A 111139-nucleotide genomic window follows, 5' to 3' on the forward strand; every position below is an offset into this window, starting at 1 on the left:
GTGGAGAGCGGGCTGAACGACGGCATCGTCACCCCGGTCGTGCTGGTCGCGCTGGCCGGTGCCGCGTCCGCTCACGGGCACGAGGGCGCCAACGCGGCCGAGGCCGTCCTGCAGCTGGCCGGCGGGGCGCTGATCGGTGCCGCTGTCGGTGCGGCCGGCGGATGGCTGCTGCGGGCGGCCGGCCGGCGCGGCTGGACGGACGACAGCTTCGCCGGGCCCGCGGTGCTGGCGCTGGCCCTGGGGGCGTACGCGGCATCCGTGGCCGCGCACGGCAACGGGTTCGTCGCCGCGTTCGCCGGTGGCATCGCGTTCGGTCATGTCGCCGGCCGCGGCGGTCCCCGAGAGGTGTTCTACGTGGAGGAGACGGCCGGCCTGGCGTCGCTGCTGGTCTGGCTGCTGTTCGGCGCGTTCGCGGTGCCGCTGCTGTACGGCCGGGTCGACCTCGCGCTGCTGCTGTACGCGGTGCTGAGCCTGACCGCCGTACGGATGGTCCCGGTCGCCCTGAGCCTGATCGGTACCCGCCTCGGCGGCCGTACCGTGGTGTTCATCGGCTGGTTCGGCCCGCGCGGCCTGGCGTCGGTGGTCTTCGCGCTGCTGGCGGTGGAGGAGCTGGGGGAGAGTGCCGCTCCGGCCGTCGCCGCCATCGTGCTGACCGTGCTGCTCAGTGTGGTGGCCCACGGCGTGAGTGCCGGTCCGGGCGCCACCCGGTTCGGTGCGCACACCTCGGCGGCCGGCGCCCCGGCGGCCGGTGAACCGGCGGCGGCCGCGCGGCTGCGGCGCTCATCGGGCGGACGTTCGTCCTGAGCGGGTCAGGATGCTTCGCCGGTGTCCTCGGTGGTGCGCCGCCAGCCCCGCGGCCGCCAGTTCTCCACCACCTTGGCCACCGCGGTCACCAGGAAGAGCTGGCCGATCAGGGCCTCCAGGACGGCGATGCTCTGCGCCGGGTTGGTCACCGGCACGAGGTCGCCGTAGCCGGTCGTGGTCATGGTGACGAAGCTGAAGAACAGCGCCTGGGACAGCGCCGGATCGCCGGCGTCACCGAACAACGGTCCCGGCTGCAGGGCCCCGACCAAGGCGTACGCGAAGCCGAACGCCATCCCGATGAGCAGGTACGCGGCCAGCGCCCCGAGCATCGTCTCCCGGTCGACCCGCCGGTGCACGCCGAGGTCGCGCACGATCGAGACCGGCGCGACCAGATAGAGGCCGCCGGCCGCCAGGAAGGTCAGCCCGGTGAGGGTGGTGCCCGGGGCGAACAGCGCGAACGCCGCCGCCACCAGGGCCAGCGCGACGACGGCGGCGGACACGGCCCGGACCACCGGCCGGGCCCGCGACACCCGTAACGCCTGCCACACCGTGCCGGTCTGCACGACCAGCAGCACCGTGGGCAGCCACCGGTCACCGGGCAGCAGCGCCAGCACGTAGGTGGCGACGATCAGCATCAGGACGAGGCCGTACCCGTGTCGCGGCGGCCGTCGCAGTGCGCCCCGCTCCATGCTGCCGGGCCGGTTCAGCGCGCCGGGTCGGGCGGCGACTGCGGATATTCCTCCTCGGGCAGCCGGCGCACCTCGATCAGGCGCAGGCCGAGCCCGTGCAGCCGAGAGATGAGCCCCACGACCGCGGACTGATCCGGCAGCGAGCCGTGCAGCACCGTCTCGGGCGGTTCCACGCTGACGGTCAGGTCGCGCAGCTCCGCCAGCAGTTCGGCCGGGATGACCCCGGACACCCTGACCTGGTACGACGCCTCAAGCATGAGCCCGGCCTCCGGGCCGCGTCCGCCGGCCCGTCATCCCGTGAACCTGCCGTTGCGCCGGAACTCGGCCTGCATCATGGCGATCTCCTCCCGGCCCGGGACGACGATCCGCGGATCCGGCGTGAAGTCGAGGTCGGGGTTGCGGTCCTTGTAGTCGACCGCGCCCAGGATGACCTTCATCGCGTTCAGCCGGGCCTGCTGCTTGTCGTTCGAGCGGACGATCACCCAGGGGGCCGCCCTGGTGCTGGTCCGCAGCAGCATCTCGTACTTGCGGTCGGTGAAGTCGTCCCAGCGGCTCTGCGCCTGCATGTCGATCTCGCTGAGCTTCCACCGGCGCAGCGGGTCGGTCAGCCGGCGCTCGAAGCGGCGGGCCTGGGTCTCCTTGGTGACGCTGAAGTAGAGCTTCACCAGCACCGTGCCCTGCCGCACCAGGTCCCGCTCGAAGCCGGTCACCCCGCGCAGGAAGTCCTGGTACTCCTTGCGGCTGCAGAAGCCGAAGACCCGTTCGACCATCGCGCGGTTGTACCAGCTGCGATCGAACAGCACGATCTCTCCGCCGATCGGGAACTGCGCCACGTACCGCTGGAAATACCACTGTGACCGTTGCTCCGCGCTGGGCCGGCCGAGCGCGACGACGCGGTAGTGCTTCTCGTTCATGTACCGGGTGACCCGGCGGATCGCGCCGCCCTTGCCGGCCGCGTCGCGCCCCTCGAAGAGCACGATCATGCGCAGGCCCTCGTCCTCGAGGTAGCGCTGGAGCTTGAGGAGTTCGACCTGCCACGGTCGCAGCTGACGATCGGATCTGAGCTTGCGCCTCAGTGCGGCCCGCTTGCGCCGCAACGCGGCAAGGTCCTGCATCGCCTCCTGATACGCCGATGGGATGTCCGCCGAGGGCGGTGACGAGGCCATCGTGCTCCTCCTTCTGCCGGCTGGTCCTCAGCCTGGGTCATCGCGGCGGCCGGTGGCTCATCCCGGGTGAGTGACGTCGGGGATGAGTCCCAGCGAGCGGGCCCGGCGGACCGCCTCGTTGCGCCGTCCCGCCGACAGCTTGCGCAGGATGCTGCGGACATGGGTCTTCACCGTGTTGACCGACACGTAGAGCGTCGCGGCGATCTCCTCGGTGGGCAGCAGCGCCGCCATGCTCTGCAGCACCTCCATCTCCCGGGGGCTCAGCGCTTCCACGATGACCAGGTCGTCGACGCCCGGCACCCGGTCGGTGCGGCCGCCGGTGGCCGGCGTCTCCCCGGCCCACGCCCGGTACTGCGCGGCGAGATCGTCGCCGACGATCCCGCTCAGGCGGCCCCGGACCAGGGCGACGTCGCGGCGCCGGCCCAGTGGGGTGGCAGCGCGTACGGCGTGCCGCAGAGCCAGGCGCGCCTCGTCCGCCTCGCCGAGCTGCTCGGCGATTCTCGCCCGGATGAGCCAGGCGTCCACGCAGACCGCCGGCGGCAGCCCGGCGACGGTCAGGACCGGGGTGAGGATCTCCGCGGCCTGCCCGGGCTCACCGCCGGCGGCGAGGGCCTCGGCCTGCAGCACGACGACGTCCGGCGGGTACGGCCGCGCGGTCCCGGCGACCGTCTCGAGCGCCTCGCCGGGGCGGCCCGCGCTGATCAGCAGGCGCCCGTGGGAGACGGTCAGCTCGCGGACGAGCCATTCGGGCAATGTCGTCCCGGGGGCCGCCCGGATCTGCGTGATCAGGCGTATCGCGCCGCGCAGATCGCCGCGGAACACCATCCGGCGGGACTGCACGAGTGCGGACACCGCGGCGGCGAGAGCGTCGTCGCACCCTCGGGGTGGCGGACCGATCGTCCGGAAGTGACGCGCAGCGTTCTCGACGTCGTCGCGTTCCACCGCCGCCCAGGCCAGGACCAGGCGGGCCACCCGGGCCGGCGCTGTGCCGTACCGGTCGGCGTCGTCGGTGGCCTCGGTGGCCAGCTTCTCGGCCTGCCGCAGCCGGCCCCGGTGGGCCTCGATCAGCGCGAGGTGCTGCCGGCAGTTGATCGTCAGGTCCTCGTAGCCCGGGGCCGGCGCGGCGACGACCTCCGTGAGGCAGGACACGGCCGTGTCGACCGCGCCGGCGTAGCTGTGCGCGATGCCCCGAGCGGCCAGCATCAGGGCGCGCAGCTCGGGGTGGGCCGCCGTCACCTCGGGCGGTGCCTGGGCCAGGGCCTGCTCGGTCGCCGGGCTCAGCTGCAGCACCTGCGCATGGTCGCCCCGGGTGGCCGCGAGCAGCACACCGAGGATCGAGTCGGCCAGCGCGAGCGCCTGGTTGTACTCCCAGTCGCGGCGGATGACGAGCTCCTGGGCGCGGGCGAGCTGGTGGGCGCACTGGTCGGTCGAGGCGTCGGCGAGAGCCAGCGCCGCTGACACAATGGCGGCCTCGGCGCTGGCGCAGTCCGGGGGGAGCTGGGCCAGCAGGGTGCCGAGCCGGCCGTTTCGTCCCTCGGTCACCAGGCGGCCGACCGCGTGGTGGTCGACGGCGATGGTGGCGGCCGCCGGCCAGTCCCGCGCCTCGACGGCGTGGCCGACGGCGTCGGCGGTCTGACCCCGTCCGGCCAGCCGGCGCGCCGCGTGGCTGTGCAGCTCCCGGGCCCGGCGCGGATCCTCGCACAGCAGCTGGGCGCGGAGCAGCTCGGCGAAGAGCGGGTGGAACCGGTACGCCGTGGAGTACTCGGCCACCGGCTGGACGAAGGCGTTGCGGCGCTGCAGGTCGACGAGCAGCCGCCGCGCGTCGGTCCGTCCGGTCACCGCCTCCGCGAGCTCCGGCGTGAACGTGTCCAGAATGCCGGCCTCCAGCAGGAAGCTCCGTACGTGCGCGGGCTGCCGGCGGAGCACCTCGTCGGCGAGGTAGGCGGCGACCCCGGATTCCGTGCCGGTGATGGTGCCGACGAGGTGGTCGGCGTCCGGCCTGCCCTGCAGGGCCAGGGCGAACAGCCGGAGGCCGGCGGCCCAGCCCTCGGTGTGCTCCAGCAGGGTGGCCAGCCCGGCCCGGCTCAGCTCGACGCCGTGCAGGGTGAGCAGTTCCTCGGCCTCACCGGCGGTGAAGGCCAGGTCCTCGGTGCGGATCTCGGCCAGCCGGCCGGCCAGCCGGTACCGGTGCAGCGGCAGCGGCGGATCCCAGCGTCCGATGATGATCAGCTTCAGCATCGGGCCGGCGTGCCGCAGCACGAATTCCAGTTCCGTGGCCCAGCGATCGCCCTCGATCAACCCCGTGCCGTCGAGCACCAGCAGCAGCGGCGCGGGCTGGGCGGCGAGCTCCGCGGAGAGCCGGACGAGGAACGACCGGTCGGCTCCGTCCGGGCCCGGGTCCGCGGCCGGTGACGGCGAGACGGGCACCCCCGCCCGGCGCAGCGCCGCCACGACATAGGCCCAGAAAGTCGCCGTTCCGCCGTCGTCGTGCTCGAGCGTGACCCAGGCGACGGCGTCCCGGCACCGGTCGTGCGCCCAGGAGGCCACCAGCTGGGTCTTGCCGCTGCCGGCCGGTCCCACCACCAGGGTCACCGGTACGTCGGCGCGGTCGGGCAGCGCGTCGAGCAGGCGGGGGCGGGCCACCAGGAAACGCGGCTGTGCCGGGATCTCGAACCGGGCCGGCATCAGTGGATCATCATCCGTCCCCGGACTGATGACGGGCGTGGGACGGGCGAGCTCGGCGCGCACGGGACCTCCTCGGGACGAACCCAATCACGGACCTGAATGCCTACCCTTCCGGATCTTCCGGGTGCCCACATCGTCCGAAACGGATTAGTCACCCGGTGCATCGGCCGGCTCAGACCGGCGTTTCGGTCTCCGCCTCCCGCATCCGGGGGTGGAACAACCCGAGCCGGTAGAGGCGCTCCAGCCGGCGGACCGTGAACGGATGGGAGCGCGGCAGCTGCGACACGGTGACCCAGAAACCCCTGAGCGACCGGCCCTGCCGGACCAGCTCGTCGACGTCGACGACCTGCTCGGTGTGCCGGCCCGAGGCCAGCAGCACCAGACCCGTCATGCCCGTCGGGGCCAGGTGGGCGCCGTGCCGGTCGCACGAGTACTCCCGCAGCCGGGACAGCGCCGGTCCCAGCAGCGGGATCCGCTCCGAGTAGGCGACCGCGAGCTGGTACCACAGCGAGACGTGGTGCAGCCGGATGTGACCGAGCTCGTGTCCCAGGATGAACCGCAGACCGTCGCGATTGTTGTGGTACAGGTTCACGAAGAGCTCGTTGGACAGCACGACGTAGTCGTGTCCGGTGGCCTGGGCCGCGAAAGCGTTCAGCGCGCCGTTGCCGTTGCCGAGGTAGATCTGCGGGCGCCGGCGCAGCCCGAGACGACGGGCGAAGGCGTCCGCCGTCCGGTAGAGCTCCGGATACTGCCGCGGGGACAGTTCGACCGCTGTCCCGCGGGTCGACGCCCGCTGAGTCTCGCGGATCACGATCAGCGTGGGGACCAGCAGCAGCAGGCCGAGCAGCGCGCTGCGGACGGTGGTGGACCAACCGGTGTCCTGGAGCCGCTCGGGCAGGCCCGGCAGCAGCACGGCGGCCTGCACGATGAGGCCGACGATGACCAGGTTGAGCACCACCATGAAGATGAAGAACGGCAGCTCGGCGGGGTGCCGCAGCCGGCCGGCGGGAAGAGTGTTCTGCTTGGACGTCGACACAGCGATCCTCCTGTTTCGGTTGTGCCGCCGAGCGTGCGCTGCCGGGCCCGCCCGCGGCCTCACCCCGCCGAGATGAGGCCCGTGCGCCCGCCCCGGCCGGAGAATGCCGGCAGGCCGGTGAGCTGCGACGGAGGTGGCCGTGCTCGTCATCGCACACCTGTCCGACCTGCACCTGGGGGCGCACGATCCGGCCGCGGTGGCCTCCGTGGCGGCCGACGTCACCCGGGTGTCTCCCACGCTGACGGTGGTCACGGGTGACCTCTCGATGCGGGCCCGGGCCGGGCAGTTCCGCCTGGCCCGGGCCCTGCTCGACCGGCTGCCGGCGCCGCTGCTGGTGGTGCCCGGCAACCACGACGTGCCGCTGGTCAGCACCGACCGGCTGGTGGGGCCGTACCGGCGCTACCGACGGCTGATCCACCCGGACCTCGATCCCGTGCTGCGGCTGCCCGGCGTGACCGTGATCGGGTTGCACACCAGCCCGCCGTGGCGGTGGAAGAGCGGACGGGTGTCGCGGCAGCAGAGCGAAGCGGTCGTCGCGGTGCTCGGTTCGGCTCCGGCCGGCACGGTCCGCGTGCTCGCGTTGCATCACCCGCCGCGGGCCGGCGGCCTCGCCCGGATGGCCGGGCGGACCCGGCTGATGCGGGCCATCGGGGCCGCCCGGGTGGACCTGATCCTGGCCGGGCACACCCATGTGCCCCGGGCGGATCTCGTACGGCTGGACGGCACGGCCCACGAGCCGGTCGAGGTGGTGGCCGGCACCGCCGTCAGCCGGCGTACCCGCGGCACCGGTCGCTCGTGGACGGTGGTCCGCGTGGACCGCACCACCGTCGTGGTCGAGGAACGGCTGCAGACCGCCGGCGGGTGGCGGACCGGAAGCGTACGGCGTTTCGCCCGGCCGGCCTGAGTCAGCGCGCGGTCCGCACGACCGCGGTGCCCGCCACCTTGTCATGGACAGCCTGCCGCCGGCGGTCCACCAGGGCCCACCCCGCGCCGATCGGGAAGTACGCCAGGACCAGGGCCCGCAGCAGCGCCACCGGCCACGACAGCCGGCGGCGGCGGGTGGCCACGACCCGCAGCCCCAGCACCGCCATCCCCGGGGTCCGGCCGGCCAGCGCCCAGAACGCGGCGCAGTACGTCGCCAGCAGGGCCGGCAGCAGCACCAGGCCGGCCGAGGCGACGGCGAGGGCCGCGTCGTGCAGCCGCGCCCCCAGCACAGAGGTGATCATGGCGGCTGCGGCGGCGGCCGCCGTGGCCAGGGCGGCGACCACGAAGGCGTCCAGCAGGTACGCGACGGCCCGGCTGACCGGACCGGCGTACTCCCGCACGGCCGGGGTGCTCATAGGTCGAGCGGCGGTCCGGGCTCGGCGCGGTTCCCGCGGCGGAACACCCGGAAGCTCATCCGGTCGACCGCCGTGTCGCCGGCCTGCGCGCCGGACCGCAGGCGTCCGACCAGCTCGTCGACCATGTTCTCGCGCTGGCCCCGGATGAGCGTCTGGATCCGCTCGGGCTCCTTCTCCAGCAGCAGCAGGACGTCGTCGAGGACGGCGAGCACCACCGGCCGCAGGATCCGCTCGAGCTGGCCGTCCACGACGCGGTCGATGATCGGAGCGGTCGCGACCGTGGACATCGCGCTCCGGGCCGTCTCCTCGGCCCGCCGCCGCCACCGGGTCCGTTCCGAGGCGCCCCGCTGGGCGAGCCGGTCCAGGTGCCGGCGCAGCACGGCGGCCGCCTCCGTCGTGGCGCTCTGAGCCGTGAAGGCGGCGCCCACCATGGTGTCACCCCACCGCGGCAACGTTCGCCGGGCCGCCGGTTGAGCGGTGCCCGCCGGCGAGTCCGCCGGGGACAGGGAAGCCGAGTACGGATCCGTGCTGGTCATGCCCTCACGATGCGCCGCCGTGCGCGCCGGACGCGCCACCCGCAACGGATGACCGGGCCCCCGCCCGGAGCAGACACGCCGATGCAGCCGGACAGCGGTGCTCCGGCTGCATCTGTGCGGTCGACGGTCAGCGGCGGCGGCGCGACACCCGGCGTGCTGTGCGGCGTGCTGTGCGCCGGGCCACCCGGCGGGATCCGAACATGTTCCTACCTCCTTCTGCGGTCGTGGCGGACGCCTACCGGGCGCCCGCCGTTTCGAGGTCGTGCAGCTCCTGGGCCTCCGCGGCGGTGGTCAGCCCGATCCCGACGAGGTCGAGGGGACTGATGAAGCCGTCGTTGAGGCGGAAGCCGCCGGCCCGGGCGATGGCATCGCGCAGCGGCACGGCCCAGTGGTGCTCGATGAGCAGCAGTGCCGCGGCGGAGTCGTCGGGGATGTCGGCGAGAATGTCCCAGGCGTCCTCGTCGCTGAACGCCTTGAGCCCGGCCACGGCGGCCTGGGCCCCGGCGGTGGCGCCGGCCTGCATGCCGGCCTCGCCGTCGATGCCGAGCCCGATCAGCGCGCCGATCTTGCTGCCCAGCTCGATGGCTTCCGGCGTGGTCAGGTTGCTCAGGTGCTCGACCTCGACGTCGCCGCGGGCGTTCTTGTAGACGGCGAGGGCGTCGATGACGCGGACGGTGTCACTCTGCCGCAGCTTCTCGAGCTCGGCGATGACCTCGCCGTGGAAATCGGGGTGCGTGAAACCCAGCACGATCAATTGAACCGGTCCGATGGCCATCTGCCACTCCTTCGCTGATCGGACGGAAGGCGGGGCCATGGCGTACGCGGTCCGGCCGTGACCCACCCGTAGCCGATCCTTCAGCCGGACGCCCGGTCGGCGCCTCATCCGGCGCGGGTGACGCCGGTGGGGTGACGCGGGTGCGGGGCCGCCCCGCGGCGCCGGGGCACCGGCGCAGCTTCATTCGCCCGGAATGAGGTCCGCCCCCCGGCCGGCGTGGCTGACTGGTGCCGACGCCGGGGACGACGCCGGCCGTGCAGATCAGCGAAGGGATGTGTTCGAATCATGGCAACACTTGTCGCCATCGGTTACCCCGACGAGACGACCGCGACAGCCGCGTCGCTGGAGGCCCAGAGCCTCGCCAAGGACCTCATCATCCAGCCCGACGCCATCGCGGCCATCAGTCGCGACCGGGAGGGCAAGTTCCACGTCACCACCAACCATCACCAGGTGGCCGGCGGCGCTTCCTGGGGGATGTTCTGGGGGCTGTTGTTCGGCGTGCTGTTCTTCATCCCGTTCCTCGGGATGGCGGTGGGCGCCGGGCTCGGAGCGCTGATGGGCAAGATGACCAAGGGCGCGATCAACAAGGAGTTCCAGGCCCAGGTGCGCGACATGCTCGAGCCCGGGACGTCGGCGTTGTTCCTGGTGGTCGAGCACGTCACGCCGGACAAGGCCGTCGAGGGCCTGGCCCGGTTCGGCGGCACGGTGCTCAAGTCGTCGCTGCCCAAGGAGACCGAGGCGGAACTGCAGGCAGCCCTGCACGGCGACGGCGCGCCGGCCGAACCGGCGGCCACCGCCAACCTGTGATCAGCGGTCCGTCACCGGCTCCGGCTCCGCCGTGGAGCTGAGCCGGCGGCGGACCACCGGGATGCCGGCCCCGCGGACGTACGTAGGCCGGCCGGCCGCTGCCGCGGTGTTCATCCCCGCGAGATGACGCGCCACCGGACTGCGGAAGTGAGGCTCGGCCCATGAAACGGATGACCACCCGGATCGCCGCCGTGACAGCGGTGGCGCTCGTCCTCGGCGGCTGCGGCACGGATCAGCCGCCGGTGTGCGACAGCCTCGTCGCTGTCCAGACGACGATGCATCAGGTCCGCAACGCGAACGTGGCGGAGAACGGCCTGGCCCCGTTGCAGGCCGGCCTCCGGCAGCTGAAGGCCGATGTCGGCGTGCTGCTCACCGAAGCCTCCGCGCAGTTCGGGCCGGAGGCCGACATGGTGCGGACCGCCGCCGACCAGGTCTCGACCAGCGTCGCCGCGGCCCGGCAATCGCCCGACGTGGCTCACCTCGCCGAGGTCCGGACCACGCTGGGCGCCCTGCGGTCGAGCCTGCAGGTCCTCGGCGACGCCATGTCCGGCACCTGCTGAGCCGGGGAGGGACGCCATGAACGGCAGCGGTCCGGCGCCGACCACGCCCTACCCGGGCGTCGAGCGGAGCACGGCCACGGCGTGGGCCGGCTGGGTGCTGCTGGGCGCGCTCATGTTCGTCATGCTCGGTGCCGTTCACCTCGGCACCGGCCTGGTGGCGCTCGCCCGGCCCGAGGTGCTGGCCGGGGGACGCGCCGATCAGTTGCTGCCCGTGAGCATGGACGCCCTGGCCTGGTTCCACATCGTCCTCGGCGCCACAGCGGTGATCGTCGGTGTCGGCCTGGTCCGCGGGCACGGCTGGGCCCGTCTGGCCGCGGTGCTCCTGGCCGGCGTGGCCGCGCTGGTCAACTTCGCCTTCATCGCCGTCTGGCCCGCGGTGTCCATCATCGCCCTCACCATGATCACCGTGGTCACCTACGCGGTGGCCGTGCACGGGGCCGAGGTCGCCGACGCGTACGGCGAGACCTGACAAGGAGAGCACATGTGGGGCAGGCGGATGGTCAGCCAGCTGCCGTGGCGCCGGGTTCCGCTACGCCGCGGGTCGGACACGATCCAGGTGTGGCTCACCCTGGCCGTCATCCTGGCGGCGTTCCTGGTCGTGCCGTGGGTCGCCTGGTGGACGGCGAGCACGACGTACGGCACCGAGCGACGCGCGAACGAGTGGGCGGCCGGGCACAGCTACGCGGCGACCGCGGTCCTCGTACGGGATGCCACCACCGCCCGCCCGGCCGCCGGCGACCCGGAGCTGCCGGGCCCCGAGCACGTGCTGGTGCCGGCGCGCTGGACCGGTCCCGGCGGCAGCGTGGTCGTCGGCACGATCCCGGTCGAGGTCGGCACGCGGGCCGGCACCACCGTGGCCGTCTGGGTCGACGAGCGCGGAGCCCTGACCTCACCGCCCCGCCGGCACAACCCCGTTCTGAACGCCTCGGCGGCGGCGGCCGCCGCGGTCAGCGTCGTGGTCGTCCTGCTGGCCGGCGTCCGGCGCGCTGTCGTCCGGCACCTCGATCGCCGCCGGTTGCGCTCGTGGGACGCGGAATGGCAGATCGTCGGCCCGGGCTGGAGCAGGCGATGACCGGGCCGCGGGAACAGCCGACGGGTGCCGCCCGGTGGATGCCCGGGGTACGGGCCGTCACCACCTACCGCCGGCGCTGGCTGGCCAAGGACGTCGTCGCCGGCCTGGTGCTGTCGAGCCTGCTGGTCCCGCAGGGCATGGCGTACGCCGAACTCGCCGGCCTGCCCCCCATCACCGGCCTGTACACCACGGTTTTCGGCCTGCTCGCCTACGCGGTCTTCGGCGCCTCGCGGGTCCTGGTGGTCGGGCCCGACTCCTCGCTCGGACCGATGATCGCCGCGGTGCTCATCGGCACCCTCGGCTCGGGCGGCGACCCGGCCGTGGCCATCGGCCTGGCCTCGATACTCGCTCTGCTGGTCGGCGTGACCATGGCCGTGGCCGGCATCGCCAAACTCGGCTTCATCGCCGACCTGCTCTCCAAACCCACTCAGATCGGCTACATGAACGGCCTGGCCGTCACCATCTTCGTCAGCCAGCTGCCGAAACTGTGCGGGTTCTCGGTCGACGCCGAAGGGCTGGTCCGGGAGGCGACCGGCTTCGTGCGGGGGCTGGCGGACGGCGACGCCGTGCCGGCCGCCTGCGTGGTCGGCCTGGTCACCCTGACGATCATCGTGGCGCTGCAACGCTGGCTGCCCAAGGTGCCCGCCGTCCTGCTCGCCGTGGCCGCCGCGATCGGCACGACCTCGTTGCTGGACCTGGGCGAGCACGGCGTGGACCTGGTCGGGCCGCTGCCGGCCGGCTTCCCGCCCTTCACCGTGCCACACGCGTCCTGGTCCCAACTCGTGCTGCTGCTGGCCGGCGCGGTCGGCATCACGATCGTCTCGCTGACCGACACGATCTCCACCGCGTCGTCGTTCGCCGCCCGCACGGGCCAGGAGGTCCGCGCCGACCAGGAGATGATCGGGGTCGGCGCGGCCAACGTCGCGGCGTCCTTCTTCCAGGGCTTCCCCGTCAGCACCAGCGGCTCGCGCACCGCGGTCGCCGCGCAGTCCGGGGCCCGCACCCAGCTGACCGGGGTCGTCGGCGCCGCCGTCATCCTGGTCATGCTGGTGCTGACCCCCGGCCTGCTGCGCAACCTGCCGCAGCCCGCGCTCGCCGCCGTGGTGATCGCCGCGTCCCTGTCACTGGCCGACGTCCCCGGCGCGGTACGGCTCTGGCGCCGCCGCCGCCTGGAGTTCCTGGTCTGCCTCACCGCGTTCCTCGGCGTGGCGCTGCTCGGGGTCCTGCCCGGCATCGCTGTCGCGGTCGGCCTGTCGGTGCTCAACGTGTTCCGGCGGGTGTGGTGGCCGTACCAGACAGAGCTGCGCCGGGCGGCGGACGTGCCCGGCTACCACGACGTGCGCTCGTACCCGGACGCCGAGCACCTGCCCGGGCTGGTGCTGTACCGCTTCGACGCACCGCTGATCTTCGCCAACGCCCGGGTCTTCCGCGACCAGCTCCGGCGCCTGGCCCGCACCGACCCGCAGCCGGTCTGGATCGTGCTGGCGGCCGAACCCGTCACCGACGTCGACACCACCGCGGCGGACATGCTCGGACCGCTGGTGGCCGAGCTCCGGGAGCGGGGCACGACCCTGGTGTGGGCCGAGCTCAAGGATCCGGTACGGCGCAAACTCGATCGTTACGGCCTGACCGAGTCCATCGGACCCGAGCACTTCTTCGCGACCCTGGACGAGGCCGTCGCCGCGTACCGGGCGCGTACCGGTGAGGTCTGGACGGCGGCAGGCGCATGACCCGGTTCCCCCGCTGCGGATGATGACCCGTCGCGCGTACCCGGGTTTGCTCGGCATGGCGATCGCGCCGCAGCGTACGGGTAGATGCCGGGAGGCCAGCATGACCGAGACATCCGCACAAGCCGGCAGCGACACAGCGGTCAGCTGGCCGAGCGCCACCGCCGAGCTCCGGTCGATCCCGGTCCCGTGGGGGACCGTGCTGGCCACCGGCATTCTCGGCATCGCCTTCGGCGCCGCGGTGCTCCTCTGGCCCGACGTCTCGCTGCGGGTCATGTCGGCCCTCGCCGGGGTGTGGCTGCTCCTGGCCGGGGTGGCGCGGATCATCGGCGCGTTCCTGCCCGGCAGCGGAAGCATCGTGCGGCACATCTTCTCCGGGATCGTCGGCGTCGTGGTCCTCATCGCGGGCCTGATCTGCCTGCGCGACCTGGTGAGCCGGCTCGCCGTGCTGGCTCTGCTGTTCGCGGTGACCTGGGTCCTCAGTGGCCTCACCGAGATCCTGCTCGGCCTGCAACGCCGGGGACCGGCCCGCCTGGCCCTGATCTTCGTCGGCCTGGTGTCCTTCGCCGCCGGCGTCGTCTTCCTGCTGGCCCCCGACGTGTCCCTGGCGACGCTGGTGATCCTGACCGGCCTGAGCAGCCTGGTCGTCGGCATCTCCGAGGTCGTGCTGGCCCTGGTGCTGCGCCGGGCGGCCGGGAAGCCGGACCCGGCGATCGGCTGATCAGGTCACCGGGCCGGCAGCGCCCGGCAGTAGACGTCACCGGCGTTGGCCTCGTGGGGGAGGGCCATGATCTGGTCGGCCATGGTCTGCGGGGTGACCCACTCGCCGAGTTCCAGCCGCATGCTTTCCCCCATGGCCCGGTTGCAGAGCACGGCCCCCGACGCTGCTGTCCGGTCCAGGCAGCGTTGTGCCACGTCGCGCTGGATCGTCGTGAACTCGAAGGACAGGGCCGGCAGGCGGTGGCTGAGGCCGGACAGGACCACATCCTCGTAGCCCTCGACGTCGATCTTCACGAAGGCGGGGGTTCCGTAGCGCTCGATCAGCCCGTCGAGGGTCACGGCCGGCACCCGCATCTCGGCGTCCCAGACCTCCTGATGCCAGCCGCCGGCGTTGTCGGCCGCCGCCACGAACTCCGTCGACGCGGTGGTGACCGTGGGGTTGGCGGAGTTGACGAAGAGCAAGACCGGTTCCTCGGACGCACCGCACACAGCCTCGATGAGGATCACATCCGCGTCGTCGGCGTAGATCTCCCGGATGGCGCGGGCGCACAGCGGCTGGGGCTCGACGGCGACCACCTTCGCCCCCAGCCGCCGGAAGCTGCCGATCCGGTCGCCGACGTGGGCCCCGATGTCGAACACCAGGTCGCCGGGCCGCACGAACTGCGCGTACAGGGCGTCCATCGCCGCGTCCTGGCCCGTGTCGCCGTAGTAGTAGTCCAGCGAGCGGCGGATCGCGGCGTACGCGGGATCGGTCTTGAGTGTCGCTGCACGAGCAATCTGAGTCATGCCTGCCCGCCGGCCGTGGCGAGGCTGCGCCGGCTCCGGAGCCACACCACATCCGTCCCGAAGGACCAGGTCAGGAAGCCCAGCGCCAGTGCCACGACGATCTGTGCCTGCCAGACGGGAAGCAGATCGGCGCTGGCGACAACCAGGACAGCACCCTGCAGGGCGGCGATGACCTTGCGCACCATCCGCGGCGGCAGTGAGCCCCGCAGCCACGGCCAGGCCCAGGACGCCGCGACGAACGCGTACCGGAAAAGGCCGATCGCGGCCACCCACCAGCCGAGCGAGCTGGCGACGAACAGGCTGAGGATGAGCACGAGGACGGAGTCGGCCTCCATGTCGAAGCGGGCACCGAACGCCGACGTGGTCTTCGTGCGCCGGGCCACCTGACCGTCGACCGCGTCCAGGGCGGCCGCGACCGCGGCCAGGCCGACCAGCGTCATCAGCATCGTGCGGCCGGCCAGCGCCTCCGCCACCAGCGCGGCGACGCCACCGGTCAGGGCGAGGCGGACCAGGGTGATCGTGTCCGCCGGCCCCCAGCTGCGCGCCCCGGTCCGGCGGATCCCCTCGGCCAGCACGGACCAGGCCAGTACGCCGAACGCCACGCCAGTCGCCCAGCCGATCGCACCCAGTCCCACGGTCGCCGCCAGCGACATGATCACACCGGCCTGCACGGCGGCGCCGAGCCCGGCCGGATGGATCTGCAGGGTCATCTCGCGACGGGCGAGAAGCGTCATGTGTTCCTCCTGATGAGCGCGCGCCGGAGCGCGCGCATGGTGGCCGTCTCTCTCAACACGGCTCACAGCAGCGATCGGTTCATCCCGCACTACCCCTGGGCGATCGGCTGAAGCATCACCGCCCTCGATGCCCGGACCGGTCAGGTTCCTTCGGCGCGGTCCTCGGGCGGCAGGGTGTGCCAGATGTCGAACGCCACCGACGCGGCCCCCGGCGCGTCGCCGGCCGCGATCAGCTCGATCAGCCGCGTGTGCAGCTCGACGGACGCGTGGCCGTCCCTGCCGAAGCGCAGCCGCTCCGCCCGGCGGACGAGGGGGTCGAACTGGTCGAGCACGGTCTCGATCGCGCGATTGCCGAGCACGGTGACCGGGACCCGGTGGATCTCCTCGTCGGCGTCCAGGGCCGCGTCGATGTCGCCGGAGTCCACCGCCGCGGCGAAGCGGCGGTTGGCCTCCCGCATGCGAGCGATGTCGTCCGCGCCGAGCCGGCCGGCCGTCTGGCGCACGGCCAGTTCGTGCATGGCCGCGATGACGTCGCGGGCATCCCGCACCGCCGGCGAGTCGATGGTGCTGACTCTGGTCGACCGTCCCGGCAGAGCCACCACCAGGCCGCTGGCCCCGAGGCGCAGCAGGGCCTCGCGTACCGGGGTGCGGCTCACCCCCAGCCATGCTGCGAGCTCGCCGTCCTTGAGCTGCTCGCCGGGCTGGAAGGTGCCGTCGACGATGGCGTCGCGCAGGCGCCGGTAGACATCGTCGCGCAGCAATGAGCGGTCCACGGCGGGGCCGCCCGAGGGAATCGGCATGCACCATATTGCACACAGTGTGCGATTTCGCGCAATGATGGCGCGCCTTGTCGTCGTCTTCTGCACGCAATATATTGCATAGAGGCGGCGGGAGCCGGTCCGGCGATGGAAGGAAGAGCCTCATGAGCACCACCGGTCAGGAGATCAAGAACGTCGTGCTGGTGCACGGCGCGTTCGCCGACGGCTCGGGCTGGCGCGGCGTCCACGACAAGCTGACCGCCCGGGGCTACCGGGTCTCAATCGTGCAGATTCCGCTCACCTCGCTGGCGGACGACGTCGCGGCGACCACGAGGGTGCTCGACCGGCAGAACGGCCCCGCCATTCTGGTCGGCCATTCCTGGGGCGGCACGGTCATCACCGAGGCCGGCCTGCACCCGAGCGTCGCCGGGCTGGTCTACGTGTCGGCGCTGGCCCCCGACGCGGGCGAGACCACCGCCCAGCAGTACGAGGGCTTCGGCCCGACGCCCGACTTCGTCATCGACGTGGGCGCGGACGGATACGGCTTCCTCGACCACGACAAGTTCAAGGCCGGCTTCGCGGCGGACACCAGCGACGCCGAGGCCGCGTTCCTGCGCGACGCCCAGGTGCCCATCAACATGGCGGTGTTCGGCACGCCGGTGAAGAACGCCGCCTGGCGCGACAAGCCGAGCTGGGCGGTCATCGCGACGGAGGACCGGGCGTTCGATCAGGCCATGCTCCAGCACATGGCCAAGCGCGCCGGCGCGACGATCACCACCGTCCCGGCCAGCCACGCCCTGTACCTGACGCAGTCCGGCGTCGTCTCCGACGTCATCGCCACCGCGGCGCAGAACGCCGCCGGCGGCGCTCGCTGACGGGCGGTCCGCCGATCAGCGGCGGCGGCATCCCCGGTGGGTGCCGCCGCCGTGGCGTGTCAGGGCTATCGCCAATAGCTCGATCAACTGTATATTGGCCGCCATGGCGGGCCTGCGGAGACCGAGCTTTCTGATCCTGTCGGCGCTCGCCCTCGGCCCGCTCCACGGGTACGCGGTGATCAAGGAAGTGGAGCGGCTGTCGGCGGACAGCGTGCACCTCGCCGCCGGCACGCTGTACGCGGCGCTCGACCGGCTCACCGACGAGGGCCTGATCGAGGTCGACCACGAGGAGACCGTCGAGGGCCGGCTCCGCCGCTACTACCGGCTGACCGTTGCGGGCACCGCCGCGCTGGCCGCCGAGGCCGAGCAGATGCGCCGCGACGCCCGGATGGTGGCTCAGCGGCTGCGCGGTGCGGGTCCCGCCGGTGCCCCCCGCCCCGCCTGACGACGCGAACGGCGGACACCCCGAAGGGACCGACATGCCCGACGACCTCCGGACCACGCTGCTGGCTCGCCGATACCGCCGGTGGCTGCTGGCGTACCCCCGGGCCTACCGGCGCGAGCGCGGCCCGGAGATCCTCGCGACGCTGCTCGACGCCGCTGATCCCGGCCGATCCCGTCCGCCCGCCCGCGAGGCGGCCCTGTTGCTGCGGCACGGACTCGGCCGGCGCGTCGCCGAGGCCGGGCGCCGGGCTTTCGTGGTCGCGGCAGTCGCTGCGGTGCTCGGTGGGCTCAGCGGCATCGCGCTCGGTTCGTGGCTGGCCTGGCGCGACGTGGACAGGATGGCGCCGGACCGGGCCACCGCGGTCAGCTTCGCGCATGCGGTGCTGCCGGGCGCCTTCGGGGACGCCGCCGACAACTACGGGCGGAGCACCTTCTGGAACCCGTACAGCAACAACAGCCTGCACGGTGGCACCGGCGTACGGGTCGGCAGGACCTCGGTGACCGGCACCGTGCCGCCGCCCGGCGGCCCGGAGCAGGTCGCTGCGGCCGTGCGGCAGCAGCTGAACGCCCAGGGTTGGCGCGACGTGCGCACCAAGGTCGTGCGTAACGGCACCTCGCCACCGGTGAGCGTCGAGGTGACCGGCACACGCGCCGGATATCTCGCCGCAGTGCAGATCACCCCGGACCTGAGCTTCGACCTGATGTGGGCCGAGCCGCCCGGCCACCGGCGCGACACCATCCTCGGCGGACTGGCCGGCGCCCTGCTCGGCGCCCTGTTCGGGCTGGTCACCTCGATCCGCGTGCGCCGCTACGGCCGGGGCCGGCAGCGGGCCTACTCGGGGCTCTGCGTCGCCACGCTGCTGCTGCTCACCCCGGCGTGCCTGGGCAACATCCCGACCTCGACCGGCTCGCTGCTGGCCAACACCAACCGCAACGGCACCGGGCCCTCGGTGTACTGGGGCGGCTTCGTGATCTACGGGGCCGAGCCGCTGGCCATCCTGTCCCTGCTGCCGATCCTGGCCGTCATCGTCACCTGCGCCTGGCCCCGACCCGCGACCGCGCGCACGTCCACCACGGCCTGAGCCCTACCGCGCGGCCAGCCCTTCGAGGATCAGGGTGCAGACGACGTCGAGCTCGTGCTCGATGCCCGGGGCCGTCCATCCGCTCGCCAGGCCGGGGTGGTGGAAGTGGGTGGTGGCGGTGAAGACGGCCCGGGCGGTCCCGGCCGGGTCGGCACCGCCGAACGAGCCGTCGGCCATGCCGTCGGCGAGGATGGCTTCGAGCTGGCCCAGGAGGTCGGCCACGTGGTCGACCGCCGCGGTGCTGTCCTCGGTGACCAGAATCTTGTAGGCGGCGAACAGCTCCGGATCGTCGTGCGCCTTGGCCCGTTTCGCGGCCAGCAGGGCGGCGAGCCAGGAGCGCAGCCGCTGGGGCGGTGCGACCGCCGGGTCGCGTGAGATGGCCGCCAGGGCATCACGATCGCGGTTGAGCCAGCGCCGGGCGACCGCCTCGCGCAGCGCCGTCTTGGACGGGAAGTGCTTGTAGACGGCGGCATGGCTGACCCCGAGGGCCTTACCGACGTCGACGACCGTCGCCTTGGCCGGCCCGTGGCGGCGCAGCACTTCCTCGGTGGCCGACAGGATCGCCTCGGCATCCAGGGGGCCGCTCGTCCGCATCGCCTGAGCATACCGAGCCGCACCGCGTCTTGTTACAGGTTTCAGATTCTGTAGACTGAAACCATGACCATTCTGGTGACCGGTGCCCGTGGACATGTCGGCGCCGCGGTGCTGAACGAGTTGGTGGCGGCGGGAGTGCGAGTCCGCGCGTCCAGCCGTACCCCGAGGCCGGGCGACTTCCCGCCGGGTGTCGAGGTGGTGCCGGCCGACCTGGACGATCCGGCGACGCTGCCGCGGGCTCTGGCCGGCGTGCGCAAGGTCTTTCTGTACGCCCATCCGGAGACCGCGCCGGAGTTCGCGGCAGCAGCCCGCCGGGCCGGCGTCGAGCACGTGGTCCTGCTGTCGTCCTACACGGTGATGGCGCCGGAACCGGCGTCCCATCCGATCGCGGCGCGGCACCTCGCGGTGGAGCGCGCCCTGGACGAGGCCGGGCTCGCCCGGACCTTTGTGCGACCGGGCTACTTCGCCACCAATTCGCTGCGCTGGCGGTCGATCCGGCACGAGCGCGTGCTGCGGACGGCATTCCCGGACGCGACGACCGCGCCGGTCCACGAACGTGACATCGCCGCGGTGGCCGCGCGGGCCTTGCTGGCCGACGCCGGGAACGCGGCCTATCCGGTGCTGGGGCCGGGGCCGGTGACCATTCGCGAGCAGGTCGCCGCTGTCGCCGAGGCGATCGGCGAGCCGGTGCGGCTGGCGGAGGTGGACGTCGAGACGTACCGGGCCGATCTGCTGACGCAGTTGCCGGCGCCGCTGGTCGAGATGGTGCTTCGGGCCGGCGGCAGCGTCCCGCAGCTGCCCGCGGACGTGGCCGTTGACGCGGTGCCTGAGCTGCTGGGCCGGCCCGCGCTGACGTTCGCCGAATGGGCCCGCGACCACGCCGACGATTTCCGCTGACCGGATTCCGCGGAGCGCAAGGACTCCGTACCAACTGCGCACTGGTGATGACCGCTGTTCTTTCCTAGCTTCGGATCCGGAAGCCGGGCCGGGACGCGCGGTTTCGCCGGTGCCGGTGGGAGCGGAGGAGGAACTGCCGTGATCGACTGGGTCGGGCTCACCGAGTCGCTGGCGTCGTCCTCCTGGCTGTACCTGATTCTGCTGTCGGTGTCCCTGCTCGACTCGTTCCTGCCGTTGATCCCCAGCGAACCCGTCATCATCATCGCCGGCGTGCTGGCCGCCACCGGGGTCACCAGCCTGACGCTGGTCATCGCGGCCACCGCGCTCGGTGCCTTCCTGGGCGACCAGATCCCGTACGCGTTCGGCCGGCGGTTGAGTCTCGCCCTGGAGAAGCGGCTGCCGCCGGGCACCAGACGGCGGGCCACCCATGACTGGGTCAGCCGGCATCTGCACACGCGCGGCGGGTTCATTCTGGTGAGCACCCGGTTCATCCCGGTCGGGCGGTACCTCGTGACCATCACCGCGGGCACGGTCCGGTACGACTACCGCAACTACGTGCTGTTCACGATCATCGGCGGTACGGCCTGGAGCGCCTACACCGTGCTGACGGGCTATGTCGGTGGTGTGCTCTTCCAGGACAACGCGTTGCTGGCCTTCGGGGTGGGACTGGGGCTCGCGGTGCTGCTGTCCGGTGCGCTGGAGCTGATCCGGCGTGCGAGCATCCGCCGGAGCGGGGTCACGGACGTCCCGGAGCGATGACCCGGCGGATGCGGTCGCGGAGCCACTGGTGCGTACGGTCGCTGTCGTTGCGGGGATGCCAGGCCATCCCGATCGTCGGGGCCGGCAGGCTCAGCGGCAGCTCGAAGGTGTGCAGCCCGAGCGCGGTGACGGTGTCGCGCCCGGCGCGGGCCGGCGCGATGCAGACGACGTCGGTCGCGCGGGCCAGGAACAGCGACGCCGCATAGGTCGGCACCACGGCGACGACCTTGCGGGTGAGCCCGAGCTCGTCGAGGCGGTCGTCGATCGGTCCGCGCCGCCGGCCGCGGCGGGAGACGGCGACGTGGTCGGCCGCGGCGAACTGCCGGACCGTCACCTTCGCCCGGCGCGCCAGCGGATGCTCCGGCCGGACCACGCCGACCAGCGTCTCGGTGAACAGGGGCTCGCTGTGCACCTCGGGATCGTGCCGGCCGAGGATGCCGACGTCGAGATCGATCAGGCCGTCGCGCATCCCGGTGTCGTCGATGCCCTCCGGTCGCAGCCGCAGGGTGATGCCCGGTGCCTCGGCGCGGACGTCGGTGATGAGTTGCGCGGTCACCGTCATCGAGAAGATGTCGGACATGCGCAGGTCGAAGATGCGTACCGTGTGGGCCGGATCGCTTGCCGGCGAGGGTTCGAAGAGCACCCGGGCCCGCTGCATCACGTCGTGCACCTCGCCGCGCAGTTCGAGCGCGCGGCGGGTGGGCACCATGTCGCGTCCGGCCCGGACCAGCAGGGGGTCGCCCAGCAGGCGGCGCAGCCGGGCCAGCGATCTGCTCATGGCCGGCGGCGAGGTGTGCAGCCGGGCCGCGGCGGCGGTGACACTGTTCTCCGTCAGCAGCGCGTCGAGCGCCACCATCAGGTTCATGTCCAGCATTTCCACTTCCGGATTATCACAGGTGGAATGGCCCGATACCAAAGATGCATTGGTGATAACTACGAGGCTGTCCTAGCGTCGGTCGCATGTCCGTGGATCTGAATCTGCTCACCGCGCTGGACGCCCTGCTCGAGGAGCGCAGCGTGATGGGCGCGGCGGAGCGGCTGCACCTGTCGTCGCCGGCGGTCAGCCGGACGCTGGGGCGCCTCCGCAAGCTCACCGGCGACGACATCCTGGTACGCACCGGCCGCTCGATGACGCCCACGCCGTACGCGCTGGCGATCCGCGACGACGTCCGCCACCTGATCCGGCAGGCTCACGACGTGCTCACGCCGCGCCGCGAGGTGGAGCCGGCGACCCTGGACCGGATCTTCACCGTTCAGTGCAACGACGCCCTCGCCACCTCGCTGGCGCCCGTGCTGGTCGCCGGGATCCACGCGCTGGCGCCCCGCGTACGGCTGAGGATCCTGGGCGAGAGCACCGTCGACACCGGCGGCCTGCGGCAGGGCCAGGTGGACCTGGAGCTCGGCACCGGCCGCCCGAGCCTGCCCGAGTTCCGGTCCGAGACCCTCGGCCACGACTCCCTGATCGTCGTCATGCGCCCGGATCATCCCTGCGGCAAGAGCCTCGACCTGTCCTCGTACGCGGCCGAGCAGCACGTGCTCGTCTCCCGCCGGGGGCGGCTGACCGACCCGATCGACGACCTGCTCGCCGCCGAGGGCCTGGGCCGCCGGGTCGTCGCCACCGTCGCGAGTCTCACGATGGCCCTGCGCATCGCGAGCCGCAGCGACATGCTGGTCACCACCACCGCGCTGATCAGCCGTCCGGTCGTCGAGAGCTTCGGCCTGATCACCCGTCCGCTGCCGGCGCCGGTGCCGGCGGCCCCGATCAACTGCACGTGGCACCAGCGCAACGATTCGGACGCCGCGCACGCCTGGCTCCGTGACCAGATCCGGGCCGCCCTGGCGGAGGTCTGCCGGACGACGCCCGCTACCGGCCCAGCATCCAGCGGGTGAAGGCCACGTAGTTGGTGGCGAACTCGTCCGGGGTCGCGGAGTTCTCCACCTTGCTGGACAGCTCGTTGACCTGGGCGTAGTGCGGCAGCCGGTCACGCTGGTAGGCGGCGAGCGCAGCCGGGATCTCCGGCGTGGAGGTGAGCAGCCGGGCCAGCACCAGCGGATCCTCCACGCCCAGCGACGCACCCGCGGTGATGTGCGGAGACAGCGCGTGCGCGGCATCGCCGACCAGGGCGACGCGGTGCGAGACCCACTGGGTCAACGGCGGGACGAGCATGATCTGGTTGTGCAGGATCTTGTCGTCGGGACTCGACTCGATCAGGGCCAGCAGGGCCGGGTTCCAGCCCGTGGTGTCCAGGAAAGCGGCCCGTTCCGCGGCCTGTTGCTTCGGCGTGCCCGCCAGCGGATCCGCGTCGAACTGGTTGACCAGCCAGTACACGGTGCCGTCGGCGGTGGGCACGTAGCCGCCGCGGGTGCGCTGCTCGCCCAGCACGATGACGCTCGTGTCGACGGTGACCCCGGGGGGTGGCGGGACGACCGAGCGCCAGGCGTGGTGTCCCTGGTGCTCGATCGCGTCACTGCCGGGCGCCAGCAGGGACCGGACGACCGAGTAGGCGCCGTCCGCGCCGATGAGCAGGTCCGCCTGGGCGGAGGTCCGGTCGTCGAAGTGGGCCGTCACGCCGGTGTCGGTCTCCTCGTAGCCGACCAGGCGCGAGTTCAGGCGGATGTTGTCGTGGCCCACCGCCTCGGCCAGCAACGCGTTCAGCTTCGGACGGTTCACCAGCAGGTAGCGGTGGTCGTCCGGGGAGAACCCGGGCGGGTCGATGAGCCGGCCGGCCGGGTCCCGGAAGTACATCTCGGCCGGCCGGCCGATGGCCCGGAGCTGCCGGCCCAGCCCGAGCTCGTCGAAGACGGCCAGCGCGTTGGCCCACAACCCGAGCCCGGCCCCGGCGGCGCGGATCTCGGGGGCCTGCTCGTGCACGACGGCGTCGATGCCGGCGGCTTGCAGAGCGATGGCACTGGTGAGCCCGACGATTCCGCCGCCGGCGATCATTGCCCGCATGTGGTCGATCCCTTCTCGTTCACTGCTACGACGCGGTGCTTTCCCTTGCTGGCTATGCGGTACAGATCAGGATTGCCCTCCCACGGCGCGGTGCGCACGATGGCCCAGCGCCGGATCAGCCATTGCTCCGGGCCTTTGATCAGTTCCAGGCGCCAATAGCCGCGCATGACGCAGAAGTCGACGCCCGGCGTCGGAAGGTGGTGATAGGCGACCATGTGCGCCCGGCCGGTCACGCCCGCGCCGGTCGCGTCGAGGAGCAGGTCGGAGCTCGCGTGGTGGGTGGCGGCGAATCCCTCCAGCACAGTGCGGGCTTTCGCGGTCAGCTCGTCGGCCGTCAGTTCCTCGGCGGGTGCGCCGGACTGTCCGGACTGATCGAGCGTCACCCGGTCGGCGAACAATTGCCGGAAGCGTTCCCAGTCCTTGTCGTCCTGGGCGTGGGCCAGAGCGGCGACAACTCCGGCGATCTGCAGGTGGTCGAGCGGGGTGATGTTCATCGTGGGCACAACGCTAGGAAACATCAGCGGCAATAGCCAATGCGAAATGGTGAAGCAATGATTTACCGGGACGCAATCGATCAGGCGAGTGCGCGTACCAGCAGAATGAGGCCGATGGCGGTGCCGAAGGTGACGATGAGCGCTTTCAGAATGCGCGTGGGCAGACGCCGGGCCAGCAGCGCACCCGCGTAGCCGCCGACGATCGTCGAGGGGGCCAGGACCAGCACGACCGGCCAGTCGACCGGGCCGAACAATGCGAAGGTCAGCAGGGTGACGGCGCCGACGGTGGCGGACAGGACGTTCTTGAGGGCGTTGAGGCGGTTCAGCGTCTCGTCGAGGACCAGGGCGAGCGCGGCCACGTACATGACGCCCATCGCGGCGCCGAAGTAGCCGCCGTAGACCGCGCCGGCGAAGACGACGACCGGCAGGGTGATCACCTGCCGGCGCGGGCCGAGCGCGCGCGGATGACCGACCAGGTCGCGCAGCCGGTCCTGGAAGAACAGCGCCGCGGCCGCGGCCAGCACCAGGAACGGCACGATGAGCTCGAACGCGCGGGCGGGCGTGGCCAGCAGCAGAGCGCAGCCCGCGGCCGAGCCGGCGACACACGCGGGCAGCACCCACGGGAGCCGGTGCCGCTGCCCGGCCAGGTCGGCCCGGCTGCCCAGCACGCTGGACAGGTAGCCGGGAAAGACCGACACGGAGTTCGTGACGTTCGCCGGGACCGCGGGCAGGCCGGTCATGACCAGGGCCGGGAACGTGATCAGGGACCCGCCACCGGCCAGCGCGTTCACCCCTCCCGCGAGGACGCCGGCGACGATCAGCAGGAGGACGCGTTCGAGATCCACTGTGGCTGTCGGCCCTTCACCGGGATGCCGGCCCGCCAGACCGCCGAGATCCTGGACGGGTCCGCGAGCAGGGAGACGTCGCGCAGCGGGTTGCCGTCGACGATCACGACGTCCGCGTCGTAGCCCGGCCGCAGCTGCCCGGAGAGCGGCGCCTGCCGGCCCAGGGTGGCCGGGCCGTTGGCGGTGGCGGCCTCGATCACCTCCAGCGGCTCCATGCCGATCTCGTGGAGCAATCCCGCCTCGCGCCCGTGCCGTCCCCAGGCGGCCGGGGCATCACCGGTGCTCTGGATGTCCGACCCCATCGCGATCCGCACGCCGGCCCGATGGGCCCGGGCGATGTTCTCCCGGTGCAGCTGGGCGATTCCCCGCAACTTCCGGATCGCGTACGGCGGCAGCAGCTCGCTGTCCAGCAACTCCCGGACGATCGTGAGGGTGGGCACCAGAATCGCCCCGGCCTCCGTCATCGCCGCGCACGCCTCGTCGTCGAGGTAGCTGCCGTGCTCGATGGTCAGCACGCCGGCCTCCAGCGCCGCCATGATCCCGGGCTTGCCGTGGCAGTGCGCCGCGACGCTGCGTTCGGCGAGCCCGGCGACCTCCACGACGGTGCGCAGCTCCCGGACGGTCAGCTCCTGATGGACCGGATCGTCGATGACGCTGAGCACGCCGCCGGACGCGCACACCTTGATGATCCGGGCGTTGTGGCGGAGCTGCTCGCGTACCGCTTTGGCGCACTCGGCCTCGCCGTCCGCCAGCCGGAAGCCGGCGCCCGCGCGACCGCAGTCGTGCACCCATGCCGTAGGCAGGGTGTGGATGTCGCCGTGGCCGCCGGTGGCCGACAGCACCGAGCCCGCCGCGTAGATCGCCGGGCCCGGCACGAAACCCTCGGCGACCACCGGAGCCAGGTGCAACCCCATCCCGCCGAGCTCCCGGATGCTCGTGACACCGGCGTCGAGCGCGCGGCGCAGGCTCTGCGCACCCCGGGCGGCGCGGGTCGCGGGATGCTCCTGCACCAGCCGGGCGAAATCGAAGGTGCCCGGACGGCCCCCGTTGAGGTGCGTGTGGCAGTCCCACATGCCCGGCATGACGGTACGGGCCCGGACCGGCTCGGCCGCCGGGGATCCGGCCGGGGCACCGCCGCGCGGGCCCGCGTAGGTGATGACCGGGCCGTCCATGACGACGACACCGTCGGAGACGGGCGCACCGCGGCCGGGGATCAGCAGATCCGCCTCGATGCGCTGCCCGCTCACGCGGTCCTCGCGATCACCGGCACCGTCAGCCGGCTGGGATGCCGCGGTCCGTGGAAGATGCGATTGACGGTGACCCGGCCGCCGGCCGTGGGGTTGCGGTCGTATCGGGGGAAGTCGCTGCCGGCGACCTCGAGCCGGATGCGGTGTCCGGGCCGGAAGACGTTGGAGGTCACGCCCAGCTCGATCGTCGCCTCGACGATCTCGCCCGGCTCCAGCGGCTGCGGCCGGCGCAACGAGCTCCGGTAGCGCATCCGGCAGATGCCCTCGCACAGGATGATCGCGCGCCCGTCGGGGAAGACGTCGACAAGCTTTCCGGTGACGTCGGTGTCGGCCGCGGTCGAGGACACGTGCACGGTGAGGGTGACGTGGCCGGTGACTTCCAGCGGCGCCTCGAGCGATTCGCCGGTGTAGCAGAGGACGTCGTCCCGAAGCTCCACGTCAGCCTGATCGGTGGGGCCGGCGAGTCCGTCGACGCCGAGGGTCGCTCCGCCCACGGTCGGGACCGGGTGGCGCGGATCGTCGGAGAACGAATCGCTGCGGTCCTCGACGGCGGGGGTGCGGTGCAGCCGTCCGTCGCCCGCGGAACTGTTGGCCCGTCCCGCACTGTGCAGGAAGTGGTCCTCGTACCGGGTGCCGGGCAGGGGCCAGTCGTCCTCGTCGCGCCACTGGTCGACGCCCATGACGAAGATGCGTACCCGCGCGCCGGTGCCGGTGTCGTCGTGACCCTTCACCCACCGGTCGAAGAACCGCAGATGCGCCTGGGTGATCGCCGCCGCCTTGACGGACCCGGCGAGCCCGAACGAACGGTCCGGGAAGACTCCGAGGTCGGCACCGTCACCGTGACCCCACGGGCCGATGACCAGCCGCTGCCCCTCCCGGGCCGCCGTACTGCCACCGCTGCGGCGCATGGTGGTGTACGAGCGGACGACCTCCCGCGCGAACACGTCGTACCAGCCGGTCAGGTTGAACGCCGGAACGGTGATCGCCGCACTGCGTTCCAGCGCGGACCGGGACTGCCAGTAGGCGTCGTAGTCGGGGTGGGCGAGCATCTCACCGAGCCAGGGCAGGCCCCGGACGATGGCGTCGCGACGGCCGATCAGCTGGTCGGCATCGCCGAGCGCACCCCGGATCTCGGCCGAGGGCCCGTCAATCTCCTGGCGTGACAGGTTGGCCATCGCCATGCGGGCCGACCAGTTGAGCAACGTGCCCTGCGCCAACGCGCCCTGCGCCGAGTGCCAGGCCCGGTACGGGTCGGCCGAGGTCATCAGGGGAGCGATCGCGCGCAGCACCGGCGGTGCCTGGGTGGCCGCCTGCCACTGCGGGAAGCCCATGTACGAGGCGCCCCACATCCCCGCGCGGCCGTCGCACCAGACCTGCCCGGCGAGCCAGGCCAGGGTGTCGACGGTGTCGCTCTGATCGAAGCGGTGCGGTTCCAGCAGGCCGGGGGAGTCCCCGGTGCCGCGTACGTCCTGGACCGCCACCAGGTAGCCGTGGTCGGCCAGGACCCGGAGGTCGGGCAGCTTCGGATTGCCCAGGTGGGCGGTGGAGGTCCGGCCGTACGGAGTGCGTGTCAGCAGGACCGGCCACGGACCGTTCCCGGCCGGTCGCCACAGATCGGTCGCCAGGGTGACGCCGTCGCGCATCGGCACGGCGACACCGGACTCGATGGACAGACTCATGAGAGTTTCGAGGAGGCGGTCGGCGCCAGCCGTACGGTGACCGCCGCACCGGCCAGAATAGGCCCGAGCCGCGGCCTGATCTCGGCTTCGAAAAGCGGATCCCGGTGCACCCGGGCGACGACTTCTTCGCGTTCTTCCGCGTCCCGGAACCTGCGGATCCAGACGAAAGCGTCTTCGTCGCCGGTATCGGTGAACGCGCCTACGACAATCATTCCGGCGGCCTCGTGCACCGGAATGACCTGCTCCTCCATCCACCGGGCCAGTTCCTGGCCGCGGCCCGGCACCGCCGTTTCCCGCCGAATCTCGTAGAACACGCCAAGCTCCTTTTCGGCTTCCCGGTTGCCTTGCGGCCAGGCTAAGCCGGGAGCTCGACGTGTTTCCAATGTCCTTTGGTTAACCGGTGATTTACCGTCGTGCAATCTGCCGGCCGGCGGTCGATCAGGCGACGACGCCGAAGCCGCCGGTCCAGGCGATCTTCTCGCCGGCGGCCAGGGTGAGCTGCAGGAAGCCGATCGCTTCGAGCTCCCGGGCCCGGCTCAGGGCGCCCGCGTCCACGGCGCGCAGGCCACCGGTGGTGATCACACCCGCCAGCAGGGCCTTGGCGTCCGCGTCGTCGCCGGCGATCAGGACGGTGGTCGGCAGCGAGCCGACAGCCCCCGAGACCAGGGTGGCGGCGAAGTTGGTGTTGAACGCCTTGAGCACCTGGGACTGCGGCAGGGCGCGCGCGATGTCGGCGGCGGCCGAGGAGTCGGCGGCGACGGTCAACGAGTCGAACGTCTCGAAGTTCAGAGGATTGGTGATGTCGACGACGACCTTGCCGGCGAGCTGGTCGGCGCGCTCGGCCAGAATGGCCGGCACGGCCCCGTGGGGGACGGCCAGGACGACGATGTCGCCGGTGACCGGCTTGCCGGTGTCGGAGGAGCTGAACACCTCGACGGTGTTGCCGCCCTTGGTGACCAGGCCGGCGATCGCCGAGCCCATGTTGCCGGTGCCGATGATGCTGATGTGCGCCATGACCGTTCCTCTCGGTGAAGTGAATTTACTTGAAGCAACAACTAATACCGTAGGCTGATTTACTTGAAGCTGCAACTACCTGGGCCGAGGTGTAACGGGAGACACCCCGCTGCGACCGGCGAGGTCGGCGTGCTGGTGGCTGGTCGGGTGACCGGGCTGCGCCGGCTGGACACCGATCCAGGTGGACATCGAGGCTTCCGCGAGCGATGGCGTGGCGGACCGGGACGGCACCGCGATGATCGGCAGCGACGCGCCGTGCAGCAGCCGGATGGCGGTCCGGCCGAGCAGGAGGTTGAACACCGGCCCGTGCCCGCGGTTGCCGATGACGAGCACGTCGGCCCGCGCCGCGCTGACCAGATCGAGGATCTTCCGCGGCACGTTGCGGGTGGTGGTCCGGGACGACAGCACGGTGGCGTCGATGCCGTCGTCCCGGAACCGCCGGACCGTCCGGTGCAGCCCGTCGAGCACGGCTGCGCTGTCCTCGGCCAGAAAGCCGGACCTGCTGATGGTCACCTCCTGGACGTGGATGATCACCAGCTTGCCGCCGGTGGCCCGGGTGAGGCCCTCCGCGACGGGCAGTGCGTCGGACGCCGACGCGGAACCGTCGGTGGCCCAGGCGATGGTCGTGAACATGGCCCCTCCTCGAGACGTGCGATGGTTGCCGACGCGCGGCAAAGTGGAACGTCCGTCGCTGCGTGCGGCGTGCATGTCCGCGTGGTCCGGACCGCGTCACCATCGGACCAGGCGTCGGACCTGACCGATCGCCGTCGCAGCGCCCTCGGGCACACCGAGACATCGAACGCCCCGGTGCGCGTTCGCCGGCCTTCCCCCCGTGGGCCGCTGGAGTGCATCGTCGCGAGCGCGTTCCGATGTACCGCCCTCGGCTGTGCCGTGCCGGTGCGCGAGGCGACACCGGGCAGGTCCGACGCTTCCTCCTGCCGTTGCCCCGGACCGGGCTACGGCCGTGGCGGTGTCCGGTCGTCGGGGGAGCGGAGGTGGTGGGTCAGCCAGATGCCGCCGCTCACGGCGGCCACGCACACCGCGATGAGCGCCATCCCGCGGCTGCCCATCAGCACGGCGAAGCCCATGACCAGCGCGGCCGCGAGCAACCACCCCCGTGCGGTCATGCCCCGCCATTCCTGGGGTGAGCGCAGCGGGAGCCGGCCGAATCGCTGCGTGAACTCCGGATCGTCGGACCGCAAATCCTGTTCGATCTGTGTCAACCGGCGCTGTTCGGCGTCGTTGAGCATGTCTGTCTCCCTTCGGGTCGGCGACGGTGTCGTCGCGTCAGTGCACGTCCCGGGGCGCGGGCACCACCAGCACCGGGCACGAGGCGTGCTCGATCAGGCCGCGCGACGTCGAACCCATCACCAGGCCGCGGAATCCGCCCCGGCCCCGCGTACCGACGACCAGCAGGCCGGCCGCGGTGCGGTGCGCGAGGTCGATCAACGCGGCCGCGACCGAGTCGCCCGGTACGACCTCGGTGCGGTACTTGACGTCGGGATGGCGCGTACCGGCCCCGAGCGCACCCGCGTCGCCCGCGGTGGCCCAGAACGCGGAGCTGCTGCCGGCCGGCTGATGGTGGGCCACGATCAGCTCGACGTCGCGGAGTTGCGCCTGCGCGAAGGCGACCTCGGCCGCCCGGTTGGCCCCGGGCGAGCCGTCGGTGCCGAGCACGATCGGCGCGCCTTCCGGCGGACGGTTTCCGCGTACCACCACGACCGGGCAGCGGGCATGGGCTGTGGCCTGGGTGGCCACCGAGCCGACCAGAAGCCCGGCGAACCCGCCCAGCCCGCGATGGCCGAGGACGAGCAGCTGGGCATCGCCGGAGGCGTCGACCAGTACCCCGCCGGGTGATCCGTCGATCAGGCGGGTGGTCACCGCCACCAGCGGGTGATCGGCGCGGACCTCGTGCGCGGTCCGCGCCAGGAGATCCAGCATCGCCGACCGCGGACCCTGATCATGCTGATCGTAGGGCGCGTGGAACGGCGGCAGGATCACCGGCCAGCCGAACGCGTGCACGATCCGCAGGCTACAGCCGCGCCGCTGCGCTTCCCGGGCGGCGTGGTGAACGGCCGACAGAGCTGCCGTCGAACCGTCGAATCCGACCAGTACCGGAAGCGGTGAAGCGGAACGCATGATGATTCCTTTCTGATCCGTCTCGGAGCCCTCTGCTGACCGGGCGGTGGCCGGCGATCGCAGCCGCCACTTCCACCATGGGCTCGGCCGCGGCTCACCGGCAGGCTCCACGGCGGACAAGTCGGCGACCGTGGACTGCCGGGCACCGGCAATGGGCTGGTTCGGCGGCCACGTTGATTGCCGGCCGTCCGCAACGAAGAGCGCCCGGATTGGTGGCTCGCTCACCTGCCCGGTCGCCGGAGTCGCGACAACCATGGTGCTGCGGACCCGTTTCCCAGCACTGGAGGCAGAGATGAGACACCTCAACCTCATCGTCGGCGTCGACGGCTCGGAGCAGAGCCGGGCCGCGTTGCGGTGGGCCGCCGCGGAGGCCCGGCGCCAGGACGCTCCACTGAGGATTGTCACCGCCTTTGACGCGCCGGAGGTCAGCGCGCGACAGGCCGGCGAGATCACGGCCGCGGCCGTCGCGGAGGCGCGGGCAATGGCGCCGGGCGTCGAGGTGTCCGGCGCCGCTGTCGTCGGTGATCCGGCCTCGGTCCTGCTGCGGGCCGGCCGCACCGCGGCCATGCTGGTGGTCGGCAACCGGGGGCACGGAGGCTTCGCCAGCCTGCTGCTCGGCTCGGTCAGCCGGCGGGTGGTCACCCGGGCGACCGGTCCCGTGGTCGTCGTCCGCGGCCGGCGCGAAACCCCGTCCGGCCCGGTCACGGTCGGCGTCGACGGTTCGGCCGCGGCGAACCGCGCTCTGGCGCTGGCGTTCGACCAGGCGCAGCGGCGTGACGGCGAACTGCTCGTGGTGCGCAGCTACCCCATGCCGATGCCGCCGTACGGGATGGCCGTGCCGCCGTTGCCCTACGACCCGGACGCGGTCCGGCGGGACGTGGTCCGTGACCTCGAGGCGACCCTGACGCCGTGGCGGGACAGGTACCCCGCCGTGCGGGTGAGGACCCTCGTCGAGCCGGGCAGCCCGGTGAAGAACCTGATCGACGTGTCCCGCGAGGCGGGGCTGCTCGTCGTCGGCAGCCGTGGGCTCGGCGCGCTGGTCGGCAGCCTGCTCGGCTCGGTCGGCCGGCAGCTGCTCCACCACGCCGACTGCCCGGTCATGATCGTCCACCCGGAACCGCGGACCGCCCTGCGTCCGCGCCGGGGGAGCGGCCGGGAGGGGCGGCTGATTGCCGGGCGTCGGCAGGAAGTGAGGCCGTAGATCGGCCGGTGCCGGCCCTCGCCGGCCGGCCGGCCCGCGGAGACGATGGTGGGTCGGTGCAACCGCAGAGATGAGGTACGACGTGTCTTCCGTGTATCAAGGGCGTGGCTCGCCCGGCGAGGTCGCGGTCATCGGGGCGGGGATGGTGGGCCTGTCCACCGCCTGGTTCCTGCAGGAGGCCGGCGTACAGGTCACGGTGTACGAGCGGCAGCAGGTCGGCGCGGGCGCGTCCTGGGGGAACGCCGGATGGCTGACGCCGGCGCTGACCGCACCCCTGCCGGAGCCGGCAGTGCTGCGCTACGGCCTGCGGGCGGTGCTGAGCCCCCGGTCACCGGTGTATCTGCCGCTCAGGGCCGACCGGAACCTGCTGCGTTTCCTCGCCTCGTTCGTCAGCCACAGCACAGCTCGGCGCTGGAAACGCGGGATGGCCGCCTACGTCCCGCTCAACGAGCGTGCGCTGGAGGCGTTCGACGTGCTGGCCGCGGGCGGCGTCACCGCGCCCACGACGAAGGCGGCCACCTTCCTCGCCTGCTTCGCCCGCGAGCGCGACGCCCGCGGTCTGCTGGCCGAGCTGGAGCAGATCGGCGCCGCCGGTCAGCACGTCGACTACCACCGGGTCTCCGGCCGCCGGGCCCGGGTCATGGAACCGGCGCTGACCGGTCAGGTCGGTGCCGCCGTGGAGATTCGCGGGCAGCGCTACCTGCACCCGCCGGAGTACGTCCGGTCCCTGGCCGCGGCGGTGCGGGCCCGCGGCGGCCGGATCGTCGAAGACGCCGAGGTGACCGACCTGCGGCCCGGGCCCGACGAGGTCAGCGTGGTCCGCCGATCCGGCGAACAGGCCCGGCACGACGCGGTGGTGGTCGCCACCGGGGCTGTCCTGGGCGCCCTGACCGCACGCTTGGGGGTGCGGCAGCCGGTCCAGGCCGGTCGCGGCTACAGCTTCAGCGTGCCGGCCGCGCGGATGCCCGCCGGGCCGCTGTACTTCCCGCGGCAGCGGGTCGCCTGTACGCCGCTGAGCGGCCGGCTGCGGGTGGCCGGGATGATGGAGTTCCGGCGCCCCGGCGACGCCCTCGATCCGCGGCGGATCGCTGCCGTTGTGGAGGCCGTACGCCCGTTCCTGGCCGGCGTGGACCTCGACGACCGCCGTGACGAATGGGTGGGCTCACGCCCGTGCACCGCGGACGGGCTGCCGCTGGTCGGACCGACCGCCGCTCCGCGGGTGTTCGTCGCCGGCGGCCACGGCATGTGGGGCATCGCGCTCGGTCCTGTCACCGGGCAGTTGCTGGCCCAGACCGTGCTCAAGGGCGAGGCGCCGCCCGAGCTGGCGCCGTTCGACCCGCTGCGCTGACCGGCAGCCGGCGCACCGGCTGTCGCGCCCGGCGCGAACCGGCCGAGGCCCTCCCACGGGGCCGTTGCCGCCATGAACGACCACCGGGGCGAAGCCACGCGGCTTCGGCCCCTTTTGTCATCCCGCTTCCTCGAAAGGCAATCCCATGAGCATCGACCACCGGACCGGCGACCACGGCCGGCTCGCCGACCTGCGCGCGTCCTTGTCGGACGACTTCGCCACCCAGACCGCCCGGCTGCGGGAACTGACCGAGATCAACGCCGACACCGGAGACCCCGGCGAGGCCCACAACCGGGCCGAACTGCTGGTCGCCACCCGGCGCACCATCGAGCAGATCACCGGCGCCCTGCACCGCATCGCCGAGGGCACCTACGGCGCCTGCCAGAAGTGTGACCGCACCATCCCGGTGGAGCGGCTCGAGGTGCTGCCGCACGCCCGCTTCTGCGTGCCGTGCCAGGAGAGGGCCAACGGATGACGTAGGCGGCGGTTGCCGTGCCGCCGAGGCGACACGGCAACCCCGGTCAATTACACGGCGGCGGCCGGCGCGGTCCCAGGCCCCCGCCTCGGCGATCTGTCCTGCGGCGCCTGGGCGAGCTCGTCGGCCAGCCGTTGCATGAGGGCGGCCAGGGTGCCGCGATCGGTGTCGGACCAGCCGTCGAGGGCCTTCTCGAACAGGCGCACGCCGGCCCGGTCGATCGTCTGCAGCCGCTGCCGGCCCTCGTCGGTCGCGGTGAGCAGGACCGCTCGCCGGTCGCCCGGATCGCTGTGGCGGGTGACGACGCCGCGCTCTTCGAGGCGGTGCACCTGGGGGGTGACCGTCGACTTGTCCACGCCGTGCCATGAGGCGAGATCCGAGACGCGGACCGGGCCGTGCCTGACGATCATCCGCAGCAGCGTGATGTCGTTGGTGGACAGGGTCTGCGCCGCGGCGCCGAGCAGCGATCGGCGGACGTCGCCGCGATGGGCCCACCACAGCAGGGTGGTGAACGCCTCCTGGACCCGTTCGGCGGGTCGGGTGTCGTCGGGGAGCACGTGCCGGAGATTACCACCAGTTGGTTTGCCCCAACCAACTATGTGCGATATGGTTGGGCCATACCAACTATTGGAGGGTGGCGAGCAGTCGTGGTCACCATGGCGGTCCTGATCCGCGGCACGCGTCCGGCCGGGGAGTCCGTCCACCGCTCGGCGGAGTTCGGCAGTTGTCGCGAGGCCGAGCGCATGGCGGGCCGGCTTTCCGGCGCCGGGTTCCCGGTCGAACGGGTCGGCATCGTCGGGACCGGTCTGCGGGCCGAGCCGGCGACCGCCCGCCCCGACAAGACCGGCACCGACCGGACCGGCCGCCACCAGGCCCGGGCGGTGCTGCTCGGTGCCGGCCTCGGCGCCTGGCTGGGCCTGCTGACCGGGCTGGTGCTCGGGCTGTTCATCGCCGGGCCCGCCTGGCCGGGCGTGCTGCTGGGCGGCCTGCTGATCGGTGCCTTCCTCGGCGGCCTGGTCGGGTTGCTCACCCACTGGGCCGTCGACCAACGGACCGGACAAGCCGGCCCGAGCGTGATCCGGGGCAGCGATCCGCCGTCGAGGTCGACCCGGCCTGCACGGCCGAGGCTGTGCGGGTGCCCGACCGGCCGGAGCCACCGCGACGCCAGGTCCGCCGGCCCCACCGCGGTGGTTGACACCGCTGGATCCGAGACGACATGTTGATCCTGGAGGCCGACTCATGGAGCTGCAGAGAACCGCACTGCCCGGGACGGGCGTGGCGTACTCGCTCGCCACAGCCGAGGGGCAACACATCGGCGTGCTGGCTCATCTGAGCGGCCGGCGGGACCTGATCTCCTACGACCCGCAGGACCCCGAACGGGTGCTGCACAGTGTGGAGCTGGACCAGAGCGAGGCCCGGACAGTCGCCCACCTGCTCGACCTCCCGGTCTTTGTGGACCAGGTGACCGCCCTGGCCCGTGGGCTCGACGGCGTGGAAGCCGTGCGCATCCCGGTCGCGGCGGGCTCGCCGTACTGCGGGCGCAGCCTGGGCGACACCCGCGCCCGTACCCGCACCGGCGCTTCCGTCGTGGCAGTGGTCCGCGACGGCCGGGTGATTCCTTCACCCCGGCCTGATTTCGAGTTCCTCCCGGGCGACGGCGTCGTCGCCGTCGGCGACGACGCGGCCACAGCCGCGCTGCGGGAACTACTGATCGACGGCTGACCCGCCGCCCGCGCGAGACCGCGGGTGGAGAAGGGACGACGCATGCTCGTACTGCTGACAGTTCACCTCATCGCGGCGATGCTCGCGCCGCCCCTGGTGCGGTGGCTGGGCCTGCGCGCGTTCTCCGTCCTGGCCCTCGTGCCGGCCGCCGGGCTGGGCTGGGCGCTGACCCACACCGCCGCGATGCGCGAAGGACGTGCGGTCGCCGAGGTGTATCCGTGGGCCGGCCGGCTCGGCCTCGAGCTGGCTTTCCGGATGACCACGCTGTCCTGGCTGATGGTGCTGCTCGTCGGTGGCGTGGGCGCGCTGGCCCTGGTCTACTGTGGCCGCTACTTCACCGCCGCTGAGCCGGGATCGGGCCGCTTCGCCGGGGTCTTCGTCGGATTCGCCGGTGCGATGCTCGGCCTGATCGTGTCCGACAACCTGATCGTGCTGTACGTCTTCTGGGAGCTGACCACGGTCTTCTCCTACCTGCTGATCGGGCACGACCCGAGCAGCCGGGCCGCCCGGCGGGCCGCCCTGCAGGCGCTGATCGTCACCACGCTGGGCGGGCTGGCGATGCTGGTGGGGGTCATCATGCTCGGCGAGCACGCCGGCACCTACCGCTGGTCGCAGGTGGTGGGCGCACTGCCGGACGGCGGCTACCTCGCGGTCGCGGTGATCCTGCTGCTGCTCGGCGCCCTCTCCAAGTCGGCGATCTTCCCGTTCAGCTTCTGGCTGCCCGCGGCGATGGCCGCACCGACGCCGGTCAGCGCCTATCTGCACGCGGCGGCGATGGTCAAGGCCGGCGTGTTCCTGGTGGCCCTGCTGGGCCCGGCGCTCGCCGACGCCGCGTCCTGGCGTCCGACAGTGCTGATCGCCGGCACGGTCACCCTGCTCTTCGGCGGCTGGACGGCGCTGCGTCAGCACGACCTGAAGCTGCTGCTCGCGTACGGCACCGTCAGTCAGCTCGGTCTGCTGGTCGTCGTCCTCGGGGCCGGCTTCCGGGACGCGGCGCTGGCCGGGGCCATGATGCTGCTGGCGCACGCGATGTTCAAGGCGGCCCTCTTCTTCGTGGTGGGCATCATCGACCACACCACGGGCACCCGTGACCTGCGCGAGCTCAGCGGCCTGCGGCGTTCGGCCCCGGCGCTGTGGGTGGTCACCGTCCTCGCCGCGGCCTCGATGGCCGGCGTGCCGCCGCTGGCCGGTTTCGTCGGCAAGGAGGCCATCTTCGAGGCGTTCCTGCACGGTGGCCGGTGGGAACAGCTCGTACTGGCCGGCGTGGTCAGCGGATCCGCGCTGACCGTCGCGTACACGTTGCGTTTTCTCTGGGGTGCGTTCTCCGACAAGCCGGCAGTGGCTCCCCGCACGGTCCATCGGGTGTCCTGGGCCTTTCTCGCGCCGGCGGCGCTGCTGGCGGCCGGCGGCCTCGTGGCCGGGCTGGGCGCCGCGCCGCTCGACGGCCTGCTGGCCGGTTATGCCGGCCTCTACAGCGATGAGGGCGGCTACCACCTCGCCGTATGGCACGGTCTGACGCCGGCGCTGGCATTGTCCGCGCTGGTGCTGGCCGCAGGTGCAGCCGTGTTCGGGCTGACCCTGCGGACCCGGTGGTGGCGGCGGCTGCGGCTGCCGATGGACGGAGCCACCGGCTATGAGCGGTCGGCGGACGGGTTGGGCCGGCTCGCGGTCGAGGTCACCGGGGCCACCCAGCGCGGCTCACTACCGGTCTATCTGGGCACCATCCTGCTCGTGCTCGTCGTGCTGGGCGGCGGTGCCCTGGTGGCCGGCCGGCCCTGGCCCGGCCGGTTCCACCTGTGGGACAACCCGCTGCAGCTCGTCCCGGCGGCCGTGCTGGTCGTCGCGGCCGTGTTCGCGACCCGGGCCCGGCGCCGGCTGGCCGCGGTGGTCCTGGTCGGCGTGACCGGGTACGCGACCGCGGTCCTGTTCGTCCTGCACGGCGCGCCGGACCTGGCGCTGACCCAGTTCCTGGTCGAGACCTGCACGATGGTGATGTTCGTGCTGGTGCTGCGGCGGCTGCCCGGGCACTTCTCGGTACGCCCCCTGGTGGCGAGCCGGCGCATCCGGGTGGCCATCGGGATCGCGGTCGGCGCGGTCGTCTCGGGCCTGGCCTACGTCGCCACCGCGGGCCGTCAGGCCACCGCGATCTCCACCGCCTTCGGAGAACCCGCGGTCTCGTACGGCGGCGGCCGCAACATCGTGAACGTGACCCTGGTCGACATCCGGGCGTGGGACACGATGGGCGAGATCTCCGTCCTGCTGGTCGCGGCCATCGGGGTCGCCAGCATGGTCTTCGGCGGCTCCCCGCGGCTCCTGCGCCCGCGGCGGCCACCACCGCCCACCCCGCCCCGGGGCCAGGTCTGGCTGATGGCGGGCCACACCCTCGACGCGGGACTGCGTTCACCGATCCTCGAGGTGGTCACCCGTCTGGTGTTCCACACCATCGTGCTGTTCTCCGTATACCTGCTGTTCGCCGGGCACAACGCGCCGGGCGGCGGCTTCGCCGGTGGTCTGGTCGTCGGGCTGGCCCTGGTCCTGCGTTACCTGGCCGGCGGCCGGCACGAGCTGGACGCGGCCGCGCCGGTCGACGCCGGTGCGGTGCTGGGCACCGGCCTGTTCATCGCGCTGGGCACCGGTCTGACCGCCATGTTCCTCGGTGGCGAAGTGCTGCAGAGCGCCCTGCTGGACTGGCACCTTCCGGTGCTCGGGCACGTCCATTTCGTCACGTCGACGTTCTTCGACGTCGGTGTCTATCTCGTGGTCATCGGCGTGATCCTGAACATTCTGCGCAGCCTCGGCGCCGAGATCGACCGGCACGAGCAGGCCGAGCGCGTCGCGGCCGAGGCCCGGCCGGAGGAGGAGCTGGTATGAGCCCGAACCTGGTTCTGGTGATCGTCGTCGGTGTGCTCTTCGCCGCCGGCGTCACCCTGCTGCTGGAACGCAACCTGACCCGGGTCATCCTCGGCATCACGCTGCTCGGCAACGGGGTGAACCTGCTGATCCTGCTGGGCGGCGCGTACGGCGGACCACCGATCGTCGGCCGCACCCCCGAGGACGAGATGAGCGATCCGCTGACCCAGGCGATGATCCTGACCGCGATCGTGATCACGCTGGGCATGACCGCCTTCCTGCTGGCCATGGCCTACCGCAGCTGGCTGCTGACCGGTCACGACGACGTGCAGGACGATGTCGAGGACCGGCGGATCATGCAGCGGGCCGAACGGGACCAGGGCCTGGAGGACGAGGACGACCCCACCACCGAAGGGACCCCACGATGACCTGGCTGGTTCCGCTGCCGGTGGTCATACCGCTGGTCGGCGCGGCTGTGACGCTGCTGCTGCGGCGGCATCCGAATCTGCAACGGTCGGTGAGCCTGCTCGCCCTCAGCGCGACCCTCGCCGTCGCCGTGGCCCTGCTGGCGCTCACCGCGGGCGGGGGACCGCTGGTCGTCGACGTCGGTGGCTGGGCCGCGCCGCTGGGCATCGTGCTCGTCGCCGACCGGCTCGCGGCACTGATGCTCGTGGTCTCCGCCGCGGTGACCCTCTGCGTGCTCGTGTACTCCATCGGTCAGGGTCTGGCCGACGGGGACGACGCCACGCCGGTGTCGGTCTACCACCCGGCGTACCTGATCCTCACCGCCGGGGTGACCAACGCCTTTCTGGCCGGTGACCTGTTCAACCTCTATGTCGGCTTCGAGATCCTGCTCGCCGCCAGCTACGTGCTGATCACCATCGGCGCCACCGAGAGCCGCATCCGCGACGGCACGACCTATGTCGTGGTCAGCCTCCTGTCCTCGTTGATCTTCCTGACCGCGATCGGCCTCATCTACGCCGCCACCGGCACGCTGAACCTCGCGCAGCTCGCCGGCCGCCTCGACGCGCTGCCCGAAAGCCTGCAACTCGGCCTGCAGAGCATGCTGCTGCTCGCCTTCGGGATCAAGGCCGCGGTCTTCCCGCTGTCGGCGTGGCTGCCGGACAGCTACCCGACGGCCATCGCGCCGGTCACCGCGGTCTTCGCCGGCCTGCTGACCAAGGTCGGCGTCTACGCGATCATCCGCACCCAGACGCTGCTGTTCCCCGACGGCCCAGCCTCCGGCATCGTGCTGGTGGCCGCGCTCCTCACCATGATCGTCGGCATCCTGGGCGCGGTGGCGCAGTCGGACATCAAGCGGCTGCTGTCCTTCACCCTGGTCAGCCACATCGGATACATGCTGTTCGGGATCGGGCTGGCCACGGACGCCGGGCTGTCCGGCGCCATCTTCTACGTCGTGCACCACATCATCATCCAGACCACGCTGTTCCTGGCCGCCGGGCTGATCGAGCGCCGGGGCGGCACCACGACCCTGGACCGGCTCGGCGGGCTCGCCCGGCTGGCCCCGGTCCTCGGCGTGCTGTTCTTCCTGCCCGCCCTCAACCTGGCCGGCATCCCGCCCTTCTCGGGATTCCTCGGCAAACTCGGGCTGCTGCAGGCCGGGGTGGCCGCCGACGGCGTGCTGGCCTGGCTGCTGGTCGGCGGCAGCGTGGTGACCAGCCTGCTCACCCTCTACGCGATCGGCCGCGTCTGGAACCTGGCCTTCTGGCGTACGCCCCGCGAGCCGGAAGCCGCCGCGGCGAGCCCCGTCACCGGCCGGGTGCTGCCGCGGCTGATGGTCGGCGCGACGCTCGCGCTCGTCGTGCTGGGCACCGGTCTCACCGTGGTCTCCGGACCCCTGTTCGACGTCACCAGCCGGGCGGCGGCGGAGCTGCGCGACCGTGAACCGTACGTCCGTGCCGTCTTCGGGGAGGAGACACCATGAGCCGGACAGCGCCGGCGACCGCCCGTACCCGTTGGCGTGACCGCATCGTCACGACGGCCGTGCTGGTCACCGGGTGGATGCTGCTGTGGGGGGTCTTCTCCTGGGCCAACCTGATCAGCGGGATCCTGGTGTCGGCCGTCGTGCTCGCGGTCTTCCCGCTGCCGCCGGTGACCTTCGCCGGGCGTCCGCGTCCGCTCGGGCTGCTGCGCCTCGCCGGGCGGTTCCTCACCGACCTGGTCGCCGCCAGCGGGCAACTGGCCGTGCTCGCGTTCCGCTTCGGTCACCAGCCCCGCAGCGCCATCATCCGGGTGCCGCTGCGCGTCCCGTCCGACCTCGTCCTCACTCTGACCGGCGAGGCCGTCTCGCTGGTGCCCGGCAGCCTCATCGTGGACACCGACCAGGCCTCCACGACGCTGTACATCCATGTCATCGGGGTCTCCGACCGCGCCGCCGTCGAGAAGTTCCGGCGCAGCGTGTACGAGACCGAGGCGCGCATCGTCCGGGCCATCGGCTCCGATGCCGAGATCAGCATGCTCGACGGCCGGGCCCCGGCCGGAAGGGAGCACCACCCGTGATCATCGTCGGTATCACCGTGTCCGCGCTGCTGTTCGCCGCGGTGTCTCTCGTGCTGGTCCGCATCGTGCGCGGACCGACCACGCTGGACCGCATCGTCGCCGTCGACGTGCTGCTGGCCATCGTGGTGTGCGCGATCGCCGCCGAAGCCGCCTACACCCGCGACGCGACGTCGCTGCCGATCCTGGTCGTCCTGTCGATCCTGGGCTTCATCGGCTCGGTCAGCGTCGCCCGGTTCTCCCCGCGGAGCCGGCGATGACCGGGCAGACCGTCGCCGACATCCTCGCCGGCACCTGCCTGATCTCCGGCGCGCTGCTCAGCCTGGCCGCCGGGGTCGGCCTGCTGCGCTTTCCCGACCTGCTCTCCCGCATGCACGCGGCGACCAAACCCCAGGTGCTGGGCCTGCTGCTCATCCTCGCCGGTACGGCGTTGCGGCTGCAGAACACCATCGACATCACCACCCTGGTGCTGATCGGCGTCTTCCAGCTCGTCACCGCACCGGTCGCCGCGCACATGATCGGCCGGGCGGTCTACCGGTCCGGGCAGGTGCGGGCCGACCTGCTGGTGGTCGACGAACTGGCCGACGACCGCACGAACGGGGGACCGGAACCGCGGCATCGGTCCCCGGAGCGCTAGCTGCCGTACCGGTCGAACGGGACCGTCCAGTCGCCCAGGCCGTTCCAGATCGGGAGCTCGCGCGGGGTGTTCTTGACGTCGACGATGTCGCCGACGAGGAAGTTGTTGTAGACCCACTTGGCGTCGGCCGTGGTGAGGTTGATGCACCCGTGCGACAGGTTGGCCCGGCCCAGCGAACCGTTCCACGGCGCGGCGTGCAGATACTCACCCGAGTAGCTGATCCGGGTGCAGAACTCGATGTTCTCCGACACGTAGTAGTTCGGGTCCTTGGGGTCGGTGACGCCGTAACTGGCCGAGCTCATCGTGTGCTTGCGCTTCTTGCCCAGCACGACGTGCGGACCGCCCGCCGTCCAGTAGCTGATGCGCTCGCCGTTCGCCCCGGTCGTGCCGCCGCCCTTGCCGAGGCTGCTCTTCATCGTGCGAACGAGCTTGCCGTTGATGTACACCTTGGTCAGGTGTGTCCGGTTGTCACTGACGGCGATCAGCTGCCGGCCGATCCGGAAGTTCGTGGACGCGTTCTTCGCCCCGTACGTCGTCTTGCCGAGCTTCACGCCGTACATGTTGACGCTGACCTTGATGGTCGTCCCGGCGGCCCAGTATTTCGCCGGCCGCCAGTGCACGGTCTTGTCGTCCTTCCAGAAGAACTTGCCCTTCACCGCGGGCAGAGTCGTGATCTCGATGGCCTTCTCGGCCGCCTTCTTGTTGACGGCGCGGCTGAAGGCGACGATCACCGGCTGCCCGGCGCCGTACGTCTTGCCCTCTTTGAGGGCGAGCATGCCGTTGGCCTGGAACGTGACCCGGGCGACGTTCTCCGGCTTCAACGTGGTGAAGGTGGTGGTCTCGGTGGTCGCCTTGCCGGCACTGTCGGCGGCGGTGACGGTCACCGTGTACTTCTTGCCGTACGCGAGGTCCTCGCTCGACTGCCAGGTCCCGTCGTCCTGCATCTTGCCGTCGATCTTGGCCTTACCGGCGGTGACGGCGACCGACTGGAGCTTGCCGTCCGCGGCGCTGACGACGATCGGCTTCACCGGGAGAACATCGGCGTCCCCGTCCGCCGGCGTCACGCTCAGCTTGACAGGCGTAGCGACCGCCTGCTCGATGTTCGCCGCGGGCTCGACCCAGCCTGCGTTGTCGTCCGCCTTGCCGGATGAGGAACACCCGGCCGCCGTGGCAACCGCGGCCATGCCCACCGCGCCGATGATCACCTTGCGTCGCTGAATCATTACTCTCACATTCGAGGGAAGCCGACCGGCGCCATCCAGGGCCCTGCCCTCCTAGACGGGAGCGGGGCCCGAAACGTTGCGTCCGTCTTCGAAAGAGGATCATCTTGACAGATCTGGATGCCGGCCGGTAGCCCGGATCGATCGACGGTGTGACAACTCATCCAGGAACTCGGTGGCCCGCTCGGCCTGCCGCGGCTATCCTCACCGCGACGTTGTTGCCGATGATGGCCCGGGTGCGCCGCGAAGTGCCCTGTCTGATGACTTCTGATCCGAGGAGCCTGGTCGCTCCGGAGCGGTGAGCCCCGCGATCCGGGTACGGTCCGGTAAGGACCTCCGAGCCGCCCGGCGACGCCGCGGGCATCGCTGCTGGGGACATCTGATCGCGGCGGCGTTGTGGCCCATGCACGGGACGAATCTCGGCACACTCCTGCGCACTTGCGACGCGGTGGGTGCGTGTCTGGCCGTACCGCCGTACCGGTGGGTTGATGAAGCCCTCGCCCGGGGCAACACGCTGCGCCGGCCCAGCTGCGTGCACCGGGTCGGGGACCCGGCCGGCTGGCTGGCGGCCGAGCGGGCCGGCGGCTCGCGCATGGTCGGGGTGGAACTGGCCGACGAAGCGATCCGGCTGGCCGAGGTGCCCGTCGCCGACCGGCGGACCGTCATGGTCCTCGGCCACGAGGCCACCGGCATCCCACCTCAGGCGCTCGACCTGCTCGACTACGCGGTGGAGATCCCCATGGTGGGAACCGGCCACAGCCTCAACGTCGCTGTCGCCGGCTCCCTGGTGCTCTACAAACTCGCCGGACTCGCCTGACCGCTCACCGGACGTAGTGCCGCAGTCGCACCGTCTCTCCGCGCGGACCGCTCCAGGCTGCCGTCGTCGTGTGCGTGTACCGCCATCCGGTGGCCTCGGCGAACGCGGCCGCGGGGGAGTCCGGCTTGTCGACGAGGTGGAGGATCAGCCGGCCGCCGGCCCATACGCTCACGTGGTCGAGCAGAGCGCTGGCGACTTTCAGGCGCCGGGCCGCCGGCGCCACGAACAGGCGGGTGACCTCCCGGCCGTTCCGCACGGCGACGTGCCCGTCGATGACGCCGGGTGAGCTCTGGGCGACCCAGGCCTGGTCGAGCTGCGGCCGGTCCAGCCAGGCCCGGGGATCCGACGGCCATTTCAGCGGATAACCGTCGGCCAGGCGCACCTCACGCAGCACTTCCACACACTGGCCGAGGTCCTCGGACCGCCGGGCTCGGATGGTCAGGGGCCGGATGGTCAGGTTGCTCACCCGCCCATCATGAAGCAACGCCACCCCGTACCGCGAAACGATCGGCCGGCCCCGACGGTTGACGGAGGCCTGGTCATCGGCAATAGTAAGGCGCGTGCCTAAGTATCACGACGATCTCGACGCCGTGCTCCGCGCGCTTGCGGATCCGACGCGCCGGGCCGTCGTGGAGCGGCTGGCCAGGTCGCCGGCCGTCGTGTCCGAGCTCGCGGCCCCGTTCTCGATGGCCCTGCCGTCGCTCATGCAGCACCTGCGCGTCCTCGAGGACGCCGGGCTGATCACCTCGGAGAAGCACGGCCGCGTCCGCACCGTGAGCCTGCGGCCGGGCGCCCTCGACGTCCTGCACCTGTGGCTCGACGAGCAGCGCACCCCGGCGGAACGGCAGGCCGACCGGCTCGGCATCCACCTGACCCGGACCAACCCGAAGGAAACCTGACATGACCCGTGTTCGTATCGACCTGTTCGCCTCGCTCGACGGCTACACCTCGGCCGGCCAGGCGCCGGACAACCCGATGGGGGAGGACTGGGGGCCTCTCACCGCGGCCTACGCGGCGACCCGCACGTTCCACCAGCGCGTCTTCGCTGACACCAGCGGCGCCGGCACGACCGGTGTCGACGACTCCTACGCCGCCTCGCATTTCGAGGGGATCGGCGCCGAGATCATGGGTGCGGCCATGTTCGGGCTGCACACGTTCCCCGACGACCCGGACTGGAAGGGCTGGTGGGGTGACGAGCCGCCGTTCGGTACTCCGGTCTACGTCCTGACCCACACCGCGCCGCGCCCGTCGATCCCGATGCCGGGTGGCACCACGTTCCACTTCCGCGACACCGCCATCGAGGACGTGCTGGCCGAGGCGACCGAGGCGGCCGGCGGTCTCGACGTACGCGTCGGCGGCGGGGTGAGCACCGCCCGCGACTTCCTGCGCGCCGGCCTGGTCGACCAGCTGCATGTCATGATCGCGCCGATCGTGCTCGGCCGGGGCACCCGGCTGTGGGACGACCTGCGCGGCCTCGAGACCACCCACAAGGTGACGACGGAAGTGGCCGAGAGCGGCACCATCCACGTCACCTTCGCGCGTTAGGACCCCGCCGATGACGATCGAACGCCGGCTCGCCCGCTCCGGTTTCAGCCTGACCCGTGACTACCCGGTTCCCGTCGCGCGCGTCTGGGACTCGTTCGCCGAGGAGAAGCAGAAGCTGTCCTGGTGGGGCGCCGGCGACGCGATGGAGCCCCGGGAGTGGGCCTTCGACTTCCGCGTCGGCGGACGCGACGTCGCCGAGGGCAAGTTCCACAACGGACCGCTCTCCCGGTACGAGGCCACGTACACCGACATCGTCGAGCACGTCCGTATCGTGACGACGTACGACATGTGGCTCGACGGGACGCACATGTCGACGTCGGTGGCGTCGCTCGAGTTCGATCCGATCGACGACGGCACCCGGTTCACGCACATCGAGCACGGCGTGTTCTTCGACCAGTTCTGGGCCGACGGGCCCGGGCGCGAGCGAGGCACCCGGGGCCTGCTCGAAGCGCTGGGCCGATACCTGGGGTGAGTGGCCGTGGCAGGATGACCCAGTTCTGGCTTGAAGCGCAGCTGAACGTCGACACCAGCCGGGGCCCGCTCGGCGACGCGGCGTACGTCTGGTTCGACACGCTGACCCGGGCGCTGACCCCCGCCGAGCGGGCCGAGCTGGCCGGCCTGCCGGCCGCCACCCGGATCAACCCGCTGGCGGAGCGCCCGCAGGGCGAGCCGGGCCAGCTGTACGGCCTGATCGAGGTCGACCGGTCGATCGACGGCGGCTACCCGCGCACCGAGCGTCGCCACCTGTCCGACGAGGGCCTGGAGTGGCTGCAGGGCGAGCTGGCCGACCTGCCGGAGAAGGTGACGGTGTGGATCGGGCGCTTCACCGAGAACGGGTTCCTCGGCGGCCGGCTGCTGTACGCCAAGGCGTGGCCGTTGCGCGACAACCAGGGTTGGCTGGTCCTGGACGCTCAGGTGCCGGCCGATGAGTTCACCGACCCGGACTCCGGACGGGCCGAGCAGCAGCGCTGGCTCGGTGCGATCCGGCAGGCCGCGGACCGGCTCAACCCGAGCTTCGGCCAGATCGACTACTGGCGGGACAAGGGCAACACCGGGCTGGAGAGATGCTCCGTCGGGCCGGCCAAGAACGCCCAACTGGCGATTCCGCAGACCCGTGAGCGGCTGCGGGGTTACGCCTGGCTGACGATCGCCGCGCAGGAGCTCGCGGACAAGCTCGGTGGCGCCGCCGCGCTGGCCGCCACCGGCGCGTTCGCCGAGGTGGAGCCACTCACCGAGGGCGGGCTCTGGCTCCTGGCCACGGAGGACTTCGCCGACTACGGGATGAAAGCCGCGGAAGCGGTGTTCCACGCGGTGGCTCCCGCGCTGCCTCCCGGCCGGCCCCGGGAGCGGCACGACTACGGCGAGCCGCCGATGTTCGTGGTGATCGCCGACCCGTCCGAGCAATGAGGCCGACCCTGGCTGTGTGATGTCGGATCCGGGCCGGACTGTTCGTGGTTACGGTGAACGCCGCCCACCGGGGCGTCGTCACGACCATGGGAGGGGCGGGCCGATGTCGCATCCACACGCCAAGGTTCACCGTATGTTCGAGCTCGTCGAGCCGATCGCCACCGTCACCTTCTCCGAGGGGCCGAACGAGGCGTTCCTGGCCCTGGGCATGCGCAACTACTGGGACGGATACTTCGCGGGCCGGGCGGCGCCGCTGGGGCCGGCACCGGCCGAGGTGGTGCACGCGGTCTTCTACAACTTCGCCGACGGTGAGGTGGCCCGCCACATCCCGTGGGTCTGGGGGAAGGTCACCCCGCAGGAGGCGATCGCCGTGCGCGAGCGGGGCAGCGCGGCCGCGTTGCGGCAGACGATCGGAGAGCTGGCCGACTCGCCGGGTCTGGTACGGGCCGCTGCCCTCGCCACCCGGGCGGCGGTCAGCGCGCCGACCGAGGGCCGGGTGCTGTACGCCGGGCTCAAGGCACTCGAGGTGCCGGATGAGCCGGTGGCCCAGCTCTGGCACGCGGCGACGCTGCTGCGCGAGCACCGCGGGGACGGCCACAACGCGGTCCTGGTCGCGCACGGCATCGGCGGCACCGAGGCGCACGTGCTGCTCGCTCTGTCGCTCGGGATGAGGGCGCACGAGTTCGGCCGGATCCACCACCTGCCCAAGGCGCAGCTGGCCGCTGTCGTCGACGGGCTGCGCGACCGTGGGCTCGTGGACGCCGCCGGCGGGTTCACCGACGCCGGCCGCGAGATCAGGGAGCGGATCGAGGCCCGCACCGACGAGCTGGCGGCGCCGGCGTACGAGGTGCTGAGCGCGGACGAGCTCGACGAGCTGATCGCGGGCCTCGAACCGATCGCCGCCCTGGTCCGGACCGCCGGCAACTGAGCGGCGAGGAGTCGGCGACCACGACCCGGCTGCCCGCCTGGCCGCCGGCCCGGGGACTTGGGCTGCTCGGCATCAGCGACCGGGTTTCCGGACCGCAGGCAAAGGCATGCACTGGCCGCAGGTGCACTGAGTTCCGAGCCGTTCGGCACGCTCATGTCTGCTGCGATCCACCGCAGCCCGGCGGGCCGGGTCGGTCGGGTCGTGGCCGTGGGCGCGTAAGTAAGCGAGAGCAGCTGCGACCCAGCGGGCATTTCGGATGCGAACGATGTACTCCAGGCCTCTGCCCTCGAACGCGCCGAGGTCACCGTTGCATCCGGAGCAGAGAAGTCCTCGGTTGCACCGCCCGCAGCTGCCGCGCGAGCAGCAGACATGGTCGTGATCGATGAACAGCGGCGCCGGTCCGCTTCTTGCGGCCGCACCCTTACCGAAGGTCCTGGAGAGGCCGAGACCGCAGATCGCGCAGACACCGCCCTGTGCGCGTAGCAACGCCGTGTAGGACTCAGCGCTCATCCGGTGCCTGGTGAGGGGATCGGCGGGCATCGCGAGGCAGCAGAAGTCCGGGCCCGACGACTCGAGGTGAATCGGCGCGGTCGCCCGCAAGCCGGTCATCCCGCCGCGGCGAGGCGGTGGGGCCGGCACTTGCGCGCGGCGCGTGAAGCGGGGTGGCATGCAGCAGATGATGCCGGGTGGCTACGACAGTTCGGTGGTGGCATCGACCTTGCCGGTTCGGCCGCGCGCGCCGGTTACCCGGGCGACCGATTGCGAGAGAGACTCAGGCGGCGGTGCCCGCCGAAGCTGCCGGCGGGCACCGGACCGCGCTATCGGGCTCTGAGGGAGCCGAGGGTGAGCCAGCCGGACACGGTGTCCTGACCGGTGTTGGCGAACCGCAGCGGGATACCGCCCGGCATGGGGTTGGGCAGGCGCATGACGATGTCGTAGCGGCCCGGGCGCAGCCCCCGAATGTCGATCCGGGTCGACAGTTGGGCCGGCTTCTCGCCGGGCTGGATGCCGGCCACGGTCCACCGGGTGGGCCAGCGCCGCACGACGCGCCCCGAGTGGTCGACGGCGGCGAGCTCGGCGGGCCAGTCGTAGTAGAACGGCGCTGCGCCTCGGTTCGCGATGCGTACCGACACCCGGTCGCGGGTCAGGTTCGCCTCGGTGACGGTCAGCTCGTAGCCCAGTGACTTCGCCCCGGCTACGGCCCGTTGGTACGTGTCGCCGGTGAGGCCTGTCCCCGTGAACGCGGCGTGGTTGATCAGCCAGGAGGCGTGGGTCTGGGCCACGGATGCGGCGTAGTCCTCGTACTGGGCGCAGCTGATCGGCTGGTCCCACAGGCAGGACTGGATCTCGGGGCGCAGCTCGCCGCCGATGGGCTGGCGGCGCCATTTGCCGGTGACGCCTTCGTCGATCAGCCGCTGGACGAAGTGCCAGGACGTCGGGGGCAGGGTCTCGAAGGCGAACGAGTCGTCGTGGTAGCCGATGTCGAGGTTCTTGTTCTGCGCGCTGGGATAGCGGGCCAGCAGCCGGGTCCGGTCGAACGCGGCCTCGTAGCGGTGCAGGATCCGGGCGAGGATGTCGTCGCTCGGCATCCAGTTCTCCGGCTCGGTCGTGCCGTCGTGGGGCCAGGTGTGCCACTCGCCCCAGAAGCCGATCAGGCCCAGGGTGATGAAGCCGATCCGCGGATCGCCGTCGTACCGGCGGCCGAGGGCGGTGATGAAGCTCTCCAGGGCCGCGACCAGGCGGGGGTCGTTGTAGTCGGGGGCGACGCTGACGCCGTCGTTGCCGAGATCGGTGTACGGGTGGGTGCGCAGCCCCCGGTCGAGCAGGTACCGGGGGATCCCGCTGGGCCGGCCGGGATAGTCGAGGTAGAACCGGAAGACTCCCTGGTGCCCGCGGCCGGCGATGGCGTCCAGTTGGGTCTCGAACGCGGTCCAGTCGAACGTGCGCGGTCCGGTCATCACGTCGCTCAGCGGCAGGTAGAACCATTCCATGCTGTGCGGGAAGGTCTGGTGGTCGCCGGCGAAGGGCAGGAAGCCTTTGAGCGGGTTGTCCGCCGGGGCGGAGGCGTAGGACAGCGACGTCCACGCCGGATCCGCGGCGGCCGGCGTGCCGGCGGTCAGGGTGAGGGCGGTCAGGAGGGCGACGACGGCGCGTGGAGATCTGCGCATGGGGGTTCCTCAGTCCGAAGGATGGAAGGGGCGTCAGCCGACGGTGATGCGGTCGATGTCGGGTGCCCAGCCGGTCGGGTTCGCGATGGTGACGGCGGTGGTCCCGGCGGGCAGGCTGAGCGTGACGCTGGTCGAGCCGACGGTGTTCCAGTCGGCGGTCGGGGCGAACGTCACCGGCTGGCCGTTGACCACAGCCGTACGGGTGACCGCCGACGAGTAGTGGATGGTCACCGTCCGCGCCCCGCCGGTGCCCGCGGCGACACCGTTGACGGTCAGCGCCGCGCCGTTGCCGATGTAGCCCACCTTCGAGCCGCCGGAGCATGCCGCGCAGGCCGCCACCACAGCACCGTTGGTCAGCGCGTTGCCCGCGGCCTCGGCCTCGTAGCTGACCGGAGAGCCGCCGTTCGGGGAGCCGACGGTGACGGCGCCGAGGCCGAGCCAGCCGTCGGACTGCTGGGTGGCGTTGGCGAAGCGCAGCTTCTTGGCGGTGGCGCTGACGGACTCCAGGGGGTTCTTGACCCGCAGCACCCACTGGTAGTTCCCGGCGGCGACGCCGGAGAGGTTCACGCTGTGCTGGAAGTACTGCCGGTGGCCGAAGTCGCGGTAGCTGGGATCGGCGCCGGCGTTCCACTCCGGGAAGTTCCGGATCGTCAGGGGCTGGACGGTACGCAGGTCCCAGGGGGTGTCCCAGGTGCCGACGACGGTGCCGGCGCTGTTCTTGAGGCCGAGGGTGACCGTCCAGGGGTAGGAGAAGGGCGCCACACCGGTGTTGGCGATCCGGACGCCGACCTTGGCCGTGCCGCCGGCTGTGTCGGTGTAGTAGGCGTTGTCGACGGACAGGTTGTAGCCCATCAGCCGTACGGCGGCGGCCACGTTCGCGTCACCAGCGGCGTAGTTGCCGCTCTGTTCGTTGATCATCCAGGTCGGGTGCAGCAGCTCGACGCAGGCCTTGAGGTTGTCGACGGCTCCGGAGCCGCCGGGCCAGTACTGGAACGCGGTGGACTGGATCTCCGGCCGCAGCTCGCCGCCGATCGAACTGGTGATCCACTTGTTCTCCGTGCCGGCGGCCAGGGTCCGGGTCAGTTGCGAGTACGACGCTCCGCCCAGCGACGCGGGCAGGGTCACGCCCTGCGGCGGTGAGCCCTCGCGGTAGCAGAACGAGTCGTCGTGGTAGCCGATGTCGCGGCTGTTGGCGGCCCCGCCCGCGACGTCCGGGTACCGGATCTCCAGCTTCGTCCGGTTGAAGGCGCTGTCGAACGCGGCGACGAGCTGAGCACCGTTGGCGTCGGTGGGCATGTAGTTCGGCCGCCCGTCGGCCGTGTCGGTGTCGTAGGGCCAGGTGTGCCACTCGCCCCACAGCCCGACCAGTCCCAGGTGGACGAACCCGAGGCGGGGATCGCCGTCGTAGCGGGCGCCGAACGCGGCGATGAAGTTCTTCAGCGCGGTGATCGCGAACGGGCTGTCGTAGTCGGGGTGGGTGACGTTCCAGTAGGTGTCGGCGCGGTTGGCCACGTTGCCGTTGAAGCACGGCGGAATGGCGTTGCCCGGGTGGGTGCCGGTGCCGCCGGGGTAGGTCAGGTAGACGCGGATGGCGGCCTGATTGCCGTTGTTCGCGGTCTCGGCCAGCATGCTGTCCACGATGGACCAGTTGTAGCTGCCGCAGCTCGACGCGCTTGTCATGATCTCCGACAGGCCGAAGTAGCCCCAGGTCAGCGAATGCGGGTAACCGACGTTCTGGCCGGCGCCGGGGGAGTAGAACCTCGCCCATCCTTTGAGCGGGTTGTCGACCGGGCCGGGCGCCGCGGTCAACGGGTGGGCCTGGAGCGCCGGGTCGGGCGCGGCGGGCGCCGGCGGGCGGGGTGGCGGGCCGGCCGGGGCGGCCTGTGCGGCCGCCGGGGCGAGCAGGATCGATGCGGCTCCGATGAGGGTGGCGGTGAGAGCCGCCAGGGCGGGACGGGCTGACTTCATGGGGATCTCCGATGGGGGTCGGGGTCTCGACGTTACGGGCTCATTTCGAAGAGCTATTGACAAAATATCGAAGGTCTACATCATTATTCGAGAACGGGGCGGCTGGCAAGAGCCGGCCCGGATCCGGATATGAGGCGACCGATGAGCTCGACGAGACAGCGCGACGACCGTCGTGCGGCGTGGTGGTTCCTGCTGCCGGTGGCGGCGGGTTTCGTGATCTTCTACGGCTATCCGGCCGCCCGCGGCGCCTGGTACTCGGTCACCGACTACACCATGCTCAACACGCCCTCGTTCGTGGGCGGGGAGAACTACACCAAGCTGCTGGCCGACGACCAGTTCTGGCACTCCCTGCGGGTCACCGCCTGGTACGTCGTCCTCAACATCGTCTCGCAGACCGTGCTGGCGCTCGGCATCGCGGCCCTGATGCACCGGCTGACCGGCTCGGTGCTGTTACGGGCGACGCTGCTGGTGCCCTGGCTGGTCCCCAACGTCACCATCGGCCTGCTCTGGATGTGGCTGCTCGACACCAACCTCGGGTTCGTCAACCACCTGGTCACCTCGTTCGGACTGGCCCCGGTCGGCTTCCTCACCGACGCCACCCTGGCCATGCCGTCGGTCGCCGGCATCAACACCTGGGCCTACACCGGCTACACCGCCCTGCTGCTGTACGCCGGGATGCTCCAGATCCCGCAGTACCTGTACGAGAGCGCCGCAATCGACGGCGCCGGCGAGTGGCGGATGTTCCACCGCATCACCCGGCCGCTGCTGCGCCCGGTGCTGGCCCTGGTGCTGGTGGTCTCGCTGATCGGCTCGTTCCAGATCTTCGACACCGTCGCGGTCACCACCCAGGGTGACCCGGCCTCGGCCACCCGCGTCATCTACCTCTACATCTACGAGCAGGCGTTCAAGTACTTCCATCTGGGCTACGCCGCCGCCGCGGCCGTCTGCCTGGCGCTGATCCTCGGCGTGTTCACCGCCGTCCAGATGCGCCTGTTGCGCGCGTCCCGCTCGGACCTGGCGTAAGGGGCCTGACACACATGCGCAAGACCTTCAGTCCCGGCCGGCTGCTGGCGTGGACGCTGCTGACCGTGGTCGTCGTGGTCACCGTCTTCCCGTTCTGGTGGATGGTCCGCACGGCGCTCACCCCGGCCGCCGACCTCTACACCGACAACGCCGGCCTGCTGCCGCACGACCCGACTCTGATCAACTTCGCCCGGGTGCTGGGCCTGACCACCGAGGCCGAGGCGCGCGCCGCCGGCGGTTCCGGCGCGCAGCTGCACTTCGCGCGGTACCTGCTCAACTCGGTGGTCTACTGCACGTTGATCGCGGTGTTCCAGACCCTGTTCTGCGCGATGGCCGGCTACGCCTTCGCCCGGCTGCGCTTTCCCGGCCGCGACCTGACCTTCGCCGTGGTGATCAGCGCCCTCATGGTGCCGCCGATCTTCACCCTGCTGCCCAACTTCGTGCTGGTGAAGGATCTCGGCCTGATCAACACCATGGCCGGGATGGTCGCGCCGTCGATCCTGATGACCCCGTTCGCCGTGTTCTTCCTCCGCCAGTTCTTCCTGTCCCTGCCCCGCGACGTGGAGGAAGCCGCGATCCTCGACGGCAACGGGCCATGGGGCGTCTTCTGGCGCATCGCCCTGCCGATGAGCCGGGGCCCGCTGATCACCATCGGGATGACCACGACCGTCTGGGCCTGGAAGGACTACCTCTGGCCCCTGCTGGTCGGCCGGGGTGAGGACAACCGCCTGGTCACCGTCGCGCTCGGCGTGTTCCTGCAGCAGTCACCCAACACCCAGCCGGACTGGACCGGGCTGATGGCCGCTTCGACGCTGTCGGTCGTTCCCGTGCTCGTGCTGCTCGGCTTCGTCGGCCGGCGCCTGGTCCAGTCCCTGAACTTCACCGGTAGCAAGTGAACCCCCCACCCCGCAGAGAAGAGAAGCCGATGATCCGTAGAACGCGTGCCGGTGCGGCACTGCTGGCGCTGGCCATCGCGGCCGGCCTGACCGGTTGCTCCGGCTCGGGCGACGACGCCGGGGGTGCCGTCACCCTCGACTACTGGCTCTGGGACGACAACCAGAAGGCCTCCTACCAGGCGTGCGCCGACGCGTTCACCGCCGCCAACCCGAACATCAAGATCCAGATCACCCAGTCCGCGTGGGAGCAGTACTGGCAGGGCCTCACCACCCAGCTCGCCGCCGGCGAGGCCCCCGACGTGTGGACCAACCAGGGCTCCTACTACCCGCAGTTCGTCAGTTCGGGCCAGATCCTCGACATCCAGCCGTACGTGACCGCCGACCAGATCGACCTGGCGCAGTACCAGAGCGGCCTGGCCGACCTGTTCACCAAGGACGGCAAGCGTTACGGCCTGCCGAAGGACTGGGACACCATCGCGCTGGTCTACAACACCGACCAGCTCAAGGCCCAGGACATCACCCCGGCCGATCTCGAGGACCTGAGCTGGAACCCCGCCGACGGTGGCACCTTCGAGAAGATCATCGCCCGGGCCACCGTCGACACCGCCGGCCGCAACGGCCTGGACCCCGGATTCGACAAAACCAAGATCAAGACGTACGGCTACCTGCCCGAATGGGGTGACGGCGCGCAGGGCCAGAACGGCTGGGGCATCTTCGCCGCCGCCGACGGCTTCACCTATCTCGACAAGAACCCGTGGGGCAGCCGGTACAAGTACGACGACCCCAGACTCGCGCGGACCATCGAGTGGTTCAAGTCGCTGATCGCCAAGGGCTACAGCCCCCCGCTGGACAAGTCGTCCACGCTCAGCCGCGACGCGCTGCTCAACGCCGGCAAGGGCGCCATCACCACCGCCGGCTCCTGGATGATCAACAGCTATCTCGGCGACGGGGCCAAGGCCAAGTTCGCGTTCGCCCCGCTGCCGGCCGGGCCGCAGGGCCGCAAGACGCCGATCAACGGGCTGTCCGACGCGATCTGGGCCGGCACCGAGCACAAGGACGAGGCCTGGAAGTGGGTCAAGTTCCTCGCCTCCTCCGGCTGCCAGGACATCGTCGGCGGCAACGCGGCGGTGTTCCCGGCCATCAAGTCGGCCAGTGACAAGGCCCTCGCCGCCCACAAGAGCAAGGGCCGCGACGTCCAGCCGTTCGTCGACGAGGCGCAGGCTCCCGGGGGCACCTTCTTCCTGCCGATCACCGAGCACGGCAACGAGATCAGCCAGATCGTCCAGGACGCCATCCAGTCCTCGGTGCTCGGCCAGAGCGACTCGGCCACCGCCCTGAAGAAGGCCAACGACCAGGTCAACGCCCTGTTCTAGGAGCACCGACCGAACACTCCGGCGCGGCGGGAACAGGCTCCGCCCGCCGCGCCGGAAACGCACCCGACCGCGCAACCCCGCCAAGGAGAACCATGGCATCGCTCATCGAGCTGGCCGGCCGCACGTTCGCCCTCGTACCCGAAGGCCCCGGCCACCCCCAGGCAGCCGACGGCGGCCTGATCCTGCCGCCGGGCCGCGTCGCCCTGCTGCACGAACTGGGCGACGCCCTGTTCTACCGCCACGGGCAGAATTCCTGGAGCCCGTGCGGCTGGCGGCGGCTGAGCGAACCGCCGCTGCGCATCGCCGACCCGCGGCGCCGCCGGACCGCCGACGACGACGTCTGGGACGACCCGGCCCGCCACCACTCCTCGGCGGTGGCCGCCCTCGACGGCGGCGACGGCAACATCCTGCTGCTCGGCGGGCTCGGCCTGGGCACTGCCCGCCTCGCCGCCGACCGGGACACGCTGGTCGGCTGGTACGAGCACGGGGCCCAGCCCTGGTTCGCCGCCTACGGACCCGAGGACGAGGTGTTCGCCGCGTACACCAGGCAGTTGGCCGGGCGGCTGGGCAGCCGCAACCGGCGCGCCGGCAACGTCTGGTGCTCCTGGTACGCGTACTACGAGGCGATCACCGAGCAGCAGCTGGCCAAGGACCTCCAGGACCTGCAGGGCCTGCCCTTCGACGTGGTGCAGGTCGACGACGGCTGGGAGCGGATGGTCGGCGACTGGCAGCCCAACGACAAGTTCCCGGCCGGTATGCGGGCGCTGGCCGACCGGATCAGCGACGCCGGCATGACCCCCGGGCTGTGGCTGGCCCCGTTCATCGCCCTGCCCGGCTCGCGGTTCGCCCAGCAGCACCCCGGGCTGTTGCTCCGCGACACCCGCGGCGAGCTCGTGGTCGCCGGGAACAACTGGGGGACCGGCTACCACGCCCTCGACCTGTCCCGGCCGGCCGCCCTCGACCACCTCGCCGAGCTGATCCACCGGGTCGTGCACGAGTGGGGGTTCAGGTACCTCAAGCTGGACTTCATCAACGCCGGCGCGGTGCCGGGCGTACGCGCCGACGGCGCCGAACGGGAGCAGACCTACCGCGACGCCCTCACGCTGATCCGCCAGGTCGCCGGCGACGACGTCTACCTGCTGGGCAGCGGCGCCATCCTGCTGCCGTCCCTCGGGATTCTCGACGGCCTGCGCAGCGGCCCCGACGTCGCGCCGATGTGGCAGAACTACGCCAGTGACGACCCGTCCGACGCCATGGCCCGCAACGCCGTGGTCAACACCGTGCACCGGCTCTGGCACCAGCCGCTGATCGAGGTCGACCCGGACGTCGTGTACTTCCGAAGCCGCCTCAACCTGCTGACCGACCAGCAGCTCGGCTGGCTGCGCGACCTGGCCGACATCTGCCGGTTCCGGGCCCTGTCGGACCCGCCCAGCTGGCTCAGCGCCACCGAGCTCGACGACCTGCGGACGTACCTGGCGGCGCAACCGGAGATCCGGCGCCGCAGCCGCTACGTCTACACCGTCGCCGGGCGGGAGGTGGACTTCGCCCCGGCGATCACCCCGGCCGCGCAGGCGTACCCGATCACCTGACCCGGCGCCTTGCCATCCCCCGGCTGTTTTGTAAAGCTCGAAGCGTATGTGGGCGGCTACCCGCCGCTCCACGATGAGGGACATACCTTGACGGAACTGGTGACGGCCGGGGCGGACCTGCCCCGGCTGCGTGAGCTGAACTCCCTGAGCGTCGTACGTGCGCTGCGGGCCCACCCGCCGGCCACCGTCACCGAGCTGTCCCAGCGCACCGGCCTGTCCCGGCCCGCCGTCGACGTCATCGCCCAGGGGCTGGTCACCGACGGCTGGGCCAGCCTGCTGGAGCCCGGGGCCAACAGCGTCGTCGGCCGGCCCGCCCGCCGGTACCAGTTCCGGGCCACCGCCGGCCACGTGATCGGCGTCGACGTCGGGGCGCACAAAGTACTGGCCCTGATCGCCGACCTCGACGGCAACATCGTGCGCAGCCTGCGCCACTCGGTGGCCGCGGACGCCGGCCCCGCCGCTCGCCTCGCCGAGCTCGACGCGGTCGTCAACGCCTGCCTGAGCGAGGCGGGCATGACCCCGTCCGACATCTGGGCGGTCACCGTCGGGGTGACCGGTGCTGTCGACGCCGCCGGGCGGACCAGCTTCTTCACCCCGCTGCCGGGCTGGCAGAACGTCGACCTGACGGCCCACCTGGGCGGCCGGTTCGCCTGCCCGATCCTGGTCGAGAACGACTGCAAGCTCGCGACCCTGGCGGAGCGGTGGAAGGGCGCGGCGAGCGACGCCAACGACATCGTCTACGTGCTCGCCGGCATGCGCACCGGCGCCGGCCTGATCATCGACGGCATCCTGCGCCGCGGCTTCGGCGGCGCCGCGGGCGAGCTCGGCGCCCTCAAACAGGTCCGCTGGCTCGACGCCCCCGCCCACCTGCAGAACTGCCCCGGCGTCCCCGGCACCGTCGGACCCGACGACGCCGCCGCCTGGGTCTTCAACGCCGCCCGCGAGGGCGACAAGGCCGCCCGCCGCGCCGTCAACCGCTACGTCAAGGACCTCGCTGTCGGCACCGCCGCGCTGGTGCTGACCCTGGACCCGCAGGTCGTCATCTTCGGCGGCGGTTTCTCCCGCTCCGCCGACCTGATGCTCGACCCGCTGCGCCGTGAACTCGAACGCCTGTGCCTGCGCATGCCGGAGGTGCGCGCCTCCACGCTGGGGGCGGACGCCGTCGCCCTCGGAGCGCTGAAGCTGGCCCTCAACGAGGTCGACGACCGGCTGTTCAGCGCCGGCCTCTCCGCCCCGGTGGCCCCCCGCCGGGCGGCTACGCCGGCATCATCCGGCTGACCACCTGGCCGGCCCCGCGCGAGCAGCCGCTGATCCGGCCGGCCGGCTCACCGCCCTGGCAACCCTGGCCGGTGTGCTGCTCACTCCGCGGGCCGACCGGTGACCAGGCCGGGGTGGTCCTTGAGCTGGCGCCGCGAGGTGAGGCCGAGCTTGCGGAAGATGCTGCGCAGGTGGGCGTCGACGGTGCGCTTGCTGAGGAACAGCTGGCCCGCCACCTCGTTCGAGGTGGCGCCGGCTGCGACCAGCCGGGCCACGGCGACCTCCTGCATGGTGAGTTTCTCGTAGGGCGTCGCGGACCGGGAGCGGACCTTCTCCCCGGTGGCGCGCAGCTCGTCGGCCGCGCGCCGGGCGAAACCGTCGGCGCCGGCCTTGCTCAGCAGCTCGTACGCGGTGTGCAGGTGCGGCCGGCAGTCCCGGCGGCGGCCCTGGCGGCGCAGCCATTCCCCGTACAGCAGGTGCGCCCGGCCCAGGTACGGCATCAGGTTGCCCTCGGTGAGCAGTTCCACGGATTCCCGGAAGTCGTCCTCGACGCCGGTCACCAGCCCCCGGGCGTACGCGGCGATGCCCCGGCCCACGCTCGTTCCGTTCGCCTCGGTGCGTTCGGTGAGCGACACCAGCGCCTCGGCCGCGGCGGTGTGGTCGGCACAGCGGACGGCCGCCTCGATGAGCTCGGGCAGGGTCGACCCGGTGAGGAAGATGTCGTCCTGGGCCGCGACTCTGCGGGCCGCGGCCAGCGCCGCCGGGTAGTCGGCGAGGCCGTTGTTGAGCGTTGCCGCGGTCGCGTGGAGGTTCGTCACCTGACCGGCCCGTGTCGGGGCCCGGTCGAGCGCGTCGACCACGTCCTGGAAGTCCTGGCGCCGGCCGCGGTGCGCGGCCAGGTGCAGCCGGTGGTAGGCCAGGGGAGCGAGGCCGGCCGCGTCCGCGATCGCGGCCTCCTCGGCGGTGGCGGCGATCGCCCGGCCGAGGTCGCCGGCCAGGGCCGCGTCGACGACCGTCTGCCCGAGGCCGAGCTGCAGCAGCGCCGGTGACCCGGACTCGCGGCCCTGCTTGACCAGCCAGGAGGCGATGGTGCTGTGGGTCTCCACGTCCCACAGCTCGGCGGCGACCATCACCGCCAGCGCGGGGCGCCGCACCCACAGCGGCTCGCCGGTGCCGTCCAGGGTCCGGCGCAGCAGCGGGGTCGCGGCCGGGTGTCCGCCGGTGACCAGCTCGATCAGCGCATCCAGCAGGTCCGGGGCGGGCGAGGCCGGCGCCGCGACGCGGGCCGTGGTCACCACGTCGCGGATGACCCCGCCGGCCCGGCCGACGACCAGGCTCATCTCGAGGGCGTCGAGGAAGCAGTCGCGGGCCTGCACCGGGTGCCGGGCGGACAGCCGCTGCGCGGCGCGGGCCATGAGCTTGGGCCCGGTGTCGTCGCGCTGGCGGGTGAACGCCACCCGCGCGTGCAACTGGTCAACGCGGGCGCGCCGGTAGTCGTCCAGGGTGGTGGTCTCCAGGGTGGCCAGCAGTTCCAGGGCCCGGTCGGTCATCCCGGCGTCCAGGTGGGCCTGGGTCGCGGCCAGGGTCCGTTCGGTCCGGCGGGCCGGGTCCAGCGACAGCGCCACCGAGCGTTCGAGGAAGGCGGCCGCCGCGGCCACGCCCCCGCGGGCCTGGGCCCGGGCCGCGGACTGCTCCAGTTCGTCGGCGATGCCGTCGTCGGGGCCGGCGCCGGCCTGGGCGCGGTGCCAGGCTCGCCGGTCCGGTGCCGCGGTCGGGTCGGTGGCCTCGGCCAGCGCGCCGTGGGCGGTGCGGCGTTCCCCGGCCGAGGCGGCGCGGTACACCGCCGACCGGGCCAGGGGGTGGCAGAAGCGGATGCGGTGGCCGAACTCGGCCAGCCCGGTGTTCGCGGCCTCGTCACTCGCGGCGGTCAGATCGAGGCCGAGCCGTCCGGCGGCCGCCCAGAGCAGGCCGGGATCGCCGGTCGGGTCGGCGCCGGCGACGATGAGCAGCAGCCGGGCGTGCGGGGACAGCCCGTCCAGCCGGGACCGGAAGCCGTCCTCGATCCGCGTCGGCACGCTCGACCCGTCCGGTGGCACGAAACCCCCGGCCCGGGGCAGTTCGAGCAGCGCCAGCGGACTTCCCTGGGCCTCGGCGATCAGCCGGTCACGGACCTGGTCGTCCAGGGGGAAGGGGCTGCGCGTCACGAGCAGCGTCTTGGCCTCCTCGTCGCTCAGGCCCGGCAGGGTCAGCCGGGGCAGCTCGCCGAACCCGTCCGGGACCGCCCCCGTCCGGACCCCGAACAGCATCGCCACCGGGTCGGTCGGGATCCGGCGGGCCAGGAAGAGCATGACCTGGGCGGACGCTTCATCGAGCCACTGCGCGTCGTCGATCAGGCACAGCAGGGGCTGGTGCTGCGCGGCGGCGGTCAGCAGGCCCAGGGCCGCCATGCCGATCCGGAACGGATCGGACGGTCCCTCGGTCAGGCTGAAGGCCACCCGCAGGGCGTCGCGACTGCGCGGCGGCAGCTCGGACAGGCGGTCCAGCATCGGCAGGCACAGCTGGTGCAGACCGGAGTACGGCAGCTCCTGCTCGAACTCGGAACCGGACGCGTGGACCACCCGGAACGCGGTGGCCGCCTGGGCCGCGTACCCCAGCAGGGCGCTCTTGCCGATGCCCGCCTCCCCGGCCAGCACGAGCGCGCCGCCGCGGCCCGCGGCCGCCCGGCCGGTCAGCTCGGCGAGGCGTTGCGTTTCCGCACGCCGGCCGACGAGCCGGTCGGGTCGTGAGGACAGCGTCAGCATGGCGCCGACAGTATGGGATCGGCGCACCGCCGACACGTCGATCGCTCAGGGCGTACCCGTCGCAAGGTCCGGCACCAGGATGACCTTGCCCGCGACGGTGCGGGACTCGGCGAGTGCGAGGGCCTCGCCCGCCCGGCTCAGCGGGAAGGTCGCGGCGACCTGCGCGGTGAGCACGCCCTCGGCCAGCAGTGCGAACACCGCGGTGAGGTCGTCGCGCAGGCGCGCCCGGAACGCCGCCGTCCGCCGTTCGCCGGCCCAGAAGTTGTAGAAGCGGGCGCCCTTGCCGTTCGGCGAGAGGTGCCACATCCACAGCTGGGAGAACAGGCTCAGGAAGACGGCCTGCGTCGAGGCGGAGTCGTCCTTCAACGCGGCCGTGCCGTAGGAGACCAGCGTGCCGCCCTTGCGGACCAGGTGCCACGACTGCTTGAGCCCGTCCCCGGCGAGGTGGTCGAAGACGGCGTCCACCCCGCCCGGGGCCAGTGCGGCGATCCGGTCGTACCGGTGCGGGTCGCGGTGGTCGACCGGGATGGCCCCGAGCTTGTCCAGCAGCGGGTGGTGTCGCGCCGCCGCGGTGCCGATGACCCTGATGCCGTCGTGCCGGGCGAGCTGCACCAGCGTGGATCCCACCCCACCGTTGGCGCCCAGCACCACGATGGTCTGGCCGGCGCGGACCTTGGCGAGCCGGAGCAGCTGGCGGGCGGTGACGCCGTTGACCACGACCGTCCCGGCCTCGGCGGGGTCCACCCCGTCCGGCACCGCGACCAGGGCATCGGCGTCGACCAGGACGTGACTGGCCCAGCTGCCCACCTTGGTCACCGCGGCGAACCGGCGCCCGGCCAGCGCCGGGTCGGCCCCCGGCCCGAGGCGGGCCACCGTGCCCACCGCGTCGTAACCGGGGACGAACGGGAACGGCGGCTGCCCGTAGTACCGGCCGAGCCGCATCTGCTGCTCCGCGAACGAGACGCCGGTCGCCTCGACGCGCACGACGACCTGCCCGGGGCCGGGCGCGGGGGTCGCGCGGGTACGGACCTCGAGGCCGTCCGGTTCCACGATGCGGGGAAGAACGATCTCCGTCATGACGTCTGCGCCGAGCTCGGACACAAAGGCTCCTTCGATGGTGCGGCTATTCGGGGGAGTGCGCCGAGGCGTACGGGGTCCGGACACCCTGGTACGCGAGGTGCATGATCATGCCGTTGGCGCCGTGCCGGAAGTTGTGGCAGTGGTCCATCCAGATGCCCGGGTTGTCGGCGACGAACTCGAACTCGTAGACATCGCCGGTGCTGATGTTCAGCGTGTCGGTCCACCACGGGCTGCCGGTGGCCGGCTCACCGTTGCGGGACAGCACCCGGATGCGATGGCCGTGCAGGTGGAACGGGTGCTCGATGGTGCTGCGGCTGGCGATGCGCATCCTGACCCGGTCACCGCGGGCGACCTCCAGCGAGGGCACCGCGGGGTACAGCCTGCCGTTGATGAGGCTGCTGACGTACGACAGGCGACCCTGGCTGAAGCCGAACCCGTCATCCAGCCGCAGGTCGAACGTCCGTTGGTAGGGCTGGGCGGGCGGTGCCGGGCCGGAGCCGTAGGTCAGCGGGTCGAACTGTTCCCCGCTGTCCGCCCGGACCGGTGCGGCTGCGCCGTCGGGACTGAACGTCAGTGAGCTGTTCCCGGCGCCGGCCACGGTCACCGGGCCGGCCGGCATCGTGAAGGTGAGGTCGTAGCGGCCGCCGGCCGCCAGCACGAGCCGCGTTCCCGGCTCGAGCGGCGTGGCCCCCGCCACGGCGTTGCCGTCGATCGCCGCGACCCGGAACGGGGCACCACCCACCGTGATCGACTGCGGCTCCTCGGAGCTGTTGACCGTGCGCACCCGGACGTCGCGTCCCGCCGGCGCCTGCTGACGGGCGGGCTGATCGTCGCGGTCGAGGGCGGCGACGTCCCCGTCCGGAGCCGGCCATACGTGGGTGAAGACGGTACGTTCCAGCTCGTCGGCGCCGGCGGGATCTTCCACGACCAGCGCCCCGAACAGACCTTTCTTGACGTTGAGCAGGCCGTCGCGATGGGTGTGGTACCAGAAGGTCCCCACCCTGGTCGCGACGAAGCGGTAGACGTGCCGGCCGCCGGGCGGGACGGCGTCCTGCGTCACGCCGGGCACACCGTCCTCGGCGTTGGGGACGTCGACGCCGTGCCAGTGCGCGGTCACGCCCTCCTCGACGTTGGTGTTGACCAGGGTCACCTCGAGCAGCTGACCCCGCTCGGCCCGGATCTCCGGGCCGGGGGAGGTGCCGTTGAAGGTGAGCGCGTCCACGGTCGCACCGGAGGCGAGCCTGACCGGGGTCCGGGCCGCCACCAGCGTCGTCCGCACGTCGGGCGGCTGACTCCGCGGCCCGGTGAGCTGATCGACGCTCACCTGTCCGGTGCCGCCGTGCTGGTGGCCCGGCCCGGCCGCGTTCGCCTGACCGGCCACCACCAGCGTCACGGCCGGAACGAGCAGGAAGGCGCCGACGAGCCAGGGCAGCCGGGACAGGCGCGACCGTGACTCACGCCAGCGGCCGACCACGACCGAGAGGCCGGCGATCGCCACGAGCGCCAGCACCGAGCCGGCCAGCACCCAGGGGGTGTCGCCGGGCGCGAAGGGGGCGAGCAGCCACCAGACGGACAGCATCGAGCCCGCGGCGGCGACGTGGGCGGCCGTCCGGGACGGCCGCCACACCGCCCAGGCCGCCGACAGGACCGCGAGCGGCACCTGCACGGACAGCCGCGAGTCGGCCAGCATCAGTCCGCCGGTCAGCAGCAGGAGGCCGGCGGCGATCAGCCGGCCGGCCGCCAGCCCGGCGAGGACGCCCAGCCGGCGGCGTGCTGCCCGGAGGCCCGCGACAGGTGCGGCGAGGAGGGTCAGGACGGCCAGCGTCAGGTCGACGAATATGAGTGAACCTTGCACGTCACCACGGTCGTCCGCCGCGGCGCTGCTCGCGTCGGCAAGGCATACCTATTCACGCCCGGCCGGGAGTCAGCCGGCGACCGGCGTCCGGGCTGACGCCACCGGCGGCACCGGATCCGGAACCGGCGGGGGATCGCTCGGCCGCGCCGGCCCGGGCGCGCCGTCGATGCGGGCCGCGGCCAGCGCCGCCAGCGGCAGGAGCAACGTCGCCGTGCCGGGCACGTACGACAGCCCGTCGAACGAGTAGCCGCTGCCGTCGATGTCGAAGACCAGGTTCGGCACGAAGACCAGCAGCAGTCCACCCACCACGAACGCCAGCAGCGTGCCGGGCAGGGCGGCCACGGCCAGCCCGGCCCACAGGGCGGCGGTCCGGCCGCGCCCGCGTGCCCGGTGCCGGCGCAACAGCGCGAGACATCCGACCGCGAGCGGCAGGGCGACGAACGCGGCGTAGGCGGCCGGCCCGGTGTCGTCGTCGGACAGCGGCGGCGGGATCAGCCCGGCCCCGACGGTGAGCACGATCGGCGACCCGAGCAGCAGGACCGCGGCCCAGGCCGGCACCGGGCGGCGGCTGAGAGCCAGCGCCGGGACGACGGCGAGCAGGATGCCGGCCACCGCCAGGCCGATCGTCGTGACCTTCAGCCCGAGCGGCAGGAACGGGTGGTTCACCCCCGGTGTGCCCTGCAACATGATCAGCGGCAGGACGCCCGCAGCCATCAGCACACCGACGGTCACCCGGCGCAGCGCGGCGCCGGTCAGCCGGCCGGGCATCGCACCCCCGGACACCAGCCAGCCGGCGACCACCGGCACCACCCCGGCCAGCAGGGCCAGCCGGAGTCCGCCCGGCCCGGTGACGTCCAGCCGGTGCAGCACCGCGTTGGCCACCGTCAATCCGGCGCCGACCAGCAACGACGCGGCCGGGCCGAACCGGCGGTCGGCGGTGACGACCAGCATGGCCAGCACGGCCAGCAGGATCGCGGTGGCCCGCAGCTCCGCGGTCCACATGGCCAGCTCACCGTCGCCGCCGGGCATCGGCGCGGACAGCGAGACGTCCTTCATGCCGGGGGTCAGGATGGTCAACGCGTACGCCCAGCCGATCACGGCCGCGGCCAGCGCGCCGGCACCAACGATGACCACGGCCACCGGCATCGGCCGCGTTTCCGCGGGTGCCACCCGCACCGACGCCGCCCCCGCGCTGCGGTGCGGGCGGAGCGCGCCGAAGCCGTACGCCAGGGTGAAAGCCGCGAAGCAGGCCAGCGTCAGCGCCCAGGGGCCCTGGTAGGAGAACGTGCGGCTGCTGATCCCGTCGATGATCTCCGCGAACTCCGGGGGCGTCCCGCCCAGGGTCAAGGACGCGACCATCGTGGCCGACCGGTCGCGGCTGCTCAGCGCGAGCGGCACGGCGGACACCACCGCGGCGAGCGCGCAGACCACCGGTACGCCGATCAGCATCAGCGCCGCGGCTCTGGCCCGCCCGGCGGCCCGTACGGCGGCGGCACCGATTGCCGCGACGCCGGTCGCCCAGATCAGCAACCCGGCCAGCACGCCGGCCACGTACGGCGGCTCCCCGCCCGGAACCGCACCGAGCAGGACCATCGGCGCGAAGGTGAGCGGCGCGAGCACGGCCGGGCCGGCGGCACCGAAGCGGCCGGAGCGCGAGTACGGCCACCGCCGGCCCAGCCACCGGCCGGCCGGCAGGCACCAGGCCAGCGTGATGAGGGCCCCGACCAGGGAGGTCAGCCACTCGCCGCCCGGTGAGAACGGATCCACGCCGACCAGCTCCAGCAACCGCCAGGCCAGGCTCCCGGAGTAAGCGGACACGGACAACGTGATGAGCGCGGCGACCAGCAGGCTCACGGCCGGGGCGCCGGGTGCCAGCGACTCGCCCCAGCCGCGTGGCGCCCCGCTGGCGTCCCGGATCGGCGGCGCGGCGACCAGGCTGAACGCGTACCGCAGGCGCTCCTCGGCCGTGGCCCCCTGGGCCTCCAGCGTGTGCAGCTCGGCCAGCCACTCCGCGTGCATCTCCGCGCGCAGCTCGGCCGGCCAGCGCCGGGCGGCCCGGGCCAGGCACCAGCGGGCGAAGCGGTCCGCGGGCCTCATGCCGTCGCCGGCTTCGTCGCCGGCGGCGTCGCGGCCAGGCCCCGGTTCAGCTGGGCCCGCAGCGCCGCGACCTCGGCGTACGCCGACGCTCGCCCGTCCGGGGTGAGCCGGTAGTAGCGGCGGGCCGGGCGACCGGCCTGGACCGGGTCGATGTCCTCCCAGTACGCCTCGACCCAGCCGGCGTTCTGCAGGCGCAGCAGGATCGGGTAGAGCGTGCCGCTGGGATGACCGCTGGCCCGCATGAGGTCGAGGCCGTAACGGTCGACCTCGGGGTCTTCGAGGAAGGCGGCCAGCACCTTGGAGACGGCGGCGGTGACCCGGAGAGGAGTTGCCATGCCGGCACCGTAGCGAACCCTTGCCAGTTTTTCTACATAGGGTCTGCGGTTAGGCTGGCCCGGTGATCGACTTTCGGACCGCGGTGGAAGCACGCGACCCCGACGCCATCGCGGCGACCCTGGCCGACGACGTGGTGTTCCGCAGCCCGGTGGCGTTCAAGCCCTATCCGGGCAAGGCCATCACCGCGGCGATCCTGCGCGGCGTGCTGCGGGTCTTCGAGGATTTCCGGTACGTGCGTGAGCTGGCCGGCGACGGCGGCCGCGACCACGCCCTGGTGTTCGAGGCGCGGATCGGCGACGTCGCCGTCGAGGGCTGCGACTTCCTGCACCTGGACGAGGACGGCCGGATCGACGAGTTCACGGTCATGGTCCGCCCGCTGTCCGCCGCCCAGGCCCTGGCCGCCGCGATGGCCGAGCAGTTCGAGCGGATCCAGCGCGAGGCGGTCGCGTCCAGCGGGCCGCGGGAGGGTCTCTAGGCTGGGGGGATGAAGGTTCTGTCCATCCAGTCGGCGGTCGCCTACGGCCACGTCGGCAACTCCGCGGCCGTGTTCCCGCTGCAGCGGCTCGGTGTCGAGGTCGTCCCGGTCCCCACGGTGAACTTCTCCAACCACACGGGCTACGGCGCCTGGCGCGGGCCGCTGATCCCGCCGTCGGACGTGGCCGAGATCCTGCTGGGCGTCGAGGAGCGGGGAGTCTTCCCGCGGATCGACGCCGTGCTGTCCGGCTACCAGGGCGGGGTCGGCATCGGTGACGTCATCGTCGACGCCGTCCGCCGCGTGAAAGCCGCCAACCCCGCCGCGCTGTACGCGTGCGACCCGGTCATGGGCAACGCCAAGTCCGGCTGTTTCGTCGCGCCGGAGATCCCCGCGCTGCTGCGGGACCGGGTCGTGCCGGCGGCCGACATCATCACGCCGAACCAGTTCGAGCTCGGCTTCCTGACCGGCACCGAGCCGGCGAGCATCGAGTCGACCCTCGCCTCGGCCGACCGCGCCCGGGCCATGGGACCCTCGACCGTGCTGGTCACCAGCGTGGAACGCCCCGACCGGGCCGAAGGCACGATCGAGATGCTCGTGGTGGACGCGGCCGGCGCCTGGCTCGTGAGCACCCCGCACCTGCCGTTCAAGGCCAACGGGTCCGGCGACGTCACGGCCGCCCTGTTCACCGCCCACTACGTGGCCACCAGGGACGCGGCGGTGTCGCTGGAGCGTACGGCCTCCAGCATCTTCGACCTGATCGAGACCACGTACCGCTCCGGTGAGCGGGAGCTGCAGCTGGTGCCGGCCCAGGAGTTCTACGCGACGCCGCGCATGCAGTTCAAGGCCGAGCAGGTGCGCTGAGCGCCTCGGGCGGTCCGGGGCAGCGCGGGGCCGAGCCGCGCTGCCCGCCGGGCGGTGGGTCAGGCCTCGGTGGCCTGCAGGATGAGGTCGGCGACCTCGGCCGGGTGTGAGGCGAAGACCGCGTGGGAGGCGCCGTCGATGCTCACGGTCCGGCCCTTGGCCCGTTCGGCCATGAAGTGGTGCGCGGCGGCGGGGATGTTCTTGTCCGCCTCGGCGATCAGGAAGAAGCTCGGGACCGTCGTCCACGCCTGCTCACCCTCGGCCGGCTCCTGCAGCGCGGCCAGGGTGATCGGGCGCTGGGTGGCGCCCATGATCCGGGTGGTCTCCTCCGGCACGTCGGCGGCGAACTGCCCGCGGTAGAGCTCCTGGGCGACGTACATGTCCTGGTTGCCGTCCGGCAGCGGGACCGGGCGCAGTGTCTCGGCCAGCGTGCTGCCCGGGTATCTGCCCGACAGGGTGGCGGCGCTGTCCCCGGCCTCGGGGGCGAACGCGGCGATGAAGACCAGTGACTTGACGTTGCTCGCGCCGGCGGCGGCCTTGCTGATCACCATGCCGCCGTAGGAGTGCCCGACCAGCACCACCGGCCCGCTGATCGAATCGACCAGCGCACGCACCTGCGCGGCGTCGAACGCGACCGAGCGCAACGGGTTGGGCGCGGCGATCACCTGGTGTCCGGCGGCCTGCAGCCGCTGCGCGACCGGACCCCAGCCGCCCGACTCCGCGAACGCGCCGTGGACCAGGACGACGGTGAGCTTCTCCGACATGACTTCCTCCTCATAGCTGCTGACCGGTCCATTGTTCGACCGTCGGGCAACCGATGGCATCCGTCAGATGACGGGTCGACCCCCGGGGATCGTGATCGACGGCTCAGCGGGCCTGGACCCCCAGGCCAGGTCGAAGCCGGCGCGGCACCTACCGCGCGCAGCGGCCCGTCGAAGGTCAGGGCCTGGCTACGGCGCGGCGGCGACGTACGAAGGTGGTGAACCCGAGCACCACGGCGGCGACCACAGCAGCGCCCCCGGCCACCCCCAGCCCGAGGGCGGGGCCGACGGCCGGGCGTTCCGTGACGTGGTACGCCGCGCCGGGCGCCTCCGGGTCCGGAGTGCACCGCAGACCGTAGCTGCCCGTCTGGGCCGCCTCGAACGACGCGATCCAGGTGTACGCCGCGTCGTCCTCGGCCCGGACCGCCCAGACGACCCTCCTCGAGGCGGCGCTGACGGGCACAGCCTGGCCCGAGGGCGCGGTGACCGCGCAGCGGTCCGCGTCGCGCGCGGGGTCGCCGCTGGCCCAGATCGCGTGCTCACCGGCGTGCCGGACGGCGACAGTGCCCGGGCCCGCCGACGAGCCGGGGAAGCGCACCTCCAGCGCCTCCGGTTCGGGCCGTGGCGTGAGCGGCGAGAGCTGGCTCAGGCCGAGGAGGCCCGCCACGAGCAGGACCAGCGCCATGACGTACCAGATCTTGCGCACGCGCTAGGTTACCAAACCGTTACACGCTGAACTCTTGCTGGACATCCGGCGGGCAGGCCCTAATTTGTACAGGGAATCAACAAATCTCGATACGTGGGTTGTGGCGCGCGACCGCTGTCCACCCAGGACAAGGAGAAACACGTGTCCCGTCGACGCCCTCGCCACCTCAGACGCCGACTGCTGACCGCCGCCTCTCTCGCGTTGGCCCTGGTGGTGAGTGTCCTCGGTGGACCCTCCGTCGCGCGGGCCGCCGCGGCCGATCCGGAGCCGTACTCCGTCCTGGTCTTCTCCAAGACCGCCGCTTTCCGGCACGACGCCATCCCGGCCGGAATCGCCGCCATCAAGCAGCTCGGTGCCGACAACGGCTTCACCGTCGACGCCACCGAGGACAGTGCCGCCTTCACCGACGCCAACCTGGCCAAGTACCGCGCGGTGGTCTGGCTCTCCACCACCGGCGACGTCCTCGACCCCGGCCAGCAGGCCGCCTTCGAGCGCTACATCCAGGCCGGCGGCGGGTACGTGGGCATCCACGCCGCCTCCGACACCGAGTACAGCTGGCCCTGGTACGGCGAGCTGGTCGGCGCGTACTTCGCCAGCCACCCGGCCAACCAGCAGGCGACCGTGAAGGTGGAGGACCACGCCCACCCGTCCACGGCCGGGCTGCCGGAGCGCTGGTCCCGGTTCGACGAGTGGTACAACTTCCGGTCCAACCCGCGCGGTGACGTGCACGTGCTGGCCAGCCTGGACGAGACCAGCTACACCCCCGGCGCCGGGGCGATGGGCGCCGACCACCCGACCGCGTGGTGCCGGGACTACGACGGCGGACGGGCCTGGTACACCGGCGGCGGCCACACGATCGAGTCGTACTCCGATCCGGCCTTCCTCTCCCACCTGCTGGGCGGCATCCGGACCGCGGCCGGGCAGCTGGACGCCGACTGCGGCGCCTCGCTGACCGGGAGCTTCGAGAAGGTCACCCTGGACAGCAACACCAGCAACCCGATGGAACTGGACATCGCCGACGACGGCCGGGTGTTCTACGTCGAGCGGGACGGCCGGGTCCGGATCATCAAGCCCGCCACCGGCACCACCGTCACCGCGGTCGACCTGGACGTCTTCACCGGCAACGAGGACGGCCTGATCGGCATCCGGCTCGACCCCGACTTCGCGGCCAACGGCTGGATCTACCTCTACTACGCCCGCAACGACGGCGTCGCCCGCAACCTGTTGTCCCGCTTCACCGTCACCGGCGACACCATCGACCCGGCCACCGAGAAGGTCGTCCTGCAGGTCACCACCCAGCGCAACACCTGCTGCCACGCCGGCGGGAGCATGACCTTCGACAACGCCGGCAACCTCTACCTGGCCACCGGGGACAACACCAACCCGTTCGAGTCGGACGCGTTCACCCCGATCGACGAGCGTGCCGGCCGGCAGGACTACGACGCCCAGCGCAGTGCCGGCAACACCAACGACCTGCGTGGCAAGGTGCTGCGGATCCACCCGGAGGACGACGGGACGTACACGGTCCCGGCGGGGAACCTCTTCCCGGCGGGCACCGCGCAGACCCGCCCGGAGATCTACGCGATGGGCTTCCGCAACCCGTTCCGCATCGGCGTCGACCCGGCCACCAACACCCTCTACGTCGCCGACTACGGGCCGGACGCGAGCGCCACCAACCCCGACCGGGGTCCGGAGGGGACGGTGGAGTGGAACATCGTCCCGGCCCCGGGCAACTTCGGGTGGCCGTACTGCATCGGCGCGAACTACGCGTACAACGACTATCAGTTCCCGTCCGGCCCGAGCGGGGCGAAGTTCAACTGCGCGGCGCCGGTGAACAACTCTCCCAACAACACCGGCCTCACCACGCTGCCGCCGGCCGTCAGCGCCACGGTCGACTACGACTACGGCGGCAACCCGCGCTTCCCGGAGATCGGTGGCGGCGGTGCCCCGATGGGCGGCCCGGTCTACCGTTACGACGCGGACCTGAACTCCGCCCGCAAGTGGCCCGCCTACTACGACGGCAAGGCGCTGCTGGGCGAGTGGAACCAGTCGAAGATGTACACCATGCAGGTGAGCGCCGACGGCAAGTCCCTGGTCGACATCAACCAGCTGCTCTCCGGAATGAAGTTCATCCGGCCGATGGACTTCGAGTTCGGCCCGGACGGCGCGATGTACATGATCGAGTGGGGCACCGGGTTCGGCGGCAACAACGACGACTCCGGCATCTACCGGATCGACTACATCGCCGGTGACCGGGCGCCGATCGCCGCGGCCGCCGCCACCCCGACCTCCGGGGCGGCCCCGCTGACCGTCGAGTTCTCCAGCGCGGGCTCCCGCGATCCCGACGGCGGCGCGCTGACCTACGCCTGGACGTTCGGCGACGGCGAGACCTCCGCCGAGGCCAACCCCACCCACACGTACGCCGTGGCGGGCGACTACACCGCCCAGCTGACCGTCACCAACCCCAAGGGGCGCAGCGCGGTGGCGAACGTACCGGTGACGGCCGGCAACACCGCGCCGACGGTGAGCATCGAGTTCCCGCCCGACGGCGGTTTCTTCGACTGGGGTGACCAGGTCAAGTACACGATCAAGGTGACCGACCCGGAGGACGGCGAGATCGACTGCGACCGGGTGCGGTTGCAGGTGCTGCTCGGCCACGACGAGCACGCCCACCCGCTGGAGCAGCACACCGGCTGCACCGGCACCGTGCAGACCACCCTCGCCTCGGGGCACGGCGCGGAGGCCAACGTCTTCGCCGTCTTCGAGGCCACCTACACCGATGACGGCGGGTCCGGCGGCGCCGGCCCGCTGACCGGACGGGCGATCGAGCGGCTGCAGCCCAAGCGCAAGCAGGCCGAGTACTACACCGGCACCGGCCGGGTGCCCGGCGGCGTCGGCGGTGGCGACCCGGGCGTGGGCCGCGAGGCCGGCAGCGACCCGGCCGGCGGCGGCCAGAACATCGGCTTCATCGAGGACGGCGACTGGTGGTCGCTGGACCCGGCCAGCCTGACCGGCATCGAGTCGATCCGCTTCCGGGTCGCGTCGGCCGCGGCCGGCGGCCGGATCGAGGTACGCGCCGACGCCGCCGACGGCCCGCTGGTCGCCACGGTCGACGTGCCCGGCACCGGCGGCTGGCAGACCTGGATCGACGTCACCGCACCGGTCACCGGCACCAACGCGGACTCGCTGTTCTTCGTCGCCCGGGACCCGGCCGCCGGGACGGGATCGCTGTTCAACGTGAACTGGCTGGACTTCCTCGGCCGCGGCGTGACCGAGAACGCGCCCCCGACGGTCAGCGCGGTCGCGACTCCGGCCGCCGGCACCGCGCCGGTCACCGTCGCGTTCGACGGTACGGCCACCGACGCCGAGGGCGACACCCCGCTGACGTACGCCTGGGACTTCGGCGACGGCGGTACGGCGACCACCCTGGACGCCAGTCACACGTACCGGGTGCCCGGCACCTTCACCGCCACCCTGACCGTCACCGACAGCCGCGGCGCCAGGTCGTACGCCAACGTGCCGGTCAAGGTCGAGGCGCCGAACACCTCCTGCTTCGGGGCCCGCTCGGACGACTTCCTCGGCAGCGCGCTGGAGCGTGACCGCTGGACGGTGGTCCGGGAGAACCAGCTCTACTCGGTCGCCGACGGCACACTGCGGCTGCCCACCGCCTCGGGTGACCTCTACGGCACCCGCAACGACGCGACCAACCTCGTCCTGCAACCGGCGCCCGGCGGCGCCTGGCAGGCCACCACCAAGATCTCGGTGCCGATCACGGCGACCTACCAGCAGGCCGGTCTGATCGTGTACGGCGACGACGACAACTACGCCAAACTCGACCTGCTCTACAACGGCGCCCGCACAGTGGAGTTCATCCGGGAGACCGCCGCGAGCCCGCGCAACGAGAGCGGCGACAGCACCGCGGCGCCCGCCGGTGACGTGGTGTACCTGCGGCTCACCAGTGACGGTACGAACCTGACCGCGGAGGCCTCCGCCGACGGCCGGACCTTCACCCCGGTCGGCCGGTCCGCCGCGCTGGCCGGCATCGACAACCCGCGCGTCGGTGTCTTCGCCCTCAACGGCGGCACCACCGCGCCGGTGGTGGACGCGGCGTTCGACTGGTTCCGGTTCACGCCGGACGCCCCGGCCGAACCGGTCGTCCCGTCCGACGAGTTCACCGGCGCCGAGCTGGACAAGTGCCGGTGGAACGCGATCGTCCGGGAGGATCCGGCGGCCTACCGGGTCACCGACGGGGCGCTGCGCATCGACGTTCCCGACGGCGACATCTACACCGACGGCAACACCGGGCCGACCAACTTCGTCCTGCAGACCGCGCCGGCCGGTGACTGGACCCTGCAGACCAAGGTCGACGCCGGTCTGCTGGACGAGCAGTACCAGCAGGCCGGGCTGCTCGTGTACGGCGACGACGACAACTACGTCAAGCTCGACTTCGTCGCCGACAACGCCGCGGGCCAGCCGGTCAGCCGGCGCATCGAGTTCCGCAGTGAGATCGGTGCCGCGGTGCAGGACCCGCAACCCCAGGCCGGCAGTCTGACCTCGGCGGTGTGGCATCTGCGGCTGGCCCGGGTGGGCAACACCTACACCGCCGCCTACTCGGCCGACGGCACGGAATGGACGACGTTCGCGCCGCTGACCAACGCCGCCGTCGGGGCCACCCCGAAGGTGGGGCTGTACAGCCTCGGCGCCGCCCAGACCGCCTCGAAGACCGTCGCGTTCGACTACTTCCGGATCAGCGCCGAGGACGCCGACACCACCGCCCCGGTGACCACGGCCAAGGTGTCCGGAACCCCGGTCGAGGGCTGGTACACCGGCACCGTCACGGTTGCCCTGACCGCGGCCGACGAGACCGGTGGCAGCGGGGTGGCGGGCACCGAGTACCAGCTCGACGACGCCACCACCTGGACGGCGTACACCGCCGCGGTGCCGGTCGCTGGTGACGGCGCGCACGAGGTGCGGTTCCGCTCGACCGACGCGGCCGGCAACGTGGAGGTGGCGAAGTCGGTCGCCGTCAGGATCGACAGCACGGCTCCGGTCACCACGGCCCAGTTCGCCCCGGCCAACGACAACGGCTGGCACAACGGGACCGTCCCGGTGGTGCTGAGGTCGGCCGACGCCGGATCCGGGGTGGCGCTGCTGGAGTGGTCGCTGGACGGGGGTGCCTGGACGCCGTACACCGAGCCGGTGGACGTGACCGGGGACGGCGAGCACGAGCTGCTCTACCGGGCCCGGGACAAGGCCGGTAACGCCGAGACGCTCAAGTCGGGGGTCGTCCGGATCGACGGCACCAAGCCGACCCTGCTGGTCTCCGGGCTGGCCAACGGTCAGCTGTACGGCGACAGCCAGGACATCCGCACGTCGTGGCAGGCGGTCGACCCGACCTCCGGCATCCGGACCACCACCGGCACCCTGAACGGTCGGGCGTACACCAGCGGCTCCCTGCAGGCGCTGTACGAGTTGCCGCTCGGCCTGCACGAGCTGACCGTGACCGCGACGGACAAGGCCGGCAACAGCACCTCGACCACCGTCCGGTTCTTCGTCACCACCTCGTTCCGGGACATGCAGAACCTGCTGGACCGGTTCAAGGCGACCGGACGGCTCTCCACCAAGGCCCACCGGCAGCTCTCCACCAGACTGGACACGATCCGGGCCGCGGAGGCGGCCGGCGAGGACGAGCGGGCCGTGCGGCAGCTGGCCACCTTCAAGACGCTCGTCAGCGACGCCGCGCTGGTCACCGACACCGACGTGCGGGACACGCTGCTCCGCGACGCCGACGCGATGACGGAGCGGCTCGGCGGCACGGCCAGCAAGGCCGGGGTACGGGCGAACGACGGCAAGCCGCTCGACCGGGCCGGCCGGCTCGCGGCGGACCCCACCCGGATCTCCCCGGACCGCCCGCTGTGACGGGGTCGAGGCGTCGTACCCGGGGAGCGGCCGCCGTCCTCGCCGGTCTGCTGCTGGCACTCCTGCCGGCGGCCGGCCCGGCGTGGGCGCACACCGGAAAACTCAAACTGGAGGTCGCCGGCGACGGGGCCACCGGCATCACCGTGCAGGCCCGCCACGGCGACGGGCACCGGCTGGACACGCTGGTCCGGCTGGTCCTCACCGCCACCGCCGCGGGCGGGCGGACCGTCGGGCCGGTGCAGCTCGAACCGGCCGGCGAGGGGCAGGGTTTCTACTCCAGCGGCCCGATCCTGACTCCCGGCAAATGGCAGGTGACGGTCACCGCGCCGAAGCCGCACGCGGGCAAGGCGACCGTCGAGGTGCGGGCCCGGGCCGCGCAGACGGCCCCGGCCCAGGTCGCGCCGGTCGCCGCGGCCCAACCGGCCGGGCCGGTCGGCAACGCGTCCTCGTGGCGGTGGTGGCCGGTCCTGCTCGGCGTCCTCGTCACCCTGGCGATCGCCGCGACGGTGGTGCTGACGGTACGCCGCCGCAGAGCCCGGGAGCTGACCCCGGGCCGGTGACGAGCGTGTGCTCCGGAACTGCGGAATGATCGCTTCGGCGGGGTTCCGGAGGACGGAGGGCACATGTCCAGTCTCGAACTGGTGGTCGCGGTCGGCGTCGCCGTGCTGCTGGGCGCCGGCCTGTCCCGGCGCCTCGGCATCGCGCCGCCGGTACTGCTCCTGATCCTCGGCGTCCTCCTCGGCTTCGTGCCCGCGCTGCGCGAGGTGCACCTGCCGCCCGAGGCGGTGCTCCTGCTGTTCCTCCCGGTACTGCTCTACTGGGAGGCGTTCATGTCCTCGCTGCGCGAGATCCGGAGCAACCTGCGGGTCATCGTGCTGCTGAGCACCCTGCTCGTGGTCGCGACCGCGGCCGGCGTGGCCGTGGTCGTACACGCGCTCGGCGTCGCCTGGGGACCGGCCTGGGTGCTGGGTGCCGCCGTGGCGCCGACCGACGCCACCGCGGTCGGCGTCCTGGGCCGGATGCTGCCCCGCCGGATCGCGACCATGCTCAAGGCGGAGAGCCTGGTCAACGACGGCACGGCACTGGTGATCTACACGCTGGCGGTCGGGGTCACGCTGGGCGAGGAGCATCTCAGCCCGGGACACGTCGCCGGGCTGTTCACGATGTCGTACCTCGGCGGCGTCGCGGCCGGCCTGCTGGTCACCTTCGGAATCCTGCAGATCCGCCGGCGGCTGACCGAACCGTTCCAGCACAACCTGCTCGCCCTGCTCACGCCGCTGGCGGCCTACCTGCTGGCCGAGGCGGCCGAGGTGTCCGGCGTCCTCGCGGCCGTGGTCAGCGGGCTCTGGGTGGGCCGGGTCTCGCCGCGACTGTTCCCCGGCCACGCCCGCCGGTACGTCCAGACGACCATGAACTTCCTGACCCAGCTGGCCAACTCGGCGCTGTTCGTTCTGGTGGGCCTGGAGGCGCAGTCGGCCGTACGCGGGCTGGACAGCACCGGGCTGGCCCGAGGGCTGCTGGTGGCGGTGGTGGTCTGCGCGGTCATCGTCGCGGTGCGCTTCGGCTGGCTGTTCACCAGCCCGTACCTGATCCGGGCGATCGACCGCCGGCCGCAGCAGCGCGAACGACGCCTGAGCGGGCGGCCCCGGGCGTTGATGGCCGCGGCCGGTTTCCGCGGCGCGGTGTCGATGGCGGCGGCGCTGGCCGTGCCGCACACTCTGCCGTCCGGTGCGGAGTTCCCGGACCGGGACCTCATCGTCTTCGCCACGGCGGTGGTGATCGCGGTGACGCTGCTGGTCCAGGCGCCGCTGATGCCCCGGGTGATGCGCTGGGCCGGGCTGGGCGCGGACGGGGAGGCCGAGCGGGAACGCCGGGCCGCGGAGATCACCTCACTGGAACACGCGCTCGCCGCGCTGCCGGAGCTGGCCGCGGATCGGGGCACCAGCGAGGAGATCACGCAGCAGCTACGGGCGGAATACGATCGCCGGCTCCGCGTGCTGCGCGATGCCGGCGCCGGCCCGGACCAGGAGGCGGCCCGGTACGAGCAGCAGTACGCCGACCTGCACCTGGCTGTGATCGACCATCGCCACGACACCGTCGTCCGGATGCGCGACCGGGGTGAGATCGACGACGAGGTGCTGCTGCGCGTCCAGGACGGTCTGGACCTCGAACAGGACCACATGGCGCAGCGCCGTGACAACGACAGCCCCGCGGAGAGCGCGGGCGGGTAGCGTCGCTCGGCATGACAGCTGAAAGCCTGCGATCGGTGGAGATCGAGCGGACCGGGGTCGGCGCGTACGACGTGCGCAACGTGCGGGGCGGGGTCATCGAACTGGGCACGGGGGACGACGACCGGTTCACCCCGGTGGAGTTGTTGCTCGCGGCGCTGGGCGGGTGCACCGCGATCGACGTCGACCTCGTCGCGAGCCGCCGGGCGGAGCCGGCCCGGTTCGTGGTCCGGGTCCGCGGCGACAAGGTACGCGACGAGGGCGGCGCCAACCGGATGGAGAACCTCGAGGTCGAGTTCGACATCGAGTTCCCGCCGGGGACCGACGGAGATCAGGCGCGGAAGATCGTGCCGCGGCTGATCCAGCAGTCGCACGACCGGTTGTGCACGGTCAGCCGCACCGTGGAGCTGGGCACGCCGGTGTCGACCTTCCAGCGCTCCTGACCCGTCGAGGTGCCGCTACCGCGCCGGTCCGCGGGAGGGGTTGTGCGGCGGCACGGCGCGCAGCACCGCGGTCGGCGCGTCGGCCAGGCCGCCACCGACCGGCGCCGCCATGACCTGGGTCGCCTGCGGATCCGGATCAGCCGGGCGCCTCCTGCGGCGGATCACCATCAGCACGAGCGTGCCCAGGCCCGCGGCGACCAGGAGTCCACCCAGCAGGGTGAACATGAGCGAGCCACTGCCGTCGTCATGGGCGGTCCCGGCGGCCTCCGGCACCACCCCGGCCAGGCTGGCTTTCGGCGCGGGCTTCTCGGCGGCGGGGGTGCTCTGCGCGGCGGTGGGCGACGGTGACGTCCTGGTGGGGGTGGGCAGGGCGGCCAGGACCAGCCGTACGGTCACGCCGCGGGCGGTGCCCGGCACGGTCGCGCGAGCGGCGCGGTAGCCGTCCTTGTCGGCGACGACCGTGATGGACCCGGCGGCGATCGGCTTGCTGTCGCTCGCCTTGACCGAGAACCGGCCCTTCCCGTCGCTGGTCGTCCGGTACTCGTGCCCGGCGCTGTCCCGGACGGTCAGGCTCGCACCCGTGATCGCCTTGCCGTCGGCGTCGCGGACCCGGCCGGTGACCCGGCTCACCGCCGCCGACGACGGCGGCGTGTTCCCGCCCCGGACGATGATCATCTTGTGGTCGAAGGCGGTCTGCGTGCCGATCCGTACGCTGACCGCGAGGTTGCGCCCGCTCTCCTGGCCGGGGCCCACCTTCGGGGCGACGACCGTGGCTTCGAAGGTCCGGCTCTTCCCGGGTCCGAGGTCCGGGGCCGCGGCGCATCCGGCGGTGCAGCGCAGGCCCCCGGAGACGGCCACGAAGACCTTCTCGGTCCGCTGGTTGTTGTTCGTGGCCTGGAACCGCACCTGGACCGTCCCGCCGGACGGCACGCTCTCCGACGACACGCGCAGGATGCGGATGGCCGGAGGGGCGGCCGTCGCGGGCGCCGCGTACCCCGCGAGCATCGCCCCGGCCAGCGCCACCGGCGCCGCGGCACGGATCAGCCGGGTCCGTGAGCTCGTCACGTCGTACCACCTTCTGCACGGCAAGCGACACCGGTCGATGACGCCGCGGGCCACTATGCCCTGTCGTGGGTGGCTCGCGCGACTCAGCGCCCGGGCCGCGCTCAGAAGAACGGGATGATCCGGACCGGCGGGCGGACCGGGGGCCGGGGCGGCGGCAGGTACCGCGGTGGTGGGCGGTAGCCGGGCCCGGGGCGGTATCCCGGTCCGCCGTAGTCGTCGATCCCCGGTGGCGGCGCCGGCCGGGGCAGCCGGGGCAGCTCCAGCGGCGGCAACGGCTTGAGCGGCAGCAGTTTCAGGTCGCCGGGCTTGCCGGGGCGGGGCCGCGGCGGTGTCCGGCGGGCCAGCGTCTCGGCCACCGTACGGTCGATCGTGGCACTGCCGGCCGCCAGCGACTCCATCAGCATCCTGCGGGTCGTGGCGGCCCGTTCGGCGTCCGGCACGGCCCGCTCGACCGCCCGGGTCACGTCGGTCTGCTCGACGATGACCCTTGCTTCCTCGGCCACCTCCGGCTGACCGGTTCCGCTCCCGCCGGGCCCGCTCCGGCCACGCCCGGACAGGGCGGAGTTCACCAGCCGGTCGTACGCCGCGCCCAGGCGCTCCTGCAGCGCCGTGTCGGCGACCTCGGCGAACGCCTGGACCAGCGGATCGAGGATCGGCATCGCCTCGGTGAACGGCTTGAGGAGCGCGACGATCCGTTCGCTGACCACCTTCTCCAGTTGCAGGGTGACGGTCCGGCGGCCGTCGACGACCAGGTCGATACCCGGCTGCGGGGATTCGCCGACGGCCGCGCGGGCGGTCTCGACCTGCTCCGGGGTGACGGTCCCGGGCAGCTCCGTGCGGCCCTGCGCCGGCAGCCGGACCTCGGCCGGGATGATCCAGATCCGGTTCCGCCGGGCCGTCTCGTCGGCGACGATCCGGTCGAGGGCGGCGACGCTGACACCGTGGCTGGTGCGGGCCTGCTCGGCGGCGGCCCGGACCTTGTCCAGCAGGTCGCCGATCGCGGCCTCCTGGCTCAGGGTGTTCCGGTAGGACGGGGGCAGCGACCCGTACACCTTGTCCCAGAGCCGGCCGGCGACCCGCCGGTTGAGATCGGCCTCGATCTGCCGGGTCACCTCCGCGTAGCCGCGCTGCGCGATCTTCAGCCGCAGGCGCAGGTCCTCGGAGGGCACGCCGAGGTGCATGCCGAACATGGTGAACGCGGCCAGGGTGGCGAGCCCGGCCGCCGCCGGGCCGCTGAACCGGGTGTAGAACGCGGTGCTCCGCTGCGCCGCGGAAGCGACCCGCCACCGCCACCCGCGGCCGCCGTCCGGCTCCTTCGGCTGCCGGCCGAGCAGCAGGCAGGTGAGCAGGTACACGGCGGCCAGGACGGCGAGGACGGCCAGTTCACTCAGCTTGAGACGGTCGGCGAAGAACCCGGACACCGCCTCGAAGGTCCGCTGCATCGCGCCGAGCCGCTCCGCGCCGATGGAGTCGCCGAACAGCTGCAGGTACGCCGCCAGGAGACAGTAGAACGAGGCGGCGAGGCCGATCGGGACCAGATAGAGGACCCCGACGGCACAGAGGTGGTACCGCAGGCCGGTGCGGACACCGTCCGGCCCGGCGGCAAGCCGCACCTCGCGGCGGCACCACCACGCCAGCAGCCAGATCCCCGCGACCACTGATACGAACGGCGTGACGATCATCGACAGCAGGAGCGCCGCCAGCAGGAACAGCCCCACGCCGACCGGGGTCCCGCGTTCCCGCACCGGCATCCGCCACCTCCGTCGCACAACGACGTTCCGCTACCAGAGAACCACGCTGCGGCAACCATCGTCGAGGCGGTTCGCCGCTGGTTGACACCTGGAAGAAGGAATGGCGCGGCTTCGTCGTCGGCGTCCAGGCCGTCATCGGCCCGATGTCCGCCGGAGGCGTCGCATGACCGCCGCGGCCCCGCGCGGCGAGGGGCCCGTCGACCGCTACCTCGACGACATGTTCGACCTGCTGGCCGGCACGGGCGCGGACGGCCGGCGACTGCTGATCGAGCCCGCCGCCGAGGGCCGGGCCCGCGGCCTGGACGCCGAGACCGCCGAACGCGAGGCCGTCGTCCGCTTCGGCGCGGCGGCCACCGTCGCCCGCCGCGTGCCGGCGGGCACCGGCATCATCCTGACCTGGTACGGCCTCAGCGGCGACCACGAGGTGAGCCGGTCGGTCCGATAAAGTCGATTCTCGGCGGTTGCCCGCGACACCGGAGGTGGCATGGAGCCGGTCGATGTTCTGATCGTCACCGCGATCAAGGCGGAGTTCGAGGCGGTCAAGGCCGGGATTCGTGAATGGACCCCGGATGATGCCGACGTCGCCTGCCCGTATCTCCGCGGTGCCTACTTGTGTACCGACGGCCGCCGGTTGTCCGTCGCGCTGGCCCGCCCCACCCGCATGAGTGGCCGGCATGCGAGCCCGTTGGCCACCACCCTGTCGGCCCGTCTGCGGCCCGGTTGTCTGGCGATGGCCGGCGTGTGCGCGGGGAATCCGGCCGAGGTGGCCCTGGGCGACGTGGTCGTCGCCGAGATGACGTACCAGTTCGACGAGGGCAAGTTGACCGCGGACGGGTTCGTCGGTGACCACCGCCAATATCAACTGGACGGCCGGTGGATCAGGGCGGCGCAGGACCTCGACCCCGCGGCGCTGCCCAGCTACGGGCCGGCGAGCGCGGGGGAGGTGACCAACTGGCTGCTCGAGCGGTTGTACCTCGGGCTGGAGCCGACGAGACACCCCGCCTTCGACCGCTACTTCCCACCGGGCACCTGGCTGCCCCGCACGGCGGCGATCGAGTCCGACGGCCTCATCACGCGGGCGGGACCGGGGTGGGCCCTGACCGACGCGGGACGCCTGCATATCGAGCGCGTCCGTTACGACGACGTGGACGGCCCGGAGCGGCTTCCGTTCGCCGTGGCCGTGGCGCCGATGGCCAGCGGCAACTACGTGGCCAAGGACGGCGGTTCCTGGGAACGGCTGAAGGCGATGGGCGTGCGCACGGTGGCCGGGCTGGACATGGAAGCCGCGACCATCGCCACGGTCGCCGAGGCCCAGCAGGTGCCGCGCTGGCTGGTGGTCAAGGGCGTCATGGACCATGCCGACCCGGCCAAGGACGACCGCTACAAGCGGTTCGCCGCACGGGCCTCGGCCGAGGTGCTGTACGCACTGTTGGACCAGCTCGCCGCGCCGACGCCCGGTGGCGGCGAAACGACTGCCGGAGCAGCGAGCCGGTACGCGGTCACCATCGGCGGCGCGCAAGGCGTGCAGATCGGTGATCGCAACGAGCAGCACAACATCTTCGGGGCCTGAGGCACCACTGGCGCCGCGCCGGGCCGCCTAAAGGCCACCGATACTGATGCCCCGCAGCGGAGGCGCCGGCAAGGGTGCGACTGTTCTGTCGGCGATCTTCGGTCCGCGAACCGCGAGCGGCGTCGTCACCGGCGCGGTGCCGGCCAGCAGAGTCGGATCGGCCACCTGCACGGACCGGACGGTCAGTTCGACTTCGTGGGTGCTCCGATGGATGTTGTGGTTGCCGACGGTCACCCCGTCGGTGCGGAAGATGTCCAGTACGTTCCCCGGTGCCGGGAACTTCAGGTGCTGGTCGACGGTCCGGTCGAGGTCGATCGGCAGGCCGTTCACCGACCGGCCGACGTGCTGGCGGAACGTGGCCAGCGCTCCGGCGTCGCCGGTGGCGGGACAGAGGTAGTCGGCCAGATGCCGGGCGAGGTCGTTGTCGTGCCGCAGCAGGGCGGAAACCTGTGGACTGTCCGTGACGGTGTAGTGGAAATTGTTGCGTTGGGTGTTGTGGTCGCCGACCTGTACGCCTTGGACATTGAAGGACAACAGGCTTTCCAGGATGCCCGGCGGCCGGCTCTGGGCGGACAATGTCAACGGCTGAGCCTTCACGCTCCATCGCTGGTCCACATTCTGGAGGGCGCCGACCAGGCCCTGTCGCCGGTCACTGTTGCCGGGATCGGCCAGCAGGGCGCTCATGGCGCTCTTGACCGCCGTGTTGCGCAGCACGTCGTCGAAGTTCATGGCGAGGTCCGGGCCGCGTACCAGGAAGCGGTTGACCTGGACGTTGTGGCTTCCGATCTGCACCCCGCGGGTGTCGTGCAGCTGGATGGCCGACTCGAGACCGGCCCGCAACTCCTGGCCGGGCGTGGGGATCTCGGCGGCGGCGGGGACCGGTGGCCCGGCGCCGCGGGTCAGGGCGAGATCGTCCAACGTCCGGCGCAGCAACGGTGCGATCCCGGGCGCGACCGGTTCGAAGGGGTTCCGGTCCAGTCGTCCGCCGACCGGAGCGAGAACGCCGCCCACCGCCGTGAACTGCAGCGACGCACCGGCGACATCGCATACCGGGCCTGTTCGGGCCAGCACCTCGCGCAACCCGTTCTCATCGAGTCGGTGCAGCTCGACCGGGTACGGCGTGGCGGGCAGGGTGACCTTCGGCATGGGCAGTCCCCACAGCAGCTTCTGCCAGTCCGCGGTGGAACGTGCGGTGATTTTCAGGGTCGCGGCCGGGAGCTCGCCCATCGGCCCCGACCTCCAGTATTCGTCGAGAACACCGTGCTCCGGCGTCGAAGGCATCCTTCGGTGCAGCAGCATGTGCCCGGCGGCGTCATCGGGCAGCCAGGAGAACCGGATCGATATCTCTGTGGTCATGTCGTCTCCCGGGAGCGGGGCACGTACTGTTCCTCGATGCGGGGCGTTCCGTCGTCCCGGAGAGCCCGGATGCTGGTGATGACGAGGCTCGCGACGTCGTCGCGGAACGCCTCCGCCGCCCGCCCCGCCGCAACGGCCCGGCCGTCGGCCGTGGCCGCCTGTCCCTCAGCCGCGGTGATGCGGTTGACGAGGTCTGTTTCCAGATCGTCGAGTCGCCGGTCGAGGTCGGTCCGCGCTTCGGTGACCTGTGTCGCCGCGTTCTGCTGAGCCTCCTCGATCGCGTGGCGGCTGCGCCGCCAGACGATCGCGCTCGCGAGCGCGGCGAGCAGCGCTACGGCCAAGGCGATCCAGGGCAGATCGCCGTTGGAACGCGTGGTCTGCGGACCGGCCACCACCACCGTGGACACCGGAGCCGTCGGAGCCGGCGAGACCCGGGTGAGTCGTTGCAACTCCAGCCCGGCCGCGTCGTCGCTGCGATCGACGGCCAGCGCCGCCTTGAACGAGGCCGTTGCCGCTGCTGTCTTTCCGGCTCGGGCGGCCACCCGGCCCTTCGCCACGTACGTACCCGCGCTCGCCCGGAGCGTCCCGACCCGGGCGAGGCCGTCCTTGCCGCAGTCTCCTTCGTCGGCCTCCTGCGCGGCCGCATAGGCGTCCGCGGCTCCCACCAGTTCGGCGGCGCCGACCAGGCCGTCTGCGTAGTCGCACAGGGGAGTGGCCCGTGAGCACGATGCCAGCGCCGGCAGCAGGATGACCAGCAGAGCCCCGTGGAGTAACCGCCGGCGACACCTCATGCCGCCTCCAAAATCAACCCAGAGTGACCTTAACGGGACCTAGAGTCTACGTTGTGCCGCGGCCCGACAGCTCGAGGAGGTCGCGGGCGCCCTGCCGGAGCAGGGCCGCGGCCTCCGAGGTCCCCAGGGTGATCGGATCGGTCGCCCATTCGTGCACGTCCAGCACGGTCTTGCCGTCGAGGCTGAGCACCCCTGGCTCGCCGGCCGAGGCGCCCGTCGCGCTCCGTGCGGGCCGGTGCCGCGATCGGGGAGTGGCAGGTGCCCTGCAGGAGACCGCGAGCAGCCCGGGCGTCGGCGGCGAGGCCGCACGACCCCGGCGGCGATCCGGAAGTTTCCTGGGAGGTCTGCCGCCGGGGCCGGTCCGACCGGCGGATCTCTCAGAGTTCTCCCAGAAGCTCTGCGAAAGCGGTCAGCCGGGTCGGCGAGCATCGCCGCCATGACGATGATCGAGGTACGCGGGCTGACCAAGAGGTACGGGCCCGACACCGTGGTGGACGACCTGTCGTTCACCGTCGAGGCCGGGCAGGTCACCGGTTTCCTCGGGCCGAACGGCGCCGGGAAGACCACCACCATGCGCATGATCGTGGGCCTGGCCGCGCCCGACCGGGGTTCCGTCACGGTCCACGGCCGCCGCTACGCCGACTTCCCGGTGCCGCTGACCGAGGTCGGCGCCCTGCTCGACGCCGGCGCTGTGCACGGCGGGCGCAAGGCGTACGACCATCTGCTCGCCCTGGCGGCCAGCAACGGCCTGCCCCGGCGCCGGGTCGGTGAGGTGCTCGACCTGACCGGGATGCGGGCCGCGGCGGGCAAGCGGGCCGGTGACTTCTCGCTCGGCATGCGGCAGCGGCTCGGTATCGCGGCGGCCCTGCTGGGCGACCCCCGGGTGCTGATCTTCGACGAGCCGGTGAACGGGCTCGACCCGGAGGGCATCCGCTGGGTCCGCGAGCTCATGCGCTCGCTGGCCGCGGAGGGCCGCGCCGTGCTGGTCTCCAGCCATCTGATGAGCGAGATGGCCCGGACCGCGGATCATCTGGTCGTGGTCGGCCGGGGACGGCTCATCGCCGACACGTCGGTGAGTGAGCTCATGAACGCCGCCGGGGGCGGCACGGTGCAGGTGCGGGCCGGCGATCCGGATGCCCTCGCGCTGCGGTTGTCGGCGGCGGGCGCGACCGTACGGGAAGGGCTCGAGTCGACTCTCGTGGTCTCCGGCATGAGCGCCGAGGACGTCGGCAAGCTGGCCGCGTACCACGGGATCGTCCTCAGTGAGCTGACCCCGCAGCGGGCGTCGCTGGAGGACGCCTTCATGGCCCTGACCAAGGACAGCGTCGAGTACCAGGGGGTGCCCGCGTGAGCCGCGCCCTGCTGGCCGAGTGGATCAAGATCCGCAGCCTGCGCTCCACCTGGTACACGCTGGCCTGCCTCTTCGTCGTCGGGCTGGGTATCACCGCCCTGTCCTCGAACTCGGCCCGGGAGGCGTACGCGGACGCCGGCGCCGCCTGGGATCCGACGGCGCACAGCCTGACCACGTACATCGTCGCCCAGCTGATCATCGGGGTGCTCGGCATCCTGGTCGTCACCTCGGAGTTCGCCACCGGCCTGATCCGGACGACATTGACGGTAACGCCCCGGCGGCACCGGGTGCTGGCGGCCAAGGTGGTGATCGCCGCGGCGGTCGCCGTGGTGGCCGGCCAGGTGCTGATGGTCGCCGCGTTCCTGATCGGACAGCCGCTGATCGACCGTCAGGGTGTGCCGAACGCCGGCCTCGGCGATCCGGGCGTGCTGCCGGCCGTGCTCGCCGGCGGTCTCTACCTCACCCTGATCGCGCTGCTGTCCGTCGGGCTCGGCACGATCATGCGGGCCACCGCGGGCGCGCTCGCCACCCTGGTGGGCATCATCTTCCTGGTGCCCGCCCTGGCCGGCATCTTCCCGTCCTGGATGAGCGGCCTGTTCGACTTCTGGCCGACGATCGGCGGGGCGGCCGCTCTCGCGACGGTCCCGGACGCCGACTTCCCGCACCCGTGGTGGAACCTGGCCGGTCTGGGCCTCGGGGTCGCCGGTGTGCTGGCGGCCGCGTTCGTCGTCCTGCGGCGCCGAGACGTGTGATGACGGCCCGGGACATCGGCCGGGGTCTGGCCGCGGCGGCCGCCGCACTGCTCGCCATGGCCGGCACCGCGGCGGCCGGCCTGCTCCTGCTGGACGCCGACCGAGGCGGCCCGCTCGGGCGACTGACCGCGGCGGTCGTCGCGATGGCGGCCGGTGGAGCGGCCGACGTCGGAGTGACCCCGTCCGGTGGCCTCCCGATCACCGTGCAGGGCCGGATCGAGGTGCTGCCGCTCGGCGTCTCCGTGGTGGGCGCGGTCGTCCTCGGGACGCTGCTGCTGGGCCGGGGCCGTTCCGGGCTGCTGGTCCGCGGCGCGTCCGCGGCGGCCGCCTGCACGGCCGGCCTCGGCGCGGTGGCCGCGGCGGCGCACGGAACGCTGACGCTGCCGTCCGGCAGCGCCCGGGCAGCCGGCGGGGGAGTGGGGGCGTGCGCTTCGGGCACCCGTACGCCGTTCGCCGGCGCCTCCGTCGACAAGCTGGAAGCCGGCTTCTCCGCCGCCGTCGGACCCACCGTGGCCGGCGCGGCGGTGGGGGCGCTGGCCGTGGCCGGGCTGTGCTGGCTGGCCGTCCGGTTCCCGGCTGCCGGGGCAACGCTGCGCGCCGCGCGGTGGCCGGCTGCCGGGGCGGGCATCGTGGGTGTGCTCGGGGCGTGGGCGGTCGGCGGCCCGGCCCTGGCCGGCGGGGTGCTGCTCGCGCTGCCGCTGGTGGTGGGCGGCGCACTGCTGCTCGGGCTGGGTGTGCCGTGGGCGTTCAGCTCGGGCGGCATGCTCTCGTGCGTCGTGGACGGCGGTTGGTCGCCGCCCGGGCGCGGTGCCCTCGGGGTCCTGTCCGGTGCTGTGCTGCTCGCCTGCGCTGTCGCGGTCGCTGCGCGTACCGGTGCAGACCGGGCCGGTGGCCCGCTGCGCCGGGCGGCCGGGCTCGCGGTGCGTTTCGCCCCGGTGGTCGCTGCCGTGCTGGTTGTTCTGACCCTGCTGTCCCGGGTGTCGGTGGAGCTGGGCGTGCAGGCGTTCATCATCGCTGTCCCGGTTCTCGACCTGCGGCTGGCCGCGAGCCCGTGGGTGGCGCCGGCGGTCGGGCTGGGCGCCGGGGCCGTCGCCGGCTTCGCCGCGAGCCTGCTGGTTGACGCCGCCCGGAGCCGGACCTCCGTAGGCTGGCGGGCATGACTGCCCGGGAAGAGGCTGAGCGGCTGCTCGTGGTGGACGACGAGGCCACCGTCCGGGAACTGCTCGCCGCGACACTGCGGTTCGCGGGCTTCCGGGTGACCTCGGCGGCCACCGCGGCCGACGCGATCGCCTCGGCCACCGCGGACCCGCCCGACCTGGTGCTGCTCGACGTGATGCTGCCCGACATGGACGGCTTCGAAGTGGTCCGGCAACTGCGCGAGCACCGTACGCCGGTGCTCTTCCTCACCGCGCGCGACCGGCAGGCCGACAAGATCACCGGGCTGTCGCTCGGCGCCGACGACTACGTGACGAAGCCGTTCGACCTGGAGGAGCTGATCGCCCGCATCCGGGCCGTCCTGCGCCGCACCGCCGGACACCACGACGGGATCCTGACCGTCGGCCCGCTGGCCCTGGACACCGAGGGGCACCAGGTGACCCGGCACGGCCGGCCGGTACGGGTGTCCGCCACCGAGTTCCGGCTGCTGCGCCACCTCATGGAGAACGCCGGGCGGGTGGTGTCCAAGGCGCAGATCCTCGACCGGGTGTGGCACTACGACTTCGGCGGCGACGCCAGCATCGTGGACACGTACATCTCGTACCTGCGGCGCAAGGTCGACGGCGAGGAACCGAAGCTGATCCACACCGTGCACGGCGTGGGTTACGTGATGAGGGAGCCGCGCCCGTGAGTCTGCGCGTACGGCTGCTGCTGCTCACCACGGCCCTGCTGCTGACCGGGCTGGCCCTGGTCGGCACGGTCGTCTCCGACCGCCTGGAGCACTACCAGGTCAACCGGCTGGACAGCCAGCTGGGCTCACTCACCGCCCTGATCTCGCGCCTGCCGGTCAGCGGGCCGCGTGATCCGGCCACCACGGGAGCCCGGGCCGACCTGCTCGACCCGGCCCTCGACCTGGTCGGGGCGCCCTACCTGGTCTACCTGGACGCGAGCGGCGCGGTCGCCGACGGCCTGCACACCTCCCGGCTGAGCACCGCGAGCCTGCCGCCGCCGGCCGAGCTGCGGACGGTGCCCACCGACGGTGCCGCGGTCTTCCTGCCCGCCGCCGACGACTCGGGCCGCTGGCGGGCCGTCGCCCGCCGGACCACCGGCTGGAACGGGACGGTGATCGCCGCGGCGCCGATGACCGCGGCCGACGCCACCGTGGCCCAGTTGCGCACGACCTCCCTGATCAGCGGGATCGTGCTGCTGGTGGCGCTGACGGCGGTGGGCTGGTTCGCGCTCGGCCGGGGGCTGCGTCCGCTGCGCCGCATCGAGCACACCGCGGCCGCGATCGCCGCCGGCGACCTGAGCCGGCGCGTGCCCGCCCTCGCCGCGCCGGGCACCGAGATCGGCCACCTCGCGGCGTCGCTCAACCTGATGCTCGGCCAGCTCGAACGGGCCTTCGCCGACCGGGCCGCCTCCGAGGCCCGGATGCGCACGTTCGTCTCCGACGTCAGCCACGAGCTGCGGACCCCGCTGTTCGTCATCAAGGGCTCGACCGACCTGCACCGGATGGGGGCGCTGGCCGCCCCGGCCGACGTCGACGCGGCCCTGCGCCGCATCGACAGCGAGGCGACCCGGCTCACCCGGCTCACCGAGGACCTGCTGCTGCTCGCCGAGCTGGACGACGCGCCCGAGGCCCAGCTCGACCGCGCCCCGATGGACCTGCGGACGGTGGCCACCGACGCCCGGCACGACCTGCACGCCCTGGACGCGACCCGGCCGGTCGAGCTGACCGGCCCCGGCGGGACCGGTCCGCCCGGTCCGGCCCCGGTCGACGCCGATGAGGCCCGGCTCCGGCAGGTGGTCACCAACCTGGTCGGCAACGCGGTCGCGCACACCCCGGCGGGCACCGGCGTACGCATCGGGGTGGGCACGGTCGACGGCCGCGCCGTGCTGGAGATCGCCGACCGCGGCCCGGGGATGACGGCCGAGCAGGCCGGCCTGGTCTTCGACCGCTTCTACCGCACCGACCGTTCGCGGAACCGCCTGGGCGGCGCCAACGCCGGGCTCGGACTGTCGATCGCGCGTTCGCTGGCCCGGGCCCACGGCGGCGACGTCGAGCTGGAGACGTCGCCCGGCTCGGGCGCCTGTTTCCGGCTCACACTGCCTCTGCTCGACGCGGCCTGAGCGCTGGGCTCGCCCGGCTTTTGTAACGTGTCGGCGTGAGCAGAGCCCGCACGTGGTGGCCGATCGTCTGCTGCCTGGTGGCGGCGGTGGCGCTGCTGTACGCGGTGGTCCTGCCGGGTGGCTACCTGACCTGGTTGTGGGTCGCCATGATCCTGTGGCTGGTGGCCGCCGTGGGCTGGCTGACGTCGCCGGCCGGCCGGTCCTGGCCGGTCCGGTTGATCCTGCCGGCGGTGTCCGTCGTGACGATGGTGGTGGCCTGCTCGGGCGTGGCCGGCCGGGTGCTGTTCGCCTGGCACCGTCCGGGTCTGGCGCAGCTGTCGGCGTCGCCGCTCGGGGCAAGCCATGGCCTGTACCGTTTCTCGGCCGTGTGGAGCCATGGCGGCTGCGTCACGTACGTGACCGAGGACAGCGGCATGTCGCCCTTCGCCGGTCTGGTGCGATGCTCACCCGGCGTGCGGCCGTCGCCGCGCCTGGGCGACACCGCCCGCGACGCCGTGTTCGAGCCGCTCGGCGACGACTGGTACGCCTTCAGCGTCCCGCGTTCCGGCTCACCGGTCTGGGGGTTCAACCCGTTCGCGGTCGGAGCTACCACCGAGGCTTGACGGCAGCGACGACCGCCTCGGCGATCAGGTCGACCAGGCCCGCGGCGACGAGGGCGGGCCCGGCTCAGTGCGCGACGACCGGCTGTGCCGAGCCGGGTCGGCCGGGCCCAGACGCACCGGTACGTCAGGCCGCGTTGACCGGTGGCGCGCGGACCGTCGCACCGCAACGGGCCGTTACAGTGCGACGATGGCCGACGACCCGCGGGTGATGAACAGGCGCGAGCGGTTGCGGGTGCAGACCCTGCAGGAGATCGAGGACACCTCGTTCGCGATCATCGACGCGGACGGCGTTCACGCGTTGTCGATCGCCGCCCTGGCCCGCGGCATGGCGATGTCCGCCCCGGCGGTGTACCGCTACTTCCCGTCGCGGGACGCGCTGCTGACGCACCTGATGACCCGGTCGTACGAGCAACTCGCCGCGGCGATGCTCGAGGCGGCCGGGGGTGGGCGGCGGACCCCGCGGGTGCGGGTGCGGCTGATCGTCGCCGCGTACCGGGACTGGGCGCTGCGCCATCGGCGCCGGTACGGGATGCTCTTCGGCCGGCGGATCGCCGGCGTGCCCGGCGACGCCGGGCCGCACACCCCGCTGGACCAGCCGATGGCCCTGCTGGTCGGGCTGCTCGAAGCGATCGCGGACACCGCGCCGGCCGCCGGCGGCAGCGGCGACCGCACGCTGGACGGGCAGTTGCGGCAGTGGGCCCGGGCGCGGGAGCTGCCGGGCACCACCCCGCGGGCCGCGCGGGCGGCCATCGTCATCTGGACGCGGGTGCACGGGATCGTGAGCCTGGAACTCACCGGCCTGTTCGACAACAACGCCGTCGACGTGCAGCGCCTGATCGACCAGGAGGTCGACAACGCCGTCCGGTCCCTGGCGTCACCGACCCCCTGATGCGGACCGCTCAGGTGGGCGGGCTGTCGACGTAGTCACCGCGCGTGTCCGGCGTCGAGCTCGCCCCGTGGTCGCTGCGGGACCGAAACTTTCGGCAACGGCCGATCCTCAGGCGGACGACATAACGGACGGATTGCGAGCCGTCGCCTGATCTCCGCGCTCTCTCATCAGTGGGTTGAACTGCGTAAATACGCGACGGGTGGCTTTTTGTCCGAGTTCGTAATTCCGGTGTGTTTCCGGAAGTTGTTGACTTCGCGCGGACCATCCATCGATACTTCAGCCGTCAATCGATAGATGGACATGAACCCCGCCTGGTCGCCCCGCCAGGCTTCCCCCGAGGAGGACGTCCGCGATGCAAGTAGCTCCCGTGCAACCGAAGGGCCGCCGGCGCGGCCTGGTCAGAACGCTGTTCGGAGTCGGCTGCGCCATGGCGATCGCCCTCGCCGGCACCGCGATGGCGGTCGACGCCAGCGCCGAGGCCAACCGGACCGTCACGTCGAACACCACCGGCAGCCACAACGGCTACTTCTTCTCGTTCTGGAAGGACAGCGGCAACGTCTCCATGACGCTGGGGCCGGACGGCAACTACACCTCCCAGTGGAGCAACGTCAACAACTGGGTCGGTGGCAAGGGCTGGGCGACCGGTGCCCGGCGCACGATCAACTACTCCGGCTCGTTCAACGTCAACGGCAACGGCTACCTGGCGCTCTACGGCTGGACCCGCAACCCGCTGGTCGAGTACTACGTGGTCGAGAACTTCGGCAACTACAACCCGAGCACCGGCGCGACCCGGCTGGGCACGGTGACCTCGGACGGCGGCACCTACGACGTCTACCGCACCCAGCGGGTCAACAAGCCGTCGATCGAGGGCGACAGCTCCACGTTCTACCAGTACTGGAGCGTGCGCCAGCAGCACCGCAGCAGCGGCACCATCACCACCGGCAACCACTTCGACGCCTGGACCCGTTCCGGCCTGCAGCTCGGCTCGCACGACTACCAGATCATCGCGACCGAGGGCTACCAGAGCAGCGGCAGCTCGAACATCACCGTGAGCAGCGGTGGCACCACGGTCCCGAACCCGGGCCAGACGACCACCCCGCCGCCCGGTGGTAGTGGTGGCTGCACCGCCGCGGTGACCGCCGGTGACTCGTGGTCCGACCGCTACAACCTCAACGTCGCGGTCAGCGGCTCCAGCAACTGGACCGTGACGATGAACGTCGTGGCCCCGCAGAAGGTCATGTCGACCTGGAACATCTCCGCGAGCTATCCCAGCGCCCAGACCCTGGTCGCCAAGCCGAACGGCAGCGGCAACAACTTCGGCGTGACGATCCAGAAGAACGGCAGTACCACCTGGCCGAGCGTCTCGTGCCAGGCCGGCTGACCCGGTCAGCCGAATCCGAGAGGAGGAACGCGCCGCATGCAAACCCCATCACGTCGGTGGAGAAGGTCGCTGACCGGTCTGACGGTCGCCGCCCTGGCCGCCTTCGGCCTCGTCGCCACCACGGTCACCGCCACGCCGTCCCAGGCGGCCACCTGTAACGGCTACGTCGGACTGACCTTCGACGACGGCCCGTCGGGCAACACCCAGGCCCTGCTGAACGCGCTGCGCCAGAACGGCCTGCGGGCCACCATGTTCAACCAGGGCAACTATGCCTCGCAGAACCCGGGGCTGGTCCGGGCCCAGGTCGACGCGGGCATGTGGGTCGGCAACCACAGCTACTCCCACGCCCACCTGACGCAGGGCAGCCAGGCCAGCATGGACTCGGAGATCAGCCGTACGCAGACGGCGATCGCCAACGCCGGCGGTGGCACGCCCAAGCTGTTCCGCCCGCCGTACGGTGAGACCAACCAGACCCTGCGCTCGGTCGAGCAGAAGTACGGCCTGACCGAGATCATCTGGGACGTCGACTCGCAGGACTGGAACAACGCCAGCACCGACGCCATCGTGGCGGCCAACGCCCGGCTCACCAACGGCCAGATCATCCTGATGCACGACTGGCCGGCCAACACCCTGGCCGCCATCCCGCGTATCGCCCAGGGTCTGGCCAGCCGCAACCTGTGCGCCGGCATGATCTCCCCGTCGACCGGCCGGGCGGTCGCCCCGACCGGCTCCTCCAACCCGACGACGCCGAACCCGAACCCGACGACGACGCCACCGCCGCAGGGCGGCGGCAGCTGCACCGCCACGTTGTCGGCCGGTCAGAGCTGGAACGACCGGTACAACCTGAACGTCGCCGTCAGCGGCTCGAACACGTGGACCGTGACGATGAACATCCCGGCTCCGGAGAGGGTCCTCTCCACCTGGAACATCAACGCGAGCTACCCGAGCGCGCAACAACTCGTCGCCCAGCCCAACGGCAGCGGCAACAACTTCGGCGTGACGATTCAGAAGAACGGCAGCACCACCTGGCCGACAGTCTCCTGTCGAGTGGGCTGAACCGGATGGTGGCGCGGCAGCCGCGGCTGCCGCGCCACCGATCGGCCGGCAATCCGCGCGCACGCCCGGTGGCTGACCTCACGGCGGCCGGCCGCCGTGAGGTCAGCGCACGTCGACGTAGGTGACCTCGACGGCGTTGTTGCCGTAGCCGAGGCGGTTCCACGGCGGCACCTCGGGTTGCACGTCGCCCGAGGCGTCGGTGGCGCGGGCCCGCAGGCTGTGCCGACCGGGCGTGGCTTGCCACTCGTAGCTCCAGTCCTGCCACTGGTACGGGCCCTTCGCCGGCTCGACCACCGCGGGGCTCCACCCGCTCTCGCCGGTGAAACTCACGCCGACCTCGGTGATCGCTCCACTGCCGGACCAGGCCTTGCCGCGGATCGTACGGGTGCCGGCCGGGACCGTGGCGGAGTCCGCCGGGTCGGTGATGCGGGCCCGCACCCGCATCAGCGTGACCGGCTCGAACGGCTTGTCGGGCCACTGGTAGACGTAGTGGCCGGTCTGGAACTCGCCGGCGAAGGGCTCGGTGATCACGTCGAGCCGCCGGAGCCATTTCACCGAGGCGACCGCGTACCAGTGCGGCACCACCAGGCGGAACGGGTAGCCGTGATCGGCTTCGAGCGGCCGGCCGTTCATCTCGTAGGCGATCAGGATCCCGGCGCCCGGGTCGCTCGCCGGGGCCAGCGACATCGAGCGGACGAAGGTGATGTCGGCGTCGTCCTGCTCGAGAATCGAACTGAGGTGGTACTTGCCGTGGTCGGCGCCCTCGCAGCGGAGCTCGACGCCGTCGGCGGCGGGTCGTGCGCGGGCGAGCACGTCGGCCAGGCGGGCGCCCTTCCACCGCGCGGTCGACACCGCGTAACCGCCCCAGGGTTCCCCGGTCGGCAGTGGTCGCATGTCGAGACGGCCGTTTCCGGCGCATTCGAGAGTGACAGCCTGCTCCACGGCGGGCAGATCCCGCAGGTCGTCGAGGGAGAGTTCCAGCGGGTTCGCCACCGCGCCGCCCACCCGCAGGACGCCGTCGTGCTCCGGTAGGGCGAAGTTGCTGCGTACGTAGTGCAGTTCGGTCGGCGTGGTCTCCGTGCGCAGGCCGGCCGGCGGGGCCTCGGCGTTGAACGGCTCCTCTTTGATCATTCGCAGGGCGGCGCGGTTGCGGGCGACGGCATCGGTGACAGTCATGGCGGGCGCTCCTCGGATTCAGCGGAGATCAGTAGTCGGGATCCTGGAAATGCGGATCACGGTCGTCGTTGAACGCGCCGATGCCCTCGACCCGGTCCGGGTGGACCGCCGAGCGCCAATGGGCCTCCATCATGATCGCGATGGCCTGCTCGATCGGTTGGCCCTCACCCATCCGGACGGCCCGTTTGACCGCCTGCACCGCGGTGGGGGAGTTGCTGGCGATCCTGTCGGCGATGCGGTGGGCCGCCGGCATCAGCTCGTCGGCGGACAGCACCTCGTTGACCATGCCCAGCCGGTACGCCTCCTGGGCGTCGATCGGGTCACCGGTCATCAGCATCTGCAGGGCCCGCCCCGGCGGAAGGACCCGGGGCAGCAGCGCGGGCGACCCGCCACCGGCCGCCAGCCCGATCATCGTCTCCGGCTGGCCGAAGGTGGCGTGCTCGGCCGCGATGATGAAATCGGTGCTCTGGGCGATCTCGCAGCCGCCGCCGTACGCGATGCCGTTGACCGCGGCGAAGATCGGCTTGCGCAGTTGGCGCAGGGTGTAGAGGGTCCGGTCGAAGTCCTGCCGCTGGCGCAGCCACTGCTCCTTGGTCATGGACTTGCGCTGCCGCAGGTCGCTGCCGACGGAGAAGGCGCGGGTGCCGGCGCCGGTGAGGATCACCACCCGGACCGCCGGGCGGACCGCGATGGTCTCCAACACCTCGGTCAGCCGGGCACCCATCTCGGTGGTGATCGCGTTGTCGGCCTGCGGGCGATGCAGAGTGATCACCGCGACCGCGCCGTCACCCGGACAGTCCAGCAGCACCGATCGGCGCGGGTCGGCGTCGTCCGGGGCCGGCGGCCCGAAATCCAGCATCTTCCAGCGTTCCGTGCCGGTCGCGTGTGTCATGCCGTCTCCTTGCGAGCTCAGGTGGTGAGGTCGGCCAGCCAGCGCAGACCGCGCAGCCCGGGGGCGAAGCAGTACTCCCCGCCCCGGGTGATGACGAACGGTGGCACGTCCGGCAGGCGCCGGCGGACCGGCCGTCGCGGAACGGTGAAGGTGCCGGTGCCGGTGCGCGGCCCGACGAGGGGATCGCTCTCTCCCGGCGCCCCGATGAAGATTCCGTCGTTGAGCCACTGGGTCTTGACGAACTCGAACTGCCGGTCCAGGTGCGCCCCGGCGAAGACGAAGATGATGCCCCGGTCGGCGCCGTCGTCGTCGAGCACGCCGTCCGGCAGGATCGGGCCGTAACTCGTGCCGCGGCGGATCATCCGGTGCAGGCGCACATCGACGGTGTTCTCGTGGTCCAGGGCGTCGCGGGGGTTGGCCCGGCGGGCATGGGCGCCGGCCGGGCACCTGAACCCGCGCGGGTCATCGCCGTACCGGAAGTCGTTGTTGCGTTCCGGATCTTTCCCGAGCTCCGGATCGTCGCGCTCCGGCGCCACCGCGAGCGGCGCGCCGCTCGGCCAGCGCCCCACCATCTTCGCCCCGAGCAGGGCCTCCTCCCGCCGGTCGGCCGCCTTCTCGCGCAGGTAGCGGCGGTAGGCGGCGACCCGGGTGTGCAGCTTGCGGAACACGATGTAGGTGCCGTTGCGGCCGAGCACGTCCGGGGCCGGCATGGGCGCCGGTACGCCGGTCTCGTCCGGGTAGCCGAGGATGAACTCGCCGGCGCTGATCGGGGGTTCGGCGGGATGCGGGAGCGGCGCCGTCACGCCCGCCACCGCCGGTTGCCCGATCCCGTCCTTGAATCCGAACGAGGTGCGGCCGGTCGGCAGCTGGTAGCAGTCCTGGCGCCAGATCACCGCGATGCCCGGTAACTCGTGCTGGGCCCGGCGTGCCTGGTCGGCCACCTGGTCGAGGCCGGCGCGGTCCGGCGCGAGGACGGCGAGCGCGATGTGCACGTCGCCGCCGCCGAGCGGTTCATCCCAGTTCTCGGGTGCGCTCTCGCCGACGTCACCGAGGAGCGCCGCGCGGGCGGCCATCCCCTGGCGGAACTCGGGCGAGAAGCTGTCCAGCGACTGCTGTGGCACGCCGAGCGCCTTCAGGCCCTGGTAGGTGAAGGCCACCGTCAGCCAGGCCGCCGGGGTGCTCGCGGCGACCGAGCGGGCCGGCGACAGCAGCGGGATCACCCGGCGGACGAAATCGCGTCCGCCCTGCCGGTCGTCGATCCGCAACAGCACATAGGTGCCGACGTACGGCGACGGCCGCTCGTGCAGCGCGCCGGCCTGGATGTCGTCGAGGTCGAGGGGGCCGGCGTCAGTCATGGCCGGCCGTGGTGGTGTGCGGGCGGCCGCGGAGGCTCCGGGTTCGCCTCGGCGAGATACGGGAAAGTCCGCGTGGCCGGCCGGGTGGACCGGTCGACGCCGTCCCGAATCACCGGACCGTGGCCGGCGTTGATCAGGAAGGTGAGGAAGGTGTCCATCATGTCGTCATTGAGCGCCCGCCCGCCGCAGGTCAGGTGCTCGGACCCGGCCAGCGCGGCCCGCTCGATCTCCAGGAAGGTGCCGTTCTCGGGATACGGCTTCCCGACGTCGACGACGAGATGATCCGCGAGCACCAGATCCACCAGCGGATGATCGCCCCGCGCGTCCGCCGGCCAGTCCACCCGGCCGTCGAGGGAGTCCCAGAAGGCCAGGTTCGCGTTGAGCCGGGCCCGGTACGCCCCGAGATAGCCGTCGGCCAGGTGGAACGCGTCCTCCATGTTGTACAGATCACGGATCTCCAGGTCCCGGTTGACCTGGTCGAACTGTTTCGGGCCGAGCAGCAGGTTCTTCACCTCCGGCCGTCCGGTCCGCTCGATCCGGACGTTGTGCCGGCCCCTGGTCAGGGTCTCCGCGATGACCCCGACCAGCTCGACCCGCTCGCCGAACACCTGCGCGCAGTCGACCTCGATCACGATGCCGAGCACGTTCTTGCCGTCCAGGAAGATCGCTGACGGGTCGGTGAACGCCAGCCGGCCGGTCGCGACGGTCTTCAGCGCCGCCGGGGCGTCCAGGATGAACGGGTCCCAGCGGGGGCCGGCGAACACGCGCACCCCGCCGCCCTTGCCGCCGCCCGGATCGTCCACCGGGAAGGGGATCCGCTCACCGGCGGGCGTTCGGCAGGAGCCGGTCTGCGCTCCGCCGGCCTCGGCCGGGTCGGAGAAGACGCAGTCGAAGACGAACTCCTCCGTACCGGTGTCGTAGCGCCGGGAACCGACCGGATCGTCGCGCAACGTCAGCGGCCGCAGCCGGAACCGGTAGATCAGCCCGTCGGAGAAGCGCCCGTCCGGCCGGGCGAACGGCAGGGTGTTGACCACCAGGACGAGGTGTCCCGGGTTCTCCGGGCTGGGGAACGCGTAGACGTCGGTGATGTCGGCGATCGGCTCGGCCAGCGCGCGCGGCCCCGAGATGTGGTCGGACATGATCAGTCGGCCGCCTCGGCGAGCAGCGGCGCGAGCGCCGGCGCCTGGAGCGCCTCGGCCGCCGCCGGGCCGTCGAGAACCTGCTGGAAGGCCCGGTTCACCCGCTCCGCCTTGCGGATCTCCTTGACCGTCCTGCCGTAGTTGCGGGCATACGCGCTGGCGGTCACCTGGGCGCTCAGGATGAACTTGCGGACCGACTCCAGGTCCGGCAGGCCCGTGTAGCCCTCCAGGTGCTGGAAGATCTCGGCGAACAGCTTCAACGGTTTCGACGCGAAGTCGACCATGTACGACTCCCACGGTCCGTCGAAGCTGGTCGCGAAGAGCAGCCGGGTATCGTCGTCGAACAGCACGAACCGGGCCTCGTGGATCACCGCGATCGGCAGGTCGTAGTCACCGGGCCGGTAGCCCGGCGACGCCTGCAGCGCCTTCAGCGCCGCGCGCAGGGCCGGACCGCGCCCGGTCCGGACATGGAAGAACAGGGAGAACTCACTGGTCGGACCGACCTGGAGACCTGGGCCGGGCGATACTTGGGCTGCCATCGGCGTGTCGCCTTCCTGCGAGCGGAGCCCCAGTATCGAACCGGCGGATAACCGCTCACCTCACCCGTGTGGGGTGAGTGCCGGGCCCTGCACACCTGTTGCGACATCGTCGAGCTCGCTCTCGCCGGCCGCGATGAGAGCGTCCAGTCGCTCGGCCTCCTGCCGGAGGTGAGCCGCGGTCGCCGCCTGCCACACGTAACCTCCGTTGCCGTGGTGCCGGACCCGTGGCCACCCGTCGCCGGGACGTCGCAGGTCCACGGGCGGGTCGGGTAGCCAGCAGTCGGCGTACTCCACCGCCGGCGTGGTGGCCGCGCTGCCGCCCGCCTTGCGGAACAGCTCCCGGCCGACCGGGTCGGTGTGCCGGTAGAAGTTCACCCACCGGCGCCCGCCGGGGACCTCGGCGCACTCCTTCACCAGGCAGTCGTTGATGTAGGCCGGGAACCACCGCATGTACAGGTGGGCCAGCGGATTGCCGTAGGTCACGACGGACAGCCGGGAACGCTGCTCCGGCGGAAGATCGGTGAGCTGGGCGAGCGTCGCCACGGTCAGCACCGCGCCCTGGCTGTGACCGCACAGCACGACGGCATGCCCCGCCTTCAGCAGGTGGCGTACCCGTAGCACCAGGTCGGGAACCGCCCGCTGGGCATAGCTCGGCGGGGCCAGCGGGTGGAAGCCGCGCGGCCAGAACGTGGTGATGTCCCAGGCGACGCCGACCGTCCGCCGGGTGCTGTTGCTGCGGATCGCCCGGCGCAGCACGAGCACCCCGGCCACCGGAATGAGGGTGAGCACGGTGGTGGCGAAACCCTCGTTGAGCGGCCACCAGTCCGGCAGCGCCGGCGTCTGCAGGGTCACCCGCGGTACGCCCTGCCGGACCGCCCACCCGACCAGGGCCAGGCAGACCAGAAAGGTGACACCGGCGGCGGCCCGCAGCGGCCGGGGTCTCGACGCGTCGCCGGCCGCGGCGAAGGCACAGAGCCCGGCGCAGAACAGCGCCACCGCCATCGCCAGCGTGAGGGCCGCCCCCAGCTTCTCGCCCCGCCATTCCGGGAAGACCCAGATCGCGTACAGGATCAGGCTCAGCGTGCTGAACACGACCGCGGCCACGACCAGGAACTCCAGCCAGCGGGCCCCGCCGGCGAACCACATCCAGGTGCGTACCGACCGCAGCCAGCCCGCATCGCGGCCCTTGCCCTCGGCGAGGTGCTTCGCCCCGGGCAGCGAGTGGCGCCGCCAATGCGCGAACTCGGCCGCGAGCGCCCGTCCGGGATGCCGGCGCCGGTGCCACAGCGACGCGCCGGCGACCAGGCCCACCAGCACCACGATCAGGCCCGCGCCGATGACGTTGAGCTGGGCGGAAGCGGTGTACGACCCGGGATAGGACATGACGTCGGCGGCCGCGCCGGCGGTCGGCCGCGCCTCGCCGCTCAACCAGCGCGCCACCCACACCACGAAGCCGGACCACACGGACAGGGTCAGCACCACGGCGACCACCAGGGCGATGACCGGCGCGGGGAACGCCGCCGGACGGGCCCAGCTCGCCGTGCGGACCTGGTGCCGGGCGACGACGGCGACGACACCGTGCAGAAAGCCGAGCACGTAGATCAGCAGGAGCACCGAGTCGAGGAACATGACGATCCCCGGCATGACGCCCGGATCGCTCTGCTCGCGAGCCGGCTGCAGCCACGCCACGAGGGCGGCCACCAGGAGCAGAGCGCCGGCCGTGGCGAAGGCGAGGCGGGGACGCCGGAAGACCCGGCGGCACAGCCAGGCCCAGCCGGCACTGATCGTCGACAGCACCAGCAGGGCCACGACCACGAGGGACAACAGGTCCGTGACGGCCGGGAACCGGTCGCCCTCGCGGGCGACCCGCAGCAACAGGTACGCGATGACCAGCAGCGCCGAGGCCAGGTGCAGCCGGCGGGTCGACTCGTTGTAGGTGTGCCGGGTCCAGAACCGCGGACTGGTCAGCGTGATCCGGGCCGGCAGCCCGGCCCGGGGACGGACGATGCCCGGGTCGTCGCCGTGCTCGTCGTACCGCTGTTTGCTGACCGAGCTCAGCCGCCACAGCCCGCCGACGAGGACCAGCGGGACCAGCGCCGCCACCGCGACCGCCCGGAACGGATGCCCGGCCAGGCCGATCTTCTCCCAGGCCGTGACGGCCCGGCAGGACACCTGGACGCACTGCCAGCCGGCCAGGTCCATCGCGATCTGCGCGGCGAAGAGCAGATAGAGCCAGGTGACGCCCAGCCCGATGACCCGGACCAGGCTCTGCTGCAGCACGACGAGCCAGCCGACGCGCACCTCGCCCCGCTCGGCGCCCGCCCCGCTGCGCCGGCCCAGCGCCATCCAGCCGGCCAGATTGACCAGCGCGAACGGCAGCAACATGAGCCACAGGGCGCTGCTGAGCGCCTGGGAGGTCAGGCCGCCCCACGAGTACACCTCCCGGTGCCACCGGGGCCGGCCGTCGATCAGCTGGTCGCGCCCGCGCCAGAAGCCGGCCACCTGGTCACCGGACACCTGCCGGGCCGCCGGGTCGTCCAGCATGGCCGTCGGTGAGCCGCCGCCGACCCCGTGCACCCGGATCTCGGTGACGCCGTGCTCGTCGAGGGTGCACGGCCAGTCGAGATCACCGTCGGGCACGGGCACGGCCGGTCCCGGGACGTCCAGGTGCTCCTGCGTTCGGGTCATGGCGTCGCACCTCGGAATCGGAGGGGTGAGCCGTTCCTACGCCGCCGGGCGTCCGCCGTCCACGCATCTGACGGGAACGAGTCAGCACGCGGGAATCCGCACCGCGTGTCCTGTCGGATCGGTGCCGGCGTGTTCGTGGAGAGGGTGAGACTGCCGATCAAGGAGGAACTGACATGACTGCTGTCTACACCTGGGACGTGTTCTCCACCCTCGACGGCTACGGCTCGTACGCCGAGGGGGCGGACTGGGGCGGCTACTGGAGCAAGCAGGGCCCCGAGCTGCTCGCGCACCGGGCCGCCCAGTTCGGCACCGAGCAGCGGATGGTCTTCGGGGCCACCACGTTCCGGGAGAACGCGGAGATCATGTCCTCGGGCATCGATCCCCACTCGCTCGACGAGTGGAACGTCCGCACCATGCGCATGCCGGCCACGGTGATCTCGTCGACGTTGCGGGACACCCTGGGCTGGCCGGACGCGACCATCGTCAGCGGGGACGCGGTGGAGATCGTCACCCGGCTCAAGCAGGAGTCGGAGGTGCCGCTGCGCTCGCAGGCCAGCCTGTCGCTGAACTGGGCCCTGCTGGCCGCCGGCCTGGTCGACCGCATCCAGGTGACGATCTTCCCGGTCATCTCCGGCCGGACCGGGACCAGCCCGATCCTCGGTGGGGCGGGGGACTTCGACCTCGAGCTGCTGGAGAGCCGGACCCTCGACGGCCACACCCAGGAACTGGTCTACCGGCCCACCGCCCACTGACGGCGTCCCCCGCGCCCGCTGCGGCGCGGTCACGGACGAGCACGAAAACGTGCCCTCCGAGCCCTTCCCGAGCTGCGCCATCGGCCGGGCCCGCCGCTTCCGGCCCCGAGCGACTACCTTGTCTCGCATGCGTCTGGCACCACCGGTACCCCCGCGGTCACCGACCACTGTGCGGTTCGCGTCCGCGCTGTTGTTCGGTGTCGCGGGGCTCTCCCTGCTGTCCGCGGTCGTCGAGCTGGTCTTCGTCAACACGGACCTGAGCGTCTACAAGGACGCCTACACCGGCGACACCGGGTCCGGGCTCGGCAGCATCGTCAGCGCGACACTCGACATCTTCTTCGTCGGCGGGGCCGCCCTGCTGGCCGTGCTCAACGGCGACGGCCGCAAGAACGCCCGGGTCACCACGTACGTGCTCGGCGGGATCTTCCTGGTGTGCGGCGGGCTCGGCAACCTGTCGGACCCCATCCACGCGCCGTCCGGCTCCGCGGGCGAGGGGACGGCCGCGCGGTTCATGCCGGCCGCGTACGGCATCAGCGCCGGCCTGCTCGACGCGCTGACCGTCCTGGCCGCGCTGGGGGCGCTGGTGCTGCTCGCCCTGCCGCCGTCCAACCGCTTCTTCGAGACCGTCCAGCGCAACCGGTACGTGCTGGTCATGGCGCCCCCACCGCACTTCGGCCAGGACACGCCGAGCGGGGGCACACCGCAGCCGTTCGGCGTTCCCGCGCAGCGTGACCTGCCACCGCACACCGGCAGCATCCCGGCGAGCGACCCCTGGGCCCAGCCGGACGGCCACTGACAGCCGATCGTCCCGGCCGCCGGCACGGTCGGTGTGACTCCGCCGGATCTGCGCCGGACCAGCGGTCAGGGCTCGGTAGGATCGGCCGCATGGCTGGCAGGGGGATCCGGTGGCGCTGACCGACGAGGCGATCACGCGGATCCGTGGGCTGATCCAGTCGGGGGAGTTGCCTCCGGGCGCCCGGCTGCCCACCGAGCAGCAGTTGTCGCAGGAGATGGGCCTGTCCCGCAGCGGCGTCCGGGAGGCCGTCAAGGTTCTCGAGGCGGCCCGCGTGCTCGACGTGCGCCGCGGCGACGGCACCTATGTGACGAGTCTGGCGCCGCGGCTGCTGCTGGAGGGTCTGGGCGTCGCCGTCGAGCTGCTTCGCGACGACACCCTGCTGGAGGTCATGGAGGTGCGGCGGATGCTGGAGCCGGTGGCCACCGGCATCGCCGCGCTGCGGATCACCGACGCCGACGTGGCCCGGCTGGGCGGGATCCTCGAGGACATGCGGGGGGCGGCGGAGGACGCCGAGCAGCTCATCCGGTACGACGCCGCGTTCCACCGGACGGTCATCGCGGTCACCGGCAACGAGACGCTGACCTCGCTGCTCGACGGGCTCTCCGGGCAGACGCTGCGGGCGCGGGTGTGGCGGGGGCTGATCGAGGGTGGCTCCGCGCACGTCACCCTCAACGAGCACGAGGCGATCTACCGCGCACTCCGGGACCGGGACCAGTTGCTGGCCCAGGCGAGCGCGCTGATCCACGTGAACACGTCGGAGTCGTGGCTGCGTACGGTATTGGCGGCCGCACCGCGGCAGCAGCTGTAGCGTGACGGTCAGGTCTGGGCCTTGCCGCCGGTGATCCGGGAGACGACCAGCGCGACCAGGATGACCGCACCGTTGAGGAAGTTGGTCCACTGGGCCGGCACGCCGCCCAGCGTCAGCACGTTGATGATCATGAAGAGCAGCAGCACGCCGGTGAAGGCCCCGAAGACGGTTCCCTTGCCGCCGTTGAGGCTGACGCCGCCGATGACGGCCGCGGCGAAGACCTGGAAGATCGCCCCGTCGCCCTGCGCCGCGGTGACCGACGCGAGCCGTCCGCTGATCAGCAGGCCCGCGAGGGCGGCCAGCGTGCCGGCGATGATCAGGGTCAGCCAGACGACCCGGTCCGTCCGGATGCCGGCCGCGCGGGCGGCGTCGACGTTGCCGCCGATCGCGTACAGCGAACGCCCGGCGCGGGTGTAGCCGAGGACCACGACGGCCACGGCGAACAGGGCCAGGGTGATCCAGATCGACGCCGGCACGCCCAGCCAGGACGTGGAGCCGAGGTAGGTCATCGACGCCGGCAGGGCGAAGAAGGTCTTGCCGCCGGAGATGCCGGTGAGCAGGCCGCGCAGGACGATGAGCATGCCGAGCGTGACGATGAAGCCGTTGAGCCCGAAGCGCACGATCAGCAGGCCGTTGAAGGCGCCGATCAGCGCGCCGGTCAGCAGCACCAGCGGGACGGCGAGGGCGCCCGGCAGGGCGTGCACGCCGAGGCCGTGGGTCACCGCCGGGTCGACGATCAGCCAGGCCGCGACGCCCGGCGCCAGCCCGAAGGTCGACTCCAGCGACAGGTCCATCTTCCCGGCCAGCAGCACCAGGGTCTCGGCCAGCACGACGATGGCGATCTCGGACATGCTCTGCAGCACGTTGATGATGTTGTCCGGTTGCAGGAACACCGGGCTGACGATGAAACCCACGATGGCGACCGCGATGATGGCCGGCACCAGCGCGAGGTCGCGCAGCCGGGCCAGGGCGAGGGTACGGCGGGTGGCCGGCGGTGCCGGGGCGGCCGGGGGAGCGGTGGTGCCGGAGAGCGTGTCAGACATGGTCGAGATCGACCCCTTCCATGGCGGCTACCAGGTCGTTGTCGCGCCAGCCGGACGGCATGTCCCGCACGATCCGGCCCCGGACCATGACCAGGACCCGGTCGCAGACGCGCAGATCGTCGAGTTCGTCGGAGACGACCAGCACGGCGGTGCCGCGCCGGCGTACCTGCTCGACCACGCCGAGCAGGGTCTGCTTGGATCGCACGTCCACGCCGGCGGTCGGCGTGATGAGGACCAGCAGCCGGGGGTCGCCGGCCAGGGCCCGGCCCATGACCACCTTCTGCTGGTTGCCTCCGGAGAGGTCGGACACGGGCACCTGCGGGCCGGACGCCTTGATGGCCAGGTCGGTGATGAACCGGCCGGCGAAGGCATCGCGGCGGGCCGACGAGATGAGACCGCGCCGGCCGACCCGCTCGGGCACGGTCATGGTGATGTTCTCGGCGACGGACAGCAGCGGCACCAGGCCCTGCCGGTGCCGGTCCTGCGGGACGAGGCCCACGCCGGCCGCGAGTGCGTCCGGCACGCTGCCCCGCCGCAGCGTACGGCCGTCGACGGTGACCGTGCCGGCGGCCGGCCGGGCCAGGCCGACCAGGGCCTCGGCCACCTCGAACTTGCCGCTGCCGCCCCCGCCGGCCAGCCCGATCACCTCACCCGCGCGGGCCTGGAACGACGCCTCGGCGCCGGACGCCGTCACCAGGTCGCGGACGACGACGCGGACCTCGGCATCGGCGGCCGGCGGCCGCCGATGGGTGTCGCCGGCCAGGCTCACGTCCTCACCGGTCATCGCCGCCACCAGGGCGGTGCGGTCGAGCTCGGCCACCTCGGTGGTGAGGATGTGCCGGGCGTCGCGGAAGACGGTCACCACGTCGCAGATCTCGTAGATCTCCTGCAGGTGGTGGCTGATGAACAGGAAGGTGACGCCCTGCGCGCGCAGGGCCTCGATGCGGGCGAAGAGCCGGGTGATGCCGGTGCCGTCGAGCTGGGCGGTCGGCTCGTCGAGGATGATGAAGCGGGCGCCGAACGACAGCGCGCGGGCGATCTCCACGAACTGCCGCTGCTCGACGGTCAGGGCGGACGCCGGCTGGTCCACGTCCACGTCGACCGACCAGGTCGCCAGCAGCTCGCGCGCGGAGCGGCGCAGCGCACCCCAGCGGATGAGCCCTCCGGCGCCGCGGTCGTGCCGGTTCAGGAACAGGTTCTCGGCGACGGTGAGGGTCGGGATGATCGTCGACTTCTGGTAGACGCAGGCCACCTGCCGGCGCCACGCGTCCCGGTCACCGAGCGGCGGGGCGGGCCGTCCGCCGAACGTGATCCGGCCGGTGTCCGGCGCCTGCAGCCCGGTCAGCATGGCGACCATCGTCGACTTCCCGGCCCCGTTGCGACCGACCAGGGCGTGCGTCTCGCCGGCCCGGACCGTGATGGCAGCCTGGTCGAGCGCCACTGTGGACCCGTAGCGTTTGCTGATGTCGGCGGCCTCGACGACCGGCGCCGCGGCTGTCATGAGGCTCCCCACAGCGACTTGTCGTCGTACTTCGCCGTCTTCTCACCGCCGATCGTCGCGCCGTCCGCGGTGACCAGCGGCGCGGAGAGCTGATCCTCGAGCAGGCCGTCGCGCACCTTGATGATGGTGCTGTCGTGGTCGGTCGGCCCGGGCTGAAAGGTCTTGCCGTCGATGGCCGCCTTGGCGTAGAAGAGCCCGTACTTGGCGTACAGGTCGGCGGGCTGGCTGACCGTCGCGTCGATGAGGCCGGCCTTGATGTCCTTGAGCTCCTCCGGAATCCCGTCGTTGGAGACGATGAAGACGTGCTTGGGGTCGGTCGGGGGCACCAGCAGGCCCTTCTGCTTGAGCACCTGCTTGGTGCCGGAGAGCGCGAACGACGACTGCATGTAGACGCCCTTGACGTCGGGGTCGGACGCCAGCCGCGTCTGCAGCTTGGACGCCGCGACGTCGCCCTTCCAGTCGGTCACCTCGCCGAAGACCTTGATACCGGGGAAGTCCTTGCTCATGCAGTCGTTGAAGGCCTCGGTGCGGTCGCGGCCGTTGATCGACGCGAGGTCACCCTGGAGCATCACGACCTTGCCCTTGCCGCCCAACTTGGCCCCCAGGAACTGGCACGCCTTGGTGCCGTAGGCGCGGTTGTCGGCCCGCACCACCATGGCCACGGATCCGGTGTCGGGCCGGGTGTCGATGGTGACGACCGGGATCTTCTTGGTGGCGAGCTGGTCGAGGCTGGGTGCGATGGCGGCGGTGTCCTGCGGGGCCATCACCACGGCCTTGACGCCCTGGCTGACGAACGTCTGCACGTTCGAGATCAGGGTGGCCACGTCGTTCTGCGAGTTCGTCGTCTTGAGCTCGACGCCCAGGGCCCGGGCGGACTCGGGCACGTACCGGATGTAGGAGTTCCAGAAGTCGGTGTCCGACCTCGGGTAGTCGACGCCGACGATCGGGGCCGTGGCCCCGCCGCCGTCGGCCGCCGGCGAGTCGCGGTTGCAGCCGGCCAGGGCCGGCGCGACGCCGACCGTCGTGACGACCGCCAGACCGAGCAGCATTCTCCGGTTCATCGATGTCCTTCCCTGATGCCTGCTGATGGATCAAGACCGGCCCAGCGGGGGCCGTCGGGATACCGGTACGCCGTCAGGGTCGCCGGCAGCATCTGCGCGCTCATCCCGGCCGTCCGGGGCGCCATGTAGCGGCCGTTCTCGATGCGTACCGGGGCGGTGAAGTGCTCGTGCAGGTGGTCGACGTACTCGATGGCGCGGCCCTCGGCCGTGCCGCTGACCGCGAGGTAATCGAACATGGCCAGGTGCTGCACGAGCTCGCAGAGGCCCACCCCGCCCGCGTGCGGGCAGACGGGGACGCCGAACTTCGCCGCCAGCAGCAGGATCGCCAGGTTCTCGTTGACCCCGCCGACGCGGCAGGCGTCGATCTGGACCACGTCGACGGCGCCGGCCTGCAGCAGCTGTTTGAACATGACGGCGTTGTGCATGTGCTCGCCGGTGGCGACCCGGATCGGCGCCAGCGCGGACCGGATCGCGGCGTGCCCGAGGACGTCGTCCGGCGAGGTCGGTTCCTCGATCCAGTACGGGTCGAACGGCGCCAGCTCCCGCATCCAGCCGATCGCGTCGGACACTCCCCAGACCTGGTTGGCGTCGACCGCGAGGTGCACGTCCGGGCCGACCGCGCGCCGGGCGATGGCCAGCCGCCGGACGTCGTCCTCGAGGTCCGCCCCGACCTTCAGCTTGATCAGCTGGTAGCCGTCGGAGACCGCCTGCTTGCACAGCCGGGCGAGCTTCTCGTCGTCGTAGCCGAGCCAGCCGGGCGTGGTCGTGTACGCCGGGTAGCCCTCGGTCAGCAGGGTCCGTTCGCGCTCGGCCTTGCCGGGGGCGGCGTCGCGCAGGATGGCCAGCGCCTCGTCCTCGGTCAGCGCGTCGCGCAGGTAGCGCCAGTCGATCTGGGCCACGATCTGCTCCGGGGTGAGGGTGGCCAGCAGCCGCCACAACGGCTGACCCGCGCGCCGGGCGGCGAGGTCCCAGACCGCGTTGACCAGGGCGCCGGCGGCCATGTGCACGACCCCCTTCTCCGGTCCCAGCCAGCGGATCTGGCTGTCGCCGATGAGCCGCCGGGCCAGCGCCCCGGGATCGGCCACCAGTTCGTCGACCGGCAGCCCGGTGACCATCGTGGCCAGCGACCGGATGGCGGCGACCTCGATCTCCGTGCCGCGACCGACGGTGAAGACGAACCCGTGGCCCTCGGCGCCGGCCGTGGTGCGCAACACGATGTACGCGGCGGAGTAGTCCGGGAACGGGTTCATGGCGTCGGACCCGTCGCGCTGCCGCGACGTCGGGAACCGGATGTCGAAGGTGTCGACGGACGAGATGCGCTCAGTCACCAGGACTCCTCCGGAGCAGACGGCATACATCTGATGTATTTATAGGCTCCGGGGCACTGCCGTGTCCATAGGTGCAGGTTAGTGGGCTTGTCGCGGGCAAAAATCAGATGTCTTGGGCTCAGCTCCGGGGTGAAGTTGACGATCTTGTAGATGGGGCACCGCGTGGGGTGGTGCCCGGGCCGGGTCACGGCCGCCGGTCAAAGGAGACAGGTCATCATGGGTTGGTTGCACCGCATCAAGTACCGATTGATCGCGGCCTTCGCGGTTCCGCTGCTGGTCCTGTGCGTCGTCGGCGCGGTGGCCTACCGCAGCACCACCACCTTGGAGGAGAACAGCGGCAGGGTGACGCACACCTACGAGGTGCTCGAGGCGCTGAGCGTGGTCACCTCGACGCTCAAGGACGCCGAGACCGGGCAGCGCGGTTACCTCATCACCGGTGAGGACCGGTATCTGGCGCCCTACCAGGGCGCCAAGGACTCGATCGACGGTGCCATCACCGCCGTCGCCCAGTTGACCAGCGACAACGCCGAGCAGCAGGCACGGATCGCCACCCTGCGCCCGTTGGTCCAGAGCAAGTTCGCCGAACTCGCCGACACGATCGAACTGCGCCGCACCGACGGCTTCGCCGCCGCGCAGGCCGTCGTGCTCACCGACAAGGGCAAGGCGGTCATGGATCAGATCCGAGGTGTCATCGCGGAACTGTCGGACGCCGAGTCGAGCCTGCTGGACGAGCGGGCGACGACGACGGCCGAGACCGCCGACAGCGCGCGGACCGCCGTCCTGGTCGGTATCGTCATCGCCGCGCTGCTGGTCGTGGTGCTGGCGTTCCTGATCGCGCGCAGCATCCTGCGCCCGCTGTCCGCGCTGACCGGCCGGCTGTCGGAGATCGCGGACGGCGAGGGTGATCTGACCCGGCGGGTCGACGAGACGCGCAAGGACGAGTTCGGTCCGCTGGCCGCCGCGTTCAACCGGTTCGTCGCCAAGCTGGCCGGCACGATCCGGCAGATCGGCGACCAGGCCACCTCGTTGGCCGCCGCGTCCGAGCAGCTCTCGGCCAGCTCCCAGCAGATCGCCGGCTCGGCCGCCGACACGTCCCGTCAGGTCGGTGGCGTCGCGGACGCGACCGAGTCGATGAGCGGAGCGCTGACCACGGTCGCCGCGGGCGCCGAGGAGATGGGCGCTTCGATCCGGGAGATCGCCTCGAACGCCGCCGACGCCAGCCGGGCCGGCGCCGAGGCCGTCGACGTGGCGAGCGAGGCCACCCGGACCGTCAAGGAGCTCGGCACCTCGTCGGCCGAGATCGACAACGTCATCAAGCTGATCACCGCCATCGCCGAGCAGACCAACCTGCTCGCCCTGAACGCCACCATCGAGGCGGCCCGGGCCGGGGAGATGGGCAAGGGCTTCGCCGTGGTGGCCTCCGAGGTCAAGGACCTGGCCCAGGAGACCGCGCGGGCGACCGGCGACATCGGCCGCCGGGTGACCGACATCCAGACCAGCGCCACGGCCACCACGGAGGCCATCGACCGGATGAGCCAGATCATCCTGCAGGTCAACGACTACCAGACCACCATCGCCTCGGCGGTCGAGGAGCAGACGGCGACCACCTCGGAGATGGCCCGCAACATCTCCGACGCCTCCGGTAGCAGCCGCGACATCTCCGGCAGCCTGGCGGCGGTCGCCGGCGCCGCGACGGAGACGTCCACCGCGATCGGGGGCTCCCAGGCGGCGGTGAACGAGCTGGCCACGATGAGCGCGACGCTGCACACCCTGGTCAACCAGTTCAAGTACTGAGCGGGCTCACCGGGGCGGGCACAGCGGCTGGCGCGTGGCGCCGGGGAAGTACCGGTCCCAGTCCACGGCGACCGAGCGTGCGCACGTCTCCTCGATCACGGCGGGGAGATCGGCGTTGATGCGCCACATCGCCGACTTCCCGTCCAGCACCGCCAGGTCCTTGCCGCTGAGCCGGGGTGAGGTGAGGCGCAGGCCCTGGGTGTGCAGCTGCAGGAGGTTCCGGCCGGTCGCGGCGTCCCAGATCTGGGCCGCCGCACCGTCGACGACGGCCACCGTTCGTCCGGTGGCGTCGAAGGCGAGGTCGGTCGTCTCGTCGAGGCCGCTGACCCGGGCCACCACCCGCGGGGTGTGCGGGTCGGCCGCGTCCAGGACGGTCGTGGTCGTGTCGTTCAGATAGGAGGTGACGGCGATCAGCCCGGCCGGCCCGGCCCGGACGATCGCGGGGTGCGGGACGTGCAACAGGGTGCTGATCCGCCGGCCGTCGAGCGTCCAGCGCTCGATGGCGTCCTGGTCACCGGTGCGCCGGCTGAGGACGACGCCCGTGCCGTCGGCGAGCACCGCTGTCCCGACGACCTCGGCGGCCGGCAAGGTGCGGACCGACCGGTCACCCACCCGCCAGACCCTGGCTGTGCCGTCGGTGCCCAGGGCGCTCAGCACGGCACCGGTCCGGTCCAGACTCTGCATCATGCCCAGCCCGG

The 111139-nt window shown here is 72.1% G+C and carries 109 protein-coding genes (1 of these 109 cut by a window edge); 57 read left to right on the plus strand and 52 right to left on the minus strand.

Features of this window, described 5'->3' with window-relative positions; all coding sequences use genetic code 11:
- Positions 1-804, plus strand: an 804-nt coding sequence (locus AB0C12_RS42225; RefSeq protein WP_360556673.1) for a cation:proton antiporter, incomplete at its 5' end; no start/stop codon positions are given.
- 5 nt (positions 805-809) lie between these two features.
- Here the strand turns inward: AB0C12_RS42225 and AB0C12_RS42230 are convergent.
- The 5 genes from AB0C12_RS42230 to AB0C12_RS42250 form a co-directional block, all read right to left on the minus strand.
- Entirely contained in the window at positions 810-1439 is a 630-nt protein-coding gene (locus AB0C12_RS42230; protein ID WP_360556675.1) for a potassium channel family protein, read from the minus strand.
- 68 nt (positions 1440-1507) lie between these two features.
- Positions 1508-1750: a hypothetical protein gene (locus AB0C12_RS42235; RefSeq protein ID WP_360556677.1), complete on the minus strand. Its 243-nt coding sequence runs from the start codon at positions 1748-1750 to the stop codon at positions 1508-1510.
- A gap of 33 nt (positions 1751-1783) precedes the next feature.
- Positions 1784-2659 (minus strand): polyphosphate kinase 2, encoded by an 876-nt coding sequence (gene ppk2 / locus AB0C12_RS42240; RefSeq protein WP_360556678.1) that lies wholly within the window; start codon positions 2657-2659, stop codon positions 1784-1786.
- A gap of 57 nt (positions 2660-2716) precedes the next feature.
- The gene (locus AB0C12_RS42245) at positions 2717-5344 is read right to left on the minus strand and encodes a LuxR C-terminal-related transcriptional regulator (RefSeq protein WP_360556680.1); all 2628 of its coding nucleotides are present in this window, start codon (positions 5342-5344) and stop codon (positions 2717-2719) included.
- Between the two features lie 172 nt (positions 5345-5516).
- Positions 5517-6380, minus strand: a complete 864-nt coding sequence (locus AB0C12_RS42250; RefSeq protein WP_360556681.1) for a M48 family metallopeptidase — start codon at positions 6378-6380, stop codon at positions 5517-5519.
- A 139-nt stretch (positions 6381-6519) separates the two neighbouring features.
- Here AB0C12_RS42250 and AB0C12_RS42255 point away from each other — a divergent pair, with 139 nt between their 5' ends.
- The gene (locus AB0C12_RS42255; protein ID WP_360556682.1) at positions 6520-7284 is read left to right on the plus strand and encodes a metallophosphoesterase; all 765 of its coding nucleotides are present in this window, start codon (positions 6520-6522) and stop codon (positions 7282-7284) included.
- Between the two features lies 1 nt (position 7285).
- Here the strand turns inward: AB0C12_RS42255 and AB0C12_RS42260 are convergent, their stop codons facing one another.
- The 3 genes from AB0C12_RS42260 to AB0C12_RS42270 all read right to left on the minus strand — a co-directional run bounded on the left by AB0C12_RS42260 (position 7286) and on the right by AB0C12_RS42270 (position 9031).
- Positions 7286-7720 carry an RDD family protein gene (locus AB0C12_RS42260; protein WP_360556683.1) on the minus strand — a complete coding sequence of 145 codons (435 nt, stop codon included), beginning with the start codon at positions 7718-7720 and terminating at the stop codon, positions 7286-7288.
- Positions 7717-8256 carry a hypothetical protein gene (locus AB0C12_RS42265; RefSeq protein WP_360556684.1) on the minus strand — a complete coding sequence of 180 codons (540 nt, stop codon included), beginning with the start codon at positions 8254-8256 and terminating at the stop codon, positions 7717-7719. Before AB0C12_RS42265 ends, AB0C12_RS42260 begins: the two co-directional genes overlap by 4 nt.
- Before the next feature lie 235 nt (positions 8257-8491).
- Positions 8492-9031, minus strand: a complete 540-nt coding sequence (locus AB0C12_RS42270) for a hypothetical protein (RefSeq protein ID WP_360556686.1) — start codon at positions 9029-9031, stop codon at positions 8492-8494.
- A 285-nt stretch (positions 9032-9316) separates the two neighbouring features.
- Between AB0C12_RS42270 and AB0C12_RS42275 the strand changes: the two genes are divergently transcribed.
- The 6 genes from AB0C12_RS42275 to AB0C12_RS42300 all read left to right on the plus strand — a co-directional run bounded on the left by AB0C12_RS42275 (position 9317) and on the right by AB0C12_RS42300 (position 13918).
- The gene (locus AB0C12_RS42275) at positions 9317-9838 is read left to right on the plus strand and encodes a DUF1269 domain-containing protein (protein WP_360556687.1); all 522 of its coding nucleotides are present in this window, start codon (positions 9317-9319) and stop codon (positions 9836-9838) included.
- Positions 9839-9999: 161 nt separating this feature from the next.
- Complete coding sequence (locus AB0C12_RS42280) at positions 10000-10398, plus strand: hypothetical protein (protein ID WP_360556689.1); 399 nt, start codon at positions 10000-10002, stop codon at positions 10396-10398.
- 16 nt (positions 10399-10414) lie between these two features.
- On the plus strand, positions 10415-10867 hold the full coding sequence (locus AB0C12_RS42285; RefSeq protein ID WP_360556691.1) for a hypothetical protein: 453 nt from the start codon (positions 10415-10417) through the stop codon (positions 10865-10867).
- A 12-nt stretch (positions 10868-10879) separates the two neighbouring features.
- Positions 10880-11470, plus strand: a complete 591-nt coding sequence (locus tag AB0C12_RS42290) for a hypothetical protein (RefSeq protein WP_360556693.1) — start codon at positions 10880-10882, stop codon at positions 11468-11470.
- On the plus strand, positions 11434-13200 hold the full coding sequence (gene sulP / locus AB0C12_RS42295) for a sulfate permease (protein ID WP_360556695.1): 1767 nt from the start codon (positions 11434-11436) through the stop codon (positions 13198-13200). Before AB0C12_RS42290 ends, sulP begins: the two co-directional genes overlap by 37 nt.
- A gap of 100 nt (positions 13201-13300) precedes the next feature.
- Positions 13301-13918, plus strand: a complete 618-nt coding sequence (locus AB0C12_RS42300) for a DUF308 domain-containing protein (RefSeq protein WP_360556696.1) — start codon at positions 13301-13303, stop codon at positions 13916-13918.
- 5 nt (positions 13919-13923) lie between these two features.
- Here the strand turns inward: AB0C12_RS42300 and AB0C12_RS42305 are convergent, their stop codons facing one another.
- From AB0C12_RS42305 to AB0C12_RS42315, 3 genes are all read right to left on the minus strand, one after another.
- Positions 13924-14703 carry an FkbM family methyltransferase gene (locus AB0C12_RS42305; protein WP_360556697.1) on the minus strand — a complete coding sequence of 260 codons (780 nt, stop codon included), beginning with the start codon at positions 14701-14703 and terminating at the stop codon, positions 13924-13926.
- A complete protein-coding gene (locus AB0C12_RS42310) occupies positions 14700-15437 on the minus strand; it encodes a CDP-alcohol phosphatidyltransferase family protein (RefSeq protein ID WP_360556698.1) in 738 nt (245 codons plus the stop codon). Before AB0C12_RS42310 ends, AB0C12_RS42305 begins: the two co-directional genes overlap by 4 nt.
- A gap of 140 nt (positions 15438-15577) precedes the next feature.
- Positions 15578-16237, minus strand: a complete 660-nt coding sequence (locus AB0C12_RS42315) for a GntR family transcriptional regulator (protein WP_360556699.1) — start codon at positions 16235-16237, stop codon at positions 15578-15580.
- Between the two features lie 122 nt (positions 16238-16359).
- Between AB0C12_RS42315 and AB0C12_RS42320 the strand changes: the two genes are divergently transcribed.
- The 3 genes from AB0C12_RS42320 (at position 16360) to AB0C12_RS42330 (ending at position 18596) form a co-directional block, all read left to right on the plus strand.
- A complete protein-coding gene (locus AB0C12_RS42320) occupies positions 16360-17070 on the plus strand; it encodes an alpha/beta hydrolase (protein ID WP_360556701.1) in 711 nt (236 codons plus the stop codon).
- A 103-nt stretch (positions 17071-17173) separates the two neighbouring features.
- Complete coding sequence (locus AB0C12_RS42325; RefSeq protein ID WP_360556703.1) at positions 17174-17515, plus strand: PadR family transcriptional regulator; 342 nt, start codon at positions 17174-17176, stop codon at positions 17513-17515.
- Positions 17516-17549: 34 nt separating this feature from the next.
- Positions 17550-18596, plus strand: a complete 1047-nt coding sequence (locus tag AB0C12_RS42330) for a hypothetical protein (RefSeq protein ID WP_360556705.1) — start codon at positions 17550-17552, stop codon at positions 18594-18596.
- 3 nt (positions 18597-18599) lie between these two features.
- On the opposite strand, the gene AB0C12_RS42335 is transcribed toward AB0C12_RS42330, so the two are convergent.
- On the minus strand, positions 18600-19190 hold the full coding sequence (locus tag AB0C12_RS42335; RefSeq protein WP_360556707.1) for a TetR family transcriptional regulator: 591 nt from the start codon (positions 19188-19190) through the stop codon (positions 18600-18602).
- Between the two features lie 63 nt (positions 19191-19253).
- On the opposite strand from AB0C12_RS42335, the gene AB0C12_RS42340 reads away from it, so the two are divergent.
- Together AB0C12_RS42340 and AB0C12_RS42345 are read left to right on the plus strand one after the other, a co-directional pair.
- Positions 19254-20087 (plus strand): NAD(P)H-binding protein, encoded by an 834-nt coding sequence (locus AB0C12_RS42340; protein WP_360556709.1) that lies wholly within the window; start codon positions 19254-19256, stop codon positions 20085-20087.
- A gap of 138 nt (positions 20088-20225) precedes the next feature.
- Complete coding sequence (locus AB0C12_RS42345) at positions 20226-20846, plus strand: DedA family protein (protein ID WP_360556710.1); 621 nt, start codon at positions 20226-20228, stop codon at positions 20844-20846.
- Here AB0C12_RS42345 and AB0C12_RS42350 read toward each other — a convergent pair.
- Positions 20824-21720, minus strand: coding sequence for a LysR family transcriptional regulator (locus AB0C12_RS42350; protein ID WP_360556867.1), 897 nt, complete (start codon positions 21718-21720; stop codon positions 20824-20826). The genes AB0C12_RS42345 and AB0C12_RS42350 overlap by 23 nt on opposite strands.
- 86 nt (positions 21721-21806) lie before the next feature.
- Between AB0C12_RS42350 and AB0C12_RS42355 the strand changes: the two genes are divergently transcribed.
- Complete coding sequence (locus tag AB0C12_RS42355) at positions 21807-22736, plus strand: LysR family transcriptional regulator (protein WP_360556712.1); 930 nt, start codon at positions 21807-21809, stop codon at positions 22734-22736.
- Here the strand turns inward: AB0C12_RS42355 and AB0C12_RS42360 are convergent.
- The 10 genes from AB0C12_RS42360 to AB0C12_RS42405 all read right to left on the minus strand — a co-directional run bounded on the left by AB0C12_RS42360 (position 22711) and on the right by AB0C12_RS42405 (position 31217).
- Positions 22711-23799 (minus strand): FAD-dependent monooxygenase, encoded by a 1089-nt coding sequence (locus tag AB0C12_RS42360; protein ID WP_360556714.1) that lies wholly within the window; start codon positions 23797-23799, stop codon positions 22711-22713. The genes AB0C12_RS42355 and AB0C12_RS42360 overlap by 26 nt on opposite strands.
- Positions 23787-24293: a nuclear transport factor 2 family protein gene (locus tag AB0C12_RS42365; RefSeq protein WP_360556715.1), complete on the minus strand. Its 507-nt coding sequence runs from the start codon at positions 24291-24293 to the stop codon at positions 23787-23789. Before AB0C12_RS42365 ends, AB0C12_RS42360 begins: the two co-directional genes overlap by 13 nt.
- An 80-nt stretch (positions 24294-24373) precedes the next feature.
- On the minus strand, positions 24374-25138 hold the full coding sequence (locus tag AB0C12_RS42370; protein ID WP_360556717.1) for a sulfite exporter TauE/SafE family protein: 765 nt from the start codon (positions 25136-25138) through the stop codon (positions 24374-24376).
- Positions 25111-26310, minus strand: a complete 1200-nt coding sequence (locus AB0C12_RS42375) for an amidohydrolase family protein (RefSeq protein WP_360556868.1) — start codon at positions 26308-26310, stop codon at positions 25111-25113. Before AB0C12_RS42375 ends, AB0C12_RS42370 begins: the two co-directional genes overlap by 28 nt.
- Before the next feature lie 71 nt (positions 26311-26381).
- Entirely contained in the window at positions 26382-28064 is a 1683-nt protein-coding gene (locus AB0C12_RS42380; protein WP_360556718.1) for a CocE/NonD family hydrolase, read from the minus strand.
- Positions 28061-28378 (minus strand): NIPSNAP family protein, encoded by a 318-nt coding sequence (locus AB0C12_RS42385; RefSeq protein WP_360556719.1) that lies wholly within the window; start codon positions 28376-28378, stop codon positions 28061-28063. Before AB0C12_RS42385 ends, AB0C12_RS42380 begins: the two co-directional genes overlap by 4 nt.
- Positions 28379-28502: 124 nt before the next feature.
- On the minus strand, positions 28503-29078 hold the full coding sequence (locus AB0C12_RS42390) for an NADPH-dependent F420 reductase (RefSeq protein ID WP_360556720.1): 576 nt from the start codon (positions 29076-29078) through the stop codon (positions 28503-28505).
- Between the two features lie 75 nt (positions 29079-29153).
- Positions 29154-29711 carry a universal stress protein gene (locus AB0C12_RS42395; RefSeq protein ID WP_360556721.1) on the minus strand — a complete coding sequence of 186 codons (558 nt, stop codon included), beginning with the start codon at positions 29709-29711 and terminating at the stop codon, positions 29154-29156.
- A gap of 323 nt (positions 29712-30034) precedes the next feature.
- The gene (locus AB0C12_RS42400) at positions 30035-30328 is read right to left on the minus strand and encodes a DUF3040 domain-containing protein (protein ID WP_360556722.1); all 294 of its coding nucleotides are present in this window, start codon (positions 30326-30328) and stop codon (positions 30035-30037) included.
- Between the two features lie 37 nt (positions 30329-30365).
- A complete protein-coding gene (locus AB0C12_RS42405; protein WP_360556723.1) occupies positions 30366-31217 on the minus strand; it encodes a universal stress protein in 852 nt (283 codons plus the stop codon).
- A 292-nt stretch (positions 31218-31509) separates the two neighbouring features.
- Between AB0C12_RS42405 and AB0C12_RS42410 the strand changes: the two genes are divergently transcribed.
- The 3 genes from AB0C12_RS42410 to AB0C12_RS42420 all read left to right on the plus strand — a co-directional run bounded on the left by AB0C12_RS42410 (position 31510) and on the right by AB0C12_RS42420 (position 34241).
- Positions 31510-32418 (plus strand): universal stress protein, encoded by a 909-nt coding sequence (locus AB0C12_RS42410; RefSeq protein WP_360556724.1) that lies wholly within the window; start codon positions 31510-31512, stop codon positions 32416-32418.
- Positions 32419-32509: 91 nt separating this feature from the next.
- On the plus strand, positions 32510-33766 hold the full coding sequence (locus AB0C12_RS42415) for an FAD-binding oxidoreductase (protein WP_360556725.1): 1257 nt from the start codon (positions 32510-32512) through the stop codon (positions 33764-33766).
- Between the two features lie 145 nt (positions 33767-33911).
- Complete coding sequence (locus AB0C12_RS42420; protein ID WP_360556727.1) at positions 33912-34241, plus strand: TraR/DksA C4-type zinc finger protein; 330 nt, start codon at positions 33912-33914, stop codon at positions 34239-34241.
- 50 nt (positions 34242-34291) lie between these two features.
- On the opposite strand, the gene AB0C12_RS42425 is transcribed toward AB0C12_RS42420, so the two are convergent.
- Positions 34292-34798, minus strand: coding sequence for a MarR family transcriptional regulator (locus AB0C12_RS42425; RefSeq protein ID WP_360556729.1), 507 nt, complete (start codon positions 34796-34798; stop codon positions 34292-34294).
- A gap of 90 nt (positions 34799-34888) precedes the next feature.
- On the opposite strand from AB0C12_RS42425, the gene AB0C12_RS42430 reads away from it, so the two are divergent.
- From AB0C12_RS42430 to mnhG, 8 genes are read left to right on the plus strand one after another with little or no spacing between them, the layout of a single operon-like run.
- On the plus strand, positions 34889-35464 hold the full coding sequence (locus tag AB0C12_RS42430; protein ID WP_360556730.1) for a hypothetical protein: 576 nt from the start codon (positions 34889-34891) through the stop codon (positions 35462-35464).
- Positions 35465-35480: 16 nt separating this feature from the next.
- Entirely contained in the window at positions 35481-35963 is a 483-nt protein-coding gene (locus tag AB0C12_RS42435; protein WP_360556731.1) for a TrkA C-terminal domain-containing protein, read from the plus strand.
- 42 nt (positions 35964-36005) lie between these two features.
- Positions 36006-38834: a Na+/H+ antiporter subunit A gene (locus AB0C12_RS42440; RefSeq protein ID WP_360556733.1), complete on the plus strand. Its 2829-nt coding sequence runs from the start codon at positions 36006-36008 to the stop codon at positions 38832-38834.
- Complete coding sequence (locus tag AB0C12_RS42445) at positions 38831-39241, plus strand: Na(+)/H(+) antiporter subunit C (protein WP_360556734.1); 411 nt, start codon at positions 38831-38833, stop codon at positions 39239-39241. The genes AB0C12_RS42440 and AB0C12_RS42445 overlap by 4 nt, the downstream gene beginning before the upstream one ends.
- Complete coding sequence (locus tag AB0C12_RS42450) at positions 39238-40758, plus strand: Na+/H+ antiporter subunit D (RefSeq protein WP_360556735.1); 1521 nt, start codon at positions 39238-39240, stop codon at positions 40756-40758. Before AB0C12_RS42445 ends, AB0C12_RS42450 begins: the two co-directional genes overlap by 4 nt.
- The gene (locus AB0C12_RS42455; protein WP_360556736.1) at positions 40755-41333 is read left to right on the plus strand and encodes a Na+/H+ antiporter subunit E; all 579 of its coding nucleotides are present in this window, start codon (positions 40755-40757) and stop codon (positions 41331-41333) included. Before AB0C12_RS42450 ends, AB0C12_RS42455 begins: the two co-directional genes overlap by 4 nt.
- Positions 41330-41590 (plus strand): monovalent cation/H+ antiporter complex subunit F, encoded by a 261-nt coding sequence (locus tag AB0C12_RS42460; RefSeq protein WP_360556738.1) that lies wholly within the window; start codon positions 41330-41332, stop codon positions 41588-41590. The genes AB0C12_RS42455 and AB0C12_RS42460 overlap by 4 nt, the downstream gene beginning before the upstream one ends.
- A complete protein-coding gene (mnhG, locus tag AB0C12_RS42465) occupies positions 41587-41967 on the plus strand; it encodes a monovalent cation/H(+) antiporter subunit G (protein ID WP_360556739.1) in 381 nt (126 codons plus the stop codon). Before AB0C12_RS42460 ends, mnhG begins: the two co-directional genes overlap by 4 nt.
- Here the strand turns inward: mnhG and AB0C12_RS42470 are convergent.
- On the minus strand, positions 41964-43190 hold the full coding sequence (locus AB0C12_RS42470; RefSeq protein WP_360556740.1) for an Ig-like domain-containing protein: 1227 nt from the start codon (positions 43188-43190) through the stop codon (positions 41964-41966). The two genes, mnhG and AB0C12_RS42470, sit on opposite strands and share 4 nt — an antisense overlap.
- Before the next feature lie 400 nt (positions 43191-43590).
- Here AB0C12_RS42470 and AB0C12_RS42475 point away from each other — a divergent pair, with 400 nt between their 5' ends.
- Complete coding sequence (locus AB0C12_RS42475; RefSeq protein ID WP_360556742.1) at positions 43591-44004, plus strand: TrmH family RNA methyltransferase; 414 nt, start codon at positions 43591-43593, stop codon at positions 44002-44004.
- 4 nt (positions 44005-44008) lie between these two features.
- On the opposite strand, the gene AB0C12_RS42480 is transcribed toward AB0C12_RS42475, so the two are convergent.
- Positions 44009-44470 (minus strand): GNAT family N-acetyltransferase, encoded by a 462-nt coding sequence (locus tag AB0C12_RS42480; protein ID WP_360556744.1) that lies wholly within the window; start codon positions 44468-44470, stop codon positions 44009-44011.
- A gap of 94 nt (positions 44471-44564) precedes the next feature.
- Here AB0C12_RS42480 and AB0C12_RS42485 point away from each other — a divergent pair, with 94 nt between their 5' ends.
- From AB0C12_RS42485 to AB0C12_RS42505, 5 genes are all read left to right on the plus strand, one after another.
- A complete protein-coding gene (locus AB0C12_RS42485; RefSeq protein ID WP_360556746.1) occupies positions 44565-44903 on the plus strand; it encodes a metalloregulator ArsR/SmtB family transcription factor in 339 nt (112 codons plus the stop codon).
- 1 nt (position 44904) lies between these two features.
- Entirely contained in the window at positions 44905-45549 is a 645-nt protein-coding gene (locus tag AB0C12_RS42490; protein ID WP_360556747.1) for a dihydrofolate reductase family protein, read from the plus strand.
- A 10-nt stretch (positions 45550-45559) separates the two neighbouring features.
- A complete protein-coding gene (locus AB0C12_RS42495; RefSeq protein ID WP_360556749.1) occupies positions 45560-46021 on the plus strand; it encodes an SRPBCC domain-containing protein in 462 nt (153 codons plus the stop codon).
- 14 nt (positions 46022-46035) lie between these two features.
- Complete coding sequence (locus AB0C12_RS42500) at positions 46036-46956, plus strand: hypothetical protein (RefSeq protein ID WP_360556751.1); 921 nt, start codon at positions 46036-46038, stop codon at positions 46954-46956.
- A gap of 133 nt (positions 46957-47089) precedes the next feature.
- Complete coding sequence (locus tag AB0C12_RS42505; protein WP_360556752.1) at positions 47090-47884, plus strand: MarR family winged helix-turn-helix transcriptional regulator; 795 nt, start codon at positions 47090-47092, stop codon at positions 47882-47884.
- Positions 47885-47956: 72 nt separating this feature from the next.
- On the opposite strand, the gene AB0C12_RS42510 is transcribed toward AB0C12_RS42505, so the two are convergent.
- The 3 genes from AB0C12_RS42510 to AB0C12_RS42520 form a co-directional block, all read right to left on the minus strand.
- Positions 47957-48553, minus strand: coding sequence for an endonuclease domain-containing protein (locus tag AB0C12_RS42510; RefSeq protein WP_360556753.1), 597 nt, complete (start codon positions 48551-48553; stop codon positions 47957-47959).
- Positions 48554-48702: 149 nt separating this feature from the next.
- Positions 48703-50052 (minus strand): DUF4832 domain-containing protein, encoded by a 1350-nt coding sequence (locus tag AB0C12_RS42515; RefSeq protein ID WP_360556755.1) that lies wholly within the window; start codon positions 50050-50052, stop codon positions 48703-48705.
- A gap of 33 nt (positions 50053-50085) precedes the next feature.
- Positions 50086-52020, minus strand: a complete 1935-nt coding sequence (locus AB0C12_RS42520; protein ID WP_360556756.1) for a carbohydrate-binding protein — start codon at positions 52018-52020, stop codon at positions 50086-50088.
- Positions 52021-52161: 141 nt separating this feature from the next.
- Between AB0C12_RS42520 and AB0C12_RS42525 the strand changes: the two genes are divergently transcribed.
- From AB0C12_RS42525 to AB0C12_RS42545, 5 genes are all read left to right on the plus strand, one after another.
- Positions 52162-53043, plus strand: a complete 882-nt coding sequence (locus AB0C12_RS42525; protein WP_360556758.1) for a sugar ABC transporter permease — start codon at positions 52162-52164, stop codon at positions 53041-53043.
- A gap of 14 nt (positions 53044-53057) precedes the next feature.
- Positions 53058-53939 (plus strand): carbohydrate ABC transporter permease, encoded by an 882-nt coding sequence (locus AB0C12_RS42530; RefSeq protein WP_360556760.1) that lies wholly within the window; start codon positions 53058-53060, stop codon positions 53937-53939.
- Between the two features lie 29 nt (positions 53940-53968).
- Positions 53969-55312, plus strand: coding sequence for a sugar ABC transporter substrate-binding protein (locus AB0C12_RS42535; protein WP_360556761.1), 1344 nt, complete (start codon positions 53969-53971; stop codon positions 55310-55312).
- A gap of 92 nt (positions 55313-55404) precedes the next feature.
- Complete coding sequence (locus AB0C12_RS42540) at positions 55405-56901, plus strand: glycoside hydrolase family 36 protein (RefSeq protein ID WP_360556763.1); 1497 nt, start codon at positions 55405-55407, stop codon at positions 56899-56901.
- 87 nt (positions 56902-56988) lie between these two features.
- Positions 56989-58179 (plus strand): ROK family transcriptional regulator, encoded by a 1191-nt coding sequence (locus AB0C12_RS42545; RefSeq protein WP_360556764.1) that lies wholly within the window; start codon positions 56989-56991, stop codon positions 58177-58179.
- 80 nt (positions 58180-58259) lie between these two features.
- On the opposite strand, the gene AB0C12_RS42550 is transcribed toward AB0C12_RS42545, so the two are convergent.
- The 5 genes from AB0C12_RS42550 to AB0C12_RS42570 all read right to left on the minus strand — a co-directional run bounded on the left by AB0C12_RS42550 (position 58260) and on the right by AB0C12_RS42570 (position 66326).
- Positions 58260-60959, minus strand: a complete 2700-nt coding sequence (locus AB0C12_RS42550; protein WP_360556765.1) for a LuxR family transcriptional regulator — start codon at positions 60957-60959, stop codon at positions 58260-58262.
- Between the two features lie 45 nt (positions 60960-61004).
- The gene (locus AB0C12_RS42555; protein ID WP_360556767.1) at positions 61005-62036 is read right to left on the minus strand and encodes a medium chain dehydrogenase/reductase family protein; all 1032 of its coding nucleotides are present in this window, start codon (positions 62034-62036) and stop codon (positions 61005-61007) included.
- 46 nt (positions 62037-62082) lie between these two features.
- A complete protein-coding gene (locus AB0C12_RS42560) occupies positions 62083-63894 on the minus strand; it encodes a multicopper oxidase family protein (protein ID WP_360556768.1) in 1812 nt (603 codons plus the stop codon).
- Positions 63895-63963: 69 nt separating this feature from the next.
- Positions 63964-65991 carry a hypothetical protein gene (locus tag AB0C12_RS42565; RefSeq protein WP_360556769.1) on the minus strand — a complete coding sequence of 676 codons (2028 nt, stop codon included), beginning with the start codon at positions 65989-65991 and terminating at the stop codon, positions 63964-63966.
- Positions 65988-66326 carry a PadR family transcriptional regulator gene (locus AB0C12_RS42570; RefSeq protein ID WP_360556771.1) on the minus strand — a complete coding sequence of 113 codons (339 nt, stop codon included), beginning with the start codon at positions 66324-66326 and terminating at the stop codon, positions 65988-65990. The genes AB0C12_RS42565 and AB0C12_RS42570 overlap by 4 nt, the downstream gene beginning before the upstream one ends.
- Before the next feature lie 62 nt (positions 66327-66388).
- On the opposite strand from AB0C12_RS42570, the gene AB0C12_RS42575 reads away from it, so the two are divergent.
- Both AB0C12_RS42575 and pdxY read left to right on the plus strand, forming a co-directional pair.
- Positions 66389-66802 carry a nuclear transport factor 2 family protein gene (locus AB0C12_RS42575; RefSeq protein WP_360556773.1) on the plus strand — a complete coding sequence of 138 codons (414 nt, stop codon included), beginning with the start codon at positions 66389-66391 and terminating at the stop codon, positions 66800-66802.
- A gap of 9 nt (positions 66803-66811) precedes the next feature.
- Positions 66812-67663, plus strand: a complete 852-nt coding sequence (gene pdxY / locus AB0C12_RS42580; RefSeq protein WP_360556775.1) for a pyridoxal kinase PdxY — start codon at positions 66812-66814, stop codon at positions 67661-67663.
- Between the two features lie 59 nt (positions 67664-67722).
- Here pdxY and AB0C12_RS42585 read toward each other — a convergent pair whose 3' ends face one another.
- Both AB0C12_RS42585 and AB0C12_RS42590 read right to left on the minus strand, forming a co-directional pair.
- Positions 67723-68427 (minus strand): alpha/beta hydrolase, encoded by a 705-nt coding sequence (locus tag AB0C12_RS42585; RefSeq protein ID WP_360556776.1) that lies wholly within the window; start codon positions 68425-68427, stop codon positions 67723-67725.
- Positions 68428-68602: 175 nt separating this feature from the next.
- Positions 68603-69130: a hypothetical protein gene (locus tag AB0C12_RS42590; protein ID WP_360556778.1), complete on the minus strand. Its 528-nt coding sequence runs from the start codon at positions 69128-69130 to the stop codon at positions 68603-68605.
- A gap of 141 nt (positions 69131-69271) precedes the next feature.
- On the opposite strand from AB0C12_RS42590, the gene AB0C12_RS42595 reads away from it, so the two are divergent.
- From AB0C12_RS42595 to AB0C12_RS42610, 4 genes are all read left to right on the plus strand, one after another.
- Positions 69272-75049 (plus strand): ThuA domain-containing protein, encoded by a 5778-nt coding sequence (locus AB0C12_RS42595; RefSeq protein WP_360556779.1) that lies wholly within the window; start codon positions 69272-69274, stop codon positions 75047-75049.
- Complete coding sequence (locus AB0C12_RS42600) at positions 75046-75609, plus strand: hypothetical protein (protein WP_360556780.1); 564 nt, start codon at positions 75046-75048, stop codon at positions 75607-75609. Before AB0C12_RS42595 ends, AB0C12_RS42600 begins: the two co-directional genes overlap by 4 nt.
- A gap of 63 nt (positions 75610-75672) precedes the next feature.
- The gene (locus AB0C12_RS42605; RefSeq protein ID WP_360556782.1) at positions 75673-77280 is read left to right on the plus strand and encodes a Na+/H+ antiporter; all 1608 of its coding nucleotides are present in this window, start codon (positions 75673-75675) and stop codon (positions 77278-77280) included.
- An 11-nt stretch (positions 77281-77291) separates the two neighbouring features.
- A complete protein-coding gene (locus AB0C12_RS42610) occupies positions 77292-77720 on the plus strand; it encodes an OsmC family protein (protein ID WP_360556784.1) in 429 nt (142 codons plus the stop codon).
- Between the two features lie 15 nt (positions 77721-77735).
- Here AB0C12_RS42610 and AB0C12_RS42615 read toward each other — a convergent pair whose 3' ends face one another.
- Together AB0C12_RS42615 and AB0C12_RS42620 are read right to left on the minus strand one after the other, a co-directional pair.
- A complete protein-coding gene (locus tag AB0C12_RS42615) occupies positions 77736-78785 on the minus strand; it encodes a carboxypeptidase-like regulatory domain-containing protein (RefSeq protein WP_360556785.1) in 1050 nt (349 codons plus the stop codon).
- Positions 78786-78886: 101 nt separating this feature from the next.
- Positions 78887-80536 carry a hypothetical protein gene (locus AB0C12_RS42620; protein ID WP_360556786.1) on the minus strand — a complete coding sequence of 550 codons (1650 nt, stop codon included), beginning with the start codon at positions 80534-80536 and terminating at the stop codon, positions 78887-78889.
- A gap of 163 nt (positions 80537-80699) precedes the next feature.
- Between AB0C12_RS42620 and AB0C12_RS42625 the strand changes: the two genes are divergently transcribed.
- Positions 80700-80981: a hypothetical protein gene (locus tag AB0C12_RS42625; protein ID WP_360556788.1), complete on the plus strand. Its 282-nt coding sequence runs from the start codon at positions 80700-80702 to the stop codon at positions 80979-80981.
- A gap of 39 nt (positions 80982-81020) precedes the next feature.
- Positions 81021-82106, plus strand: coding sequence for a hypothetical protein (locus AB0C12_RS42630; protein WP_360556789.1), 1086 nt, complete (start codon positions 81021-81023; stop codon positions 82104-82106).
- A gap of 27 nt (positions 82107-82133) precedes the next feature.
- Here the strand turns inward: AB0C12_RS42630 and AB0C12_RS42635 are convergent, their stop codons facing one another.
- The 3 genes from AB0C12_RS42635 to AB0C12_RS42645 are packed head-to-tail and all read right to left on the minus strand — an operon-like array spanning position 82134 to position 84443.
- Positions 82134-83462: a hypothetical protein gene (locus tag AB0C12_RS42635; RefSeq protein ID WP_360556791.1), complete on the minus strand. Its 1329-nt coding sequence runs from the start codon at positions 83460-83462 to the stop codon at positions 82134-82136.
- Complete coding sequence (locus AB0C12_RS42640; RefSeq protein WP_360556792.1) at positions 83459-84253, minus strand: hypothetical protein; 795 nt, start codon at positions 84251-84253, stop codon at positions 83459-83461. The genes AB0C12_RS42635 and AB0C12_RS42640 overlap by 4 nt, the downstream gene beginning before the upstream one ends.
- Before the next feature lie 46 nt (positions 84254-84299).
- Entirely contained in the window at positions 84300-84443 is a 144-nt protein-coding gene (locus tag AB0C12_RS42645; RefSeq protein WP_360556794.1) for a hypothetical protein, read from the minus strand.
- Between the two features lie 252 nt (positions 84444-84695).
- On the opposite strand from AB0C12_RS42645, the gene AB0C12_RS42650 reads away from it, so the two are divergent.
- The 9 genes from AB0C12_RS42650 (at position 84696) to AB0C12_RS42690 (ending at position 93569) form a co-directional block, all read left to right on the plus strand.
- Complete coding sequence (locus AB0C12_RS42650) at positions 84696-85604, plus strand: ATP-binding cassette domain-containing protein (protein ID WP_360556869.1); 909 nt, start codon at positions 84696-84698, stop codon at positions 85602-85604.
- The gene (locus tag AB0C12_RS42655) at positions 85601-86356 is read left to right on the plus strand and encodes an ABC transporter permease (protein ID WP_360556795.1); all 756 of its coding nucleotides are present in this window, start codon (positions 85601-85603) and stop codon (positions 86354-86356) included. Before AB0C12_RS42650 ends, AB0C12_RS42655 begins: the two co-directional genes overlap by 4 nt.
- The gene (locus tag AB0C12_RS42660; RefSeq protein ID WP_360556796.1) at positions 86356-87516 is read left to right on the plus strand and encodes a streptophobe family protein; all 1161 of its coding nucleotides are present in this window, start codon (positions 86356-86358) and stop codon (positions 87514-87516) included. The genes AB0C12_RS42655 and AB0C12_RS42660 overlap by 1 nt, the downstream gene beginning before the upstream one ends.
- On the plus strand, positions 87513-88202 hold the full coding sequence (locus AB0C12_RS42665) for a response regulator transcription factor (RefSeq protein WP_360556798.1): 690 nt from the start codon (positions 87513-87515) through the stop codon (positions 88200-88202). Before AB0C12_RS42660 ends, AB0C12_RS42665 begins: the two co-directional genes overlap by 4 nt.
- Entirely contained in the window at positions 88199-89641 is a 1443-nt protein-coding gene (locus AB0C12_RS42670) for a HAMP domain-containing sensor histidine kinase (protein WP_360556799.1), read from the plus strand. The genes AB0C12_RS42665 and AB0C12_RS42670 overlap by 4 nt, the downstream gene beginning before the upstream one ends.
- A 35-nt stretch (positions 89642-89676) precedes the next feature.
- Positions 89677-90243, plus strand: coding sequence for a hypothetical protein (locus tag AB0C12_RS42675; RefSeq protein WP_360556801.1), 567 nt, complete (start codon positions 89677-89679; stop codon positions 90241-90243).
- Between the two features lie 187 nt (positions 90244-90430).
- Positions 90431-91132 carry a TetR/AcrR family transcriptional regulator gene (locus AB0C12_RS42680; RefSeq protein ID WP_360556802.1) on the plus strand — a complete coding sequence of 234 codons (702 nt, stop codon included), beginning with the start codon at positions 90431-90433 and terminating at the stop codon, positions 91130-91132.
- A gap of 427 nt (positions 91133-91559) precedes the next feature.
- Entirely contained in the window at positions 91560-92513 is a 954-nt protein-coding gene (locus AB0C12_RS42685; protein ID WP_360556870.1) for a glycoside hydrolase family 11 protein, read from the plus strand.
- Between the two features lie 36 nt (positions 92514-92549).
- A complete protein-coding gene (locus AB0C12_RS42690) occupies positions 92550-93569 on the plus strand; it encodes a polysaccharide deacetylase family protein (RefSeq protein ID WP_360556804.1) in 1020 nt (339 codons plus the stop codon).
- 102 nt (positions 93570-93671) lie between these two features.
- On the opposite strand, the gene AB0C12_RS42695 is transcribed toward AB0C12_RS42690, so the two are convergent.
- From AB0C12_RS42695 to AB0C12_RS42720, 6 genes are read right to left on the minus strand one after another with little or no spacing between them, the layout of a single operon-like run.
- The gene (locus AB0C12_RS42695) at positions 93672-94745 is read right to left on the minus strand and encodes a sulfite oxidase (RefSeq protein ID WP_360556805.1); all 1074 of its coding nucleotides are present in this window, start codon (positions 94743-94745) and stop codon (positions 93672-93674) included.
- A 28-nt stretch (positions 94746-94773) separates the two neighbouring features.
- Positions 94774-95637: an enoyl-CoA hydratase/isomerase family protein gene (locus tag AB0C12_RS42700; protein WP_360556807.1), complete on the minus strand. Its 864-nt coding sequence runs from the start codon at positions 95635-95637 to the stop codon at positions 94774-94776.
- Positions 95638-95654: 17 nt separating this feature from the next.
- Complete coding sequence (locus AB0C12_RS42705; RefSeq protein WP_360556808.1) at positions 95655-96992, minus strand: Dyp-type peroxidase; 1338 nt, start codon at positions 96990-96992, stop codon at positions 95655-95657.
- Entirely contained in the window at positions 96989-98131 is a 1143-nt protein-coding gene (locus tag AB0C12_RS42710; RefSeq protein ID WP_360556810.1) for a DUF4331 family protein, read from the minus strand. The genes AB0C12_RS42705 and AB0C12_RS42710 overlap by 4 nt, the downstream gene beginning before the upstream one ends.
- Positions 98132-98133: 2 nt before the next feature.
- Positions 98134-98670, minus strand: a complete 537-nt coding sequence (locus tag AB0C12_RS42715) for a hypothetical protein (RefSeq protein ID WP_360556811.1) — start codon at positions 98668-98670, stop codon at positions 98134-98136.
- Positions 98671-98730: 60 nt separating this feature from the next.
- Positions 98731-101358 (minus strand): hypothetical protein, encoded by a 2628-nt coding sequence (locus AB0C12_RS42720; protein ID WP_360556813.1) that lies wholly within the window; start codon positions 101356-101358, stop codon positions 98731-98733.
- Positions 101359-101531: 173 nt separating this feature from the next.
- On the opposite strand from AB0C12_RS42720, the gene AB0C12_RS42725 reads away from it, so the two are divergent.
- From AB0C12_RS42725 to AB0C12_RS42735, 3 genes are all read left to right on the plus strand, one after another.
- Positions 101532-102110: a dihydrofolate reductase family protein gene (locus tag AB0C12_RS42725; RefSeq protein WP_360556814.1), complete on the plus strand. Its 579-nt coding sequence runs from the start codon at positions 101532-101534 to the stop codon at positions 102108-102110.
- A 127-nt stretch (positions 102111-102237) separates the two neighbouring features.
- Complete coding sequence (locus tag AB0C12_RS42730; RefSeq protein WP_360556815.1) at positions 102238-102906, plus strand: hypothetical protein; 669 nt, start codon at positions 102238-102240, stop codon at positions 102904-102906.
- A gap of 109 nt (positions 102907-103015) precedes the next feature.
- Entirely contained in the window at positions 103016-103714 is a 699-nt protein-coding gene (locus AB0C12_RS42735; protein WP_360556817.1) for a FadR/GntR family transcriptional regulator, read from the plus strand.
- 8 nt (positions 103715-103722) lie between these two features.
- Here the strand turns inward: AB0C12_RS42735 and AB0C12_RS42740 are convergent, their stop codons facing one another.
- The 4 genes from AB0C12_RS42740 to AB0C12_RS42755 are packed head-to-tail and all read right to left on the minus strand — an operon-like array spanning position 103723 to position 108677.
- Positions 103723-104757, minus strand: coding sequence for an ABC transporter permease (locus tag AB0C12_RS42740; RefSeq protein ID WP_360556819.1), 1035 nt, complete (start codon positions 104755-104757; stop codon positions 103723-103725).
- The gene (locus AB0C12_RS42745; RefSeq protein ID WP_360556820.1) at positions 104750-106258 is read right to left on the minus strand and encodes a sugar ABC transporter ATP-binding protein; all 1509 of its coding nucleotides are present in this window, start codon (positions 106256-106258) and stop codon (positions 104750-104752) included. Before AB0C12_RS42745 ends, AB0C12_RS42740 begins: the two co-directional genes overlap by 8 nt.
- Positions 106255-107319: a sugar ABC transporter substrate-binding protein gene (locus AB0C12_RS42750; RefSeq protein ID WP_360556822.1), complete on the minus strand. Its 1065-nt coding sequence runs from the start codon at positions 107317-107319 to the stop codon at positions 106255-106257. Before AB0C12_RS42750 ends, AB0C12_RS42745 begins: the two co-directional genes overlap by 4 nt.
- Positions 107316-108677: an enolase C-terminal domain-like protein gene (locus AB0C12_RS42755; protein ID WP_360556823.1), complete on the minus strand. Its 1362-nt coding sequence runs from the start codon at positions 108675-108677 to the stop codon at positions 107316-107318. The genes AB0C12_RS42750 and AB0C12_RS42755 overlap by 4 nt, the downstream gene beginning before the upstream one ends.
- Positions 108678-108863: 186 nt before the next feature.
- Between AB0C12_RS42755 and AB0C12_RS42760 the strand changes: the two genes are divergently transcribed.
- On the plus strand, positions 108864-110441 hold the full coding sequence (locus tag AB0C12_RS42760) for a CHASE3 domain-containing protein (RefSeq protein WP_360556824.1): 1578 nt from the start codon (positions 108864-108866) through the stop codon (positions 110439-110441).
- 6 nt (positions 110442-110447) lie between these two features.
- Here the strand turns inward: AB0C12_RS42760 and AB0C12_RS42765 are convergent, their stop codons facing one another.
- Positions 110448-111139: the final stretch of a hypothetical protein gene (locus tag AB0C12_RS42765; protein ID WP_360556825.1), read on the minus strand. Its footprint extends 2038 nt past the window's final position; the window shows 692 of its 2730 coding nt (coding positions 2039-2730); its start codon lies off the right edge, out of view; its stop codon occupies positions 110448-110450.

Source organism: Actinoplanes sp. NPDC048967 (genome assembly GCF_040649415.1).
GTDB lineage: Bacteria > Actinomycetota > Actinomycetes > Mycobacteriales > Micromonosporaceae > Actinoplanes.

What these genes read in the sequence shown, in the direction of transcription:
- AB0C12_RS42230 (WP_360556675.1), bottom strand. Translation starts at nt 1,439, where the DNA reads ATGCTGATCGTCGCCACCTACGTGCTGGCGCTGCTGCCCGGTGACCGG.
- AB0C12_RS42235 (WP_360556677.1), bottom strand. Translation starts at nt 1,750, where the DNA reads ATGCTTGAGGCGTCGTACCAGGTCAGGGTGTCCGGGGTCATCCCGGCC.
- ppk2 (WP_360556678.1), bottom strand. Translation starts at nt 2,659, where the DNA reads ATGGCCTCGTCACCGCCCTCGGCGGACATCCCATCGGCGTATCAGGAG.
- AB0C12_RS42245 (WP_360556680.1), bottom strand. Translation starts at nt 5,344, where the DNA reads ATGCCGGCCCGGTTCGAGATCCCGGCACAGCCGCGTTTCCTGGTGGCC.
- AB0C12_RS42260 (WP_360556683.1), bottom strand. Translation starts at nt 7,720, where the DNA reads ATGAGCACCCCGGCCGTGCGGGAGTACGCCGGTCCGGTCAGCCGGGCC.
- AB0C12_RS42265 (WP_360556684.1), bottom strand. Translation starts at nt 8,256, where the DNA reads ATGACCAGCACGGATCCGTACTCGGCTTCCCTGTCCCCGGCGGACTCG.
- AB0C12_RS42270 (WP_360556686.1), bottom strand. Translation starts at nt 9,031, where the DNA reads ATGGCCATCGGACCGGTTCAATTGATCGTGCTGGGTTTCACGCACCCC.
- AB0C12_RS42275 (WP_360556687.1), top strand. Translation starts at nt 9,317, where the DNA reads ATGGCAACACTTGTCGCCATCGGTTACCCCGACGAGACGACCGCGACA.
- AB0C12_RS42280 (WP_360556689.1), top strand. Translation starts at nt 10,000, where the DNA reads ATGAAACGGATGACCACCCGGATCGCCGCCGTGACAGCGGTGGCGCTC.
- AB0C12_RS42285 (WP_360556691.1), top strand. Translation starts at nt 10,415, where the DNA reads ATGAACGGCAGCGGTCCGGCGCCGACCACGCCCTACCCGGGCGTCGAG.
- AB0C12_RS42290 (WP_360556693.1), top strand. Translation starts at nt 10,880, where the DNA reads ATGTGGGGCAGGCGGATGGTCAGCCAGCTGCCGTGGCGCCGGGTTCCG.
- sulP (WP_360556695.1), top strand. Translation starts at nt 11,434, where the DNA reads ATGGCAGATCGTCGGCCCGGGCTGGAGCAGGCGATGACCGGGCCGCGG.
- AB0C12_RS42300 (WP_360556696.1), top strand. Translation starts at nt 13,301, where the DNA reads ATGACCGAGACATCCGCACAAGCCGGCAGCGACACAGCGGTCAGCTGG.
- AB0C12_RS42305 (WP_360556697.1), bottom strand. Translation starts at nt 14,703, where the DNA reads ATGACTCAGATTGCTCGTGCAGCGACACTCAAGACCGATCCCGCGTAC.
- AB0C12_RS42310 (WP_360556698.1), bottom strand. Translation starts at nt 15,437, where the DNA reads ATGACGCTTCTCGCCCGTCGCGAGATGACCCTGCAGATCCATCCGGCC.
- AB0C12_RS42315 (WP_360556699.1), bottom strand. Translation starts at nt 16,237, where the DNA reads ATGCCGATTCCCTCGGGCGGCCCCGCCGTGGACCGCTCATTGCTGCGC.
- AB0C12_RS42320 (WP_360556701.1), top strand. Translation starts at nt 16,360, where the DNA reads ATGAGCACCACCGGTCAGGAGATCAAGAACGTCGTGCTGGTGCACGGC.
- AB0C12_RS42325 (WP_360556703.1), top strand. Translation starts at nt 17,174, where the DNA reads ATGGCGGGCCTGCGGAGACCGAGCTTTCTGATCCTGTCGGCGCTCGCC.
- AB0C12_RS42330 (WP_360556705.1), top strand. Translation starts at nt 17,550, where the DNA reads ATGCCCGACGACCTCCGGACCACGCTGCTGGCTCGCCGATACCGCCGG.
- AB0C12_RS42335 (WP_360556707.1), bottom strand. Translation starts at nt 19,190, where the DNA reads ATGCGGACGAGCGGCCCCCTGGATGCCGAGGCGATCCTGTCGGCCACC.
- AB0C12_RS42340 (WP_360556709.1), top strand. Translation starts at nt 19,254, where the DNA reads ATGACCATTCTGGTGACCGGTGCCCGTGGACATGTCGGCGCCGCGGTG.
- AB0C12_RS42350 (WP_360556867.1), bottom strand. Translation starts at nt 21,720, where the DNA reads ATGCTGGACATGAACCTGATGGTGGCGCTCGACGCGCTGCTGACGGAG.
- AB0C12_RS42355 (WP_360556712.1), top strand. Translation starts at nt 21,807, where the DNA reads ATGTCCGTGGATCTGAATCTGCTCACCGCGCTGGACGCCCTGCTCGAG.
- AB0C12_RS42360 (WP_360556714.1), bottom strand. Translation starts at nt 23,799, where the DNA reads ATGCGGGCAATGATCGCCGGCGGCGGAATCGTCGGGCTCACCAGTGCC.
- AB0C12_RS42365 (WP_360556715.1), bottom strand. Translation starts at nt 24,293, where the DNA reads ATGAACATCACCCCGCTCGACCACCTGCAGATCGCCGGAGTTGTCGCC.
- AB0C12_RS42375 (WP_360556868.1), bottom strand. Translation starts at nt 26,310, where the DNA reads ATGGACGGCCCGGTCATCACCTACGCGGGCCCGCGCGGCGGTGCCCCG.
- AB0C12_RS42380 (WP_360556718.1), bottom strand. Translation starts at nt 28,064, where the DNA reads ATGAGTCTGTCCATCGAGTCCGGTGTCGCCGTGCCGATGCGCGACGGC.
- AB0C12_RS42390 (WP_360556720.1), bottom strand. Translation starts at nt 29,078, where the DNA reads ATGGCGCACATCAGCATCATCGGCACCGGCAACATGGGCTCGGCGATC.
- AB0C12_RS42395 (WP_360556721.1), bottom strand. Translation starts at nt 29,711, where the DNA reads ATGTTCACGACCATCGCCTGGGCCACCGACGGTTCCGCGTCGGCGTCC.
- AB0C12_RS42400 (WP_360556722.1), bottom strand. Translation starts at nt 30,328, where the DNA reads ATGCTCAACGACGCCGAACAGCGCCGGTTGACACAGATCGAACAGGAT.
- AB0C12_RS42405 (WP_360556723.1), bottom strand. Translation starts at nt 31,217, where the DNA reads ATGCGTTCCGCTTCACCGCTTCCGGTACTGGTCGGATTCGACGGTTCG.
- AB0C12_RS42410 (WP_360556724.1), top strand. Translation starts at nt 31,510, where the DNA reads ATGAGACACCTCAACCTCATCGTCGGCGTCGACGGCTCGGAGCAGAGC.
- AB0C12_RS42420 (WP_360556727.1), top strand. Translation starts at nt 33,912, where the DNA reads ATGAGCATCGACCACCGGACCGGCGACCACGGCCGGCTCGCCGACCTG.
- AB0C12_RS42435 (WP_360556731.1), top strand. Translation starts at nt 35,481, where the DNA reads ATGGAGCTGCAGAGAACCGCACTGCCCGGGACGGGCGTGGCGTACTCG.
- AB0C12_RS42440 (WP_360556733.1), top strand. Translation starts at nt 36,006, where the DNA reads ATGCTCGTACTGCTGACAGTTCACCTCATCGCGGCGATGCTCGCGCCG.
- AB0C12_RS42445 (WP_360556734.1), top strand. Translation starts at nt 38,831, where the DNA reads ATGAGCCCGAACCTGGTTCTGGTGATCGTCGTCGGTGTGCTCTTCGCC.
- AB0C12_RS42450 (WP_360556735.1), top strand. Translation starts at nt 39,238, where the DNA reads ATGACCTGGCTGGTTCCGCTGCCGGTGGTCATACCGCTGGTCGGCGCG.
- AB0C12_RS42455 (WP_360556736.1), top strand. Translation starts at nt 40,755, where the DNA reads ATGAGCCGGACAGCGCCGGCGACCGCCCGTACCCGTTGGCGTGACCGC.
- mnhG (WP_360556739.1), top strand. Translation starts at nt 41,587, where the DNA reads ATGACCGGGCAGACCGTCGCCGACATCCTCGCCGGCACCTGCCTGATC.
- AB0C12_RS42470 (WP_360556740.1), bottom strand. Translation starts at nt 43,190, where the DNA reads ATGATTCAGCGACGCAAGGTGATCATCGGCGCGGTGGGCATGGCCGCG.
- AB0C12_RS42475 (WP_360556742.1), top strand. Translation starts at nt 43,591, where the DNA reads ATGCACGGGACGAATCTCGGCACACTCCTGCGCACTTGCGACGCGGTG.
- AB0C12_RS42490 (WP_360556747.1), top strand. Translation starts at nt 44,905, where the DNA reads ATGACCCGTGTTCGTATCGACCTGTTCGCCTCGCTCGACGGCTACACC.
- AB0C12_RS42495 (WP_360556749.1), top strand. Translation starts at nt 45,560, where the DNA reads ATGACGATCGAACGCCGGCTCGCCCGCTCCGGTTTCAGCCTGACCCGT.
- AB0C12_RS42500 (WP_360556751.1), top strand. Translation starts at nt 46,036, where the DNA reads ATGACCCAGTTCTGGCTTGAAGCGCAGCTGAACGTCGACACCAGCCGG.
- AB0C12_RS42505 (WP_360556752.1), top strand. Translation starts at nt 47,090, where the DNA reads ATGTTCGAGCTCGTCGAGCCGATCGCCACCGTCACCTTCTCCGAGGGG.
- AB0C12_RS42510 (WP_360556753.1), bottom strand. Translation starts at nt 48,553, where the DNA reads ATGCCACCCCGCTTCACGCGCCGCGCGCAAGTGCCGGCCCCACCGCCT.
- AB0C12_RS42515 (WP_360556755.1), bottom strand. Translation starts at nt 50,052, where the DNA reads ATGCGCAGATCTCCACGCGCCGTCGTCGCCCTCCTGACCGCCCTCACC.
- AB0C12_RS42520 (WP_360556756.1), bottom strand. Translation starts at nt 52,020, where the DNA reads ATGAAGTCAGCCCGTCCCGCCCTGGCGGCTCTCACCGCCACCCTCATC.
- AB0C12_RS42525 (WP_360556758.1), top strand. Translation starts at nt 52,162, where the DNA reads ATGAGCTCGACGAGACAGCGCGACGACCGTCGTGCGGCGTGGTGGTTC.
- AB0C12_RS42530 (WP_360556760.1), top strand. Translation starts at nt 53,058, where the DNA reads ATGCGCAAGACCTTCAGTCCCGGCCGGCTGCTGGCGTGGACGCTGCTG.
- AB0C12_RS42535 (WP_360556761.1), top strand. Translation starts at nt 53,969, where the DNA reads ATGATCCGTAGAACGCGTGCCGGTGCGGCACTGCTGGCGCTGGCCATC.
- AB0C12_RS42540 (WP_360556763.1), top strand. Translation starts at nt 55,405, where the DNA reads ATGGCATCGCTCATCGAGCTGGCCGGCCGCACGTTCGCCCTCGTACCC.
- AB0C12_RS42550 (WP_360556765.1), bottom strand. Translation starts at nt 60,959, where the DNA reads ATGCTGACGCTGTCCTCACGACCCGACCGGCTCGTCGGCCGGCGTGCG.
- AB0C12_RS42555 (WP_360556767.1), bottom strand. Translation starts at nt 62,036, where the DNA reads ATGACGGAGATCGTTCTTCCCCGCATCGTGGAACCGGACGGCCTCGAG.
- AB0C12_RS42565 (WP_360556769.1), bottom strand. Translation starts at nt 65,991, where the DNA reads ATGAGGCCCGCGGACCGCTTCGCCCGCTGGTGCCTGGCCCGGGCCGCC.
- AB0C12_RS42570 (WP_360556771.1), bottom strand. Translation starts at nt 66,326, where the DNA reads ATGGCAACTCCTCTCCGGGTCACCGCCGCCGTCTCCAAGGTGCTGGCC.
- pdxY (WP_360556775.1), top strand. Translation starts at nt 66,812, where the DNA reads ATGAAGGTTCTGTCCATCCAGTCGGCGGTCGCCTACGGCCACGTCGGC.
- AB0C12_RS42585 (WP_360556776.1), bottom strand. Translation starts at nt 68,427, where the DNA reads ATGTCGGAGAAGCTCACCGTCGTCCTGGTCCACGGCGCGTTCGCGGAG.
- AB0C12_RS42605 (WP_360556782.1), top strand. Translation starts at nt 75,673, where the DNA reads ATGTCCAGTCTCGAACTGGTGGTCGCGGTCGGCGTCGCCGTGCTGCTG.
- AB0C12_RS42610 (WP_360556784.1), top strand. Translation starts at nt 77,292, where the DNA reads ATGACAGCTGAAAGCCTGCGATCGGTGGAGATCGAGCGGACCGGGGTC.
- AB0C12_RS42620 (WP_360556786.1), bottom strand. Translation starts at nt 80,536, where the DNA reads ATGCCGGTGCGGGAACGCGGGACCCCGGTCGGCGTGGGGCTGTTCCTG.
- AB0C12_RS42625 (WP_360556788.1), top strand. Translation starts at nt 80,700, where the DNA reads ATGACCGCCGCGGCCCCGCGCGGCGAGGGGCCCGTCGACCGCTACCTC.
- AB0C12_RS42630 (WP_360556789.1), top strand. Translation starts at nt 81,021, where the DNA reads ATGGAGCCGGTCGATGTTCTGATCGTCACCGCGATCAAGGCGGAGTTC.
- AB0C12_RS42635 (WP_360556791.1), bottom strand. Translation starts at nt 83,462, where the DNA reads ATGACCACAGAGATATCGATCCGGTTCTCCTGGCTGCCCGATGACGCC.
- AB0C12_RS42640 (WP_360556792.1), bottom strand. Translation starts at nt 84,253, where the DNA reads ATGAGGTGTCGCCGGCGGTTACTCCACGGGGCTCTGCTGGTCATCCTG.
- AB0C12_RS42650 (WP_360556869.1), top strand. Translation starts at nt 84,696, where the DNA reads ATGATCGAGGTACGCGGGCTGACCAAGAGGTACGGGCCCGACACCGTG.
- AB0C12_RS42660 (WP_360556796.1), top strand. Translation starts at nt 86,356, where the DNA reads ATGACGGCCCGGGACATCGGCCGGGGTCTGGCCGCGGCGGCCGCCGCA.
- AB0C12_RS42665 (WP_360556798.1), top strand. Translation starts at nt 87,513, where the DNA reads ATGACTGCCCGGGAAGAGGCTGAGCGGCTGCTCGTGGTGGACGACGAG.
- AB0C12_RS42680 (WP_360556802.1), top strand. Translation starts at nt 90,431, where the DNA reads ATGGCCGACGACCCGCGGGTGATGAACAGGCGCGAGCGGTTGCGGGTG.
- AB0C12_RS42685 (WP_360556870.1), top strand. Translation starts at nt 91,560, where the DNA reads ATGGCGATCGCCCTCGCCGGCACCGCGATGGCGGTCGACGCCAGCGCC.
- AB0C12_RS42690 (WP_360556804.1), top strand. Translation starts at nt 92,550, where the DNA reads ATGCAAACCCCATCACGTCGGTGGAGAAGGTCGCTGACCGGTCTGACG.
- AB0C12_RS42695 (WP_360556805.1), bottom strand. Translation starts at nt 94,745, where the DNA reads ATGACTGTCACCGATGCCGTCGCCCGCAACCGCGCCGCCCTGCGAATG.
- AB0C12_RS42700 (WP_360556807.1), bottom strand. Translation starts at nt 95,637, where the DNA reads ATGACACACGCGACCGGCACGGAACGCTGGAAGATGCTGGATTTCGGG.
- AB0C12_RS42705 (WP_360556808.1), bottom strand. Translation starts at nt 96,992, where the DNA reads ATGACTGACGCCGGCCCCCTCGACCTCGACGACATCCAGGCCGGCGCG.
- AB0C12_RS42710 (WP_360556810.1), bottom strand. Translation starts at nt 98,131, where the DNA reads ATGTCCGACCACATCTCGGGGCCGCGCGCGCTGGCCGAGCCGATCGCC.
- AB0C12_RS42715 (WP_360556811.1), bottom strand. Translation starts at nt 98,670, where the DNA reads ATGGCAGCCCAAGTATCGCCCGGCCCAGGTCTCCAGGTCGGTCCGACC.
- AB0C12_RS42720 (WP_360556813.1), bottom strand. Translation starts at nt 101,358, where the DNA reads ATGACCCGAACGCAGGAGCACCTGGACGTCCCGGGACCGGCCGTGCCC.
- AB0C12_RS42725 (WP_360556814.1), top strand. Translation starts at nt 101,532, where the DNA reads ATGACTGCTGTCTACACCTGGGACGTGTTCTCCACCCTCGACGGCTAC.
- AB0C12_RS42730 (WP_360556815.1), top strand. Translation starts at nt 102,238, where the DNA reads ATGCGTCTGGCACCACCGGTACCCCCGCGGTCACCGACCACTGTGCGG.
- AB0C12_RS42740 (WP_360556819.1), bottom strand. Translation starts at nt 104,757, where the DNA reads ATGTCTGACACGCTCTCCGGCACCACCGCTCCCCCGGCCGCCCCGGCA.
- AB0C12_RS42745 (WP_360556820.1), bottom strand. Translation starts at nt 106,258, where the DNA reads ATGACAGCCGCGGCGCCGGTCGTCGAGGCCGCCGACATCAGCAAACGC.
- AB0C12_RS42750 (WP_360556822.1), bottom strand. Translation starts at nt 107,319, where the DNA reads ATGAACCGGAGAATGCTGCTCGGTCTGGCGGTCGTCACGACGGTCGGC.
- AB0C12_RS42755 (WP_360556823.1), bottom strand. Translation starts at nt 108,677, where the DNA reads ATGTATGCCGTCTGCTCCGGAGGAGTCCTGGTGACTGAGCGCATCTCG.
- AB0C12_RS42760 (WP_360556824.1), top strand. Translation starts at nt 108,864, where the DNA reads ATGGGTTGGTTGCACCGCATCAAGTACCGATTGATCGCGGCCTTCGCG.